Source organism: Pacificispira sp. (genome assembly GCF_965228185.1).
GTDB lineage: Bacteria > Pseudomonadota > Alphaproteobacteria > UBA8366 > Aestuariispiraceae > Pacificispira.
The window spans coordinates 226787-342129 of sequence record NZ_CBDDHE010000004.1 but is presented as its reverse complement, the minus strand read 5'-3'; the positions used below and the strand labels follow the sequence as shown (position 1 = coordinate 342129).

At 61.8% G+C, this 115343-nt stretch carries 103 protein-coding genes (2 of these 103 running past the window's edge); 39 read left to right on the top strand and 64 right to left on the bottom strand.

Features of this window, described 5'->3' with window-relative positions; genetic code table 11:
- A protein-coding gene (locus tag ACO06O_RS09910) for an adenylate/guanylate cyclase domain-containing protein (RefSeq protein ID WP_421878929.1) crosses the window boundary here: on the top strand, positions 1–287 show its final stretch. 913 nt of this gene lie to the left of the window's left edge; only the last 287 of its 1200 coding nucleotides appear in the window; the start codon falls outside the window, past its left edge; the stop codon is at positions 285–287.
- Between the two features lie 6 nt (positions 288–293).
- Here the strand turns inward: ACO06O_RS09910 and ACO06O_RS09905 are convergent, their stop codons facing one another.
- The 6 genes from ACO06O_RS09905 to ACO06O_RS09880 are packed head-to-tail and all read right to left on the bottom strand — an operon-like array spanning position 294 to position 5135.
- Positions 294–929, bottom strand: coding sequence for a TPM domain-containing protein (locus tag ACO06O_RS09905; RefSeq protein WP_421878926.1), 636 nt, complete (start codon positions 927–929; stop codon positions 294–296).
- Positions 930–932: 3 nt separating this feature from the next.
- Positions 933–1676 carry a TPM domain-containing protein gene (locus tag ACO06O_RS09900; protein ID WP_421878923.1) on the bottom strand — a complete coding sequence of 248 codons (744 nt, stop codon included), beginning with the start codon at positions 1674–1676 and terminating at the stop codon, positions 933–935.
- Complete coding sequence (locus ACO06O_RS09895; protein WP_421878920.1) at positions 1673–2305, bottom strand: LemA family protein; 633 nt, start codon at positions 2303–2305, stop codon at positions 1673–1675. Before ACO06O_RS09895 ends, ACO06O_RS09900 begins: the two co-directional genes overlap by 4 nt.
- Positions 2302–3099 (bottom strand): nucleoside triphosphate pyrophosphohydrolase, encoded by a 798-nt coding sequence (gene mazG, locus ACO06O_RS09890; RefSeq protein ID WP_421878917.1) that lies wholly within the window; start codon positions 3097–3099, stop codon positions 2302–2304. Before mazG ends, ACO06O_RS09895 begins: the two co-directional genes overlap by 4 nt.
- A 22-nt stretch (positions 3100–3121) precedes the next feature.
- On the bottom strand, positions 3122–3769 hold the full coding sequence (locus ACO06O_RS09885) for a LysE family translocator (RefSeq protein WP_421878914.1): 648 nt from the start codon (positions 3767–3769) through the stop codon (positions 3122–3124).
- Between the two features lie 10 nt (positions 3770–3779).
- Positions 3780–5135 carry a glutamine synthetase family protein gene (locus tag ACO06O_RS09880; RefSeq protein WP_421878912.1) on the bottom strand — a complete coding sequence of 452 codons (1356 nt, stop codon included), beginning with the start codon at positions 5133–5135 and terminating at the stop codon, positions 3780–3782.
- A gap of 135 nt (positions 5136–5270) precedes the next feature.
- Here ACO06O_RS09880 and ACO06O_RS09875 point away from each other — a divergent pair, with 135 nt between their 5' ends.
- Positions 5271–6101: a PhzF family phenazine biosynthesis protein gene (locus ACO06O_RS09875; RefSeq protein ID WP_421878909.1), complete on the top strand. Its 831-nt coding sequence runs from the start codon at positions 5271–5273 to the stop codon at positions 6099–6101.
- Positions 6102–6118: 17 nt separating this feature from the next.
- Here ACO06O_RS09875 and ACO06O_RS09870 read toward each other — a convergent pair whose 3' ends face one another.
- Genes ACO06O_RS09870 through ACO06O_RS09855 form a run of 4 tightly spaced genes read right to left on the bottom strand, consistent with a single transcriptional unit; the run spans position 6119 to position 10921 of the window.
- Positions 6119–7093: a LysR substrate-binding domain-containing protein gene (locus ACO06O_RS09870; RefSeq protein WP_421878905.1), complete on the bottom strand. Its 975-nt coding sequence runs from the start codon at positions 7091–7093 to the stop codon at positions 6119–6121.
- 5 nt (positions 7094–7098) lie between these two features.
- Positions 7099–8517 (bottom strand): NAD(P)/FAD-dependent oxidoreductase, encoded by a 1419-nt coding sequence (locus tag ACO06O_RS09865; RefSeq protein WP_421878902.1) that lies wholly within the window; start codon positions 8515–8517, stop codon positions 7099–7101.
- Positions 8492–10000, bottom strand: a complete 1509-nt coding sequence (locus tag ACO06O_RS09860) for an aldehyde dehydrogenase (RefSeq protein WP_421878899.1) — start codon at positions 9998–10000, stop codon at positions 8492–8494. The genes ACO06O_RS09865 and ACO06O_RS09860 overlap by 26 nt, the downstream gene beginning before the upstream one ends.
- A gap of 3 nt (positions 10001–10003) precedes the next feature.
- Positions 10004–10921: a dihydrodipicolinate synthase family protein gene (locus ACO06O_RS09855; protein WP_421878896.1), complete on the bottom strand. Its 918-nt coding sequence runs from the start codon at positions 10919–10921 to the stop codon at positions 10004–10006.
- 267 nt (positions 10922–11188) lie between these two features.
- Between ACO06O_RS09855 and ACO06O_RS09850 the strand changes: the two genes are divergently transcribed.
- Entirely contained in the window at positions 11189–12844 is a 1656-nt protein-coding gene (locus tag ACO06O_RS09850) for an adenylate/guanylate cyclase domain-containing protein (RefSeq protein ID WP_421878893.1), read from the top strand.
- Here ACO06O_RS09850 and ACO06O_RS09845 read toward each other — a convergent pair.
- From ACO06O_RS09845 to ACO06O_RS09780, 14 genes are all read right to left on the bottom strand, one after another.
- Positions 12841–13659 (bottom strand): inositol monophosphatase family protein, encoded by an 819-nt coding sequence (locus ACO06O_RS09845; RefSeq protein ID WP_421878889.1) that lies wholly within the window; start codon positions 13657–13659, stop codon positions 12841–12843. The genes ACO06O_RS09850 and ACO06O_RS09845 overlap by 4 nt on opposite strands.
- A complete protein-coding gene (locus ACO06O_RS09840) occupies positions 13656–14672 on the bottom strand; it encodes an Ldh family oxidoreductase (protein ID WP_421878886.1) in 1017 nt (338 codons plus the stop codon). The genes ACO06O_RS09845 and ACO06O_RS09840 overlap by 4 nt, the downstream gene beginning before the upstream one ends.
- Before the next feature lie 111 nt (positions 14673–14783).
- Complete coding sequence (gene groL, locus ACO06O_RS09835) at positions 14784–16430, bottom strand: chaperonin GroEL (protein WP_421878884.1); 1647 nt, start codon at positions 16428–16430, stop codon at positions 14784–14786.
- Positions 16431–16495: 65 nt separating this feature from the next.
- Positions 16496–16783 carry a co-chaperone GroES gene (groES, locus tag ACO06O_RS09830; protein ID WP_420416750.1) on the bottom strand — a complete coding sequence of 96 codons (288 nt, stop codon included), beginning with the start codon at positions 16781–16783 and terminating at the stop codon, positions 16496–16498.
- Between the two features lie 169 nt (positions 16784–16952).
- Entirely contained in the window at positions 16953–18308 is a 1356-nt protein-coding gene (hflX, locus tag ACO06O_RS09825) for a GTPase HflX (protein ID WP_421878881.1), read from the bottom strand.
- A gap of 6 nt (positions 18309–18314) precedes the next feature.
- Positions 18315–18569 (bottom strand): RNA chaperone Hfq, encoded by a 255-nt coding sequence (gene hfq, locus ACO06O_RS09820; RefSeq protein ID WP_420416748.1) that lies wholly within the window; start codon positions 18567–18569, stop codon positions 18315–18317.
- Between the two features lie 149 nt (positions 18570–18718).
- Positions 18719–19393 carry an HAD family hydrolase gene (locus ACO06O_RS09815; protein WP_421878878.1) on the bottom strand — a complete coding sequence of 225 codons (675 nt, stop codon included), beginning with the start codon at positions 19391–19393 and terminating at the stop codon, positions 18719–18721.
- Positions 19394–19397: 4 nt separating this feature from the next.
- The gene (gene trkA, locus ACO06O_RS09810; RefSeq protein WP_421878875.1) at positions 19398–20774 is read right to left on the bottom strand and encodes a Trk system potassium transporter TrkA; all 1377 of its coding nucleotides are present in this window, start codon (positions 20772–20774) and stop codon (positions 19398–19400) included.
- A 34-nt stretch (positions 20775–20808) separates the two neighbouring features.
- Positions 20809–22215, bottom strand: a complete 1407-nt coding sequence (locus ACO06O_RS09805) for a sigma-54-dependent transcriptional regulator (RefSeq protein WP_421878872.1) — start codon at positions 22213–22215, stop codon at positions 20809–20811.
- Position 22216: 1 nt separating this feature from the next.
- Complete coding sequence (locus tag ACO06O_RS09800) at positions 22217–24499, bottom strand: ATP-binding protein (protein WP_421878869.1); 2283 nt, start codon at positions 24497–24499, stop codon at positions 22217–22219.
- Between the two features lie 81 nt (positions 24500–24580).
- Positions 24581–26038: a nitrogen regulation protein NR(I) gene (gene ntrC / locus ACO06O_RS09795; protein WP_421878866.1), complete on the bottom strand. Its 1458-nt coding sequence runs from the start codon at positions 26036–26038 to the stop codon at positions 24581–24583.
- Positions 26039–26040: 2 nt separating this feature from the next.
- A complete protein-coding gene (locus tag ACO06O_RS09790) occupies positions 26041–27183 on the bottom strand; it encodes a two-component system sensor histidine kinase NtrB (RefSeq protein ID WP_421878863.1) in 1143 nt (380 codons plus the stop codon).
- Positions 27183–28208, bottom strand: coding sequence for a tRNA dihydrouridine synthase DusB (gene dusB / locus ACO06O_RS09785; protein ID WP_421878861.1), 1026 nt, complete (start codon positions 28206–28208; stop codon positions 27183–27185). The genes ACO06O_RS09790 and dusB overlap by 1 nt, the downstream gene beginning before the upstream one ends.
- Before the next feature lie 97 nt (positions 28209–28305).
- Positions 28306–29100, bottom strand: coding sequence for a cytochrome C assembly family protein (locus tag ACO06O_RS09780; protein ID WP_421878858.1), 795 nt, complete (start codon positions 29098–29100; stop codon positions 28306–28308).
- Positions 29101–29168: 68 nt separating this feature from the next.
- Between ACO06O_RS09780 and ACO06O_RS09775 the strand changes: the two genes are divergently transcribed.
- Genes ACO06O_RS09775 through ACO06O_RS09765 form a run of 3 tightly spaced genes read left to right on the top strand, consistent with a single transcriptional unit; the run spans position 29169 to position 31326 of the window.
- A complete protein-coding gene (locus tag ACO06O_RS09775; protein WP_421878855.1) occupies positions 29169–30368 on the top strand; it encodes a bifunctional 2-C-methyl-D-erythritol 4-phosphate cytidylyltransferase/2-C-methyl-D-erythritol 2,4-cyclodiphosphate synthase in 1200 nt (399 codons plus the stop codon).
- A complete protein-coding gene (locus ACO06O_RS09770) occupies positions 30365–30832 on the top strand; it encodes a phosphatidylglycerophosphatase A (protein WP_421878853.1) in 468 nt (155 codons plus the stop codon). Before ACO06O_RS09775 ends, ACO06O_RS09770 begins: the two co-directional genes overlap by 4 nt.
- Positions 30832–31326: a CinA family protein gene (locus tag ACO06O_RS09765; RefSeq protein ID WP_421878850.1), complete on the top strand. Its 495-nt coding sequence runs from the start codon at positions 30832–30834 to the stop codon at positions 31324–31326. The genes ACO06O_RS09770 and ACO06O_RS09765 overlap by 1 nt, the downstream gene beginning before the upstream one ends.
- Here ACO06O_RS09765 and ACO06O_RS09760 read toward each other — a convergent pair.
- The 9 genes from ACO06O_RS09760 to ACO06O_RS09720 form a co-directional block, all read right to left on the bottom strand.
- Positions 31298–32038: a helix-turn-helix transcriptional regulator gene (locus ACO06O_RS09760; RefSeq protein WP_421878846.1), complete on the bottom strand. Its 741-nt coding sequence runs from the start codon at positions 32036–32038 to the stop codon at positions 31298–31300. The genes ACO06O_RS09765 and ACO06O_RS09760 overlap by 29 nt on opposite strands.
- Positions 32039–32239: 201 nt before the next feature.
- Positions 32240–32689, bottom strand: coding sequence for a type II toxin-antitoxin system RatA family toxin (locus ACO06O_RS09755; RefSeq protein WP_421878842.1), 450 nt, complete (start codon positions 32687–32689; stop codon positions 32240–32242).
- A gap of 72 nt (positions 32690–32761) precedes the next feature.
- Positions 32762–33724: a lipoyl synthase gene (gene lipA, locus ACO06O_RS09750; RefSeq protein ID WP_421878839.1), complete on the bottom strand. Its 963-nt coding sequence runs from the start codon at positions 33722–33724 to the stop codon at positions 32762–32764.
- A 97-nt stretch (positions 33725–33821) separates the two neighbouring features.
- Positions 33822–34043, bottom strand: a complete 222-nt coding sequence (locus tag ACO06O_RS09745; protein ID WP_420416734.1) for a hypothetical protein — start codon at positions 34041–34043, stop codon at positions 33822–33824.
- Positions 34044–34228: 185 nt separating this feature from the next.
- The gene (gene lpdA, locus ACO06O_RS09740; protein WP_421878836.1) at positions 34229–35641 is read right to left on the bottom strand and encodes a dihydrolipoyl dehydrogenase; all 1413 of its coding nucleotides are present in this window, start codon (positions 35639–35641) and stop codon (positions 34229–34231) included.
- A 23-nt stretch (positions 35642–35664) separates the two neighbouring features.
- The gene (locus ACO06O_RS09735; protein ID WP_421878833.1) at positions 35665–36990 is read right to left on the bottom strand and encodes a pyruvate dehydrogenase complex dihydrolipoamide acetyltransferase; all 1326 of its coding nucleotides are present in this window, start codon (positions 36988–36990) and stop codon (positions 35665–35667) included.
- A 22-nt stretch (positions 36991–37012) separates the two neighbouring features.
- A complete protein-coding gene (locus ACO06O_RS09730) occupies positions 37013–38389 on the bottom strand; it encodes a pyruvate dehydrogenase complex E1 component subunit beta (protein WP_421878830.1) in 1377 nt (458 codons plus the stop codon).
- A gap of 32 nt (positions 38390–38421) precedes the next feature.
- Positions 38422–39462: a pyruvate dehydrogenase (acetyl-transferring) E1 component subunit alpha gene (gene pdhA, locus ACO06O_RS09725; RefSeq protein WP_421878828.1), complete on the bottom strand. Its 1041-nt coding sequence runs from the start codon at positions 39460–39462 to the stop codon at positions 38422–38424.
- Between the two features lie 375 nt (positions 39463–39837).
- A complete protein-coding gene (locus tag ACO06O_RS09720; protein ID WP_421878825.1) occupies positions 39838–40158 on the bottom strand; it encodes an FtsB family cell division protein in 321 nt (106 codons plus the stop codon).
- Positions 40159–40507: 349 nt separating this feature from the next.
- Here ACO06O_RS09720 and ACO06O_RS09715 point away from each other — a divergent pair, with 349 nt between their 5' ends.
- Positions 40508–42700, top strand: coding sequence for an ATP-binding protein (locus ACO06O_RS09715; RefSeq protein ID WP_421878822.1), 2193 nt, complete (start codon positions 40508–40510; stop codon positions 42698–42700).
- A 65-nt stretch (positions 42701–42765) separates the two neighbouring features.
- Here the strand turns inward: ACO06O_RS09715 and eno are convergent, their stop codons facing one another.
- Positions 42766–44040, bottom strand: a complete 1275-nt coding sequence (gene eno, locus ACO06O_RS09710) for a phosphopyruvate hydratase (RefSeq protein ID WP_421878819.1) — start codon at positions 44038–44040, stop codon at positions 42766–42768.
- A gap of 243 nt (positions 44041–44283) precedes the next feature.
- Here eno and ACO06O_RS09705 point away from each other — a divergent pair, with 243 nt between their 5' ends.
- Positions 44284–46137, top strand: a complete 1854-nt coding sequence (locus ACO06O_RS09705) for a hypothetical protein (protein ID WP_421878816.1) — start codon at positions 44284–44286, stop codon at positions 46135–46137.
- Between the two features lie 123 nt (positions 46138–46260).
- Here the strand turns inward: ACO06O_RS09705 and kdsA are convergent, their stop codons facing one another.
- The 4 genes from kdsA to tpiA form a co-directional block, all read right to left on the bottom strand.
- The gene (gene kdsA, locus ACO06O_RS09700; protein WP_421878814.1) at positions 46261–47100 is read right to left on the bottom strand and encodes a 3-deoxy-8-phosphooctulonate synthase; all 840 of its coding nucleotides are present in this window, start codon (positions 47098–47100) and stop codon (positions 46261–46263) included.
- Between the two features lie 105 nt (positions 47101–47205).
- Positions 47206–48846: a CTP synthase gene (locus ACO06O_RS09695; RefSeq protein ID WP_421878811.1), complete on the bottom strand. Its 1641-nt coding sequence runs from the start codon at positions 48844–48846 to the stop codon at positions 47206–47208.
- A 122-nt stretch (positions 48847–48968) separates the two neighbouring features.
- A complete protein-coding gene (secG, locus tag ACO06O_RS09690) occupies positions 48969–49298 on the bottom strand; it encodes a preprotein translocase subunit SecG (protein ID WP_420416722.1) in 330 nt (109 codons plus the stop codon).
- A 136-nt stretch (positions 49299–49434) separates the two neighbouring features.
- Entirely contained in the window at positions 49435–50187 is a 753-nt protein-coding gene (tpiA, locus tag ACO06O_RS09685) for a triose-phosphate isomerase (protein WP_421878807.1), read from the bottom strand.
- Between the two features lie 221 nt (positions 50188–50408).
- Here tpiA and ACO06O_RS09680 point away from each other — a divergent pair, with 221 nt between their 5' ends.
- Genes ACO06O_RS09680 through ACO06O_RS09670 form a run of 3 tightly spaced genes read left to right on the top strand, consistent with a single transcriptional unit; the run spans position 50409 to position 54425 of the window.
- Positions 50409–52274: a SurA N-terminal domain-containing protein gene (locus ACO06O_RS09680; protein ID WP_421878804.1), complete on the top strand. Its 1866-nt coding sequence runs from the start codon at positions 50409–50411 to the stop codon at positions 52272–52274.
- Between the two features lie 2 nt (positions 52275–52276).
- Positions 52277–53785 carry an anthranilate synthase component I gene (gene trpE / locus ACO06O_RS09675; protein WP_421878801.1) on the top strand — a complete coding sequence of 503 codons (1509 nt, stop codon included), beginning with the start codon at positions 52277–52279 and terminating at the stop codon, positions 53783–53785.
- Between the two features lie 19 nt (positions 53786–53804).
- Positions 53805–54425, top strand: coding sequence for a pyridoxamine 5'-phosphate oxidase family protein (locus ACO06O_RS09670; protein WP_421878798.1), 621 nt, complete (start codon positions 53805–53807; stop codon positions 54423–54425).
- Here ACO06O_RS09670 and ACO06O_RS09665 read toward each other — a convergent pair.
- Positions 54419–55591, bottom strand: coding sequence for a divergent polysaccharide deacetylase family protein (locus ACO06O_RS09665; protein ID WP_421878794.1), 1173 nt, complete (start codon positions 55589–55591; stop codon positions 54419–54421). The genes ACO06O_RS09670 and ACO06O_RS09665 overlap by 7 nt on opposite strands.
- A gap of 183 nt (positions 55592–55774) precedes the next feature.
- On the opposite strand from ACO06O_RS09665, the gene ACO06O_RS09660 reads away from it, so the two are divergent.
- The 6 genes from ACO06O_RS09660 to lexA all read left to right on the top strand — a co-directional run bounded on the left by ACO06O_RS09660 (position 55775) and on the right by lexA (position 60764).
- Positions 55775–56350, top strand: a complete 576-nt coding sequence (locus tag ACO06O_RS09660) for an anthranilate synthase component II (protein ID WP_421878791.1) — start codon at positions 55775–55777, stop codon at positions 56348–56350.
- A 26-nt stretch (positions 56351–56376) separates the two neighbouring features.
- Positions 56377–57423: an anthranilate phosphoribosyltransferase gene (trpD, locus tag ACO06O_RS09655; RefSeq protein ID WP_421878788.1), complete on the top strand. Its 1047-nt coding sequence runs from the start codon at positions 56377–56379 to the stop codon at positions 57421–57423.
- Complete coding sequence (gene trpC, locus ACO06O_RS09650) at positions 57420–58223, top strand: indole-3-glycerol phosphate synthase TrpC (RefSeq protein WP_421878785.1); 804 nt, start codon at positions 57420–57422, stop codon at positions 58221–58223. The genes trpD and trpC overlap by 4 nt, the downstream gene beginning before the upstream one ends.
- 3 nt (positions 58224–58226) lie before the next feature.
- Complete coding sequence (gene moaC, locus ACO06O_RS09645; protein WP_421878782.1) at positions 58227–58709, top strand: cyclic pyranopterin monophosphate synthase MoaC; 483 nt, start codon at positions 58227–58229, stop codon at positions 58707–58709.
- Positions 58706–59914: a gephyrin-like molybdotransferase Glp gene (glp, locus tag ACO06O_RS09640; protein ID WP_421878780.1), complete on the top strand. Its 1209-nt coding sequence runs from the start codon at positions 58706–58708 to the stop codon at positions 59912–59914. Before moaC ends, glp begins: the two co-directional genes overlap by 4 nt.
- A 154-nt stretch (positions 59915–60068) precedes the next feature.
- A complete protein-coding gene (gene lexA, locus ACO06O_RS09635; RefSeq protein WP_420416711.1) occupies positions 60069–60764 on the top strand; it encodes a transcriptional repressor LexA in 696 nt (231 codons plus the stop codon).
- Positions 60765–60771: 7 nt separating this feature from the next.
- Here the strand turns inward: lexA and ACO06O_RS09630 are convergent, their stop codons facing one another.
- Positions 60772–62928, bottom strand: coding sequence for a ComEC/Rec2 family competence protein (locus ACO06O_RS09630; protein WP_421878777.1), 2157 nt, complete (start codon positions 62926–62928; stop codon positions 60772–60774).
- 158 nt (positions 62929–63086) lie between these two features.
- Here ACO06O_RS09630 and gltX point away from each other — a divergent pair, with 158 nt between their 5' ends.
- Complete coding sequence (gltX, locus tag ACO06O_RS09625; RefSeq protein ID WP_421878775.1) at positions 63087–64499, top strand: glutamate--tRNA ligase; 1413 nt, start codon at positions 63087–63089, stop codon at positions 64497–64499.
- Positions 64500–64661: 162 nt separating this feature from the next.
- On the top strand, positions 64662–65963 hold the full coding sequence (locus ACO06O_RS09620; protein ID WP_421878772.1) for a citrate synthase: 1302 nt from the start codon (positions 64662–64664) through the stop codon (positions 65961–65963).
- Between the two features lie 38 nt (positions 65964–66001).
- On the opposite strand, the gene lpxB is transcribed toward ACO06O_RS09620, so the two are convergent.
- The 16 genes from lpxB to ACO06O_RS09540 all read right to left on the bottom strand — a co-directional run bounded on the left by lpxB (position 66002) and on the right by ACO06O_RS09540 (position 82899).
- Complete coding sequence (lpxB, locus tag ACO06O_RS09615; protein ID WP_421878769.1) at positions 66002–67189, bottom strand: lipid-A-disaccharide synthase; 1188 nt, start codon at positions 67187–67189, stop codon at positions 66002–66004.
- A complete protein-coding gene (locus ACO06O_RS09610) occupies positions 67186–68022 on the bottom strand; it encodes an LpxI family protein (protein WP_421878766.1) in 837 nt (278 codons plus the stop codon). The genes lpxB and ACO06O_RS09610 overlap by 4 nt, the downstream gene beginning before the upstream one ends.
- Positions 68023–68043: 21 nt before the next feature.
- Complete coding sequence (gene lpxA / locus ACO06O_RS09605; RefSeq protein ID WP_421878764.1) at positions 68044–68847, bottom strand: acyl-ACP--UDP-N-acetylglucosamine O-acyltransferase; 804 nt, start codon at positions 68845–68847, stop codon at positions 68044–68046.
- Positions 68848–69315, bottom strand: coding sequence for a 3-hydroxyacyl-ACP dehydratase FabZ (fabZ, locus tag ACO06O_RS09600; protein ID WP_421878761.1), 468 nt, complete (start codon positions 69313–69315; stop codon positions 68848–68850). It abuts the gene before it with no gap.
- A gap of 13 nt (positions 69316–69328) precedes the next feature.
- Entirely contained in the window at positions 69329–70360 is a 1032-nt protein-coding gene (lpxD, locus tag ACO06O_RS09595) for a UDP-3-O-(3-hydroxymyristoyl)glucosamine N-acyltransferase (protein ID WP_421878758.1), read from the bottom strand.
- 17 nt (positions 70361–70377) lie between these two features.
- Complete coding sequence (locus ACO06O_RS09590; RefSeq protein ID WP_421878755.1) at positions 70378–70956, bottom strand: OmpH family outer membrane protein; 579 nt, start codon at positions 70954–70956, stop codon at positions 70378–70380.
- 1 nt (position 70957) lies between these two features.
- Positions 70958–73264, bottom strand: coding sequence for an outer membrane protein assembly factor BamA (bamA, locus tag ACO06O_RS09585; protein WP_421878751.1), 2307 nt, complete (start codon positions 73262–73264; stop codon positions 70958–70960).
- Positions 73265–73487: 223 nt separating this feature from the next.
- Positions 73488–74576, bottom strand: coding sequence for an RIP metalloprotease RseP (gene rseP, locus ACO06O_RS09580; protein ID WP_421878748.1), 1089 nt, complete (start codon positions 74574–74576; stop codon positions 73488–73490).
- Positions 74577–74597: 21 nt separating this feature from the next.
- Positions 74598–75764: a 1-deoxy-D-xylulose-5-phosphate reductoisomerase gene (dxr, locus tag ACO06O_RS09575; protein ID WP_421878745.1), complete on the bottom strand. Its 1167-nt coding sequence runs from the start codon at positions 75762–75764 to the stop codon at positions 74598–74600.
- Positions 75761–76624 (bottom strand): phosphatidate cytidylyltransferase, encoded by an 864-nt coding sequence (locus tag ACO06O_RS09570; RefSeq protein ID WP_420416698.1) that lies wholly within the window; start codon positions 76622–76624, stop codon positions 75761–75763. The genes dxr and ACO06O_RS09570 overlap by 4 nt, the downstream gene beginning before the upstream one ends.
- Positions 76621–77352 carry an isoprenyl transferase gene (locus ACO06O_RS09565; protein ID WP_421878742.1) on the bottom strand — a complete coding sequence of 244 codons (732 nt, stop codon included), beginning with the start codon at positions 77350–77352 and terminating at the stop codon, positions 76621–76623. The genes ACO06O_RS09570 and ACO06O_RS09565 overlap by 4 nt, the downstream gene beginning before the upstream one ends.
- A gap of 30 nt (positions 77353–77382) precedes the next feature.
- A complete protein-coding gene (gene frr / locus ACO06O_RS09560; RefSeq protein WP_420416696.1) occupies positions 77383–77937 on the bottom strand; it encodes a ribosome recycling factor in 555 nt (184 codons plus the stop codon).
- A gap of 109 nt (positions 77938–78046) precedes the next feature.
- On the bottom strand, positions 78047–78775 hold the full coding sequence (pyrH, locus tag ACO06O_RS09555; RefSeq protein WP_420416695.1) for a UMP kinase: 729 nt from the start codon (positions 78773–78775) through the stop codon (positions 78047–78049).
- Between the two features lie 114 nt (positions 78776–78889).
- Positions 78890–79816: a translation elongation factor Ts gene (gene tsf / locus ACO06O_RS09550; RefSeq protein WP_421878739.1), complete on the bottom strand. Its 927-nt coding sequence runs from the start codon at positions 79814–79816 to the stop codon at positions 78890–78892.
- A 196-nt stretch (positions 79817–80012) separates the two neighbouring features.
- A complete protein-coding gene (rpsB, locus tag ACO06O_RS09545) occupies positions 80013–80864 on the bottom strand; it encodes a 30S ribosomal protein S2 (RefSeq protein WP_420416693.1) in 852 nt (283 codons plus the stop codon).
- Between the two features lie 172 nt (positions 80865–81036).
- Positions 81037–82899: an ABCB family ABC transporter ATP-binding protein/permease gene (locus ACO06O_RS09540; protein WP_421878736.1), complete on the bottom strand. Its 1863-nt coding sequence runs from the start codon at positions 82897–82899 to the stop codon at positions 81037–81039.
- 160 nt (positions 82900–83059) lie between these two features.
- Between ACO06O_RS09540 and ACO06O_RS09535 the strand changes: the two genes are divergently transcribed.
- Positions 83060–83893, top strand: a complete 834-nt coding sequence (locus ACO06O_RS09535; protein WP_421878734.1) for a universal stress protein — start codon at positions 83060–83062, stop codon at positions 83891–83893.
- Between the two features lie 38 nt (positions 83894–83931).
- Here ACO06O_RS09535 and ACO06O_RS09530 read toward each other — a convergent pair whose 3' ends face one another.
- The 3 genes from ACO06O_RS09530 to ACO06O_RS09520 form a co-directional block, all read right to left on the bottom strand.
- Entirely contained in the window at positions 83932–85380 is a 1449-nt protein-coding gene (locus ACO06O_RS09530; RefSeq protein ID WP_421878730.1) for a sodium:proton antiporter, read from the bottom strand.
- A gap of 89 nt (positions 85381–85469) precedes the next feature.
- A complete protein-coding gene (locus tag ACO06O_RS09525; protein WP_421878727.1) occupies positions 85470–86744 on the bottom strand; it encodes an MFS transporter in 1275 nt (424 codons plus the stop codon).
- A gap of 70 nt (positions 86745–86814) precedes the next feature.
- Positions 86815–87327 (bottom strand): Panacea domain-containing protein, encoded by a 513-nt coding sequence (locus ACO06O_RS09520; protein WP_421878724.1) that lies wholly within the window; start codon positions 87325–87327, stop codon positions 86815–86817.
- Positions 87328–87437: 110 nt separating this feature from the next.
- Here ACO06O_RS09520 and ACO06O_RS09515 point away from each other — a divergent pair, with 110 nt between their 5' ends.
- The 15 genes from ACO06O_RS09515 (at position 87438) to ACO06O_RS09445 (ending at position 105094) form a co-directional block, all read left to right on the top strand.
- Positions 87438–88187, top strand: a complete 750-nt coding sequence (locus ACO06O_RS09515) for an SRPBCC family protein (protein ID WP_421878720.1) — start codon at positions 87438–87440, stop codon at positions 88185–88187.
- Between the two features lie 167 nt (positions 88188–88354).
- A complete protein-coding gene (locus ACO06O_RS09510) occupies positions 88355–88843 on the top strand; it encodes a (2Fe-2S)-binding protein (protein WP_421878717.1) in 489 nt (162 codons plus the stop codon).
- A 100-nt stretch (positions 88844–88943) separates the two neighbouring features.
- Entirely contained in the window at positions 88944–91322 is a 2379-nt protein-coding gene (locus ACO06O_RS09505; protein ID WP_421878714.1) for a xanthine dehydrogenase family protein molybdopterin-binding subunit, read from the top strand.
- 26 nt (positions 91323–91348) lie between these two features.
- Positions 91349–92137 (top strand): FAD binding domain-containing protein, encoded by a 789-nt coding sequence (locus ACO06O_RS09500; protein ID WP_421878711.1) that lies wholly within the window; start codon positions 91349–91351, stop codon positions 92135–92137.
- 116 nt (positions 92138–92253) lie between these two features.
- Positions 92254–93093, top strand: a complete 840-nt coding sequence (locus ACO06O_RS09495) for a tetratricopeptide repeat protein (protein ID WP_421878708.1) — start codon at positions 92254–92256, stop codon at positions 93091–93093.
- Positions 93090–96002, top strand: coding sequence for an intermembrane phospholipid transport protein YdbH family protein (locus ACO06O_RS09490; protein WP_421878705.1), 2913 nt, complete (start codon positions 93090–93092; stop codon positions 96000–96002). The genes ACO06O_RS09495 and ACO06O_RS09490 overlap by 4 nt, the downstream gene beginning before the upstream one ends.
- A 91-nt stretch (positions 96003–96093) precedes the next feature.
- Entirely contained in the window at positions 96094–96309 is a 216-nt protein-coding gene (locus tag ACO06O_RS09485) for a YnbE family lipoprotein (protein ID WP_420416681.1), read from the top strand.
- A gap of 19 nt (positions 96310–96328) precedes the next feature.
- A complete protein-coding gene (locus tag ACO06O_RS09480; protein WP_420416680.1) occupies positions 96329–96673 on the top strand; it encodes a YdbL family protein in 345 nt (114 codons plus the stop codon).
- A 168-nt stretch (positions 96674–96841) separates the two neighbouring features.
- Positions 96842–98800 (top strand): cyclic nucleotide-binding domain-containing protein, encoded by a 1959-nt coding sequence (locus ACO06O_RS09475; protein ID WP_421878701.1) that lies wholly within the window; start codon positions 96842–96844, stop codon positions 98798–98800.
- Positions 98801–98881: 81 nt separating this feature from the next.
- Positions 98882–99808 carry an AAA family ATPase gene (locus tag ACO06O_RS09470; RefSeq protein WP_420416678.1) on the top strand — a complete coding sequence of 309 codons (927 nt, stop codon included), beginning with the start codon at positions 98882–98884 and terminating at the stop codon, positions 99806–99808.
- Complete coding sequence (locus tag ACO06O_RS09465) at positions 99805–101073, top strand: vWA domain-containing protein (RefSeq protein ID WP_421878697.1); 1269 nt, start codon at positions 99805–99807, stop codon at positions 101071–101073. Before ACO06O_RS09470 ends, ACO06O_RS09465 begins: the two co-directional genes overlap by 4 nt.
- Positions 101070–101396, top strand: coding sequence for an XdhC family protein (locus ACO06O_RS09460; RefSeq protein WP_420416676.1), 327 nt, complete (start codon positions 101070–101072; stop codon positions 101394–101396). The genes ACO06O_RS09465 and ACO06O_RS09460 overlap by 4 nt, the downstream gene beginning before the upstream one ends.
- A 1-nt stretch (position 101397) precedes the next feature.
- Positions 101398–102093 carry an XdhC family protein gene (locus tag ACO06O_RS09455; RefSeq protein ID WP_421878694.1) on the top strand — a complete coding sequence of 232 codons (696 nt, stop codon included), beginning with the start codon at positions 101398–101400 and terminating at the stop codon, positions 102091–102093.
- Positions 102093–103718, top strand: a complete 1626-nt coding sequence (locus ACO06O_RS09450) for an NTP transferase domain-containing protein (protein ID WP_421878691.1) — start codon at positions 102093–102095, stop codon at positions 103716–103718. Before ACO06O_RS09455 ends, ACO06O_RS09450 begins: the two co-directional genes overlap by 1 nt.
- 71 nt (positions 103719–103789) lie before the next feature.
- Entirely contained in the window at positions 103790–105094 is a 1305-nt protein-coding gene (locus ACO06O_RS09445; protein WP_421878687.1) for an NAD(P)/FAD-dependent oxidoreductase, read from the top strand.
- Between the two features lie 451 nt (positions 105095–105545).
- On the opposite strand, the gene ACO06O_RS09440 is transcribed toward ACO06O_RS09445, so the two are convergent.
- Positions 105546–106154: an exopolysaccharide biosynthesis protein gene (locus tag ACO06O_RS09440; protein ID WP_421878684.1), complete on the bottom strand. Its 609-nt coding sequence runs from the start codon at positions 106152–106154 to the stop codon at positions 105546–105548.
- Positions 106155–106254: 100 nt separating this feature from the next.
- Positions 106255–106572, bottom strand: a complete 318-nt coding sequence (locus tag ACO06O_RS09435) for a hypothetical protein (protein WP_421878681.1) — start codon at positions 106570–106572, stop codon at positions 106255–106257.
- A 431-nt stretch (positions 106573–107003) separates the two neighbouring features.
- Between ACO06O_RS09435 and ACO06O_RS09430 the strand changes: the two genes are divergently transcribed.
- The gene (locus ACO06O_RS09430; RefSeq protein WP_421878678.1) at positions 107004–107288 is read left to right on the top strand and encodes a coiled coil domain-containing protein; all 285 of its coding nucleotides are present in this window, start codon (positions 107004–107006) and stop codon (positions 107286–107288) included.
- 4 nt (positions 107289–107292) lie between these two features.
- On the opposite strand, the gene dnaE is transcribed toward ACO06O_RS09430, so the two are convergent.
- Positions 107293–110793: a DNA polymerase III subunit alpha gene (dnaE, locus tag ACO06O_RS09425; protein WP_421878675.1), complete on the bottom strand. Its 3501-nt coding sequence runs from the start codon at positions 110791–110793 to the stop codon at positions 107293–107295.
- A 97-nt stretch (positions 110794–110890) separates the two neighbouring features.
- Positions 110891–111784 (bottom strand): helix-turn-helix domain-containing protein, encoded by an 894-nt coding sequence (locus tag ACO06O_RS09420; RefSeq protein ID WP_421878672.1) that lies wholly within the window; start codon positions 111782–111784, stop codon positions 110891–110893.
- A gap of 135 nt (positions 111785–111919) precedes the next feature.
- Between ACO06O_RS09420 and ACO06O_RS09415 the strand changes: the two genes are divergently transcribed.
- Positions 111920–112858: a fatty acid desaturase gene (locus ACO06O_RS09415; protein ID WP_421878669.1), complete on the top strand. Its 939-nt coding sequence runs from the start codon at positions 111920–111922 to the stop codon at positions 112856–112858.
- A 21-nt stretch (positions 112859–112879) separates the two neighbouring features.
- Here ACO06O_RS09415 and ACO06O_RS09410 read toward each other — a convergent pair whose 3' ends face one another.
- Positions 112880–113881 carry an ornithine cyclodeaminase family protein gene (locus tag ACO06O_RS09410; protein WP_421878666.1) on the bottom strand — a complete coding sequence of 334 codons (1002 nt, stop codon included), beginning with the start codon at positions 113879–113881 and terminating at the stop codon, positions 112880–112882.
- 87 nt (positions 113882–113968) lie between these two features.
- Between ACO06O_RS09410 and ACO06O_RS09405 the strand changes: the two genes are divergently transcribed.
- Together ACO06O_RS09405 and ACO06O_RS09400 are read left to right on the top strand one after the other, a co-directional pair.
- The gene (locus ACO06O_RS09405; protein WP_421878663.1) at positions 113969–114574 is read left to right on the top strand and encodes an NUDIX domain-containing protein; all 606 of its coding nucleotides are present in this window, start codon (positions 113969–113971) and stop codon (positions 114572–114574) included.
- Positions 114575–114629: 55 nt separating this feature from the next.
- Positions 114630–115343, top strand: partial view of a cysteine synthase A gene (locus ACO06O_RS09400; RefSeq protein ID WP_421878659.1) — the 5' portion only. It continues 288 nt past the right edge of the window; only the first 714 of its 1002 coding nucleotides appear in the window; it begins with the start codon at positions 114630–114632; the stop codon falls past the right edge of the window.

Genomic DNA, 115343 nt, shown 5'->3' with positions numbered 1-115343 from the left:
CCGATCCGCCGCCGCATGATCGCGACCCGATCCGGTTCGGGCTTGGTCTGCATGTCGGCGATGTGCTCTATGGCAATATCGGCGTCGCGGAACGCCTGGAGTTTTCGGTCATCGGACCGACGGCGAACGAGGTCGCCCGTCTGGAGGATCTGACCAAGCCGTTGGACCGTTCGATCCTGGCGTCGGACGCCTTCATCGCGCTGGCCCATGCCGATTGGGAGGCGATGGGTAGTCACCGCCTTCGCGGTGTGACGGAACCGCAGCCGATTTATGCCTTAAACGTCTGACCCTGGTCAGCCGATCACGACCAATCGGTCGGGAAGGGCGTTTCGATCCTTGGGCTCTGCAACAGGGGCGACGCGGCACAGGATCTCTCCGATATCGGCGATGGCTGCCTCGAACCCTTCCGCGACCTTGCCTTGCCGCACCAGTCCCGTGAAATCGTCCACGGCTTTTTGCCATTCGGCATTGTCGACCCTGTCGGCCAGGCCCTGATCGGCGAGAATTTCGACGTAATGCTCCGCCACGCTGACGAACAGCAGCACGCCGCAATGGTTCGGGGCGAGATGAACCGATTGTTCCACAAACTGTTCCCGCGCCATGCGCGCCGCCCGGCGGTGCTTGATATAGCGCGGCACCAGCTTGTGGCGTAGCGGGGTCCATTGGACCAGGGCAATGCCGACTGTCGCCAGGATCAACTGACCGGTATAAGGATCCAATGGAACGGGTAGGGGCCACGGGACGCCGAATACCCAGAAAATCGACGGGAAAACCATCGCCAGAAACAGGACCGTCAAGACCGGGATGTAGCGGTAGTCGTCCGATTGCAGCGCGACGACGGGAACGAGTTCCGCTTCGGTTCGGCTTTCGACGTTGCGGACCGCGTCGGCGATGCGCTGTGCATCGGGTTCAGTCAAAAATTTCGCCATTTCCTACCATCCTCCGGAGGCACCGCCGCCCCCGAATGACCCGCCGCCGCCGGAAAACCCGCCGCTGGAGAAACCGCCGCCGCTGGACCGTCCGCCAAAACCGCCCATCGTGCCCCAGGAATGGCGGTTTTGACGATGCCGTCTGCCGAGCATCTTGTCGGTTCTGTGATTGATGAACGCAATGATCGCGAAGCTTATGAAAAGGATGAGAATGAAGAACGTGATCGGCAGGTCGGAAGGACCTTTGTCCGGTTTCTCGGGCGCGGTCCAGTCGCCGTCGCGAAGCACTGAGAGGATGCTGAGAACTCCGGATTCGATCCCGCCGCCCATATCGCCCTTCTTAAAGGCGGGGACGACCACCGTGTCGATGATCGACTTGGCCGTCGCGTCGGGCATGTCGCCTTCCAGGCCATAGCCGACTTCGATACGCAGTTTGCGTTCCGTCGGGGCGATGATGAACAGCAGGCCGTTATCCTTGTCTTTCTGGCCAATGCCCCAATGACGGCCCAGCCGGTAGCCGAAATCGGCAATGTCATATCCCTGCAGGTCCGGCACAGTGACAACGACGACCTGATTGTCGGTCGTCTTTTCGTGCTCTGCCAAGATGCGGGTCAGCTTGGTTTCAATGGCCGGCGGGATGATGTCCGCAGCGTCGACCACGCGGCCGGACAGGCTCGGGAACTGCTGTGCCGCCGCGGTCTGGGGCAGCAGGATACAGGCAACCAGAACCGCGAGAAGTCGCGTCACGAGCCGAATTCCACCTTCGGCGGGGTCTGAAGCGCTTCAGGGTTCTCGACCGTGAAGTTCTCTTTCAACTGGGCGTCGGGATAGAGCAGCCAAACCCAGATCCGGCCGGGCAGGGTGCGGATTTCCGTATTGTAGCTCTGCACTGCCAGGATGTAGTCGCGCCGGGCGACGGTGATCCGGTTCTCCGTCCCTTCCAGTTGCGCCTGAAGGGTGGCGAAATTCTGGGTCGCGGTGAGCTGCGGATAGCGCTCTACGACGACCATCAGGCGCGACAGGGCGCTTGTCAGGGCGGATTGGTTCTCCTGGAACTGTTTGAACGCCCCTGGATTGGTCAGAATGTCCGGCGGGATCTGCATCTGGGCGACCTTACTGCGGGCTTCGACCACCGCCTGGAGGGTCTCCCGCTCGAAATCGGCCGCGCCTTTGACTGTCGCCACCAGATTGGGCACCAGATCGGCCCGGCGTTGATACTGGTTCAGGACCTCCGCCCAGGCGGCCGTCACGGCCTCGTCCTTGGTGGGAACCGCGTTGACGCCGCAACCGCTCAATGTCAGGCACAGCCCGAGCATCATCGTCAGTTTCAGAAGGATGGTTCTCGGTCCGGAAAACATGCCGCCATCGCCCCTCATTTGTTTTCGACACCTTTGACACTATCCCAACGGGCATCCATCTCGTCCAGGCTGCAATCGGGCAAAGTGCGGCCATCGCGCGCGAAGGACTGTTCCATTGCCCGGAACCGCAGTTCGAACTTGCGGTTGGTGCGGCGCAGCGCCTTTTCCGGATCGACATTCAGCATGCGGGCAAGATTGGCGGCGACGAACAGGATGTCGCCCATCTCGTCTTCCAGTCGATCCGGATCGCCACCGGCCTCGATCTCCGCGCGCAGTTCCTCGACTTCTTCGTCCAGATCCTTGAACACCCAGGACACTTCCGGCCAGGTGAACCCGACACGCGCCGCGCGTTTGGACAGTTTTTCGGCCCGCTGAAGGGCAGGTAAGGCCATTGCGACGCCGGACAATGCGCTTTCATCTTGTCCCTTTTCGGCGCGTTCCGCGGCCTTGGTGGCCTCCCAGCTCTGTTTGACCGCGTCCGGCGTATCGGCGCCGTCGGTCCCGAAGACATGCGGGTGGCGCCGGATCATCTTGTCGGCGATGGCCCCGGCGACCGCGTCGAAATCAAACCGGTCCTGCTCCTCCGCCATCCGGGCGTGGAACACGACCTGCAACAGCAGATCGCCCAGTTCGTCGCGCAGGTCATCCATGTCGCCGCGGGCGATGGCGTCGGCGACTTCATAGGCTTCTTCGATCGTATAGGGGGCGATTGTCGAGAAATCCTGTTCCAGATCCCAGGGACAGCCCCCGTCCGGATTGCGCAATTGCGCCATGACATCGATCAGGCGGTCGATATTCCGGCCGTTTTCCATGGTGCTCCGCATTCGGTTCGGGTTAACGGGCGACGCCTTCGGCAATCAGTTTGCCGCCCAGTGCGCCCAGAACTGCCCCGGCCGCCCGGTCGATCCAAGTCTTGGACCGCAGATACAGCGCGCGCGGCCGACGCGACGAGAAGGCGAGGGCGACGATGGCATACCAAAGCGTCTCCATGATGAAAAACGCCGTTGGCAGCACGATCAGCATCCAGAAAGGAATCGTGGGCGGGAGAAAGGCCGCGAAGACGCTGCCATAGACCACGGCCAGCTTGGGATTGCTGACCTGTATCAGGAACGCGAAGCCGAATGCACGCCAAGGCGATGATGCGGCCCGACCGCTCTCGGTTTCGGCAGATCCAATGGGTTCCTTCGCCCCGCGCCATATGCGGTAGGCGAGGTAAAGCAGGTACAGCCCGCCGCCAATTTTCAAGGCGGTGTAAAGCCAGGGGGCCTGCGAGATCAGGATATGAAGGCCCAGTAAGGCCAGCGCGCCGAACAGGGCCGCGCCCGCACCCATTCCCAGGGCAGCGGCCAGCCCGTCCCGCCGGCCGCCGGAAATCGCGATCCGGGTGACGAGCACGAAGCTGGGGCCCGGGCTGATCGCGCCGAGAAGGAGAGTGCCCAGAATGCCGAGGATCAGGGCAAATTCGGGAATGGCGACTGTCACGGGTCGTTCCTCACAGATACCATTGCATTTCGCGCGGCAGCGGCGCGGACAGAAGATCCAGGAACTCGTTGCTCTTCACGGTGTGGTAAATGTCGACGTAATCCGCGCCGAGATACTCCTTCAGGATCTCCGCCTGGGGCAGCGCGTCCAATGCGCGCCAGATCGTCAGCGGCAGGGCGGGATCGACCTCCTCACCGGCATTGCCGTCGCGCGGCGGCGAAACCGGTTCCAGCTTTCGGGACAGGCCATGGTGCAGCCCCGCCAACACGCAGGCCAGGGTCAGGTAGGGATTGGCATCGGCACCGGCGACGCGATGTTCGATGCGCTTCGCCGGTCCGCGGCCGGACGGAATCCGGAAAGCGACCGAGCGGTTGTCATATCCCCAATCGGTCGTGACCGGTACGAACAGGTTCGGTTCGAACCGCCGGAACGCATTCAGATTCGGTGCGAAAAAGGCCATCGATTGGCCCATCGTCGCCTGCAATCCCGCCATCGCGTGGCGCATGCGGGTCTCTTGCGAATCGACTGATTCGTCGAAGATATTCCGACCGTCGGAATCCAGAAAGCTGATGTGAATATGCAGTCCCGATCCGGATTCCTCCGCATAGGGCTTGGACAGGAAAGTCGCGTCCATCCCATACTGACGTGCGACGGATTTGACGCATCGGCGCAGCAGGCAGGCGTGATCCGCCGCCTGAATCGGATCGGCGACATGGTTCAGGTTCAATTCGAACTGGCCGGGCGCGAATTCCGTCGACGCAACCGAGGCCGGGACGCCCTGCGCGGCGCAAGCGTCGGTAATGGCCCCCAGGACATCCGAAAATTCATCCAGCGTGTCCATGCTGTAGACCTTCTTGGAATCCATCCGACGCCCGGTTGCCGGGGATCGCACGGGTAGGGGGCCTCCCTCCGCGTCGCGTTCCAGATCGATCAGATAGAACTCCAATTCCAACGCGACGACGGGCGTCAGGTTCAATTCTTTGAACCGGTCCGCGACCCGTTGCAGAACCTGGCGGGGCTCGAACGGGACGATGTCGCCGGATCCCGGGCGGCGCATCGACATCAGGACCTGCGCCGTCGGCTCCGTTGCCCAGGGCACGGTGCTGAGCGTTCCCGGAATGGGAAAGGCCAACGCGTCGGGATCGCCATCGGATACACCGAAGCCATTCGGGTCGCTGGTATTGCCCGTCGCGTCCAGCAGCGTCACCGCCGCGCACATGGTCAGCCCGTCTTTATAGAGCTTCGCCGCATCCCGGATCGGGTAGCGCTTGCCGAGCGCGAAGCCGCACATGTCGAACAGCAATCCGTCGATATATTTCGTCTCCGGATGATCCTGGAGATAGCGCTTGATTTCGTCTTGGGGCACGGGCGAGAACCTCTGGACTGAATGCGGCGGGAATGCAGTTCTGAAAATGTCCGTAACAGTGCATCGGACCGTCGAAGGACGCAATTGCCAAGAGCCGCGCGCCGGTAGGTAGCATCGAAGCTGGAGGACATGATCATGACGGTTCTGCGGATTGCCGCGTTCTGGAACGGCGATGCCGGGGGGAACCCTGCCGGCGTTCTGATTGGCGACACCCTGCCGAGCTCGGCGGAAATGCAGCGGATCGCGGCCGAGGTCGGGTTTTCCGAAACCGCCTTTGCCATGCCGCTGGGGGATGGATGGCGCGTCCGCTATTTCTCACCGGAATCCGAGGTTCCGTTCTGCGGTCACGCGACCATCGCCCTGGGCGCGGCGCTTGCCCTGCGTCACGGCGACGGGATCTTCGAACTTGAACTCAATCAAGCCAACATCACCGTGGAAGGGAAGCGGCAAGGCGGTGCCCTGTTCGCGGCGCTGCAATCGCCGCCGACGGACAGCCGGTCGGCCACTTCCGAAGAACTGGCGGCGGTGCTGTCGCTGTTCGGATTGACCGAAACCCATCTCGACCCGGCATTGCCTCCGGCCGTCATCCATGGCGGGGCCGACCATTTCGCGTTGACGCTCAAGTCCCGGGAGGCATTGGCGGCAATGTCCTATGACCTGGACGAGGGGCGGCGGTTGATGAACCGGCATGGCTGGGTCACGATCCTGCTGGCCTTCGCCGAAACTCCGGCCAAGTTCCATACCCGCAACCCCTTTGCGTCGGGCGGGGTCTATGAAGATCCTGCCACCGGCGCCGCAACGGCAGCCTTCGCCGGCTATCTGCGCGATATCGGCTGGCCCCATGGCGGCGTCATAGACGTGCTGCAGGGCGAGGATATGGGCATGCCGTCGCGCCTGACGGCGGAGATATCGGATGAACCCGGAGGCTCGATCCGCGTGTCCGGCACCGCACGCGTGATGGAATAGGGGATCCGTAACCGGACCTATTTCGCGCCCTGCCATTCGGCGATTTCGGCCAACAGGAATTGGACGAACCGTTCGGCGTGATCGCCGTCGCGCCTGCGTGGGTTCACTTTCAGGAAATAGGACCGCCCCGCATTCAGGGAATGGCCGTAGAACGGAACCAGACTGCCCTTCGCAAGCTGGTCCGCGACCAGGTGGCGCCAGCCCAGGATGACGCCCCGGCCCTGAAGCGCGGAATCGATCAGCGCGCCATAGCTGTTGGTCACGAATTGCGGGGCAGGCAGCGGGACATCGGGCGCGTGCTGGCGGAACCAGTCGGCCCAGGTCAGCGGATGCCAGGCGATGGCGTCCGAACTCCAATGCATCCGATGCAGTTCCATCAAGGAGACCGAGGCCAAATGTTCCGCCGCGTCGATCGGACCGTGGCGGCTGAGGAAATCCGGCGAACAGACCGGCTCGACCACTTCTTCGAACAGATAGATCAGGTTCGGGCCGACGGCGCTGCGCTCATTGCCGCAAATCACGGCAATATCGACCTCCTCGAAATCCTTCAAACGGTCGTTCTCGTCGGAGGCCAGCAAGGTGAAGCGAATATCGGGATGCGCATCCTGGAACCGGTCGGCGATGGGTTTGACGAAATGCGCGATGCCGGAATGTGTGCCGGCAATGGTCAGGACATCGCTTTCCACCGGCCGCCCGATGCGATGGATCGCGTCGCTCAACACATCCAACCCTTGGGCGACGGCGCCCGCGAGGGCTTCGCCTTCCGGGGTCAGCTCCAGCGCGTTGTGTTTGCGTAGGAACAATTGGCAGTTCAGCGCATTTTCCAGCGCCCGGATCTGTTGACTGACCGCCGCCTGGGTCACGTTCAATTCGCCGGCGGTCAGGGTGAAGCTCAGATGTTTCGCCGCGACCTCAAAGGTCGCGAAAGACCCCAGGGACGGCAGGTGACGCCGTTTCGAATATCCCTTTTCCCTGTCTTGAGGACCGCTCATCTCGTTCATTCATTATGGGCGCGCCATTCCTTCCATCGAATGAACAGGTTCGCGCCCAGTTTCGCAAGCGGCGCGGGCGGCAGGCGCGGCGGGTCCGGCTGGTCGGCGAAGTGACGCGATACGGCACTTTCCGTGCCCAGCGCCGCTTCGGCTGCAGCAATCCCGGTCAGAGTGCCGCGAACCGTCCCCAATCCGTTCTGAACGCAGGCGGCGTAGAGACCGCGATCCAGTTGCCTGGCGACCGATACGCCATTGCGGGACAGGCACAGATGCCCGGCCCAGGCATAGTCCATTTTCGCCGACGCCAGTTGCGGGAAACGGTCGTCAAATTTCTGACGCATCATCCGGGTGGCGCGGCGCATATCGCCATCGGTCGTCACCATGTCCGGCAGAAACCGCGACATGGTCCGGGTCACGATCCGGTTGCCGCCTTGCGCGGTTGCGATGCGGCGCAGGGTCGTGCCCATCGGGTCGGAAGGGGTGACGCCCCAGTTATCCGCGCCGCCCAGCCGGTCGAGCGTCTCTTTGGACAATTCTTCGGTCATGCAGGCGAACAGGAAGATGTGCATCAGCCGGCCGCGCGCGAAGCCGAAGCTTTCCAGATGGCCATTATTCGCCAGAAGGACCGCGCCCGCGTCGACACGTCCGGCGGCCGTCTGCAACGACCAGCCCTGGTCCAACCGGATGAGTTCGAGGACGGGGCTATCCTCGAAAATCGACACATGGTCGGCCAGACCGGCGGCGAGTCCGCGGATATAGCCGGCGGGCTGTAGCATCACGGTACCCGGAGTATACAGGCCGGATCGGTAGTGCCGGGACCCGGTCAGCGCATGCATTGCCTGCGCGTCCAGCAATTCGCTGGCCTCGCCTATGGCCGACAGATGGGCGGCATAGGCGATGTTTTGGTCATGCGCGCGGCCGCTTGCCGCGCCGTTGATCTTGCCGTCCCGGCGGAAATAGTCGCGCGAAATGCCGTATTCCGCCACGGCCTCCGCCCCGAATTCGATGGCGCGGCGGTTCAAGTCGATGATCTTGCGGTCGGATGCGGCGCTGTCGCCGGCGTAATCGTCAGAGGTGAGTTCGTGCGGCAGATCGATCATGAAGCCGGAATTTCGTCCGGCAGACCCTTGGGCGATCCGGCCCGCGTCCAAAACCGCGACGGTCGCGCCGGGGTCCAATTGCTTGAGCCGCCGGGCGGCGGACAGTCCGGCAAAACCCGCGCCGACAATGGCGAAGTCCACGACCTTTCTGCCTTCCAGGCGCGGATAAGGCGGTCGCGGTCCCAGAATGGCGTCCCAGGCGGCCGGACCTGCCAAGGATGGCAACCGTCGCGCCGAACGGGATTGGGGGTGGTGGGGCATGGCGCGGCCTGCAGGGGGCAGGGGGTGTGCCAGCCCCTCAATCGACCGCATCGCCTTCGTCATCGGTCAGATCCAGCCAGATCGTCTTCAACTGCGTGTATTGGTCATGGGCGTGAATGGAATTGTCCCGCCCGCCAAAGCCGGATTGCTTGTACCCGCCGAAGGGGGTCGCGATATCGCCCTCGCCGAAGCAATTGACCGTCACCGTTCCGGCCCTAAGCATTCGGGCGCCGCGCAGGGCACGCTTGCCGTTTGCCGTGAAGATCGAGGCGGCCAGACCGTAATCCGTATCGTTTGCGATGCGGATCGCTTCTTCAAAACTTTGGACTTCGATGACCGCCAGGACGGGGCCGAAGATTTCCTCCCGCGCAAGGACATGATCGGAAGAGGATATTTCGACCAAAGTGGGCTGCACATGGGTGCCGTCCACGGTGTCGCCGCCGAAATGGACCGTGCCGTCCTTTGCCGATTTCAGATAAGCCACGACCTTGTCGAAATGCGCCTTGGACACCAGCGCACCGATCCGCACCGACGGATCCAGCGGGTCGCCCAGCGGCCATTCGCGGATATGGGCCGCGATCTTTTCCAGCAAAGCCGGTTTGACGCCGGACTGCACGATCAGTCGCGATGCGGCCGAACAATTCTCGCCCATATTCCAGAACGCGCCCTGGATGACATGCGCCGCGACGCGGTCGAGGTTTTCCGCATCGTCCAGAACGATACACGGGTTCTTACCGCCCATCTCCAGGACAACTTCCTTCAAGTTTGAGTCGGCCGCGTAATGCAGGAAACGGCGACCGGTCTCCGTCGATCCCGTGAAGGAGATCATGTCGACATCCGGATGCCGCCCCAACGGTTCGCCGACTTCGGGCCCGGTGCCGGTGATCACGTTCAGGATGCCGGCCGGCAACCCCGCCTCGGCGGCCAGTTCCGCGACCATGAGGGCGGTGAGGGAGGTCTCCTCGGCCGGTTTCAGGACGACCGAACAGCCCGCGGCCAGGGCAGGGCCGATTTTCCAGGCCAGCATCAGAAGCGGGAAGTTCCAGGGCAGGACCAGACCGACCACACCGACGGCTTCGCGCACGATCAGGGCCATGTGATCGTCGGACGCCGGGGCGGTCTGGTCGTAGATCTTGTCGATTAGTTCCGCATGCCAGCGCAGGCAATGAATCGCCTCGGGAATGTCGATCGTCTCGCAGTCATAGATCGGCTTGCCGCTGTCCAGGCTTTCCAGCACCGACAGTTCGTGGCGACGGCGCTCCATTAGTTTCGCGAGCCGCAGCAGCACAGCCTTCCTGTCTCCCGGCGCCAGGCGCGACCAGCGTCCGTCCTCGAAGGCGTCGCGCGCCTTGGCGACAGCGAAATCGACGTCTTCCGCGCCGCAGGCCGCGACGTCGCCCAAGGCGATCCCCGTGGCCGGATTGACCGTCGCGAAGGTCTTGCCGGATTTGGCCGGGCGTAAGGATCCGTCGATGAAGGCATTTCCGGGTAGGGGGATCGACTTTGCGAGAGCCTGGTATTCGTCACGTGTCAGAAGATCGGTCATGGCTCAGTTCCCCGCCTTGATGTCGGCAATGGTGGTTTTCAGCACCGCGATGACTTGTTCCAGCTCGCGTTTTTCGTCCTTGTTCAGGCTTTTGAGGGGCGGGCGCATCGGGCCGGCCGGGATGCCGGAAACGGTTGTTCCATGCTTGACGCATTGAATGAATTTCCCGCCCTGCTCCAGAACGCGCATCAGCGGCATCATCGCCGACATGATCCGGCGGCCCTTCACGAAATCGCCGTGGATCACGCAAGTTTCGTAAAGAAAAACATGCTCTTCCGGCAGGAAGTTCGACCCGGCACAGATCCAGCTTCGCGCGCCCCAGGCGAAGAATTCCAGGGCCTGATCGTCCATGCCGCAGGACATCTGGATATGCGGATAATCCCGCGCCAGCAGATGGACGCGATTGATATCGCCGGAACTTTCCTTGATCCCGATGAAATTGCGCGACCGCCCGACCCGATCCAGGAATTCTTCTCCCATTTCCACGCCCATGCGGCCGGGATAGTTATAGAGAATGATCGGCAGGTCGGCCGCGCGATCGATGGCAAGGGCGTTCAGGGCATTTTCCCGTTCGGTCGGAACGGAGTAGGGCGGCGTTCCCAGCAGCAACGCATCCGCACCCATCTGTCGGGCACCGGTGGCCAGCGCGATACTGTCCTCGGTGCGCATCGCGCCGGTACCGACGATTACCGGCAGCCGCTTCGCGACACGCTCCGTAGTGAACCGCGCGAGTTCCAGTCGTTCATCGACCGTCTGCGCATAGTTTTCTCCGGTCGACCCGCCGGAAATCAGCCCGTGAACGCCTTTACCGATCAGGGTCTCAATCAGCTCGGCGAGGCGGTCCTTGTCAAAATCGCCACCTTTGGTGATTGGCGTGACCAAGGGGGTGTAGATGCCCTCAAGTTTCATTCTGAATGTCATCGGTTCATCCGGATCGGGTTTGGCCGTGAAGGTCATGGCGGAACGATGCAGGACCATCGTTCCGAACTGACATTTCCTGCAAACGGGATTTCCCATGACAGCGGCATAAGGCCGGGGTTATGGCTCGATATGTAATCGTGATAATGTATATTATGGAAAATATTGATATGCAATGAGACGTCGCGTATGGGATGTATATTGGGCGCCCGGGCCATGATAGCCTGATGCACAACTAGCAACCGCAACGTTTTACACTGTGGGATGGATATGACGATACAGGCGCGCCTGCGCGCGATCAGCGGGTCGATCCTGTTTCTCTTCCTGACCTGTCACCTGATCAATCACGCATTCGGGCTGGTGTCGTTCCAGGCCATGGGTGACGCGCATCGCATTCTGATGACGACCTGGCGGACACCGGTCGGCACAGCCTTCCTGTCGCTGGCCTTCCTGGTCCATTACGCGGTCGCCATCCTGTCGATCTACCGGCGCCGGACGATCAACATGACCGGCTGGGAAGCCGCACAGATGGCAAGCGGCCTGATTATTCCCATCCTGATCCTAGAACACATCCTGGGCACACGGATCGCCGAGGAAGTCGCCGGGATCGATCCGACATATCGGTATGTCGTCGCGGCGCTGTGGGTCGCGGAGCCTGTGACCGGGATTCTTCAGGGTATCGCAGTGGTGATCGCCTGGACCCATGGCTGCATTGGACTGCATTTCTGGCTTCGGGTGAAGGATTGGTACGGCGACTGGCGGCGGCCGCTTCTGGGTGTCGCGGTCGTGCTGCCGGCGCTGTCCCTGGCCGGATACGTGTCCGCCGGGTTTGAGGTTCTGTTCGAGTTGGAACGCGACCATATGGTCAACGCGATCCTGACCCAGGCACGGTTCGATCCGTCGAAAATCCAGCCGCTCCTTAAGCTCCAGGCGCCGCTGACGGCCTTGTTCGTCGTCCTGGGGCTGGCGCCGTTCCTGGGCCGCTTCGTGCGCGACCGGGTCTTGTGCAAGCCGCGGGTGGCGCTGCTGCTGCCGGACGGAACGCGGGTTCCGGTCCCGCTTGGCGCGACAGCTTTGGAAGCACTGCGCGCGGCCGGCCGGCCTCATGCCGCGGTCTGCGGCGGGCGCGGCCGCTGCACCACCTGCCGGGTGCGTGTCATTCAAGGCGCCGAGGCATTGGAATCCCCGGACAGCCTGGAAAATGCCGCCCTGCAGCGGATCAAGGCCTTGGAGGGCGTGCGCCTGGCCTGCCAGATCCGGCCCAAGGAACATCTGGGCGTTTCCCCCTTGCTGCCGCCGACGGCCACGGCACGGGACGGCCGCCAGATGGGCGGATTGGAAGGTGAAGAACGCCAGGTGACCTGTCTTTTCATCGACATACGGCGATCCACTAAACTGGGTGAAGAGAAGCTGCCTTACGACGTTCTGTTCATTCTCAATCAGTTCTTCTCGGAGATGAGTCATGCGATCGCCGAAACCGGCGGTCATTACGCACAGTTCAATGGCGATGGCCTGATGGCGCTTTACGGGCTTGAGACCACACCACAGGACGGGGCCAAGGCGGCGATCAATGGTGCGAAGGCCATGCTGCAGCGCGTTGAAAAACTAAACAAATCCTTGGAGAGCGAACTACCCTTCCCGCTCGCCGTCGGGATCGGGCTGCACCATGGCGAAGCGATTGTCGGGGCCATGGGCCCTCCCCGCGCGCAGATCACATCCGCCATCGGCGATACGATCAACATCGCCGCCCGGTTGGAAAGCCTGACCAAGGAACATGGTGTTCCGGTGATCTTTTCGCATGAAGTGGCGGCGGCGGCCGGGATTGTGACCGAGAGCCTGACCCGCGCCGAAGTCCCGGTCCGCGGCCGCGAGGCGCCGGTCCGTTTCTATCCAATAGCCGATCCTCTAGAAACCAACGCGCTCTAATCCCGGCTCATCAGGAATTGGCGAAGATCGCGCCAGATCTCGGCGCTCGGCGCGCTCAGCAGGCCGTGGACGCGGTCGCCTGCACGGTAAGGCGTGCCGTCGACCCTTTCCACCATGCCGCCCGCCTCGCGCAGCAGCAGCGCGCCCGGCGCGTGATCCCAGGGCCAGAGCCGACGGTAGAAGGAGAAGTGCCGCTTTCCCTGAGCCTGGGCCAGGAAATCCTGGCCCGCGCAGGATAAGGATGAGACATGGCCGAAACGGGCCTGTGCCTCGGCCCGGACCTGCTTTCGGCGCGGCTCCTCGAAATACCAGGCGTTGACGAGGCCGATCATGTCCTTTTCGGGCGGGGCCTCCGGTATGGTCAGGCGTTGACCGTCCAGCCAGCCGCCCGCCCCGTCGACCGCGATGGCGGTCCGGTTGGGCAGCGGATCGTGAATCCAGCCCATGATGGGCCGGTTGCGCTCGACCAGGGCGACCATCATGCAGAAGGTCGCACTGGACTTGGTGAAATTCTTGGTGCCGTCGACCGGGTCTATGACCCAAACCGGCCCGTCATCCTCGAACCGGCGCAGGATTTCCGGGTCTTTCGAATGCGCCTCCTCACCGACGATGAGGCTGCCCGGCAACAGGGCGCTCAGTTCCCTGGTCAGGAACCGTTCCGCCTCCAGATCCGCGACGGTGACGAGGTCGCCCGGCGCCTTTTCGATGATCTCATGGCCGCGCAAACTGTCGAAACGGGGCAATACGATGGTCTCCGCCGCCTCGCGCAGCAGCGCCTGGACTTTCGTGGTGTCGATCCGGTCCGCCAGGCTCACCCCTGCCCTCCTTCGGCATAGCCGCGCAGGGTCGCCAGCAGGTCGTCCGGCACGTCGACCCCTTCGGCTTCCGCTTTGGCCCGGTTCTCGTGCCGTCGGTTGCCCGGCAGGCGGACGCCATCCTGTTCCAGCATCGCGCCGAACAGCGTTTCGATCCGGTCGGCCATTCCTTCGCCGCCGAAACGGGCAGGATCGACGGCCAGATAAAATTGCCCGATATCCGGCGGACCGCCCTCGTCTCCCCCCAGGCTGGAGGCTTCGAAGGACCATTTCGCGCCGGTCAGGCCCCCGGCCATGATTTCGACCAGCAGCGCCATGGCGGCGCCCTTATACCCGCCGGACGGGGCCATTGAGCCTTCGCCGAGGACGGTATTGGGATCGGTGCAGGGATTGCCGTCGGCATCCAGGCCCCAGCCTTCCGGGATTGGTTCGCCCGCCTGGGCCTTGAGGGCGATGTTGATCCGGGCCGTGGCGGTGGAACTCTGATCGATGACCAGAGGCGGTCCATCGCGGCGCGGGACACCGAAGGCGATTGGATTGGTGCCGAACAGGGGTTTCTTGCCGCCGAACGGGGCCAACGCGGCGGAGGCATTGGTGAAGGTCATGCCGATCAGCCCGGCGCGCGCCATGCGGTCGCTGAACCAGCCGATGACGCCGGACGCATAGGAATGGCGGATGCCGAACCCGGCGATCCCGTTCTCGCGCGCCAGGGCATAGAAGGCTTCCTCCCCCGCCGTAAAGGCCGGGTGGCAGAAGCCGTTCCCCGCATCGGCCATCAGCGCGGAAGGTCCGGTTCGTGTCACCACGGGAACTGCATCGCCGACCACCTTGCCGATGGACACATGCCGGCAATAGATCGGCAGATAGGCCAGCCCGACATTCCGGATTCCCTCCGCCTCGGCATCCGTGATGCTCTGTGCCACGACTTCCGCGGCCGTTTCCACCGTACCCGCCCCGATCAGGGCCGCTTTGCTGAGCGCGTGAACATCTTCAAGGGAGAGGGTTTCGGGCATTTCCGGGTTCCTTGCTTTCCGACATCACGTCAACCTATCAGCATCGTGGAAAAGAAAAAGGCCGCCGGGTTGCCCCGACGGCCTTCTTCGTAACCAGGTGCCTGGGCAGGCTTACATCATGCCGCCCATGCCGCCCATGTCGGGCATGCCGCCACCGGCCGGGCCTGCGCCCTTCGGTTCCGGCTTGTCTGCGACCATGGCTTCCGTCGTGACCAGCAGACCGGCGACCGAGGCCGCGTCCTGCAGGGCCGAGCGGACAACCTTCGCCGGATCGATGATGCCGGCCTTGACCAGATCGCCATAGACGGCGTTCTGAGCGTCGAAGCCCCAGTTGGCGTCTTTCGACTCCAGCATCTTGCCGACGATGACCGCGCCGTCTTCACCGGCGTTGTTCGCGATCTGACGGCACGGGGCGGTCAGGGCGCGACGCACAATGTCGACACCGACGGACTGGTCGTGGTTTTCGCCTTCCAGCTTCTTCAGGGCCTTGGTGGCATAGAGAAGCGCGGCGCCGCCGCCCGGGACGATGCCTTCTTCGACGGCCGCACGGGTCGCGTGCATGGCGTCGTCGACGCGGTCCTTCTTCTCTTTCACTTCCACTTCGGTCGCACCGCCGACGCGGATGACGGCAACGCCGCCCGCCAGCTTCGCCAGGCGTTCCTGCAGCTTCTCGCGGTCATAGTCGGAGGAGGTCGATTCGACCTGCTGACGGATCTGACCGCAGCGGCCTTCGATTTCCTTCTTCTTGCCGGCGCCGTCGACGATCGTGGTTTCGTCCTTGGTGATCGTGACGTTCTTGGCCTGACCCAGCATCTGCAGCGTGACGCTTTCCAGCTTGATGCCGGTGTCTTCGGAAATGACCGTGCCGCCCGTCAGGATGGCGATGTCTTCCAGCATGGCCTTACGGCGATCGCCGAAGCCCGGTGCCTTGACGGCCGCGACCTTCAGACCACCGCGCAGCTTGTTGACGACCAGGGTCGCCAGCGCTTCGCCTTCGACGTCTTCGGCGATGATTAGCAGCGGACGGCCGTTCTGAACGACGCTTTCCAGAACCGGCAGCATGGCCTGCAGGTTGGACAGCTTCTTCTCGTGCAGAAGGATCATCGGGTTTTCCAGTTCGCAGACCATCTTGTCCGGATTGGTCACGAAATACGGCGACAGGTAGCCGCGGTCGAACTGCATGCCTTCGACGACGTCCAGTTCCGTGGTCAGGCCCTTGGCTTCTTCCACGGTGATGACGCCTTCATTGCCGACCTTCTGCATGGCGGCGGCGATCATTTCGCCGACTTCGCGGTCGCCGTTGGCCGAGATCGTGCCGACCTGCGCGACTTCGTCGGAGGTCTTGATCTTCTTGGCGCGCTTCTGGATGTCACCGACGACCGCTTCCACGGCCAGATCGATGCCGCGCTTCAGGTCCATCGGGTTCATGCCGGCGGCCACGGCCTTTGCGCCTTCACGCACGATGGCCTGGGCCAGAACCGTGGCCGTCGTCGTGCCGTCACCGGCCAGATCGTTCGTCTTCGACGCGACTTCGCGCACCATCTGGGCGCCCATGTTTTCGAACTTGTCGGACAGTTCGATTTCCTTGGCGACCGTGACGCCGTCCTTCGTGATGCGCGGGGCACCGAAGGCTTTGTCGATCACGACGTTGCGGCCCTTCGGACCGAGGGTGACTTTGACCGCATCGGCCAGGATGTCGACGCCACGCAGCATCTTATCCCGGGCTTCGGTCGAAAATTTGACGTCCTTGGCTGCCATTGCCCTAGACTCCTTCTAAAAGATTGTTCGGATACGAAAAAAGCGCGGTACCGGAGCGGTCGCGCTTACTCGATGATCCCCATGATGTCGGACTCTTTCATGATCAGCAGCTCGTCGCCGTCGATCTTGACTTCCGTGCCCGACCATTTGCCGAACAGAATGGTGTCGCCCTTCTTCACGTCCAGTTTGCGGACGCTGCCGTCTTCCTTGACGGTGCCGGTGCCGACGGCCAGGACCTTGCCCTGCATCGGCTTTTCCTGCGCCGTGTCCGGAATGATGATGCCGGACGCGGTCTTGGTCTCGCTTTCGACGCGCTTCACCAGAACGCGATCGTGCAGAGGCCGGAATTTCATGGTGTTTCCCCTTAAGCCAGCGTTGTTTCGGGGGCCTGGCGGCATTGCGCCGGTCGGCCCGTGAACGAGGTGTTAGCACTCCCCGCATGTGAGTGCTATCCGCATATACGGGCCGAACCGGGTATGTCAATGGACGGAGGGCAAAAAAGGCCGGAAATGCTGGAAAATTCTATTCCAGGGCCGTCGCGGGATACCCGAAACGTTGTGCGTAGCGGTCCCAATCGCCGGGATCGAGCGATGCAATAACCGTTTGGACGCCCGACGCTTCGTCTGTTTCATGCTCCAGAATGTCGCCGAACCGGTGCAGCCAGGCCAGCGCGGCCCCGTCCTCGGCCGGGATCTCCGTCCTCCGGGTTTCGCGGAACCGGGCCAGGGCCGTATCGATCGCCGACAGCAGCGCCGCAAATCCATCGCCTTTCGCGGCGGAAATCGCAAAGGCATCGGGATCGTCCTCGCCGTCGCGCGCGGCGGCGGCACGGGCCTCGACCGGTTCCAACGCGCCCTCCGGCAACAGATCGGTCTTGTTCCAGGCTTCCAGCATCACGGTCTGCGGATCGATTTCCAGGGTCGAGAGTACCTGTTCGACATCCGCCTTCTCGACCTCAGCCTCGGTTGAGGAGATGTCGCGGACATGGATCAGAACCTGCGCCGCCCTCACCTCTTCCAGCGTGGCGCGGAAGGCCGCCACCAGATCGGTCGGCAGGTCGGAAATAAAACCCACCGTATCCGACAGGATCGCCGTCCGGCCGCTCGGAAGGTCCAGCTTGCGCATGGTCGGGTCCAACGTGGCGAACAGCATGTCCTTCGCCATGACGGCGGAATCCGTCAGCCGGTTGAACAGGGTCGACTTGCCGGCGTTGGTATAGCCGACCAGGGAGACGACCGGATAGGGCACTTTCTCCCGCGCCTTGCGGTGCAGCCCGCGGGTCCGCGCGACCTGTTCCAACTCTTTCTTCAGGCGCACGATCCGTTCGTCGATCAGACGACGGTCGATTTCGATCTGGCTTTCGCCGGGCCCGCCGATGAAGCCCAGCCCGCCCCGCTGACGCTCCAAATGGGTCCAGCTTCGCACGAGGCGCGACCGCTGGAAGGTCAACGCGGCCAGCTCGACCTGCAATCGCCCTTCATGGGTGCGGGCCCGGGCGCCGAAGATTTCCAGGATCAGGCCGGTCCGGTCGATGACCTTGGTATCGATGTCGCGTTCCAGGTTGCGCTGCTGCACCGGCGTCAGCGACGCGTCGACGATCAGCAACTCCGTCTCCAGGGCCGCGCAGAGGCCTTTCAGACGTTCCACGACCCCGCCGCCAAGCAGCGTTGCCGGAACAATCTTGGACAGGCGCACGGCTTCGGCATGAACGACGTCCAGCTCGATCGCGGCGGCCAGTCCGACCGCTTCTTCCAGACGTGCTTCCGGGCTGCGGCGTCTTTGCGAAACGCCGGGGATTTCCGGATAGATGACGGCAGCGCGCCGGGCACCGGCGGCCGTCCAGCCCCGGTGCGCAGTACGGTATCGGGTCTCGGTCAATTACGCTCAGCTTTCCTCGCTGCCACTTTCGTTGGGCTCGAACAATTGGATCGGGCTGCCCGGCATGACAGTGGATATGGCGTGCTTATAGACAAGCTGCGAGTGGGCGTCACGCCGCAGCAGCACGCAGAAGTTATCGAACCAAGTGACGATTCCCTGCAGTTTCACGCCGTTCACCAGGAACACCGTCACAGGAAGTTTGTTTTTCCGAAGGTGGTTCAGAAATGTGTCTTGGAGGTTCTGGTTCTTGTCGGACGACATGGATGCCCCCTTCCGTATGGCAACGTTGTTGTTTTTCGGTCCGCGCGTAATCCCATCCAATTTTTCGGCAAACCCTTGATTCTAAAGAAGAATAAGCCGCAAACAGGTATGGGGCGGAATCATTGATTCCGCCGTACATTCGGACATTATCAGATAAACCGTTGTTCCGCCGTTAAAAAATGGTGAAACGCCGGCAGCCCGTCAAAGTGACGCACCGGCGGACAGTTGCGGAACTCCCCGCTCAGATCGGGATCGGGATGTATCAGGATCGGTGTCAGTCCGGCCGCATGGGCAATTTCCATATCCACACCGGAATCGCCCACAAAATACACATGGCGTCCCAGCGCGCAGCCCAACCCGTCCAACGCGAGCGCCGCCGGGTCCGGCGCCGGCTTGTCCCGGGCGGCGTCTCCCGCACCGATCAGGCGATGAAAATGCCCGGTCCAGTTCAGATGAGCCGCTTCCGTTCGCAGGTAGCGTCCCTGCTTGTTGGAGACCACGGCCTGCGGCACCCCTGCCGCCGATAGAGACGACAACAGAGCGGCCGCGCCTTCCGCCGCCACGAGAGCGTCGAGATGCAGCGCCTCGAAACTGGCATAGAAGACGTCGCGCGCCTCCTCCCATCGGTCCCCGAACATCTCTGGAAAGCTGTCGCGCATGGATTTGCGGACCCGGGACTTCGTTTCGTCCAGCGACCATTCCGGCATGTCCATATGCCGGAACAATGCGTTCATCGCGGCGTGGATCACAGGCCAGGTATCGACCAGCGTATTGTCCCAGTCATATAGGACCGCTACCGGTTTCGGGAGAATCGATTCGGACATTGTGTTAGAAATATTCGAGCCTTACGGCGAACATCTTTTCCATCTTCTTAACGGCCTGGGCGGCGGCCAGAAGGACCACACGGTCCTTGGCGCGCACCACGGTGTCGGGCCGCGGGATGATGACCTCCTCGCCGCGGATGATCGCGCCGACAATGACGCCGCTGGGCAGTTTGGCGTCCTTCAGTTGTTCTCCGACCAGGCTGGAGGTCTCCATCGCCTCCGCCTCGATCAGTTCGGCGAAGCCGTCGCGCAGACTGTGGACCTGACGGATCCGGCCGCGGCGGACGTGCTGCAGGATCGTCGAGGCGGTGATCTCGCGGGGGCTGACGACGACATCGATGCCTAGCGTCGTGATCAGCGGCCCGTAGGAGTTCTTGTTGACCAGCGTGATCGCCCGGTCGACGCCATAACGCTTGCAGAGCAACGAACAGAGAATGTTGGTTTCATCGTCATCGGTCACCGCGACCACGGCCTCGGTGTTCCGGATTCCCGCTTCTTCCAGGATTTCGTGATCCAGCGCGTCGCCTTGAATGACGACGGTGGTCGGCAGTGCCTCCGCGACCTTGCGGGCCTGGGCCTTGTCCATTTCGACGATCTTGGCGGAATAGCCGTCGCTGCTGGCTTCCAGCTCCCCGGCCAGGGTCGTGCCGATATTGCCGCCGCCGATCACCAGGATCCGGCGGGCTTCCTTCTCGTCATGGCCGAAGACCGTCATCGCGCGCGGTACGTGGCCTGTCTCCGCGATGAAATAGACTTCGTCCCCTGGCAGCATCTGGTCGTTGGACGACGGGATCAGCATGGTCTCGTCCCGGAAGATCGCCATGACGGTGATGTTCAGATCGGGGAAAAGCGATGTGAGCTGACGCAGGGGCGTATGGATTACCGGGCAGGTATCGGTGCAGCGTACGCCGATCACCCGAACCTTGTCGTCGCCCATCCGGATCATATCGAAGGCGCCGGGCGCGCGAATGCGCCGCGCGATGGCGCGGGCCACTTCGATCTCCGGCGAAATGATGACGTCGATCGGCAGTTGGTCGCGCGCGAACAGATTCGACCAGATCGGATTGAGATAGCTCTGCTGTCGGATGCGGGCGATCTTGGTCGGGACGTTGAACAGGGAATGCGCGACCTGACAGGCGATCATGTTGACCTCGTCCGCGAAGGTCACGGCGATCAGCATGTTCGCGTCCGCGGCCCCTGCCCGCTCCAGCACATCCGGATGGGAGGCATGGCCGACAAAGGCCTGCACGTCCAACTGGTCGTTGATCTTTCCGATCAGTTCGGGGGATTGGTCGACGACGGTGACATCGTTGTCCTCGCCCGACAGATAGCGCGCAATGTGGAAGCCGACCTGGCCGGCACCGCAAATAACGACTTTCATAGGTTTCCTCGTTCAGCCATTCCGGCGGAAGGCGTCAGTCCGCGACGTCCTGCTTCACCCTGTTGCTGGCAGCGACGCCCAGGCCTTTCAGCTTCCGGTGCAGCGCGGCACGATCCATGCCGACGAATTCGGCCGTCCGGGAGATGTTGCCCCCGAAACGGGCCAGATGAAACACCAGATACTCGCGTTCGAAGGCTTCCCGCGCCTCGCGCAGCGGCAGTCCCATCACTTCCGGTGCGCGGTCCCATCGGGAAACCGTACTTTCGGCACTGCCGATCGCGGTGGCGACGGCATCCGCGCGGACGGGATCCTGAGGTCCGCCGGGCGCCATCAGCAGCAGGCGTTCGACGACATTCGCCAGTTCCCAGACGTTGCCGGGCCAGTCATGCCCCTGCAGCGCCGTCAGCGCGTCCGAGGACAGGGCGCGCGGCGATCGGCCCTTGGCGGCGGCCGACCGATCCATGAAATAGGTCGCGAGCAACGGAATGTCCTCACGCCGTTCCGACAAGGGGGGCACCTGCAACGGGACGACATTCAACCGATAGAACAGGTCCTCGCGGAATTTGCCGACGGCAATCAGTTCCGTCAGGTCCTGGGACGTCGTCGCCAGGACACGGGTGTTCACTTCCACCCAATTGTCGCCCCCGATGCGCTGAAACCGTCTGGAATGCAGGACGCGGACAATCTTCTGCTGGGTCGCCAGGTCCATATCGGCGACTTCGTCCAGAAGCAGGGTGCCGCCATGGGCTTCTTCCAGGACGCCAATCTGGCGGCGCCTGTCGGCATTTGCCTCGACCCCGAACAGGGCCGCTTCCAGCGTGCTTTCCGTCAGCGAGGCGCAGGTCAGGACAACGAACCGGCCGTCCTTGCGCAGGGACCGGCTGTGCAGGACACGGGCGACCGCGCCCTTGCCGCTGCCCGGCGGGCCGGCGATCAGCACACGGCTGTCGGTCTGCGCCACCTTGTCGATTCCGCGCCGGACTTCTGCAATTGCCGCGGATTTCCCGACCAGGTCGTCCAAAACCGCATAGGGCGAGAGTTTGCGCAGGGATTCGTTTTCATGCTTCAGGCGCGCCTCGGACAGGGCGCGCTCTATGGTCAGCATCAGGACATCGGTCTTGAACGGCTTTGAGATGAAGTCATACGCGCCTTTCTTTGTCGCGTTGACCGCCATATCGAACGTGCCGTGCCCGCTGATCATCACGACCGGCAGGGTCGGATGGTCGCGCCGCACGATTTCCAGGATTTGCAGACCGTCATATTCCGAATTGGCGAGCCAAACATCCAGGATCATCAGCGACGGCTGACGGTTCGCCACGGCGGCCAATGCATCGGACGAGTTCGACGCCTCGCGGGTTTGATAGCCTTCATCCTCCAGGATGCCAGCGATCTGCATCCGGATATCGGCCTCGTCGTCGACGATCAGAATGTCGTATGCCATGTCAGCCCGCCTCCCCGTGCGGCGGCTTATCGGTTGCCGTCTCAAGCGTTTCTATTGGCAGAATGAGGGAGATCAGGGCACCGCCGCCGGGCGCATCATCAAGATGCAAACTGCCGCCATGGTCTTCCATGATCTTCTTGACGATGGCCAAGCCCAGGCCCGTCCCCTTCTTCCGGGTTGTCACATAGGGCTCGGTCAGACGTTCCCGCTCCGCTGTCGGCAAGCCCTTCCCGTTGTCTTGAATCGCAATGCGAACATGCCTGTCGTCGGCCTCGATTGAAAGCCCTATACGGCCTTTCGGCTCGTCGTCGGGCGAACGCCCTTCCGCCTCGGCCTGCTCCCGGCGCCCTTCAATGGCGTCATGGGCATTCTGCAGCAGATTGGTCATTACCTGGCTGAGCTGTCGCCCGTCGCATCGGATGACCAGCGGCGTTTCCGGTCCGACGAAATCGTACACGACCTCGGCATTCGCATTGCGCTGCAGGAACAGCGATTGGCGGCAGATATCGACGATATCCTGGTCGCGCATGGTCGGCGCGGGCATTCGCGCAAAGGACGAAAACTCGTCGACCATGCGGCCGATATCGTCGACCTGTCGGACAATCGTGTCGATGCAGGTTTCGAAGACATGCGGGTCGGTGGTGATTTCCTTGCGGTACTTCCGCTTCAGACGCTCTGCAGAAAGCTGGATCGGTGTCAGCGGATTCTTGATTTCATGCGCGATCCGGCGCGCCACATCGGCCCAGGCCGCCTTGCGTTGGGCCGACACAAGGGGCGAAACGTCGTCGAAGGTCGCGACATAGCCCTGCACCTGCCCCGCCTCCTGTTCGATCACGATGCGGACGAACAGCGTCCGGGTCTCGCCCTGCACGGTCAGACGGATTTGGGCCTCCACAGGGCGTCCCGGCGTCGAGTTGCGCGCCAGTTCCATGGGTTCCTGGAGTTCCGGCAGAATGTCGGTCAGTTTCTCCCCGATCAGGGCATGCGGAGCCATCGCCAGCAATTCGCTGGCACGCCGGTTCGGCAGGTCGATGCGCCCGTTCCGGTCCAGGCCCAGCACGCCCGCGCTGACGCCGGACAGGACTGCTTCCGAGAAGCGGCGGCGGCCGTCGATCTGGCGGTTCGCCTCCATCAATTCATTATGTTGGGACCGAAGCTGCGATGTCATTCGGTTAAAGGCGCGGCTCAACAGGGCCAACTCGTCCTCGCCGGCGATTTCCGACACCCGCGCATCCAGGTCCCCTGCCCGGACCTGTTCCGTCGCGCCGATCAACGCACTAATCGGTGCGGTCAGTTGGGTGGCGAGCGTCAGCCCGATCCAGATCGCCGAGAGCAACAGCAATAGCGCGACCACGACGAAGGCGAGCGCAAAGGAAAGCTGGATATCGACGCGCTGGGTCTCCAGCCGCTCGAACTGTGCCGCCGCGCCGCGGACCTGCTCGATCCGGGACAGGACCTGCGGATCGACCAGCCGACCGATGTAAAGATACATATCCGCGAAGGCATCCAGTTTCAGCAGCGCTCGAACACGGTCGTCCGCCCCTCCCGTCAGCACGACGATCTCGCCGTTCGAGGCGGCCAGAAGGTCGCGGGAATCGATCGGTTCGAACTCAAGGACGATGGTCAGTCCAGCACGCGCCAGCACTTCCCGGGTCGTGCCCTGAAAGACGATGGCTTCACTGAGTTCCCGGACGCGCCGTTGAATTTCCAGGGTCCGATTGAACAGCGGCGGATTGATCTGCAATTGCCGGGCGTCGCGGTTGAGGTCCCGCGCCATACGCAGGGCGTCCGCGCGGATATTGTTCCGGTGTTCGACCAGATAGGCTTCGGCCACTGCGCGGCTTTCATTGACCGCGGTGCGCACGCGTTCGCTGAACCAGCTTTCGATCCCCAGATCGAAGAACAGCAGCGAAAATGTCGATACGATGATGGCCGGCGTCACGGACAAGGCCGCGAACAGAGCCACCAAACGAACATGCAGCCGCGATCCGGCGGATCCTCGCCGCCGCTCCGACCACAGGGCCACGATGCGCCGGGCGACGATGAAGCCCAACAGCAGCATGATCACCAGGTCGACATAGACCATGATGACGAGCGTATCCGCGTCGCCGCCCAGGGGTGGTACGCCGGTAAAGGCCGCATACGTCCCGAACCCGGCCAGGACGGCCAGCGACATCAGGGCAATGCCAAGGATACGGGACAGGCGCTTGGATCCGGAAATGCGCTCCATCCGCGCCGCCAGGCCGCCCTTGCGGACGGCCGGTTCGTCCGCATTGGGCGGCATCTCTCCAGAATCCTTCATCATCGTCGGGACAGGTTTAGCATGAGTTGTCCCGGACACGGCAAGCGCGATTGCGTGTCAAAGTCATTCGTCGCGGCTGCCGCGAACCACCGTTATGTCCAGATCGCGAATTTTCTTACGCAACGTATTTCGGTTCAGCCCCAGCAACTCGGCGGTTCGAACCTGATTGCCGCGCGTGGCTTTCAGGCTCACCTCGATCAACGGGCGTTCGATCTCGCGGAGAATACGGGCATGCAGGCCGGCTGCGGGCAATTGATCCCCATGGGCGTCAAAATAGGCGACGATGTGCTTACGCACGGAATCCGAAAGATTGTCGGACCCGGAATTCATCGCGTCTTCCGCGTCCGCGAAACTGGGCGTTTCGCCCAATTCCGCCTCAATGATCTCCTGGTCGATACGGTCCTGCGCATAAAGGGCGGCCAGGCGCCGGACGAGATTTTCCAACTCCCGGACGTTGCCGGGCCAGCGATGACGCGTCAGACGCTCCATCGCCGATTCCGTCAGCGACTTGTGCGGCAATCCACTATCCGCCGCCTGCCCCAGGAAATGGCGGACAAGGTCCGGGACGTCTTCGCGGCGCTCACGCAGTGGCGGCAGGCGGATCGGGACGACATTCAGGCGATAGTATAGATCCTCGCGGAACAGGCCCTGAGATACCAATTGGCGCAGATCGCGGTGGGTGGCGGCGACGATACGGATATCCGTCTTGATCGGGTTCCGACCGCCGACCATCGTATATTCGCTCTCCTGCAGAACGCGCAGCAGCCGGGTCTGGGCCTCCAGCGGCATGTCGCCAATCTCGTCGAGAAACAGCGTGCCGCCATCGGCCAGTTCGAAACGGCCGGATTTCCGCTGGGTCGCTCCGGTGAAGGCGCCCTTCTCGTGACCGAACAGTTCGCTTTCGATCAGTTCCCGCGGGATCGCCGCCATATTCACCGCGACGAAGGGCCCGTTCTTGCGCCGGGAGAAATCGTGCAGCGCACGAGCCACCAATTCTTTCCCGGTCCCGGATTCGCCGGTAATCAGGACCGAAAGATCCGTTCCGGTCAGCCGGGCTATAACGCGATAGACATCCTGCATCGCCGGCGACCGGCCGATCAGCGGCATCGGGTCTTCCGCGTCCTTATGGGGGACGATGTCGCCCGGCGCTTCGGCCTGGGACTTCAAGGCGCGCCGGATCGTATCGACCAAATGGGTCAGGTCGAACGGTTTCGGCAGGTATTCGAACGCCCCGCGTTCGGTCGCCTGGACCGCCGTCAGCAGCGTGTTGCGCGCGCTCATGGCTATGACGCGCAGGTCCGGCCGGATCTTGCGTATCTGCGGGATGAGGTCGAGGCCGTTGCCGTCGGGCATGACCACATCGGTCACGACCAAGTCGCCCTCGCCCTCCGACACCCAACGCCACAGGGTCGCGGCATTGCCGGTGGTCCGGACTTCATATCCGTGCCGGGCCAGCGCATGGCTGACGACAGTGCGGATGGCGCGGTCGTCGTCGGCAACCAGTATGGTTTCGCCCGCCATGATCAACCGCCCTTTCCGCCGCCCAATTGCGCATTATCGCGTAGGACCGGCATCATGACATTGAATTGCGTCCGGCGCGGCCGGCTTTCGAAGTCGATGACCCCGCCATGTTCGGATACAAGCTTCGCGACCAGGGCTAGGCCCAGCCCGGAACCGCCTGATTTCGTGGTGATAAACGGTTCGAACAGATGCGGACGCAGGTCGTCCGGTATGCCGGGGCCGTTGTCGCGGATCGAAATCACCAGCGGCAGATGCATCCGCGCCTCGATCCCCGGCACCGCCAGCCGGATTCCGTGACGATAGGCCGTCGAGACGGTGATCTCGCCCTCCGGCGCTTCCCCGTCCGACGCGGCCTCGGCGGCGTTCTTCACCAGGTTCAGGAAGATCTGCACCAGTTGGTCCCGGTCGCCCAGAACCGGCGGCAGCGACGGATCGTAGGATGCGACGAGGCGCATCCCGCTGGCGAAACCGTTTCGCGCGATTTCCAGAACCCGGTCCAGGACCTCGTGAATGTTGACTGGGCTTCGCTCCAGATTGGGACGGTCCGAGAAGATTTCCATCCGGTCCAGCAGTTTGACGATCCGGTCGGTTTCTTCCGTGATCAGCTTGGTGAGCTGGCGGTCTTCGGCCGGAACCATGGATTCAAGCAACTGGGCCGCACCGCGAATGCCGGACAGCGGATTCTTGACCTCATGCGCCAGCATCGCGGCCAGCGCGGTCACGGACCGGACGGCGCCGCGTTGGGTCAGCGCGTGGTCGATCTTCCCGGCGATGGAGTGTTCCTTGATCGTGATCACGACACTGTCGCGCCGGTCCGTCAGTGGGGCTGCGTCGACAGTGACGGTATGATTGCCGATGCGCGGCGTCGAAAGACGCACGCCATGGACGGTCATGGAACTGCCGACCCGCCGGGCCCGGTCGACTGCCGCCAGGATCGGGCTGTCATGCGGGATTAGGTCCTGCAGGTTCACACCGCGCAGGACCGCTTCCGACCCTTGCAGGAAGCTCTGTCCGGCCGCGTTCAGGAAGGTGACGTTCCCCGAACCGTCGACGACGATGACCGGTTCCGGCAGGGAATCCATGATGCTTTCGACGCTGGGGCGGTCGGTCCCGCCGCCGAACGTGTTCTTGATCGCTTTCAACATCAGGCCGCCTTACCCAATTCCGACGCGGCATCGAAAGCGCGCCGAACGGCCTGCGCCACCTCGGCCGGTGTTTCTGCGGCCATGGCCTCGGCGCGCAACGCTGCCGCGCCCGGCACATCCGCAATCGACCAGGCAATATGTTTGCGCGCCATCCGCAGTCCCCTCTCCGCGCCGTGATACCGCAGGATTTCGTCCAGGTGCCACAGCAGGAGGTCGCATCGCCTGGCATGCCCTGGCTCCGCGCGTCTTTCCCCTGTGCGCATGTATGCCGCCATATGCCCCAGGAACCACGGGCGTCCCTGGGCGGCGCGCCCGATCATGATCCCGTCCGCGCCGGATTCCGCCAGGCACCGGTCGGCGGCGTCGTAGTCGATGATGTCGCCATTGGCGATGACGGGGATCGATACCGCCTCTTTCACCGTCCGGATGAACGACCAATCGGCGCTGCCGGTATACTTTTGTTCGCGGGTCCGTCCATGAACCGTGATCAGGCGTACTCCCGCGCCTTCCGCGCGATAGGCGAATTCAGGGGCGTTGCGGCTGTCCAGATCCCAGCCGGTGCGCATCTTGACTGTCACCGGTCGGTCCACGGCGGCAACGACGGCGTCGACGATCCGGACGGCCTGGTCCAAATCGCGCATCAGCGCCGATCCGCATAGCTTGCGGGTGACCTTCTTTGCCGGACAGCCGAAATTCAGATCGACGATATCGGCCCCCAGATCCGCGCATAGGCGTGCCGCTTCCGCCATGACCGACGGATCGTGGCCGGCCAGTTGAACGATATGCGGGGTGCCGTCTCCGGCTGTTTCCGCCCGTTTCAACGTTCCGCGGGTCTCGCGGATGGCCTCGCCGCTGGCGATCATCTCCGAAACGACAACGGGGGCGCCGAGCGCCTGCGCGACGGTACGAAACGGCAAATCGGTGACACCGGACATCGGTGCCAGATAGACCGGAACAGGAATAGCTACAGGCCCAACGGAAATGGGCGCGCGCTTCGGATAGGTGCCGATATTTTGCGCAAGCATGGTGTTCGCTCAAACTTTAGGCAGTTTCCCCGACAGCGCTTGTACCCCCGCCGGGAACGAACCGCCAGTGGTAAATCTGACGCATGGCGCCCCAAATTCAGCCGATCAGGATGTCGGAAACGAATTTCACGCCCGGATAGGCCATTGTCACCAGCAGATAGGAGATCAATACGATCCGCGCGGCGCGTCGGCCCCGTAATCCACTGAACCGCTGAACGATCAGCAATATCCCGATCACGACAAAGGCCGCCAAGGTCAAAAGCGTCTTGTGATCGGCCTCCAGAAGTGGCTGGGCGCGTTGAACATGGATGGCGATGCCGGAGGCCAAGCCGAGACCCAGAACGGCTTCGGATAGGAACATCAACCGGTCCTGCAGGCGTTCGCTCTCCGCCACGGGAGGCAATAACGCGGCCAGACCGTTGGTCGTTTTGGATTTCAGCGACCGTTCCTTCAGGAACACCGCCAAGGCGGCAACGGCGGCCACCGTGATCAGGGCATAGGTGGCGACGGCCACGGCGATATGCGCTGCCAGCCAGGGCCCCGGCGATTCCGGCATCGGACGGCCGCCATGTCCAACCAGGATCGCAACCAGGATGGACAGCCCCAGATAAGGCAGAACGAGCGCCGCCATTTTGCGCGCCGTTCGGGAAATCGCGGCAAGGGCGCTGAACAGGATCAAGGTCGCGGCCGCCGAAACCCAGATGGTGAAGGAGAAATCCGTGCGCCATCCGGACCGCGCGGCCAGAACACACAACAGGACCGGTCCCGCGACGGCCAGGGCCAAAGTGGGCAACAGCAGCCGTTTTTCGTCGTCCCTGCGCACGGCCAGCCATAGGGCCGGCAGCAGGCACGCCAACGCGGCGGTTTGAAAGATCAGCGACTCCGCTAGCATGCCGCGCTATATATCACCGGACGACCCGCCCTGAAACGCCTTCCTATGCGTCCCGTTAGCGAGCCTTCATGCCGTCTTCAGCCGAAACGCGCCCATCCCCCTTTCATGCCGTTATCGTGGCCGCCGGAAAAGGCGTCCGGGCTGGCGGCGGACTTCCCAAGCAATATCGGCCGATCGGCGGCATCCCGCTGATCCGACGGACGGTGGAGGCCTTTTTGCGGCATCCCGCCTGCGGTCATGTCGTTCTGGTGATCGGTGATGGTCAGGCGGAGATATGCCGTGAGGCTCTCGGTCCTATCCGGGATCGCGTCGCGACCGTGACCGGTGGGGCGACCCGGCAGATTTCGGTCCGTGCCGGCCTGACTGCTCTGGCGGGCATGGCTGACCAGGAGGATACCGTTCTCATCCATGACGGCGCCCGCCCGTTCGTTTCTTCCCGCTTGATCGATGCGGTGCTTGACGGCGTGCGGCCGGATGGGGGCGCCCTGCCCGGCCTGCCGGTGATCGATACCCTGAAGGCGGTCCCGGATGGGGATACTGTCACTGGGACCGTCCCGCGCGATGGCTTGTACCGCGCCCAGACCCCGCAAGGCTTTCCTTTGGGGGCCATCCTGGCCGCTCATCAATCGGCGGAGGCCGAGGTCACGGACGATGCGGCATTGTTCGAACAAGCGGGCAAACCGGTCTGGATCGTTCCGGGCGACCCTGCGAATGTGAAACTGACCACGGAAGAGGATTTCAGCGCCGCGGAGGATCGATTGGCCGCTTTAATGGAAACCCGAACGGGAATGGGCTTCGACGTCCACCGGTTCGTCCCCGGCGACGGCGTTTGGCTGTGTGGGGTCTTTGTCCCCCATGACCGGCGCTTGGACGGGCACAGCGACGCGGATGTCGGCCTGCATGCGATCACGGATGCCCTGCTGGGGGCGATCGGCGACGGCGATATCGGCAGCCACTTTCCACCGAGCGACCCGCAATGGCGCGGTGCATCTTCCGATCGTTTCCTGCGCCATGCGGCTGATCTCGTCGCAGCGGCCGGCGGCCAAATCCGGCATGTCGATGCGACGATCATCTGCGAAAGGCCAAAGGTAGGCCCGCACCGCGATGCCATGCGGGCGCGGGTCGCGGAAATCCTGGCGATCGCTCCCGGGCGGGTCTCCATCAAGGCGACGACGACGGAAAAGCTTGGATTCACGGGGCGCGGAGAGGGGATTGCCTGCCAGGCCATTGCGACGGTCGCCCTGCCGGCCGGCGGAGACGATCATTGAACCGGTTGGCACTTATCATAGCCACCTGGTTCGGAAGCGGGTTGTTGCGGCCGATGCCCGGCACTTGGGGCACGGCGGCCGCCCTGCCCTTTGCCTGGGCGATCGCGAGTTTCAGCGCGCCGGTTTGGCTTTTTGCTGCCGCCGCTATTCTGTTTCCCATCGGCGTTTGGGCCGCGAATCGCTATGACGCGATGAAACAGGCCCATGATTCGTCCGAAATCGTGGTCGACGAAGTTGTCGGAGTCTGGCTTGTCCTTGCGCTTGTCCCGCCGGATTGGCTTCATTACCTGACCGGGTTTCTGCTGTTCCGGGTTTTCGACATCGCCAAGCCCTGGCCGGTGGGCTGGGTGGACCGGCGGTTGGCCGGCGGGTTGGGCGTCATGGCGGATGATGTCCTGGCCGCGCTCTATGCCATGGCCGGCATCTATGGAATCGGCTGGCTGATTGCTTGGAGTGCCGCGTGATGATCGATTCGGAACTCTATGAAATCGCGTCCAAAACCCTGCAGATGTTTCGCGAGATGGGGGCGACGATCGCCACGGCCGAATCCTGTACCGGTGGCATGATCACGGGCGTCCTGACGGAGGTGCCGGGTTCGTCCGACGTCGTGGACCGTGGTTTCGTCACCTATACGAATGCGGCCAAGTCGGAAATGCTGGGCGTCGACCCCGATCTCATCGAGGCGCATGGCGCGGTGTCGGCGCAGGTCGCACGCGCCATGGCGCAGGGCGCGATGCGGAACTGCAGCGCAGAAGTCTGCGTCGCGGTTACCGGTGTGGCCGGTCCGGGACAGTCCGAGAGAAAGCCCGCCGGGCTGGTCTACATCGCCGGGACCGCCGGAACGGAAATCGAGGTTGAAGAGCATCGCTTCATCGGAGACAGGGCCGCGGTGCGGCGCGCGACGGTCGTTGCCGCCCTGGATCTGGCGATCAGGCTGGTGTCCCGAGCGCCGGTGTAGTCCCGCCGCGGCCCGTCAAACGAAGCAGATCGGCCAGTGGGTGACCGGGGCGATCGCCGAAGCGGGCGCATTTCGCATCCCAATCGTCGAAAACGTCGATCAGCGCCTTCGGATGGTCTAGGCGGCGCCAATCCGCCTCCCGCAGGCGTGCGACCGCGTCGGAAAGCGGCGCCAGAGTCGTATCCTCCGTCGGCCGGTCGAGATAGGAAAGATGATCCGCATGCAGCGCGAAGGCGGCCAGCAGGATGCCTGCGGCCTCCGCCGTGCGCGGGCCGGTCGCCATGGTGAAACTGACCTGATCGAACAGGACGGTTCTGACCCGCCCCACCAGCATCAGGCACAGTTTAACGGCGTCATCCCCGTCCCGTACCGCATGGTCGCGCCGGGCAAAGAACAATATGGATTCCACCTTCAGCAGACTGTCCCGCGACAGACACTCCAGAATGCGCTGACTGGCATGGAAGGTTTCGTAAGCGCTCGGCCGGGCCAGACGATGAAGGCGGACGGATTCCGTCGCGCCGTCGGTCTCGACTTCGACGCCGGATTGGAAAAGCGCCCGTTCGATGGCTTCCATCGTGCTGGACCGGGGATCGCCCACGCCGCGTTCGATATTGTTCAACGTCGCCAGCGAAACCCCGGCGGATTTCGCCAGTTCGCTCTGTTTGACGTTCAGCAGCGATCTGCCCGCCCGGATCTGCGCGGCCGAAATCACCCGCGTCCCTCCCCTGAAATTCGGTCTCAGACCTAAAGAATTAGGGAAGAAATATATGACTCGCGTATGAGGCTCAAGATGTCGTGGTCGTCAGGCGGTTTGGTGCCATGAGGCGGAATGGTGATTCGGAATCGTTGCGAATCGGGAACGACCGGTGACTGCGATTGCAGTTTCAATGATTTTTGGCGACTGCGGATGCAGTTACGACGTTTTGCCGCCGTAAAGGTCCTGGGCACGGGATTCGAAGGCGGAGACCATCCGCTTCACCGCTTCGGTGAAAACGAGGCCGATCATCGCTTGCAGCAGTCGTGACCGAAACTCGAAATCGACATGGAAGTCCACCCGACAGCCGCCCGATTCGGAATCGCTCTGAAATTCCCAATAGTTGTCCAGGTATTTGAAGGGGCCGTCTTCATAGGCCGTCCTAATTACCTTGTTCGGACGATCCAAGGTGACGCGGCTGGTAAACTGCTCCGTCACCCCTTTGAAACCAATGACTAAATCGGCGATCAACAAGGTTTCGGTACGAGAGCGGATCCGTGCGGCGCGGCACCAAGGCAGAAATTCAGGATACCGTCCGACATCGGCGACAAGGTCGAACATGTCCTCGGCGCGATAGGGCAACAGGCGTTGTTCAGTATGGCTGGGCATTCGGTCTCGGCGTCCGGTGATGGCTTTTGGGCGTCAGATCGAGTGCGGAACTATCGTATTTCGCGCCGGGCGTCACGCATTGCGTTGGGCCAGCCTGGCCTCCCGCGCCTCCCGCAGCCGCCGGAAATCGTCGCCGGCATGATAGCTGGACCGGGTCAGCGGCGTCGCGGATACCATCAGGAACCCGCGTGCCCGCGCCATGGAGGCATAGGATTCGAACTCCTGGGGCGTCACGAACCGGTCGATGGCAGCATGCTTCGGCGTCGGCTGGAGATATTGCCCGATGGTCAGGAAGTCGACATCTGCGGCCCTGTAATCGTCCATCATCTGCTGAATTTCGATCTTGGTCTCACCCAGACCGACCATCAGGCCGGATTTTGTGAAGATCGACGGGTCGAGCTGCTTTACCTGGGCGAGTAGCTGCAGGGACGTAAAATAGCGGGCGCCGGGCCGGATTGTCGGATAAAGGCGCGGCACCGTCTCCAGATTATGGTTGAAGACGTCCGGGCGCGCTTCGACCACGATTTCCAAGGCGCCCATTTTGCCTTTGAAATCAGGGGTCAGGATCTCGATCGTCGTGTCCAGTGTCCGTTCGCGGATGGCTCGGATGACCTGGGCGAAATGATCCGCGCCGCCGTCTTCCAGATCGTCGCGGTCGACCGACGTTATGACGACATGCTCCAGCCCCAGTTTTTCGACAGCATCGGCGATCCGGTAGGGTTCGAAGGGATCGAGCGCCCCCGGCTTTCCTGTCGACACATTGCAGAAGGCACAGGCCCGCGTGCAGATCTCGCCCATGATCATGAAGGTGGCGTGTTTTTTCGCCCAGCACTCGCCGATATTCGGGCAGGCCGCTTCCTGGCAGACCGTGACCAGTTTATGGTCTTCCACGATCTTGCGGGTGGCCTTGTATTCCTTGCTGACGGGCGCCTTCACACGAATCCAGTCCGGCTTCCGCTGGATCGGATTGTCGGGCCGGTTGCGCTTTTCCGGATGGCGATGGGCGCGAGTCTTTACGTCGGTCGTTTCGGTCATTGGCCTTCCACCAGCTTGAGCGGATGAGATTAAGCTGAGGAGTCGTACCGACGCGGTCAAGGGCTTCCCGTGTGCCGCCCGCTACCAGGGTTTGGTATCAGGGGTTACGAACGACGATCCCGTGATATCCGCTCTGATTCTCGATAGCGGAATTCGCAACAGCCTGAATCACGTCGTTCAGGGCCTTTGCGTCGTGATCGGGAGCGGCGGGGTCCAAAGATAGATCGGTTACGACCACCAGCATGTGACGCCAGCGACCACCGTCATACACGATTTCCCGTCGAACCTCCGCGATATGCGGATGCTCGGTGGCTTTCATGGTGGCCGCCCCTTTTCCCTCGTCAATGTCTATGACCGTATCCATGACAGTACACGTGCCACAGAACCGATCAAGGGAGAAGACAAAACGTCTAAAATTTTATACGTATTTTATTCGAATCTCCTTCGAATGTGCCATTAATGTCAGTCGAAACCCCCAAATCCTTGATCGGAATAGATGTTCCGTCACAGGTGGATCACCTTCCCATAAGCATCCAACACGGATTCATGCATCATTTCGCTCAAGGTCGGGTGCGGGAAGACGGTGTGCATCAGCTCTTCCTCGGTGGTCTCCAGGGTCTTGGCGATGGAGTATCCCTGGATCAATTCGGTCACTTCCGCGCCGATCATATGGGCACCCAGGAGCTCTCCGGTCTTGCCGTCAAACACCGTCTTGATCAGGCCTTCCGGTTCGCCGAGCGCGATGGCCTTGCCATTCCCGATGAAACTGAACCGACCGACCTTGACGTCGTAGCCCTTCTCTTTCGCCTTTTCCTCCGTCAGGCCGACCGAGGCGACTTGCGGATGACAATAGGTGCAGCCCGGGATGCGAGACCTATCCAGGGGGTGAACGCCCTTAAGTCCTGCAATCTTCTCGACGCAGATCACGCCCTCATGTTCGGCCTTATGTGCCAGCCAGGGCGGGCCGGTCAGATCGCCGATCGCATAGATTCCGGGTTCGTCCGTTTCCGACCATTCATTGGTCAGGATATGGGTTCGGTCGACTTTGATCTTGGTTCCTTCCAGCCCGATATCCTCGACATTGCCGACGATACCAACTGCGGAAATGACCCGGTCCACGGTGATATCCTGGCTCTTGCCGCCCTGCTCTACCGTGCAGGTCACCGTCTCGCCGGATTTCTTCAGGCTTTTTACCGAGGCACCGGTGATGATCTTCATCCCCTGCTTCTCGAACGCCTTTTTGGCCAACTTGGAGATTTCCGGATCTTCCACCGGCAGAACGCGGTCCATCACCTCGACCACCGTGGTTTCGGCACCAAGCGTGTTGAAGAAGCTGGCGAATTCGATCCCGATCGCACCCGATCCGATGACCAGGAGGCGTTTCGGCATCGTGTTCGGAACCAAGGCGTCCTTGTAGGTCCAGACCAGCTTGTGATCGGCCTCCAGCCCCGGCAGTTCCCGCGCGCGGGCGCCGGTGGCCAGGACCACGTGCTTGCCGGTCAGTTCGGCCACGGCCTTTCCGTCCTTTTCGACGGAAACCTTGCGCGCGCCCTTGGACCCGCCGGCCAGTTTGCCCCAGCCGTCGAAGACGGTGACCTTGTTCTTCTTGAGCAGATGCCCGACGCCGGAATTGAGCTGCTTGGAAACCGCCCGGCTGCGTTTCACGACTGCGTCCAGATCGAAGGACGCGCCCTCGCAGGACAGGCCGTAATCCTTTGCGTGCTTCATATAGTGATAGATTTCGGCCGACCGCAGTAGCGCCTTGGTGGGGATACACCCCCAGTTCAGGCAGATGCCGCCGAGATGATTGGCCTCGACGACCGCCGTTTTCAGGCCGAGCTGCGCGGCGCGGATGGCCGTCACGTAACCGCCGGGACCGGCGCCGACAATGACGACGTCGAAAGAAGTGTCCGCCATGGCTTTTCTCCCTGTCCGTCCGGTTAGAGCATCAAGGCGATCGGATCTTCGATCAGCGCCTTGAGTTCCTTGACCAGGGCGGCCCCGGTCGCGCCGTCAATGCAGCGGTGATCGACCGCCAGGCTCAACGTCACCACAGTGGCCAGGCTCAACGCGCCGTCCTTCACGACCGGGCGCTGTTCCCCTGCCCCGACGGACAGGATACCGCCCTGCGGCGGGTTGATGATCGAGGTGAAGCTCTTCACACCGAACATGCCCAGATTGGAGATGGTAAAGGTGCCCCCCTGATACTCTTCCGGGGCCAGCTTGCCGTCGCGCGCCTTGGCGGCCAGTTCCTTGGCTTCCTTCGAAATCGTCGCCAGGCCTTTCGCCGCGCAGTTCTTGATAATCGGCGTGATCAAACCGCCGTCGATCGCGACCGCGATTGCCATGTCGACCTGCCTGAACTTCAGGATCGCACTGTCCGTATAGGCGACGTTGCAATCTGGCACGCGGGTCAGCGCCAGGGCCGTTGCCTTAACGATGAAGTCGTTGACGGAAATCTTGTAGTCCGCCCCGTCCCGCTCGTTCAGTTGCTTGCGCATCGCCAGCAGTTTGTCGATTTCGACATCGACCTGCAGCGTGAAGTGGGGGATGTCGCGGGCAGATTCCGTCAGGCGCTTGGCAATTGTCTTGCGCATGCCGGTGTGCGGGACGCTTTCCGAAGGCGGAAGCATCTTGAAGATCGGGTCGTCGGACGAAAGTACCGGCGGTGCCGACGCGGCGGCCGGTTTCGCGGCGGGGGCGGCGGCAGCCTGGTCCTGAGGTGCCGGCGCTGCAGCAGCCTTGCCGGTCCCCTCCGTCAGTGCCTTTTCGATATCCCGTTTGACGATTCGGCCATGGGGGCCCGACCCGTTCAACTGCGCGAGGTCGAGACCTTCATTCGCCGCCATCCGGCGGGCCAGCGGACTGGCGAAAATCCGGTCCCCCTTGGCGGTGGCAGCCGGGGCCGCCGATTGCGCCGGCGCGGGGTTGGCCGGTTCTTTCGCAGCCGGGGCCGGTTCCGCCTTGGCTTCCGGTTTTGGCGCCCCGTCACCGGCGGAGGCGATGGCGTCTTCGGCGCTCTCCCCTTCTTCCGCCAGGATCGCGATCGGCGTATTGACCGCGACGCCCTCCGTCTCGTCCGGGACCAGGATCTTCGCGATCACACCTTCGTCGACGGCCTCAAACTCCATCGTCGCCTTATCGGTTTCGATTTCGGCCATCACGTCGCCGGAGGAGACTTCATCCCCTTCCTTCATCAGCCACTTCGCCAGCGTGCCCTCGGTCATCGTGGGCGACAGGGCCGGCATCAGGATTTTCACAGCCATTGGTCGGATCTCCCTTCCCGGCTCAGCGATAGCAGACGGCGCGGGCCGCCTCGACGATATGGTCGGCCTGCGGCAATGCGAGCGCTTCCAGATTGGCCGCATAAGGCATCGGAACGTCTGCCCCGGCCACGCGGGCGACCGGCGCGTCGAGATAATCGAAGGCCTGTTCCATCAACATCATGCCCAGCTCGGAGCCGATACCGGCGAAGGGCCAGCCTTCCTCGACCGATACCAGCCGGTTCGTCTTCTTGACGGATTCGACGATGGTCGCGGTATCCAGCGGGCGGATGGTGCGCAGATCAATGACCTCCGCGTCGATGCCCGCCTCCGCCAAAGCGTCGGCGGCTTCCAAGGCTTTGCCGACCATGATCGAGAAGGCGCAGATCGTCACATCCGATCCGGGCCGAACGATCTTGGCCTTTCCGATGGGCACGGTCCAATCGTCGGTGTCCGGCACGTCGAACGTCTTGCCGTACATGATCTCGTTTTCCAGGAAGATCACCGGGTTCGGGTCACGGATCGCCGATTTCAGCAGCCCTTTCGCGTCTGCGGCGCTATAGGGCGACACGACCTTCAGGCCCGGGCAATGCGCGTACCAGCTGGCATAGCATTGCGAATGCTGGGCGGCGACGCGGGCGGCCGCGCCGTTCGGACCACGAAACACGATGGGCGCGCCCATCTGACCGCCGGACATGTAAAGCGTCTTCGCCGCCGAGTTGATGATCTGGTCGATCGCCTGCATGGCGAAGTTGAAGGTCATAAACTCGACGATCGGCTTCAGGCCCATGAAGGCCGCACCGACGCCCAAGCCGGCGAAGCCGTGTTCGGTGATCGGCGTGTCGATGACGCGCTTGTCGCCGAATTCGTCCAGCAGCCCCTGGGACACCTTATAGGCCCCCTGGTACTGCGCGACCTCTTCTCCCATCAGGAAGACTTTTTCGTCCGACCGCATTTCCTCGGCCATCGCGTCGCGCAGTGCTTCGCGTACCGTCTGAGACTTAGTCGCGCCAGTCCATTCGGGTTCCGGGGCGGGCGCGTCCGCGGATTTCGGCGCAGCGGGAACGGAAGCCGGGGCCTCCGACTTCGGCGATTCGGATTTGGTTTCGGTTGCCGGGGCGGCGGCCGGCGCAGCCTGATCGGCCGCGCTTGCGTCCTCGCCCTCTTCCAGAAGGACGGCAATCGGCGTGTTGACGGCAACGCCTTCGGATCCTTCGTCGACCAGGATTTTCCCGATCACGCCTTCGTCGACGGCTTCGAACTCCATCGTTGCCTTGTCGGTTTCGATCTCCGCAATGACGTCGCCGGAGGTCACGGTGTCGCCCTCTTTGACGTTCCACTTCGCCAGGGTGCCCTCGGTCATCGTGGGCGACAGCGCCGGCATCAGGATTTGAATGGCCATATCTTGTTATCCTTTCTTCCGAGGCGCTGCGATCAAGCGTCGATGAGGACGTCGGTCCAGAGTTCGGACGGATCCGGCTCCGGACTGGATTGCGAGAAATCAGCCGCTTCGGAAACGACCGCCTTCACGGACTTGTCGATTTCCTTCAGATCGTCTTCAGAGGCATGACCGCCGTCGATAAGAAGCGCCTTAACCCGGTCGATCGGATCGGAGGTGGAACGCACCTTGTTGACCTCTTCCTTCGACCGATACTTGGCCGGATCGGACATGGAATGGCCGCGATAGCGATAGGTCTTCATTTCCAGGATATAGGGGCCCTTTCCGGCGCGGCAGTGTTCCATCGCCCGCTCGCCGGCTTCGCGAACGGCCAGGACGTCCATGCCGTCGACCTCGTCGCCGGGGATGCCATAGGCCTTGCCGCGATCGTGCAGATTGGCGCCGGAAGCGGAAATACGTTCGACCGACGTCCCCATCCCGTACTTGTTGTTTTCGATGACGTAGATGACCGGCAGCTTCCAGAGCGCCGCCATGTTGAACGCCTCGTACACCTGACCCTGATTGACCGCACCGTCGCCGGTATAGGCCATGCAGACATTGTCCGTGTCATTGTACTTCATGGCGAAGGCGATCCCGGTCCCCAGCGGCACTTGCGCGCCGACGATGCCGTGCCCGCCGTAGAAATGCTTTTCCTTGGAGAACATGTGCATGGAACCGCCCTTCCCCTTGGAATAGCCGCCTTCCCGGCCGGTCAGCTCCGCCATGACGCCTTTCGGGTCCATGCCCGTTGCCAGCATATGGCCATGGTCGCGGTAGGAGGTGATGACCGCATCGCCTTCCTTGCTGGCGGCCTGCATGCCGGTCACGACGGCTTCCTGCCCGATATACAGGTGGCAGAAGCCCCCGATCAGGCCCATCCCATACAATTGACCCGCCTTCTCTTCGAAACGGCGGATCAGGAGCATGTTCTTGTAATAGTTCAGAAGCTCGTCCTTGCCTGCGGCCGCTTTGCGAGCCGGAGCGGACTTGGACGCGGATTTCTTGGCCGCGCGCTTGGCGGTAGCCTTTTTCGCCATCGGTCGTTCCCCTGTTGCCGCCCGTTACGAGATCCGCCATGGCATGCCATAGCCTGATCCGCGGGTCGGTCGGTTAACCCCACGCTGCCGATCGAACGGACCATCCGTCAGCGGATCGACATTGAATTTATGACAGGTATTTGGTCCGGAAGGTTCCCCGGTCCAGCCCCTGCGCCGTTGTCGCAAGCGGTAACCGGTTTTCTTTCGTTAATCAATAGGTACGGCAAATTATTGATTTGTCTCAATAAAATGACAGTTAACTGGATTTTAGTTGAATTCATTGATAGCGATTTGTTTTGCGCAATGCAGCATCGCAAGCGCAGCAAAGGACCACGGCACAACTCCGGCCGGGATTCTATGCAACCCCATCGAAATTCAGGATTGGTTCGGCAGGAAAATGACGATTTCGTTTTCGCGCAGCTTCTGCAAATCCAACCGGAGACGCTCTTCCAGCATGTCGAGATCAAGGCTGCGCTTGTCCAGCAACGAGACCCGGTGTTCCAACGACAACCGTTCGCCGCGCAGCCGGTCGAGCGCCAATTGCGCCTTCTCCGCCTCGTTGGACAGACGCATCAGTGCCAGCAGCCCGCGATCGCCCTGAACCGTATGGTAGGCAAAATACGCAAGGACGCAGGCTCCGAGAGCCGGGAGCCCAATGGCGCGAGACCGCCTTCTGAGTTCAGCGAGCACAGACATAGCCCCTTCTTGAATCACGAAGGCGAGTCCGCGTCAATGGGCAATATTTTCAATGACTTAGCGGCAAAAAATTCCCACCTGACGGGGCAGATATTGCCTACGCCGGGCCGCCCGCACCCAACCACTTGTGGTACCCTCGACTTGTAGTGGGTTGTCCGGACAACCGAAGCGATTTTTCCGAACCCTTTTTGGTTGTCGGTATCTTCGTAAGTTAATCAGTTGTTTACCGGAGACCTGATTAACTGGACGATGAAGAGCCAGTACTGGCAGATGGGGCAGGCTATTATGAATTTCGACATCCACCGGGCGGGTCCGGTCCATATGCGTGGCGGCGCGAACTGACCGGCCGATGCGAAGCAAGCGGCTGATCTTGTATGTGGCGGTGGTATGGCTGATTCTGATTGCCAGTTTCGGTACGGTGGCCTATTGGGCGGATCAGACCACCAGACGGTATCACGAGGATCTGTTCAACGAACAGCAATTGTCCCAGGTTTCCCTGGGCAAGCGTGGTTTGGAAAATCATCTGGGGCAGATCGTCGGATTCCTGTTGGACGCGACATCCGACATGCGTTGGGTCGCCGCGGATATCAGCGGTCCCAGGATCGATCCGACCATGGACCGTATTCTGAAACGGCCGGAGGTGCTGGCGGTCAACTTGTATGTCGGTCAGTCTGACAAGCCGTCGGCCCGCTGGTCCGATGTGGCGTCCAGCCCGGGCTTGGCCGAAGCGATGCGTCAGTTCTGTCAGGCGGCGCCGTTCGATGCCGACTTTCCCGTTCAGTATCCGGATTTCTATCTGACACAGGATCATCAGATTGCCGGACTGGTGGTAAGTCTGAACCGATCACCGGAATATCAAGGAATGCAGGCTTGGTTGGTGGTCGCGATCGACCTTCGCATGCTTTTGGATCTTTATGTCGCGCCGCTGAGATTTGGCCTGTATGGCGCGGGATACGCTTTGGATGGCCAAGGACGGATCGTATACGACCATGAAACCGAGATCATCGGCCGAAGCGTATTCGACGGCATGCATGACAAATATCCAAACCTGCTGGACCTCGACCGCCGGCTTGTTTCCGAGGAATCAGGGAAGAGCGAGTATCGTTTCACCGTCCAGCGAGGGGGCGCCGAATCCCGCAAACTGATCGCCTGGGACACCGTCCTGCTGGGTGAACGACGGATAGTCCTGGCTCTGTCGGCCCCCGATGGAGAGGTCAACGCCTCCCTGGGATCGCGCCGCGAAATTCTGTTGGGCGCGGTCATGGCACTCCTGATCGGGCTCGTCGGCACGACAATCGTCGTCTTCCGCATGCGGCACCGCATCCTGGTCCAAGCGAATGCCGATCTGGCGCGCACGGTGGAACAGAGGACCGAAGCACTGAACCGCGAATTGAAGGCACGTACCGAGTCGGAGGAGCGTGTTCGGGATTATGCCGAAGTGTCTTCAGATTGGTTCTGGGAAACCGATGCGGATCATCGTTTCACTTACTTCTCGAAGCGCAGCAGTGGCATATTGAACTTCAATCTAAGTGAGGTAACCGGACATCGCAGACAGGATATCACCACGGAAGACATTCATGGCGAGAAGTGGCGCGACCATCTTAAAGCGTTGGAAAATCGGGAATCTTTCCGTGACTTTCGCTATCTCATCCCCTGGGGCGACGGCACCAATCATATGATGAGCACAAGCGGAAAGCCGGTATATGACGCCGATGGGCGCTTTGTCGGTTACCGCGGGTCCGGTACCGACATCACCGACGAAATCCGCGCGCAGGATGTCCGGGATCGCGCCCTGGTGGAAGCCGAACGCGCTAACCGGACGAAGTCCCATTTCCTAGCCACGATGAGCCACGAGTTGCGAACGCCCCTCAACGCGATCATCGGGTTCTCGGACGTACTGGCCAATCAGTATTTCGGCCCGCCGGCAACCGGCAAATACGAGGAGTATGCCAAGGATATCCATTCCAGCGCGCGTTACCTGCTGGAACTGGTAAACGATCTTCTCGATATGGCACGGATAGAATCCGGAAAGGCGACGGTTGAGAAATCTCACTTTGATTCTACGCCGTTCGTTCGCGATTGCCTGCAGGCGATCCTGCCCAAGGCCAGCGAGAAGTCATTGCGCGTCGAGGTAGATGTCGCTGACGACCTTCCAAAGCTGAATGCCGACCCGCGGGCCCTGAAACAAATTCTTCTGAACCTTCTGTCGAATTCCGTGAAGTTCACGCCCAAGGATGGCCGCATTGACCTGATACTGACACGCACCCCCGATGGGGCGAGAATCAGGGTGACGGATACAGGGGCAGGCATTGCGCCGGACCGGCTGGCGGTCATCAAGGAACCGTTCGAACGCGGCCGGGAAAATGCCTATGAAAGTCAGGAGGGCTGGGGACTGGGGCTGTCGATCGCCAACGCCCTTGTCCTTGCCCATGGCGGCCGCCTGGAAATCGAAAGCGAACTGGGTGTCGGGACAACGGTTACGGTCGTTTTGCCAGGCGGTGCCCCCGATCCCGCCGGCAATTCCGCCCCTGCCCCGGCCTAACAATCCCCAAAAGAAAAAGGGCAGCCTTCCAAGGCCGCCCCTTTCCTGTCACATTGTGCCGCGCATCAGACGCGTACGAAGGCCGATCCGTCGTAGACCGCCGCCGTATCCAGTTCTTCCTCGATCCGCAGAAGCTGATTGTACTTCGCCAACCGGTCCGACCGGCTGAGCGAACCCGTCTTGATCTGACCGCAATTCGTGGCGACCGCCAGATCGGCAATCGTCGCGTCTTCGGTTTCACCCGATCGGTGCGACATGACCGCCGTATAGCTGGCCTTATGGGCGGTTTCGACCGCTTCCAAGGTTTCGGTCAGCGTCCCGATCTGGTTGACCTTGACCAGAATGGAGTTCGCGACGCCGCGGTCGATGCCATCGCGCAGGCGCGTGGGATTGGTAACGAACAGGTCGTCACCGACCAATTGGCAACTGTCGCCAACCGCCTCGGTCAGCGCGGCCCATCCGTCCCAGTCATCCTCGGCCATGCCGTCTTCGATCGACGCGATCGGATAGGCGCCGACCAAGGCCTTCAGATAATCCACATGCTGGTCCGGGGTCAGTTTCTTGCCCTCGCCAGCCAGATCGTAGACGCCGTTCTTGAAATATTCGGTGGAGGCGCAGTCGAGCGCCAGGACGACGTCGCTGCCCGCCTTGTACCCGGCCGCCTCGATCGCCTTCATGATGAAATCCAGGGCCTCGGTCGCAGACGACAGGTTCGGGGCGAAACCGCCCTCGTCCCCGACATTCGTATTGTGGCCTGCCTGCTTCAGTTGGCCTTTCAGGCTTTGAAAGATTTCGGCCCCACACCGCAGCGCGTCGGCGAAGCGATCCTGGCCTACCGGCATGATCATGAATTCCTGAATGTCGATCGGATTGTCGGCATGGGCGCCGCCATTCACGATGTTCATCAGCGGAACCGGCAGCCGGCTGGCGAAGGCACCGCCGACATAGCGGTAAAGCGGCAGCGCTGCGGCGGCAGCGGCGGCCTTCGCGACGGCCAAGGAGGCACCCAGTAGCGCGTTGGCGCCCAGACGGCTCTTGGTATCCGTCCCGTCCAGCGCGATCATCGCGCGGTCGATCAGGACCTGTTCCTCGGCCTCGTTGCCGACCAGCAGATCGAACAGTTCGGTATTCACCGCCTCAACGGCTTGCAGCACGCCCTTGCCGCCGTAACGGGACCCGCCGTCGCGCAGTTCGTGGGCTTCATAGGCGCCGGTCGACGCGCCCGACGGCACCGCGGCGCGGCCGAACGATCCGTCCTCGAGCGTAACTTCGACCTCAACCGTGGGATTGCCCCGGCTGTCCAGAATTTCGCGGCCATGGATATCGATGATGGCGGTCATGGGCTCGTGCGCTCCTTCTTTGGCGGCTGACGAATCAATGTCGCGCGGTCTATACCGCGCAATGGGTGGCGAGACAATGGCCGCTCCCCGCTCATGCACTGCCGTTCCGGGACGATTATGAATTGCATATCCTGTATGTTTTCGATACCTCCGAACGAAGGCAAAGGCTGTCCAGTCCCTGATCGTGTGGCAGGGCCTGTTTGACGAACTTTTGGCGTGAATTCGGTTGGGGTGGGCAATTTCATGAGCAAGCTTCGGGCGCTCTGCGCGACGGCGGTAGTGGCGGCGGTTTCTCTATCCGGCTGTCAAACCAACAACGGTGGCAGCAGCCCCACAACGGACGAGGAACGCCCGCGCTTTTTCTTCAATGCGGAGAAACCGGCCGGGGCCCAGATCGTCGACCTGAACGCCTGCTACGACCAGCGCGATGACGCGAAGAGCTCGAATGCGGGTTACGCAGCCGCGGGCTTTCTGCTGGGCGGTATTGTCGGCGCCATTGCCGTGTCCAACGCCCGCGAAGATTCTATCGAAACTGCCTTGGGCTCCTGTCTCGCCAATCGTGGCTACGAGGCCGTCCTTGTGCCGGAGAATCTGGATTGGATCGCCTTCGGTCTGGAGACGGAGGACGGTCGCGCGGAATCGGTTCAAGCGTTTAACCAAGCGCTTTCGGACACCGAACGCGACGCTTGGAAGACGGCCGTATCGCAGAGCACGATTGTCGGTTACCGCGCCTTCGTCGAGGCCCACCCCAACGGCCTGCTGACGCAGGAAGCCATCTTCCGCCACAACCGGCTCGTCAAGTTCGCGCAGGCGCAATACGAAGACGCCGTCTGGGCCGGAACCGCGACGGAACCCGGGCCGGCGGTCGCGCCGCTGACCCAGAACGGGACGCCGAGCACTGCGCAGGTCGCGGCAGCCCCGGCCGATGCGCCGAATACCTGGCGGGGAACGGCAGTCGGTCAACCGAATAGCAAGTTCGAGAACGAATTCTGTGATGAAGCCAAAAGTAACAGGCTGGTTCTGCGCCTAGGCGACGGTGTCTTCACCGGTGAATTGATCCGCGCGATGGACGGCCAAACTTCCAAGATCGAGGGTAAGATCTCCGGTGAAACGCTTACGGGCAAGCTGTTTGACGCCGTTGAGCCACACCATCCCTTCACCCTTACCGGTCGGATCGACGGTCAGAACATCACCGGTCAGATCTATAAGAAATTCGCGAACGATTGCAGCGCGACATTCGAGGTCCGGTCCTCCGCGCCGAACCAAGCGGCCACTGCGGCTCTGCAGCAGCCTGAAGTCGCGCCGCCGACGCACGAATCGATGCCACTGGCGGAAACCGCAATGGCCCCTACGCAGCAGACCGGGCCAGCACCCGTCAGTGGCCCGACGGTTTGGCAAGGCAAGGCCGTACCGAATAGTACTATCAAGAACTATGGCGAGTTCTGCGATGTGCGGGAGGCAAGCGCCCTTACATTAACGATTGACGGTCCAGATGTGTCGGGCCAACTCGTTCGTGCGGCCGATGGGAAGATCGCGAAACTGCACGGCACGCTAAAGGGAGACGTCCTTACCGGGCAACTTGCCGATACCAATGGCTTTATGTCTAAGTTCGTATTCACCGCGAGGCGGCGCGGGGACGCGATATCGGGCACTTTCTCGGGGGCGGCCTGGAATGGTTGCGGCGCCGACTTCACCGTAACCACGGACGACCCGCGCTACGCGATGGGCGGCCCGACATTGGTTTCCCAGACGCAGTCCGCAGATGGCGCCAGCCGAAAATGGCGTGGCACGGTCGTGGGGGATGGCAGTCGCGTAGAGTACGGGTGGTTGTTCTGCAAGGACACCGCCCCTCAAGTGATCACCATGCGAACCGACGCGGTCAGCTTTCGAGGCGAGGTACGGCGAAACCGGGACGGAAGGTCCATACCGTTCGAAGGAACAATTTCCGCAAACAAGATAGAAGGAAAGTATAAAGGACCAGATTCCGAAATAAATCTGAATGTCACAGGAATTATTGACGACAAAACGTTAAAAGGTCGTTTGTTCAGCTCCGCATTACCCGCCTGCTCTGCGACCTTTGAACTTCATGGTATTTAGTAATTTGTGCGTAAATTTTATGAGTGATGTTCAATTTAGCGGGCATTTCGATGACGGTCGCATAGACGCGCCATCGATCACCAACTGCACGGCGAATTTCTCAATGAAGCCTAAGGGATAGTTTCAGGCAACGGCCCCTTTGGTGACCGCATCGTAGGCCTGCAGCTTTGCCAGCAGCGCTTCCATCTGATCGATCGGCACCATGTTGGGCCCGTCGGATGGGGCGTTATCCGGGTCCTGGTGCGTTTCCATGAACAGGGCAGCGACGCCGACGGCGACGGCGGCTCGGGACAGGACCGGGACGAATTCGCGCTGGCCGCCAGAGGACGCGCCCTGCCCGCCCGGTTGCTGCACCGAATGGGTGGCGTCGAAAACAACCGGCATGCCGGTTTGTTCGGCCATGGTCGGGAGACCGCGGAAATCGGTTACGAGCGTGTTGTAACCAAAGCTGGCGCCGCGCTCGGTGACCATGACGTTCGGATTGCCGCTGTCGACGATCTTGGCGACGACATTCTTCATGTCCCAGGGGGCCAGAAACTGCCCCTTCTTCACATTGACGATCTTCCCGGTTTTGGCGGCGGCGACCAGCAGGTCGGTCTGTCGGCACAGAAAGGCCGGAATCTGCAGCACGTCGACGACGCTGGCCACCTCGGCGCAATGGCCCGGCTCATGAACATCGGTGAGCACCGGAAGGCCATGGATCTTCTGGACATCTTCGAACACCGCCATGGCCTTTTCCATGCCCAGGCCGCGCTGGCCTTTCAAGGAGGTCCGGTTGGCTTTGTCGTAGCTGGTCTTGTAGATCAGATTGATGTTCAGGCGGCCGCAGATTTCCTTCAATGCGCCGCTCATATCCAGCGCATGGTCGCGGCTTTCCATCTGGCACGGACCGGCGATCAGGGTAAACGGCTGGTCGTTCGCGATCTTGTAGGAACCGAGCGTGACTGTGTGCTGCGCCGTCATGATGCCATCCCTGTGTCAGGTGTCTCGAATGCGTCCGTAAATGCCATACGGGCGGCGGTGGCGCAAAGCCTCCGTCGCCCGTTCAGGCAATCAAAACTCTTCAGATCAGACCAAGCGGCTGATTTTGACCGCGGCTTCGATAAAGCCGGCGAAGAGCGGATGCGGAGCGAAGGGTTTGGACTTCAGTTCCGGATGGAACTGGACTCCGACGAACCACGGATGATCCTCGCGCTCGACAATTTCCGGCAGCACGCCGTCGGGCGACATGCCGGTAAATTTCAGCCCCGTGGATTCCAGCTTCTCGCGATAGCCGACATTGACCTCGTACCGGTGGCGGTGGCGTTCTTGAATATGCCGCTCGCCATAGATCCGGTGGACATGAGACCCGTCCTCGATCACGCAAGGATAGGCGCCGAGGCGCATGGTGCCCCCCATGTCGTCGTCGGCATTGCGGGTCTCGACCCGGTTGCCGCGTTTCCATTCGGTCAGCAGACCGACGACCGGTTCCTTCGTCGGGCCGAATTCGGTCGAAGACGCGTTTTCGATACCGGCCAGATTGCGCGCCGCCTCGATCACCGCCATCTGCATGCCGAAGCAGATACCGAAATACGGGATGTTCCGTTCCCGGGCGAAACGGCAGGCCGCGATCTTGCCTTCCGCACCCCGTTCGCCGAAGCCGCCCGGCACCAGAATGCCATGGACGTTTTCCAGATACGGGACCGGATCGTCGCGTTCGAAGATTTCCGATTCCACCCAGTTCAGCTTGACCCGGACATTGTTGGCGATGCCGCCATGGACCAGGGCTTCCGCCAGGGATTTATAGGCGTCCAGCAGGACCGTGTACTTACCGACCACGGCAATTGTCACCTCGCCTTCCGGCGCACGCACGGACCGCGTGATGTCGGTCCAGCGGGACAGGTCGATATCCTCTTCCTTGCCGTCTTCCATCAGGTCGAAATAGCGCAGGACTTCTACGTCCAGGCCTTCCCGGTGATAGGTCAGCGGCACGGCATAGATCGTGTCGACGTCCAGGGCTGGAATGACGCGGCTTTCCTTGACGTTGCAGAACAGCGCGATCTTGCGCTTTTCGCTCTGCGGAATTTCGCGTTCGGCACGGCACAGAAGGATGTCCGGCTGAATCCCGACCGACAGCAGTTCCTTCACCGAGTGCTGGGTCGGCTTGGTCTTCAATTCACCGGCCGCGCCGATATAGGGCAGCAAGGTACAATGGACGTAACAGGCCCGGCCGCGTCCCAATTCGTTGCCGAGCTGACGAATGGCCTCCAGGAAGGGCAGGCCCTCGATATCGCCGACCGTGCCGCCGATTTCGCACAGAACGAAATCCTCGTCCGTCACGTCGGACAGGACGAATTCGCGAATCGCGTCGGTTACATGGGGAATGACCTGGACCGTCCCGCCCAGATAATCGCCACGGCGTTCCTTGGCGATGACGTCGGAATAGATCCGGCCGGTGGTCACGTTGTCGGATTGCCGGGCCGGGACACCGGTGAAACGTTCGTAGTGACCGAGATCCAGATCGGTTTCCGCCCCATCGTCGGTGACGAAACACTCGCCGTGCTGATAGGGGCTCATCGTCCCGGGATCGACATTCAGATACGGGTCGAGTTTCCGCAGACGGACCTTATAGCCGCGTGCCTGCAGAAGCGCGCCCAACGCCGCCGACGCCAATCCTTTCCCGAGAGAGGAAACCACGCCGCCCGTAATGAAGATGTATCGTGCCGACATGGGAGGTCACTGTATCCTTTGGCTGTTTTCTGACAAGTCTGATCGCGCCCTCATGCAGGGCCGGGTCAAAGAAGAAGGCGGCACCTGCGCCGCCTTCCTTGATTTCTCTATGAATTACGCCGTCACTCCGTCGTCGGCACCGCCGGCGAACCATCGTTTACGGGGGCCGAGTCGGTGGCGGCAGGCTGCGACGAATCGAAAATCGATTCGGCTTGGCGCCCTCCGCCGGCCAGAATGGCCAGGGCGAGGCTGGTCCCGAGGAACAACACGGCGAGGATTGCCGTCGTTCGGGTCAGCGCGTTCGCGGCACCGCGCGCGGAAAACATCCCCATACCGCCACCGGCCGAGCCGCCGCCCATGCCGAGCGCGCCGCCTTCGGAACGCTGCAGCAGCACGACCGCCACCAAGGCGATGGCAATGATCAGGTGAACGACCAGAAGAATGTTTTCCATGGCGTTGTCGCCTTCTGTTCAAGAATTCGCGGCGCCGGTCCGGTCGGACCGTCGCGGCACGGCGGGTATGTAACCCGTCATTGCCGCGATTTAAAGCCCCAATCGTATTGCCTTGCGGTGCGCTGTCCGGGAGGTGTCAGCCCTTGGCAGCGGCGGCGATGGCCAGGAAATCTTCCGCTTTCAGGGCAGCCCCGCCGATCAGCCCGCCATCGATATCCGGTTGGGCCAGCAGTTCCGCGGCATTGCCCGGCTTCATCGACCCGCCATAAAGAATGCGCAGCTTGGCGCATTCGTCCGCGCCAAGCCGGTCCGACAAATGGCTGCGGATCAAGGCGTGAACCTCGTTCGCTTCCGCCGGGGTCGGTGTGCGGCCGGTGCCGATCGCCCAGACGGGCTCATAGGCGATTACGGTGTTTGCGGCGGTCGACCCTTCCGGGACAGAACCGTCCAACTGACCGATAATGAAGCTGTTGGTCTTGCCGGCGTCCCGGATCGCCTCGGTCTCGCCCAGGCAGATCGCGGCGATCAGGCCGGCCCGATGGGCCGCTTCCGCCTTGGCGCGGACCGTGCCGTCCGTCTCGCCGTGGTTCTCCCGGCGTTCGGAATGGCCGACGATGACGTGGCTGCAGCCGATATCGCTCAGCATCGGCGCGGCGATGTCCCCGGTATGGGCGCCCTTCTCCTCCGCGTGGCAATCCTGGGCGCCCAGTTGCACGGGGGTGCCGGCCAAGGCGCGGCCGATCGGATAGAGAAGCTGCGCCGGCGGGCAGACCAGCAGATCGCAGGCCGCATCGGCCGCTCCGTCCGCTACCGCTTGGGCCAGGGCGCCGCCGGATTCCAGCGTCCCATTCATTTTCCAGTTTCCGGCGATAAGGGGCTTACGGCTCATGACATCGGCCTCCATGCATGTCTTTGACAGTCGATGGGGCGTTTACCATGCGGCGGCCCGTTCGCCAATCGGGTCAAACCGCCGGGATTTCCAGCAGAAACGCGCCGGATTATCGATTGCGGGGCCGGGGCGGCACTTCTATGATCCGCGCGCTTTCCGGCCTGCGGGCCGGCCCAAGTCATTCGTGTCACGAAATCGTCGGGTCGATCATGCTACAGCGTATGCGTACTTCCACGGGCTCCTGGATTGCCAAGGGCATTCTCGGGCTTCTGGTCCTCAGCTTTCTGGGCTGGGGCGTCGCCGATTACACTACGTCGGGCAGCACCGGCACCGTCGTGGCCAAGGTCGGCGACCGCGAGATCGGCTATCAGGAGTTTCAATTGGCCTATCAACGGTTTCTGCGCGGTCAGCGGCTGAACGCCGTGGATCCGGAAGTCGCCCGCCAGTTGCGGTTGGCCGAATCCGTCGTCCAGAACCTGGCCTCGACCGCCCTCTATGAGGCCGAGGCGGGCGAGAAGAACCTGACCGCCAGCGACGCCATGGTACGGCGCGCGATCGAAGAGCGCCCGGAGTTTCGCGCCGGTGGCAATTTCAGCCGCGCGGCCTTCGAAAACGCCATGGCGCGGCTTGGTCTGAATGAGGCGGCCTATGTCGAAACGGCGCGCCGGGAATTGGGGCGCAGCCAGTTGATCGGCGCGGTGACATCGGGCAGTGATGCGCCGCCGTCCCTGGTCGATATGCTGTTCGATCATTTCGGCGAACGGCGATCGGTCGATTATATGGTCATGCCGATTACCGCCGTCGTCCCGCAGGGCAATCCCGGGGAAGACGAGTTGAAGGCGCTTTATGAAGAGCGCAAGGAAGATTTCCGCCGGCCGGAACTGCGCAGCATGACCTATGTTCTGATTTCGCCCGAAGCTTTAGCGCGGGATATCGAAATCACGGATCAGGAAGTCACGGATGCGTTCGAACAACGCCGCGACAGCTATGGGCAGCCGGAACGCCGCACCTTGTCGCAGATATTGTTCGCGTCCGCGGACGAGGCGCGCGCGGCGGCCGAGACCCTGAAAGGCCTGCCTCCGGAGGATGTCGCCGTGAAGGTAGAGGAGATGAACCTCGACCTGATCGAGCTGGGAACGTTCACCAAAGAGGCCGTGCCCAACGAAGGATTGTCCGAAGCTGCCTTCGCGCTGGACTCGCCGGGAGCGACCGATGCGTTCGAAGGGGCGTTCGGCTGGTCCATTGCCGTTGTGACGGCGATAGAAGAAGGCGTCGAACCCAATCTGGAAGAAGTCCGCGAAAGCCTTGCCGCCGACCTGGCACTCGACCGCGCCTATGACGAAGTGTTTGAACGCGGCAAGCAACTGGAGGACGCCTATGGACAGGGCATGTCGCTTGAAGAGGCTGCCCAATCCGTCGGCCTGGAGGTTCATACCGTCGAAGCCGTCGATGCCAGCGGTCACGGTCCCACCGGGGATGCCCTGGAAGGTCTTCCGGCCGGTCTGAAATTCCTGCGCACGGCCTTCGATCTGGAAACCGGCGATGTCAGTTTCCTGGAGACCAGCGAATCGAACGCGATGTTCATGGTACGTGTCGACGCCATCACGCCGTCGGCGATCCCCTCCTATGACGAAGTTGCCGCACAGGTCAGCGACGTCTGGCGCGAGGAAGCGCTGTTTGACGCCGCCGAAAAACGGGCTGAAATCCTCGCCGAACGCCTGAGCGAAGGCAGCGAACTTTCAGTCCTGGCCCAGATCATGGGGGCGGAATTCGCGACAATTGAAGAATTGGCACGTGACGGTCTCAGTGCCAGTGGAAACCGCCTGCCGCAGGCTCTGGCGCGGGATATCTTCGCATTGAATGTCGGAGAAGCTACCTATGCCGCGGATGGCGACAACTTCATCATCGCCCGTCTGACCGGCGTAAAACCGGCCGGCGACGCGGCGGACGAGGCCTTCCGTCAGACCCTTGCCAATGCCGTCACCACCGGCATGGCCCAGGATCTGGTGGAACAGTTGGGCGTCGCGCTGCGTGACCGCTACACGATCGAAACCAACCCTGACGTCTACGAACAGGTCTATCGCTGATCATGGATTGCCTGCCTGACTTTGAGACCTTTCAAAGGCGATACGAGGCGGGCAAGCCCCAGGTCGTCTATACCCGTCTTGTGGCGGATCTGGAGACGCCGGTTTCGGCCTTCATGAAGCTGGCGGATGGGCGCCCCGACGCGTTCCTGTTCGAATCCGTGGAAGGCGGTGCCATCCGGGGCCGTTATTCCTTCATCGGGCTGAAGCCGGATGTGATCTGGCGCTGTTTCGGCGACCGCGCGGAAGTGAACCGACGGGCCCTGATCGACCCGATGGCGTTCGAATCCCATTCATTGCCCACCCTGCCCTCGCTGCGCGCACTTCATAAAGCGAGCGAGATCGACATGCCGGAAGACCTGCCCCCGATGGCGGCGGGTCTTGTCGGCTATATGGGCTATGATTGCGTACGGCTGGTGGAAGACGTTCCGGACGAGAACACCGACATTCTGCAGGTTCCCGACGGAATTTTCATTCGCCCGACCTTGGTCGCGGTCTTCGATACGATCGAGGATGTCGTGACGGTCGTGACGCCTGTCCGGCCGGATGGTGAGACAAGCGCCGCCGCGGCCTATGAGAAGGCCCTGGAGCGCCTCGCCGATCTTCGCGACGGGTTGGCGCGCCCCCTGCCCTATAGCGCGGATTTCCGCTCGGCGCAGGGCAGCGATGTTGAACCCGTCTCCAACATGACGCCCGAAGCGTATAAGGAGATGGTGGCGAAGGCCAAGGACTACATTCTCGCCGGCGATATCTTTCAGGTCGTTCTGTCACAACGATTCGAAATGCCCTACGACCTGCCACCCTTCTCTCTGTACCGGGCGCTGCGACGTACAAACCCCTCTCCTTTCCTGTTCTACCTGGCCTTCCGGCGCTTCTCCATCGTAGGTTCCAGTCCGGAAATCCTGGTACGGTTGCGCGACGGCAAGGTCACGATCCGTCCGATCGCCGGGACCCGCCCGCGCGGCGCGACCCGCGACGAAGACAAGGCGTTGGAAATCGACCTTCTGGCCGATCCGAAGGAATGCGCCGAACATCTCATGCTTCTGGATCTGGGCCGAAACGATGTCGGGCGCGTCGCAAAGATCGGCACGGTCGATGTGACCGACCAGTTCACCGTGGAACGCTACAGCCACGTGATGCATATCGTCTCCAACGTTGAAGGCCGCATCAAGGATGGTGAAGACGCCCTGACCGCCCTGATGGCCGGTTTCCCGGCGGGGACGGTTTCCGGTGCGCCGAAAGTGCGCGCAATGGAGATCATCGAGGAATTGGAGCCGGACCGGCGCGGCATCTATGCCGGCTGCATCGGATATTTCGGCGCCGATGGGTCGATGGATACCTGCATCGCTCTGCGAACGGCTGTGGTGAAGGACGGCAAGATGATCGTCCAGGCCGGGGCCGGAATCGTTGCCGACAGCAATCCGCAATCCGAACATCTTGAATGCGTCAACAAGGCGAAGGCCCTTGTCCGTGCGGCCCAGGAGGCCGTGCGGTTCGCATCCGGACGAAACTGACCCGAAGGGAGACCCCGCCATGCGCGACGAGCGAGTCCTGACCACTCTGGAAGACCTCGAAGCGCATTACGGAACCCCGAAGGAAACGTCCCTGGTCAAGGAGATCGACCATATCTCCGACCATTACCGGGCATTCATCGCAGCCGCACCGTTTGTCGTTCTTGCCTCCGTCGGTCCGGAAGGCCTGGACAGTTCGCCGCGCGGCGATCCCGCCGGCTTCGTTGTGGTGGAGGACGCCAAAACCGTTCTGATCCCCGACCGGCGGGGCAACAACCGCATCGACACGTTGCGCAATATTGTGCGTGACCCAAGGATCTCGCTTTTGTTCCTGATCCCCGGCGTCGGCGAGACGATGCGGATCAACGGGCGGGCCGAAATCAGCATCGACCCGGATCTGCTGTCCCGTTTCGTGATGCAGGGCAAGGAACCGCGCAGCGTCATCCGCGTTACGGTGGACCGCATCTATTTCCAGTGTCAGAAGGCCCTTGTCCGGTCGCGGCTATGGGACCCGGACACCCGGATCGACCGAAAATCGCTGCCGAGCACTGGGATGATGATCCAGGCGCTCAGCAAGAGTGATTTCGACGGGGCGTCCTACGATTCCGAATACCCGGAGCGGATGAAGCGGGAAATCTACTGAGTAGCGGCCAGTCGGCGTCGGATGATCGCCGAAACCGGTACCAGATCGAAGCCCCGCGCCTCGGCAGTCTTCAGCCAATCCGCAACGACCTCCAGTGTTTCGTCATGGGGATGGCCGATCGCAATGGCATGGCCCTGTTGCCGCGCCGTGTCTTCGACCCGTTGCAATTGACGCCGGATAAAGTCCGGCTCGATCTCATGGTCCAGAAAGACGTCGCGCACGGCATAGGGCACGCCAAGTTCCGCTGCCAGATGATAACCGGCCGTTTCCCGTGTGGTCACGGAATCCATGAATACCAAACCCCGCCGTTTCAACTCGTTGATGACCAGCCGCATGCTCTCGCGGTCGGCCGTGAAACGACTGCCCATATGGTTGTTGATGCCGATGTAACCGTCGAACTGGCTGAGATCCCAATCGAGGCGCCGGAGAATCTCCGCCGGCCCAAGTTCCTTCTGCAGTGCGTTCGGGCCAGGATCGACGCTCAGATCCTCGGGCGCCATCGGGACATGCACCATGATTTCATGTCCCTTAGCGCGGGCCGCCCGTGCCATGTCCCTCAGGTTATAGCCATAGGGTAACAGGGCGAGCGTCAGCGGGGCCGGCAGGTCGATCGTGCGCCGGCTGCGCACCTGATCGATCCCCAGATCGTCGAAAACCAGGGCGATCATGGGTCTATTCGATGCTTCGGGAGCGGGCACGGCAAAGGCCAGCCACCGTTCCGGCGGCGCTACGCGTTGCGGGCTGACGGCTGGCTGCGGTGGGCTAGCTGGGGCTTCCATAGGCGATGTTTCAGGGATCGGCGCCCGGACAACAGGGGCCGGCGGCGCCATGTTTGGGTCGGGCCGCTGCGCTTCAGGTTGAGAGCGGAGGCTCTCCTCGTAGATTCGCTTTGCGGATTCGGAGACATGAGCGGTCACCGGAAGCGGGCTGCCTTCGGGCATCGCGGCGCTGTCCTGGGGACCGACGGGCAAGGGTACGGATGCCTGGGGCGTCGGCTCACCGGGTGCCAACAAAAGTCCAATCGTCGTGCCCAGCCCGATGCCGATCAGCAGTATCGACACCGCGATTATCGGGAAAGCGATGCGCGCGCGCCGGTACCAGGGCGTCCGTGCCGCCTGGTGACTGATGCGCGCATCGCCGCTGCGCCGCTGGGGCCGTCTGGCCATTACCGGTCCGATCCTCGGTTTGGCGCCCGCCTGTCCCGGGCCCGTCCGTGCATAGGGGATTCCGCCGTCGCTTCCAATCGCCTTGGCGCGGCGTTGCGCTTTTCGCGGCCTTCACCCCTTGCTATAACGCGGCACGCGCGATTTTCCCGGGCCCCGGAGGCCCCTTTTCGACGGTGCCCGCCGATGTATCTGCTGATCGATAACTATGACAGCTTCACTTACAATCTCGTCCATTATCTGGGCGAACTTGGGGCGGAGTGCGAGGTTCACCGGAATGACCAGATTTCGGTCGAAGACTGTCTGTCCAAGAAGCCGCGCGGCATTGTCCTGTCGCCAGGTCCCTGCGACCCGCCGAAGGCCGGGATCTGCGTCGACCTGATCAAGGCGGCGGCCGAGGCCTCCATCCCGCTGCTGGGCGTCTGCCTGGGCCATCAGTCAATCGGCTTCGCTTATGGCGCGACCGTCGAGCGCGGCCCCGCACCGATGCATGGCAAGGTGTCCGAGATCGATCATGATGGGACTGGACTGTTCGACGGCCTGCCGACGCCGCTAAAGACCACACGCTATCACAGTCTGGTAGTGGCCGCGCAGAACCTGCCGGACTGTTTCACGGTCACGGCGCGCACGGCGGACGGCATCATCATGGGCATGGAACATAAGGATCGCCCGCTCCATGGCGTTCAATTCCATCCCGAAAGCATTGCGTCGGAACACGGGCACGATCTGTTGGAGAATTTCCTCCGTCGCACACGAAATTGACGGGTCAAGTAGCGGGGATACGCGGCATGGCAGCCGACATGCAGGATATGAAGCAATTGATCTCGAAAGTCGTCGGGGGCGGCGTTTTGACGACGCAAGAGGCCGAGACAGCCTTCGACATCATCATGTCGGGCGATGCGACGCCGTCCCAGATGGGCGGCTTCCTGACGGCGCTTCGGATGCGCGGGGAATCGGTTTCGGAGATTACCGGTGCAGCCAAGACGATGCGCGCCAAGGCGAAACGCATCAAGGCGCCGGCAAACGCAATGGATATTGTCGGCACCGGCGGAGACAAGCTGGGGACATATAACGTATCGACCGCCGCCGCCCTGGTCGTCGCGGCGGCCGGCGTGCCTATTGCGAAGCATGGTAACCGCGCCGCATCGTCCAAATCCGGCACGGCCGACGCGCTGTCGCAATTGGGCGTCGATCTGGATTGCCCATTCGCCAATATCGAGCGATCGATCGTCGAGGCGGGCATCGGGTTCATGACCGCGCCCCGACACCACGGCGCCATCCGCAACGTCATGCCGACCCGGATGGAACTGGGCATCCCGACGATCTTCAACATTCTGGGCCCGCTCTCCAATCCGGCCCTGGTTACGCGCTATCTGATCGGCTGCTTCCGTGCCGAATTCATTGAAAAGATGGCCGAAACACTCGGTGATCTGGGGGCGGAACGTGCCTGGGTCGTGCACGGCCACAGCGGCATGGACGAGATCAGCACGACCGGCCCGACCAGTGTCGCGGCCCTGGAAGGCGGCAAGGTCACCTGTTTCGAAATCACCCCGGAAGACGCCGGTCTGCCCCGCGCGTCGCTTTCGGAATTGCTGGGGGGAACGCCGGAACAGAATGCTACGGCGATCACGGCATTGCTGGACGGCGCTACCTCCGCCTATCGCGACATTGTTCTGTTCAATGCCGGCGCCGCCCTGATGATCGCCGATAAGGTTGCGTCACTGCGCGATGGCGTCGCTTTGGCAGCGGAGACCATCGATTCTGGCAAGGCCAAAACCGTTCTGGCCGGGCTTGTCCGCGTCACCAACGATTACCCCAAGGAGACCGTGGAATGAGCGACGTTCTGGCCAAGATCTGCGCGGACAAGCGGGACCACATTGCAGCACGCAAAACCGCCATTCCGGAGACCGAAATCCGGCAGCACGCCGAATCCGCGCCGCGGCCCCGGGGGTTTGCCGAGGCGTTGAGCCGGAAAGCAGAGGCTGGCGACTACGCGTTGATCGCGGAGATCAAGAAGGCGTCGCCATCGAAAGGCCTGATCCGGCCCGATTTCGCGCCGGTCGCTTTGGCCCGCGCTTATCGTAAGGGCGGCGCGGCATGCTTGTCGGTGCTGACGGACGAACCCTATTTCCAGGGTAAGGATCAATATCTGACCGCCGCGCGCACGGCGGTCGATCTGCCGGTTCTGCGCAAGGACTTCATGCTGGACCCGTATCAGGTCTATGAGGCCCGGGCGCTTGGCGCCGACTGCATTCTGCTGATCATGGCCGCGCTCGAAGACAGCATGGCCGCGACGCTGGAAAGCCTGGCCATGGAACTGGGGATGGATGTCCTGGTGGAAGTGCACGATGCCGAGGAGATGGATCGCGCCCTCACCCTGCGCTCGACCTTGCTTGGCGTAAACAACCGCAATCTCAAGACGTTGGAGATTGACCTGAAGACGACGGAAGAGCTGTCGGCAATGGTTCCCGAGGGCAAGGTACTGGTGGCGGAAAGCGGTCTCTACGCCCCAGCCGACCTGGCCCGGATGGCCCGTGCCGGCGCGATGCGCTTCCTGGTCGGGGAATCGCTGATGCGGCAGGACGATGTCGAGGCCGCGACGCGCGCCCTGTTGTCCCGCGCAGAAGCGGCCTGATCCATGACAGGGTCCCTCACCCATTTCGACGCGCAGGGCAATGCCGTGATGGTCGACGTCTCGGCAAAGGACGAGACGGAACGGTCTGCCACGGCGCGCGGTCTTGTTCGGATGTCGCCGGAAACCGTCGCGACCATTCGGGACGGCAAGGTCAAAAAGGGCGATCCGCTGACGGTGGCGCAGCTGGCGGGGATCATGGGGGCGAAAAAGACCCCGGATCTGATCCCGCTGTGCCACCCGTTGCCTCTGAGCTCCGTGAAGGTCTTCCTGACCCTCAATGAGGCCGACAACGCGGTGGAGATTGAGGCGACGGTCAAGCTCAAGGGCCGTACCGGCGTCGAGATGGAAGCCCTGACGGCCGTGTCGGTCGCGGCCCTGACGGTCTATGACATGGTCAAGGCCGTGGACAAGGCCATGCACATCACCGATATCCATCTGGTTCACAAGGCCGGCGGCAAATCCGGCGAATACCGGGCGGCGCCATGATCTCCGTCGCGGAGGCGCGATCGAGAATTCTGGCATCCCTCAAGCCGGTGGGCACGGAAACGGTGGCCCTGGCTGACGCCTTGGACCGGGTCCTGGCGGTCCCGCTCGATGCCTTTAGGCTGCAGCCGCCGAAAGACATGTCCGCGATGGACGGATATGCGGTCCGCGCATCGGATCTGCACATGATTCCGGTGGACTTGAAGGTTGTCGCGGAAGTCGCCGCGGGGGCTTCCTATGACGGCACCGTGCCGCCCGGCAGCTGTGTTCGGATATTCACCGGCGCGCCCCTTCCCGACGGGACAGATACGATCGTCATTCAAGAGGATACCCAGGCCGACGAGGACGCGGGTACGGTCCGAATCCTGGAAAGCGCCAGCCTCGGCACCTATGTCCGCCCCGCCGGATTGGATTTCAAACCGGGTGATACGCTGCTGCAGGCCGGCCATCGCATGACACCGCGCTCGATCGGCCTTGCGGCGGCGATGAACCGGCCCTGGCTGACGGTGCACAGACGCCCGCGCGTGGCGATCCTGTCCACGGGCGATGAAATCGTGTTACCGGGCGATCCGTTGGGTGAAAACCAGATCGTCAGTTCCAACGGTCCCGCCCTCGCCGCCGCCGTGACACGGGCGGGCGGCTTGCCAACCTTGCTGCCCGTGGCGAAGGACGACCCGGAGGCTCTGCGCGCTATCGCCGCCGGCGCGGCCGGTCATGATCTGGTCCTGACAACCGGCGGCGCATCGGTCGGCAAACACGACCTGATCGGCTCCGCCCTCGGCGAGGCCGGCCTGGAACTCGACTTCTGGAAGATTGCGATGCGCCCCGGCAAGCCCTTGATGTTCGGGATGCTGGCAGGCGTGCCCATGCTGGGGCTGCCGGGCAATCCGGTTTCCGCCCTGGTCTGTTTCCTGTTGTTCGGAATGCCGGCCATCGCGAAGCTTGTGGGCATGGGAGATACCGAACCTCAATTCGCCAGGGCTGTCCTGACCGGTCCGCTGCCCGAGAATGACCGCCGGGAGGATTATCTGCGGGCCGATCTGGCACGCGAATCGGATGGAACCCTGCATGTTACACCCTATTCCCGGCAGGACAGTTCCATGATGCGTCGTCTCGCGACGGCCGGATGTCTGATCCGGCGGGCACCGCATGCCGGATCGGCACAGGCCGGTGACCCCGTTGAAATTATTGACCTTTCGTCTTTCTAAGGCATCTCTTCGACTGAATATGTTCCTGTTTGTCCGCGTCATGTTCTAATTTTGCCCCTTGACACGCAATGTGAACAAAATTAGTCCAATAAATGTTCAACGACCGTGGCGGGGCTGGATTCCCGCCCTCGATTGACTACAAGGAGCGGATGGAATGCTGACGCGCAAACAATACGAACTTCTGATGTTCATTCACGACCGGCTGCAGAATTCCGGCGTATCCCCCTCCTTTGAAGAAATGAAGGAAGCGTTGGACCTGAAATCCAAATCGGGCATTCACCGCCTCATTACCGGACTTGAGGAACGCGGATTTCTGCGCCGGCTTCCCAACCGGGCCCGCGCGTTGGAAGTCGTGCGCCTGCCCGAAAACACCGCGCCGGAGCAGTTGCCGATCCGCAATCGCCGGGTCGAAATGCTGCGCCAGAAGGAAGTCGGCAGCCGCCGCTCGATGATGCGCGGTGGCGGTAACACCGTGCAATTGTCACTTTATGGCCGGATCGCTGCCGGTACGCCGATCGAGGCGCTGCGCGATCATTCGATGCTGGTGGATGTCCCAGCGACCCTATTGGGGCGCGGCGACCATTATGCGCTGGAGGTCGAGGGCGATTCCATGATCGACGCGGGCATTCTGGACGGCGACACGGTGGTGATCGAACGTTCCGAACATGCCAGCAACGGCGATATCGTGGTCGCCTTGGTCGAAGGGCATGAGGTGACGTTGAAACGTCTGCGCCGCAAGGGCGACAGCGTGGCCCTGGAACCCGCCAACTCGAACTACGAAACTCGGATTTACCGGCCCGATCAGGTCAATATTCAGGGCCGTCTTGTCGGATTGCTGCGGAAGTACTGATCCGGATTCAGCGCGCCCGTGTCCAGGGGCGTTCTCCGCGCCGCTCCTCCACCGTCACCAGTCTCAACCCGTCCCGGCCGGCATAGACGGCATATGTACCGTTGCGCTTCAGATCGGCCGGGTTAACGACCTGGACCTCGACGCAAAGAGATGGATGGGCGACAACCGGCGCACGGACGAGTGTCGATAAGGCACAATCCTCCCGAAGCGCCCTCGGATCGCTCACGAAGGACAAGGTCACGGTCTTGCCATTCGTAAGGCGTAGGGCCAGGGCGCAGCCTAGCGGATCGCAGCGGATCGGCGCGTCGGGTGTTTTGGCGAGGTCTTGCCAGTCGCCAAGAACCGGATAGGCGGTTTTCTCGCTCCACACATTCTGTGCAAAACGTTCCTTGCGGGAGGATTCGAGCCACAGCCCGTCCCGCCAGACGATGGCTGCCTGTTCGCCATCCTCATGCAGGATCGCAATTGGCGCCGCCATCCAGTAAGGCGATAGGATCCCGGCGATCAGGACGGGCAGGCCACAGAACCGCCAGGCCCGTTGCCAGATCGCACACCAAAGCCCCCCAACCGCCACCAGGGCCAGGCCCCATTCCGGCATGGCAGGGATCTGGGCAACCGAACCCGGCAGGTCGGCGACCTGTTCCGCGATCCAAAGAACCGCATCGATCCCCCATCCCGCTCCCATGGCCGGGATAGCCTCCAGGCCTATCGGCATCAGCGCAAGGCTCAGAAGGCCGAGTGGCATGACCACGAAAGTCACGATGGGAACCGCCACGAGATTGGCCAGAACGGAATAATGCGCCACCTGTCCGAAATGGTAGATCGCGAATGGGGCTGTAGCGACACCCGCGATCACCGTGGTCAGGCAAACGGCGGCGAGATACCGGACGGTCTTCCCGTGGGGCCCGTCCGTATCGATCCTTCCCGCCCAAAGCCGGTACTGCTCATAGACCGCGACCAATGCGATGACGGCGGCGAAAGATAACTGAAAACTGGGGCCGACGATGCTCTCCGGCGCCAGGATCAAGACCGCCCCGGCGGCGACCGCAACCAGCCGCATCGAAATCGCCAGCCGGTCGGTCAGGACCGCGATCAGAACAATCCCGGTCATCAGAAAGGCCCGCTGGGTCGGGATCGTGGCGCCGGACAAGATCAGATAGGCAAAACTGGCGATCAAGGCTGCAGCCGCCGCCCATTTCTTGATGGGCCGGTCGCGTGCCCAGGATTCACTCAAAGCCAGGCAGGTCCGCATGGTCACGAATACGATTGCCGCGACCATCCCGATATGCAGGCCTGAAATCGCCAGCAAGTGGGCCAGGCCCGACCGACGCAGATCCTCCAGCACGGGTTCCGGAACGCCGGACCGGTCCCCCGTCAGCAGCGCGGCCAGGACATGCCCCGACACATCAGGCCGCGCGGTGCGCAGCCGTGTAGACAGATCGGCACGAAACCGCTCGATGGCTGCGAGAATCTGGTCCGCCGGACTTATGGATGCGTCCGACCGAACCAAACGCCAGTGCGAAAAAGCGAACCCGACGCCACCCAACCGGTCGAACCAGGCACTGCGCGCGAAATCATATGCACCCGGGAAACTCGGGCGCGGTGGCGGAGAGACCCGGGCGGTCACCTGGATGCGCTGACCGATGATGGGCGCAGGATCGTCACGCCTCAGCTTTATGCGGATGGCTTCGGGCAGCGCGCCATTCCTCCACCATCCCGGTACCGCCAGATTTTCCAATCGGACCCGCGCGCCGTCGGCAAAGGGTTCGACCGCCACGACCCGCCCCGATACGCCGGACAGGACCCGCTCTCCCGCAAGGACGGGGGCTTCCGCGCGTGCTGTGGACCATCCGGCGATGATAAGACCGATTGCGGCGGCAGCGGGCAGAGCGAACAGGGCCGACCAAGCATCGGCCCGGCGCCACCAAGCCCAAACCAAGGCGACCGCGCAAATCGACAGAAGCGTAAATCCTGCTTCAATCGGCGGCTCGGATGGCAAGGCGAAGTAAACCGCGATGCCGGCGCCTAGAAAGACGGGCAACCACAAGGCCCAGCGTTCCCGCTCCGCCTTCAGCAGAACAAACGGAATGGCGGCAGCGTCACGCAGTGTCAGAGGCCGACCGCGCGGGACGGCCTCCGCCCCAAACATCCGATACCAACGCATGCCCATCCATCTTCCTCCGAAGCATGCGACCATAGATCGTAATTCATGACGATGCGACAGCCGTTTTCGGGCTTTGCCGCTGCCGTCCCGCCTGTGGTAAACGACCGACGTCCCATCAATCGTCCGGGACCGCCGCCCCTTGCCTGTCAGGAGTGACCATGACCGTCGTAACCCGTTTCGCCCCCTCCCCGACCGGATATCTGCATATCGGCGGGGCTCGCACGGCCTTGTTCAACTATCTCTATGCCCGGCATTTCGGTGGAGTTTACAAGCTGCGGATCGAGGATACCGACCGTAAGCGTTCGACCGATGCGGCGATTGAGGCGATTTTCGACGGTCTGTCGTGGCTTGGTCTTCAGGGCGACGGAGAGCCGGTCTATCAATCCGCCCGCGCCGCGCGGCATGTTGAGGTCGCGCACGACCTCCTGGCCAAAGGACATGCCTACCGCTGTTATTGCTCACAGGAAGAACTCGCAGCCATGCGGGAGCGCATGAAGGACGAAGGCCGCAAGACGCCCTATGACGGCACCTGGCGCGACCGCGATCCATCGGAAACCCCTGCCGGCGTCGATCCGGTCATCCGGATCAAGATGCCGCGCGATGGCGGCAGCACGACGATCCGGGACCTCGTACAGGGCGATGTGACGATCGAGAACGACCAATTGGACGATTTCATCCTGCTGCGCGCCGACGAGACGCCGACCTATATGCTGTCCGTGGTCGTGGACGATCACGATATGGGGGTGACGCACGTCATTCGGGGGGACGACCATCTGGTCAACGCTTTCCGCCAGTATCACCTGTTCCGAAATGCCGGATGGGATGTACCGGAATTCGCACATATCCCGCTGATCCACGGGCCGGACGGCGCAAAATTGTCGAAGCGGCATGGCGCATTGGGCGTCGAGCAGTACCGGGACATGGGCTATCTGCCGGAAACGCTGAAGAACTACCTACTGCGACTGGGCTGGTCCCATGGCGATGACGAGATCATTTCGGAACAGCAGGCAATCGAATGGTTCGACCTAGACGCCGTCGGACGGTCCCCGTCCCGCATGGATTTTCAGCGGATGGAGAATCTCAACGGCCACTATCTGCGGCAGGCGGATCCCGCCGGTCTGGCATCTACCGTCGCGGCGGCGCTGAATGTGGCGGAGAACCCGATCTTGGTCGAACGGCTCACGGCAGGCATGGCCGGGCTGACCCAGCGATGCGACACGATCCCGCAACTGATCGACGCCGCCCGGTTCTATGTCGAACCGCCGACATTCCCCCTGTCCGATCCGAAATCCGCGAAACTGGTCGCTGGCGCGGGACCTGTCCTGGCCAAGGAATTGGCGGACACGGCCTTGCAGTCCCTCGATCCCTGGACCGAGGAAGCCCTGCATGACGCCATGAAAAGTTTCGTGGAGGCGAAAGGCATCGGATTTGGTAAAGTGGCGCAGCCGGTGCGTGGCGCCCTGACGGGGACATTCGCTTCGCCCGATCTGACGCAGGTCATGCGTGTTCTGGGCAAGGAAGAATGTTTGGCGCGGATCGCCGCCCTTCCCGAGAATCCGGAGGCCGCCTGACGTTCGATTCAGGCGCGGCATTCCGACTTATTGTGCGCTGCGTCATATCCGGTTAATGTTCCGCACCGATTGCGGGGACACTACCGATCCAATGCCAAGAGGGCGCGATTTATGCCCGAATTTCATTGGCTTCGGTCTAAATAATTGACAGGAGGCGCCGGTATGAGCGACGCGAAAACGCATACAATGACCCTTACTGACAATGCGACTGGGAACAGTTGGGAATTGCCGGTCATGGCAGGGTCGGTCGGCCCGAAAGTAATCGACATCCGGAAGCTTTACGGCCAGACGGGCTACTTCACTTACGATCCGGGTTTCACGTCTACCGCGTCCTGCGACAGCGCCATCACCTATATCGACGGCGACCAGGGCGTGCTGCTTCACCGCGGCTATTCCATCGAGGATCTGGCAGAAAACTGCGATTTCATGGAAGTCTGCTATCTGCTGCTGCGCGGTGAATTGCCGAACGAGACCGAGCGCAAGGATTTCGAGAAGACCATCACCTATCACACGATGGTGCATGAGCAGCTTTTGAACTTCTATCGCGGGTTCCGCCGCGACGCGCATCCGATGGCGATCATGGTTGGTGTCGTCGGCGCGCTCAGCGCCTTCTATCACGACTCCACGGACATCAACGATCCGGAACAGCGCATGATCGCGTCCCACCGCCTGGTCGCGAAAATGCCGACCCTGGCGGCGATGGCCTATAAGTATTCGGTCGGGCAGCCGTTCATGTATCCGCGTAACAATCTCAGCTACGCGGCCAACTTCATGCAGATGACTTTCGGGGTTCCGGCGGAGGACTATCAAATCTCCCCGGCCGTCGAACGCGCCATGGACCGAATCTTCATCCTGCACGCCGATCATGAGCAGAATGCGTCGACCTCCACGGTCCGGATCGCCGGGTCCTCGGGCGCCAATCCGTTCGCCTGCATTTCGGCCGGGATTTCGTCGCTGTGGGGCCCTGCGCATGGCGGCGCAAACGAAGCCGTTCTCAGCATGCTGCATCAGATCGGTCACAAGAAGAACATCCCGGAATTCCTGGAACGCGCCAAGGACAAGAACGATCCGTTCCGGCTGATGGGTTTCGGTCACCGCGTCTACAAGAACTACGATCCGCGCGCCGGGGTTCTGAAGAAGAGCTGCGACGAGGTTCTGAAGGAACTGGGCGTCGAAGATCCGCTTCTGGAACTGGCCCAGGAACTGGAGCAAATCGCGCTCAAGGACGATTACTTCGTCGAGCGTAAGCTGTTCCCGAATGTCGACTTCTATTCCGGCATCATCCTGAAGGCGATCGGCTTCCCGACCTCGATGTTCACGGTGCTGTTCGCCCTGGCCCGGACGGTCGGCTGGGTTGCCCAGTGGAACGAGATGATCGCCGATCCCTACCAGAAGATCGGGCGTCCGCGTCAGCTTTTCCTGGGGTACGACAAGCGCGAGTTCCCGCCGAAATCCAAGCGCTGATCGCTCTTGCGAATTGATGGAAACACGCGGTCCGGAAGTCAGGCTTCCGGGCCGCGTTTCCGTTTCTGGACGATTTCCAGAACCGCTTCTGCTGCCGCCATGCTGGGCACGGCAGCGCCGTCGGGGCGCAGCGTCCCTAGGATCGGCGTCAGGGTCTCGATCTGTTGGGCGCCGGCAGCCCCGATCAAGGAGGTCAGGTGCGTCGCGATGCGCTCCGGGGTGCAATCGTCCTGCAGAGCTTCCGGGACGATCTCGCGGTCTGCAGTGATATTCAGCAGATGCGCATAGCGTGTGCGTACCAGACGCCGCAAAATCCAATATGTTAGCGTGTTCAGTCGATAGGCAATGACCGTCGGCACTTTGGCAATTGCCAATTCCAGGGCAACCGTACCAGACGCCGCCAGGGCAAGGTCGGACGCGGCCATGGCGTCATATTTGTCGACCGGATCGACAATATGCACGGGCATCGGCCACTCAGCGGTTACTTTCTCCAAATGGCCTCTCAAATGCGGGACGGCAGGCAAGACGATTCGCACGTCCCGCCCCACATGACCTTCGCAAAACAGTGCCGCGGCCTTCTGGAAGACCGACAAGAGGCGCTTGATCTCGCCGGATCGGGATCCCGGGAGAACACAAAGGACGAGCGTCCCTTCCGCCAGCCCCAAGCGGCCCCGGAACCCTACTCCGTCGCCCTTGTCGGCGCCGCTTTCCAGTATTGAATGTCCGACGAAGCGCGCATCCAACCCGACCGCTTTGAAATAGGGCGGCTCAAAGGGCAGCAAGCACAGCAGCGAATCGAACAAGTCTTTGAATTTATGGACCCGTCCCGGCCGCCAAGCCCAGACAGTGGGCGCGACATAGTGGATTTTGGGGCAGGTCATCCCGGTGCAGGCTGCGGCCATGCGCTTATTGAAGCCCGGGGCATCGATCGTAATCAGGACATCAGGCTGCGCCGCTTGCGCTGCGGCGGCCGTTTCGGCGATCCGCCGCTTCAGTCTGGGAATGTGCGGTAGGATTTCTACCAACCCCATTAGGGCCAATTCAGACATCGGGAATAGGCTGCGCAGACCTTGCGCCGTCATCTCCGGGCCACCGACACCCTGCAGTTCGATCCCTGCCGGGCATTTCTCCGCCAATGCCGCGGCAAGACGCCCGCCAAGCACGTCGCCGGAACTTTCTCCGGCCGACATGAATACCTTTAGCGGCCGATCCGTACCGGGAATCATTCGACGCCGCCCCTCTTAATGGCAATCAGGAACAACCCCGCCTCGTCGGCCCGCCTTATGGTCTCGTCGCGCGAAATGATCAGGCTGCGATCGGCCTCAACCGCGATTCCGGCCAGTCCGGCGGCCTTGGCCTGTTCGATCGTATCCGGGCCGATTGCAGGCAAATCCGCCCGGTCGGTCTGCATCGGTTTACTCAGTTTCACCAAAGTTGCGGCCGGTCCGTCCCGGCGCAGCGTGGCGCAGCGCGCCAACAGGGCCTCCGTTCCTTCAATCGCCTCGACGCCCAGAACAAGGCCGTCCTGGACAACGACGGCTTGGCCAACATCCTGCGGCGCCAATGCGTCCAGAATTGCAATTCCGCGTTGGATATCAGCCTGTGCATGAGCCGGCGGGTCCGTGGCGCCTAACCGGCCTTCTCTGGGTTTCTGTTCTGCGAGAAACGAGCCGATCGGATGAACCCTGAAGTTTTCCCGTTCTTCAAGGTGCCGGATCACGGTCCTTAAAAGGCCGTCATCCCCTTGACGGAACAGGCCGCGGCCCAGAATCTTCGTCGCGGTGGCGTCCGGCATGAGTTCCTTGAGCGACGGTCGGCGGACGCCGCCGGCAAAGACGATGTCCTGTATGCCTTGCGCACGGACCAGGGCCATGGCTTCCGCCGCGCCCCCGATCCGGATTGTTACGGTGGGAAATTTGCCTTCATAGGCGGCAGGATCGCCTTGGTCCCGCAGAACGAATATGTGGACGTCGATACCCTGTCGCGTGGCGGCTTCCGCCAGTTCGAGCGGCAGATCACCGCTGCCGGCGATAACACCCAATCTGTCGATCTGCGGCATGGCGCGCCCTCGCGGCGACGGCTATTCGCCCGCCCCCAGTGACCGGGGCTGGGTCAAGCCGCGGCTGGATTGGACGCGCACGAATTCCAGGATCTGTCGCACGGCTTCTTCGGTGCCGAAGACTTCGTCGACATCGGCAACACGTTCCTTGATCGTGCCTTCGTCCGCGAACAGCATGCGATAGGCTGAGCGCATGCGATGGATCGTTTCCTTATCGAAACCGCGACGCTTCAGACCGACGATGTTCAAGCCGCAGAGACTGGCCCGGTCCCCCATGACGGAACCATAGGGTATGACATCGTGTTCGACGCCGGACATGCCGCCAATCATGGCGTGGGGCCCGATACGGACGAATTGATGAACCGCCGACAAGCCGCCGACAATCGCGAAATCCCCAAGCACGACATGGCCCGCAAGGGTGGCATTGTTTGCCAATATGACATGATGGCCGACCATACAGTCATGCGCGACATGGGAGCCGACCATGAACAGGCAGTCATCGCCGACCTTGGTCAAAGAGCCACCGCCCTCCGTCCCCGGATTCATGGTGACATATTCGCGGATCTTGTTGCGCGCACCGATTTCCAGCCGGGTCTTCTCACCGCGATACTTCAGATCCTGCGGCGCAAGCCCGATGCTGGCGAAAGGATAAATTTCGGTACCTGCCCCGATCCGCGTATCGCCGTCCAGCACGACATGGGATCTGAGCACGACATCTTCGCCCAGTTCGACCTCCGGTCCGACGACGCAGAACGGGCCGATCTTGACGGAATCCGCAAGCTTGGCACGCGGATCGACAACAGATGTGGGATGAATATCGGCCATTCAGGGACGGTCGCGGATCATTGCGGCGAAGGTCGCCTCCGCGCACAGTTTTCCGTCCACATAGGCTTCGCCCTTGAACTTCCAAACCTGGCCGCGGTTCTGCTTCTTCGTCACGTGAACTTCCATATAGTCGCCGGGTTCGACCGGGCGTCTGAACTTCGCCTCTTCCACAGACATGAAATAGACCAGTTTACCTTCGGATTCCGGCCCCAGGCTGGTGACGACCATAACCCCGGCCGTTTGCGCCATGCTTTCGATGATCAGCACGCCCGGCATGACAGGCTTACCCGGGAAATGGCCCTGAAAATGAGGCTCGCCCATCGAAACGCATTTGATGCCGACGGCGCGTTCGTAGGGGATGACTTCACGAACCTTGTCGATCATCAGGAACGGATATCGGTGCGGAATCCGGTCCATGACACGCATGACGTCGATGTTCTTTGTATAGTCTTCTTGCGTTTCGCTCATCGTTCGCTCGTTCTTACTCTTTTTCTATTTTGCCCGTCGACGCCGCCTTGCTCAGAATCGCATGCTGGCGCAGCCATTGCCGCATCGGAACCGCCGGCAGGCCTCCGACCTTGTGCCCCGGTTCGATATCGCGAATGACCCCTGCCTTCGCAGCGATCTGTGCGCCGGTGGATATGGTCAAATGTCCCGCGATACCGGACTGGGCACCACATGCCACAAAGTCGTGCAATACGGTGCTTCCCGCAATTCCGACTTGCGCAGCGACGACACAGCCACGCCCCATGCGAACGTTGTGCCCGATCTGTACAAGATTATCAATCTTGCACCCGTCGCCGATTACCGTGTCGGGTCCCATGCCGCGATCGACCGTGGAATTGGCGCCAATTTCAACGAAACTGCCGATTTTGACGGTGCCCAATTGCGGAATGTCCAAATGGCCCTTCGGGTTCATGGCAAACCCGAACCCCCGTGTTCCGATCCTTACGCCGGGATGGATTCGGTTATGATCCCCCAGATCGGCACAGCCGACATAGGCGCCCGCGCCTATCCAGGTTCCCTTCCCGATAACGACGCCCCGATCGATAACCGCGTTAGGGCCCAGCCAGACACCGTCCCCCAGAACCGCGTCTTCGCCGACAACGGCACCGGCCTCAATCCGGACTCCTCGGCCCACTTTCGCACTATCGGCAATTGTGGCCCGCTCGTGGATCAGTGGTTCGGGAACAGGTTCGGGATAGAACATCTGCGCGGTTTGAGCGAACCCGTAATACGGATCGCGCATCAAAAGACCAATGCAGCCGTCGGGCAGCCTGTTCGCATATTGCGGCTGCATCAGCACGGCGCCGGCGGCCGAGGCGGATAGACTGGGTAGATATCTCTTGTTGGCCAGGAATGCGATCGTCGAGTCGCCGGCCGCGCCTAAAGGTCCGACATCCTTGAATTCCCGATCCAATGCGTCCGGGTCGGTGACTTCACATCCGATCGCCGTTGAGATTTGTCTCAGCGTGAATGGGCCGCCATGCGTGAAGAACCGTGGATCTGCCACCGGTCGCCTCTATCAGTCTATTGCGCGGGAACGCTGAACTCCACCGTTGGCAGCTTCTCATTCAGGCGCTTGATGACGGTTTCTGTAATATTGATATCGGGCGAGGCGACGACAATCGTCGGATCGGCGTTGGACTGATCGAGGATCAGATTGTAGCCCTTCTCCTCCGTAATCCCGACGAGGATATCCCGAATGGCACTGATGATAAGGTTCCTGGAATCTACAAGGGCGCGTTCGACGGCCTGGCGGCGCTCATTCGACTGCTGCACCATTTCGCGGCGCTTCTGTTCGAACTCCGCAACTTTGCCCTCAAACGCTTCCGGGGCCAGGATAGCCTGTTGCTGTTGCAACGCCTTGGCTTCCTCTTCCAGAGCCGTTTGCTGCGGCGCCAGTTCCTGCAGCACTTTTTCCTGTGCCGCTTTGAGCTTTTGGCTCAGATCTTTCCAGGCCGACGCTTCGTTTTGAATGCGTTGCATTTCCACGATGGCGATTTTGGCCGGCGGAATGTCTTGCGCAAATACAGGAGCCGACCATGCGACCACGATGGCGACGATCACCGTACGTACGGTGCGTGCGCTCATCCATTGCCAGGGCATGCTAGAACCTCGTGCCGAAGTTGAACCGGAAGAACTCCGTTTCGTCGAAGTCTTCTTTCAGAATGGCGTGTGCGAAATCCACCCGGATCGGACCGAACGGGGAACTCCAAGTCACGCCTGTCCCAATTGATGCGCGAAGGGACGGCTCATCCTGAATGCCCGGGCCCGTTTCATCAACCTCTGTCAGATAGCCGACATCGGTGAACAGGGCACCGGACAAACCGAACTCTTCCGGCAGCCCCAAGGGGAACACGAACTCGACCGAGCCGTTGGCCATACGCTCGCCGCCCAATGAGTCCGTACTGGCGGAATCCCGCGGGCCCGCCCCGGCGAACTCAAAGCCGCGGAGATTGTCACCGCCCAGGAAGAACCGGTCGTTCAGTCGAACATCGTCGCCCAGACCAACCAAGGACCCGACCTCGGCTCCGGTGATCAGGCGCATGTCTTCGGTGAAGGGAATGTACCAGGAGCCGCGCAGAGTGGTCCGAAGATAGCGCACCGACCCGCCGACGCCCGCGAAATCGGTCCCGAAGGCCACCAGGTAGCCGTCCGTCGGGTCGATTCTGCTGTTGCGACGGTCATATGTCAGGGTCTGCCCGATCAACGAGACAAACTCAGAGCCTTCCTCTTCCTGGATGAACCGGTTCGCCGAGCTGTCGATATTCTCGATGGTTTCATCGGCAAATCGATAGCGGAGCTGCTGGCGCCAACGATCGTTCAAATCGTACCCGAGCCGCAGACCGAAACCGGTTTCCCGGCTGTCATAGGAGGCGACATCCTGATTGTCCCGCACAATGTGGAACAGATCGACACCGGCAGCCAAATCCCGGTCCAGGAAATAAGGTTCGGTGAAGGCGAAGTCGACCATCTGCCGACGCTGCGACAGCGTTGTGCCCAGACGCAGATCCTGCCCGCGCCCCAACAGGTTGCGCTCTCGGATCGTCAACTCACCCAAGGCGCCGTCAGTGCTGGAGAAGCCGGCCCCAATCGACAGCTCGCCAGTCGACTGCTCTTCGACATCGACTTGAACGACGGTCTTGTCCGGATCGGATCCGGGCACGTTGGTGACTTCGACATTGGCGAAGAAGCCGAGATCACTGACCCGCTGACGGGAACGGCGCAGCTTGGTTGCGTTGAAGGCGTCCCCCTCGACCAGCAGGAATTCGCGCCGCACCACCTCATCCAGAGTCCGGACGTTACCGCGAATGTCGATACGTTCGACATAGACGCGCGGCGCTTCCTGAACCTCGAAGGTGATATTGATCGTGCGGGTTTCGCGATCACGATCAACGATGGGGCGCACATCGACAAATGCGTAGCCCAGATCCCCGACCGCGTTGGTGATCGCGACGATGGTGTCGTCGACTGCGTCCGCGTTGTACCAATCGCCGGTTTCCAGCTCGATCGATTGCTTCAGCGGCTCTGGATCGATATCCGGAATCTTCGACGTCAGATCGAAGGCGCCGAACTGATAACGCTCGCCTTCCTCAATCGTGAAGGTAATGAAGAATGCTTCCTGATTCTCCGTCAGCTCGGCAACGGCGGAAATGACCCGGAAATCCGCGAAACCGTTGGCAAGGTAATAGCGCCGCAGCAGTTCCCGGTCGAAGGTCAGCTTGTCCGGATCATAGGTGTCCGCGCTGGACAGGAACCGGTACCAGCGGGACTCTTTCGTCGCCAGCTCTTCGCGAAGGGCGCTGTCGGAGAAATAGCTGTTACCGATGAAGCTGATCTTCTCGATCCCGGTGACCGGCCCTTCGGCGATCTCGAACACCAGGTCGACGCGGTTCTGTTCAAGCTGGATAACCTTCGGCTCGACACGCGCGGCGAAACGGCCGCTGCGGCGGTAAAGGTCCAGAATGCGCTGCACGTCGTTTTGGACCCTGGTCCGGGTGTAAACGACGCGCGGACGCAACTGGGTTTCGGTCTCCAGGGTATCGTCGTCGATACGCTTGTTACCTTCGAACGCGATCCGGTTGATGATCGGGTTCTCGACAACGCGGATCGCCAGCGTCCCGCCGGTCATCTGCATCGTCACATCCGCGAACAAGCCGGTCGCAAACAACGTCTTCAGAATGTCGTTGACGCCCTGCGCATCGATCTTGTCGCCTTCGCGAACCCCGATATAGGACAGGATCGTTGCGCGTTCGATTCGTTGCGCGCCTTCGATGGCAATCTGACTGATCGTCGGAGCATTCGGGTCGACCGTCGGCTGCGCCCCACCGGGCTGACCCGGCGCGGTGCCCTGAGGCTGCGGCGCGACAATGGGCGGCACGGTCTGCGCCAGTGCTGCACCAGAAGTCAGCAACAGCGCGCCGGCGAGCGCAATTGCGCACGAAACTTTTCCTGGGAAGATTGCCACCAAAACCGCCCTTCTCGTCCCACAAACCGCGAATCATCAATCGAGCCGGACCCGAACAACGTTCGAAACCGGCTCAGTGATACCCTATCGTTAGAGTGGATTAAACCTGAAAATTCCGTCCGAATCAATTCTCTAAGATCGGATTCAGTATGTTCTCATTGGCCGGTCGTCAAAACAGGCCGAGCAAGTCGTTTCCTGTCACCACCACCATGACGAACAGCAACAGCGCCAACCCTCCGCGCAGCAGATATTCCTGGGTCTGTTCATTCAACGGACGTCCCCGCACGGCTTCGACAGCGTAAAACAGCAAGTGTCCACCATCCAACATCGGTACCGGCAGGAGGTTCAACAAACCGAGATTGATCGACAGCACACCCATGAAGACGATCAGGTCCAATGCGCCCCTTTGCGCCACCTGATTCGACATGTCGACGATCTTCACCGGACCGCCCATGTCGTCCAGACTGCGAGACCCGGTGATGATCTCGCCGATCGCCGTCAGCGTCAGAATACTGTAATCCCAAGTCCGCTCCGTCGCCTTGGCGATCGATTCGATCGGCCCGAAGGTAACCACCTGGAACGGGGCATGAATGCCGATCAGGTAAGTGCCCGTTTCCTCATTGAGTTTCGGCGTGATCCGCTTTGTCGAGACAAGACCGTCCCGCTCCACTTTCAGGATCAGCTCCCTGCCCTCGCTCGACTGGACTTCGCGCACCAGGCTTTCCCAATTCGGTACGCTGCGGCCATCGATCGACAGGATGCGGTCGCCCTCGGCCAATTCCGCTTCCGCCGCGGCGCTGCCCGGAACAATGGCGCCGACGCCGTAGGTGACGAAATCGCGGGTCTCGCGAACACCGGCCGCCCCGAAAAGAATGGCCAGGATCGCGATGGCGAACAGGAAGTTCATGGCCGGCCCGGCAAAGACGATGGCCGCCCGCTGGGCGAGCGACTTATGGTCGAAAGAGACGGCCCTGTCCGCGTCGGTAATGGCTCGCCCCGTATCGCCCTGAACCTGTTCCATACTGTGTTCGCCGAACATGCGGACATAACCGCCGAGCGGAATCATGCTGAATTTCCAACGGGTTCCGGACCGGTCCGTCCAGCCGAACAGCTCACGTCCGAATCCGATCGAGAAGACCTCGACCCGCACGCCGCACCATTTCGCGACCAGATAATGGCCCATCTCATGGATGTAGACCAAAATGCAGAAGATGATGATCGCGTTGAAATGGCCTACGCCGCCGATCAGAGAATCCATACGCTACCCTTCCTAATCCAACTATTCCGCCGCAACGGCGACATATTCCCGGGCCTTCGCGCGTGCCTCGCCTTCCAAGGCGAAGACATCCTCCAGGGTGTCGAGTGCCCGGGGCGCAATCACCTCCAGGGTCGCCTCTACCGTTCGGGGGATGTCGGCAAATCCGCACTTCCCACTGAGAAAGGCCGCCACGGCCTCCTCGTTGGCGGCATTCATGATAGTTGGGGCGTGAGGTCCGGCTTGCAAGGCTTCGCGCGCCAGGCGCAGAGACGGGAAGCGGACCGGGTCCGGCGGTTCGAAGTCGAGCCGCGACACTTTCAGAAAATCCAGCCGCTCGGACGGGCTGATCATGCGTCCGGGCCAGGCCAGCGTGTTGGCGATCGGCGTGCGCATATCCGGCGGGCCAAGCTGCGCCAGGACGGATCCATCGGCGTATTCGACCATGCTGTGAATGATCGATTGCGGATGGACGACGATCTCGATCTGCCCCTCCGGCATATCGAAAAGGTAATGCGCTTCAATCAGTTCCAGCCCTTTGTTCATCATGCTGGCGGAATCGACTGAGATCTTTGCGCCCATGGTCCAATTGGGATGGGCCACGGCCTGCGCCGGCGTCGCGGCTGCCATCCTATCCCGGCTCCACGTCCGGAACGGCCCGCCGGAGGCCGTCAGGATCAGACGGGTGATGGCATCCCTGTTCGGAGACTCGAAGACCTGGAAGATCGCATTGTGTTCGGAATCGACCGGCAGCAGCGTTGCACGATGACGGGATACTTCCTGCATCATCAGCCGCCCGGCGGAGACGAGACATTCCTTGTTGGCGAAGGCGACACAGGTCCCGGTGCGGACCGCCGCCAGGGTTGGGCGCAGACCGACCGAACCGACTATGCCGGCCATGACATAGTCGGCAGGGCGTGCCGCCAGATCCGCGATCGCCGTCTCTCCTGCCGCCGCTTCCACATTCGAGCCGGCAAGCGCGGCCTTCAAATCCTCATAGAGCGATGCGTCGGCAATGGCGGCACAATCGGCGTTGAATTCGATCGCGAGCCGGGCCAGATCGGCAACGTTGCGATGCGCCGTAAGTCCGATGACGTCGAATGCGTCCGGGGTCTGCCGCACAAGATCCAGCGTGCTTTGTCCGATCGAACCGGTCGCCCCAAGGATCGTTACGCGTTTCGGTGTCGTCATCCGCCGATTGCCCCGGTTTCATGCAACAGCAGCCAGGGACCAAGCCCTAATACCGCGGCCCCCATGAAGCCATCGAAGCGATCCAGAAGACCGCCATGTCCGGGGATCAGTCTACCAGAATCCTTCTGTCCTGCACGGCGCTTCAACCAGGATTCGATCAGATCGCCGATTTGTGAGCAGATCGACAGGATCGTCAGCATGACCAGGGTATCCAGCAAGGGCGCCTGAAGCCCGTTCTGGCGGAAGGTCCAGACCGTCGCCATTCCGGCGGCGACCGCCACCAGTACCCCACCGATGGCGCCGGACCAGGTCTTGTTGGGACTGACACGCGGCGCGAGTTTCGGGCCGCCAAGGGCACGCCCGACGAAGTAGGCACCGATATCGGTGCCGATCACGGCGGGAACCAACAGGATCAGCGGTGGGATGGTATAGAATTCTGACCGCAACTCAGCCAGAACAATGACCAGACACCCGATGCAGACCGAGGCGGCCGCGACCATGCCGAACGGGAAGGCCCGTTTCCGGGTCGCCGCACTCCAGGCGAAAATCAAGGTTCCCGACATCAGGCAGAGCGCCACCCAAACCGGAAATCCGCCATTCGGCAGGGCCGGCATCAGGGACAGAAAAGCCAGGCCGGTCAGGCCGGTCGCGATCATCCGCCGGTGTTTTCCCCTCACCCCGGTCAGGTTGAGGGCTTCCCAGATCATGCCGCAGGCCAGCAGGCCGATGAAAACGACGAAATAGGTGCCGCCGAGATACAACTCGGCCACGGCGATCGCGATCAGCACGGCACCGGAGGCCGCCCGCACCTTCAGATCGGCCGGCAAGCCCCCTTTTCCCGCATCCGCGCCGGTCGTCATGCGTAGCTTGCCGTCGCCCCGAAGCGGCGGTCCCGGCGGCGGAAATCGTCGATTGCGGCCGTAAACTCGGCCTCGTCAAAATCGGGCCAATAGACGTCGGTATAGTAAAATTCGGTATAGGCGCATTGCCACAGAAGGAAGTTGCTGATGCGCTTTTCCCCGCTGGTGCGGATCAGCAGATCCGGATCCGGCAATCCAACCGACCACAGATAGCTTTCGAACAGCGTCTCATCGATGGCGGCCGGGTCCAACAGCCCCAGGCGCACGGATTCCGCGATCCGGCGCGCGGCGTCCGCGATTTCCGCTCGACCGCCATAGGACAGGGCCAAGGACAAGGTCAGTTGGGTATTGCCCGCGGTCATCTGTTCCGCGTCCTGCACAAGGGCCTGAATGTCCTTGTCCAATCGCCCGCGTTCCCCGATCACCTTGAAGCGCACGTTCTTCTTATGAAGTTCGGCGATCTCGGATTTCAAATAGCGCCGCAGCAGCCCCATCAGGTCGCGGACTTCCTCTTCCGGACGCCGCCAGTTTTCGGACGAGAAACTGAACAGCGTCAGGTAATCCACGCCAAGCCGGCCAGCCGTCTCGACGACCTGACGGACGGCCTCCGCACCCTGCCGGTGCCCCGCGACGCGCGGCAGCCCACGGCCTTTCGCCCAGCGGCCGTTGCCGTCCATGATGATGGCAACGTGTTTCGGCGGCGGAATATCGGCGGAGGAATTGGTCATATCGGGCAAAGCGTCGTACCGGCGCACCGGTCAGACCTGCATGATGTCCTTTTCTTTGTCGGCCAGCGACGTATCGACCTTGGCGACATACTCGTCGGTCAGTTTCTGAATGTCGTCCTGACCGCGATGCAGCTCGTCCTGACCGATTTCGCCGTCCTTCTCCTGACGTTTCAGCGTATCCATGCCGTCGCGGCGGATATTGCGGATCGCGATCCTGGCCTGCTCGGCATATTTGCCGGCGACGCGGGTCAGTTCGGTCCGGCGCTCTTCGTTCAGTTCCGGCAGCGGAATGCGCATGACATTGCCTTCGGTCATCGGGTTCAGGCCCAGATCGGATTCCCGAATCGCCTTTTCGACCGCTTTGACCATGCTGTTGTCCCAAACCGTCACAGACAGCATGCGCGGCTCCGGCGCGGCGATGCTGGCGACCTGGTTCAGCGGCATGCTGGCGCCGTAAGCATCGACATGGATCGGCGTCAGCAAATCCGTGGAGGCCCGGCCGGTGCGGAGACCCTGGAATTCCACAGCCAGATTTTCCAGAGCGCCTTCCATACGGCGTTTCAGATCTTTCATATTCGCAGACATCTTACTTTTCACCCCATGCTTGCGGCATCGCCATCGATCCGCGCGATGTTTTATCCGGTTTGATCCCGTCGGTCCAACGATGCGAACGGTTCGCGGGTCACTTTACCGGTTATTCGGTCACCTTGGTGCAGCGGCCCTGCCCGCGCACGACTTGCGCGAACATGCCCGGTTCGTACAGCGAGAAGACCAGAATGGGAATCCCGCGATCCCGCGACAGCGTGATGGCGGACGCGTCCATGACCTTCAGATTGTCGGTCAGAACCTGCTGATAACTCAGCGTTTCATAGCGCTTGGCGGTCGGATCCTTCATTGGATCGGCGGTATAGACCCCGTCCACCTTCGTCGCCTTCAGCATGGCGTTGCAGTCCATTTCCGAGGCGCGCAGCGCGGCGGCGGTATCCGTCGTGAAGAACGGGTTGCCGGTCCCGGCGGCGAAAATCACGATCCGCCCCTTCTCCATATGGCGCGTCGCGCGTCGGCGAATATAGGGTTCGCAGACCGTCGCCATCGGAATGGCCGATTGGACACGGGTCGGGACGCCCTTGGCCTCCAGGGCCGATTGCATGGCCAGCGCATTCATCACGGTGGCCAGCATGCCCATGTAATCGGCCGTCGTGCGTTCCATCCCCTTGGCCGCGACAGAAACGCCGCGGAAGATATTGCCGCCCCCGATCACCAGGCAGATCTCGCAGCCCAGTTCGCGGACGCCCTTGATCTCATCGGCGATGCGGCTGACCACCTCCGGGTCCAAGCCGAACTCGCGATCCCCCATCAGGGCTTCGCCGGACAGTTTCAGGAGAACGCGTTTGTAGACCAAATCGGATCCGTCAGTCGCCATGGGGCCTCGCTATCCTTCTTCGGGGCAGATGCGCATTGTGAGTATTCGATGCGGCGCAGGCAAAAGAAAAGGGCCGCTCCCACCGGGAACGGCCCTTGTTCTGCATTCCGAGCCTCAGCTCTTCATCGCGGCGGCAACTTCGGCCGCGAAGTCTTCTTCCTTCTTCGCGATGCCTTCGCCGAGTTCATAGCGAACGAAGCCGGCCAGAGTCACCGGGGCGCCGACATCCTTCGCGGCATCCTCGACAATCTTCTTAACGCGGGTCTCGCCGTCGATGACATAGACCTGCTCCAGCAGCACGACTTCCTCGTAGTACTTGCGGATGCGGCCTTCGACCATCTTCTCGATGATGTTGTCCGGCTTGCCGGACGCCTTGGCCTGCTCCACCAGAACGGCTCGCTCGCGTTCCAGATTGCTGCTGTCGACATCTTCGACTTTCAGCGCTTCCGGACGGGCGGCCGCGACATGCATGGCGATCTGCTTGCCCAGGGCTTCCAGCTTCGCGGTGTCGCCGGTCGATTCCAGCGCGACCAGAACGCCGATCTTGCCCAGACCCGGCGCGGTGGCGCTGTGGACATAGCCGGCGACAATGCCGTTTTCCACGGTCAGGGCAACGGAGCGGCGGAAGCTCATGTTCTCGCCGATCGTCGCGATATTGTGCGTCAGCTGCTCTTCGACCGTGCGGCCCGTACCCGGATAGGCGGCGGCCTGCGTCTGGGCGGCGTCCCCGCCATGGGCGAGCGCGATCTTCGCGACTTCCGATACGAAGCCTTGGAAGCTTTCGTTACGGGCGACGAAATCGGTTTCCGCGTTGATTTCAACGGCGGCGCCGGACGTGCCTTCGGTCACGACAGCGACCAGGCCGTCGGAGGCGACACGGCCCGACTTCTTGGCGGCGGCGGCGAGGCCCTTCTTGCGCAGCCAATCGACCGCGGCTTCCATATCCCCGTCGGTTTCCGCCAGGGCTTTCTTGCAATCCATCATGCCCGCGCCGGTTTTTTCGCGCAGGTCCTTCACCATGCTTGCCGAAATCTGGCCCATGGAACGGCTCCTTTTGTCTTAGCGTTTTTGCGGTCGCGCCTCCGGCCCGGGGCCGGCCGGACCGCAGTCCGGTTCAACTACATCAAAGGCTGGTACATCAAAGGCTGGATGGCGGCCCCGACTGTCCGGCCCGCTGTGCCACAGAATTGTGACAGGGCGTTGACGGTCGGGGCACGCAATCGCGATCGCAGTGCGATCAGGCCTCGGTCTTGGCTTCTTCGGAGCCGTCGGCGCCCGCTTCCGGGGCGGCTTCCGCCGGGGCTTCCGCAGCCGCTTCGGCGGCCGGCTCTTCGGTCAGAACAGGCTCGACGGCCGGTTCGGCCGCGGCGCCGATATCGACACCCGATTTACCGAGCGATTCCTGCAGTCCGCCCAAGACGGCACCGGCGACCAGGTCGCAATACAGGTTGATGGCGCGCATGGCGTCGTCATTGCCCGGAACCGGGAAGGACACGCCGTCCGGATCGGAGTTCGAGTCGAGGATACCGACGACCGGAATGTTCAGATTGCCCGCTTCCTTGATCGCGATCGATTCCTTGTTGGTATCGATGACGAAGATCAGGTCCGGCAGGTTGGACATGTCCTTGATGCCGCCCAGGGCGCGGTCCAGCTTCTCGCGCTCGCGCTCCAGACCCAGGCGCTCACGCTTGGTCAGGCCCTGCAGGTTGGCTTCGTCTTCGAACTGGGCTTCCAGCGTCTTCAGGCGCTTGATCGAATTCGCAATGGTCTTCCAGTTGGTCAGCATGCCGCCCAGCCAGCGGTGGTTGACATAGTACTGACCGCATTTCAGCGCATGTTCGGCGACAATCGACTGCGCCTGGCGCTTCGTGCCGACAAACAGGATCCGGCCGCCGGCCGCCGCGACGCGCGACACTTCTTCCAGCGCGCGGGTCAGCATCGGCACGGACTGTTCCAGGTCGATGATGTGAATGCCGTTACGATCGCCGAAGATGAACGGTTTCATCTTCGGGTTCCAGCGACGGGTGGTATGTCCGAAATGCACGCCCGCTTCGAGCAGCTGACGCATGGTAAAAGTCGGCACGGCCATAAAATGGCTCCTTTGCTTCTCCGGTTAATCCTCCATGGAGCCCTTGGTATAAGCCGGAAGCCCGGCACCGGACGGAACGGAACCATATGACGGTCGCGTCCCGGAAAGCCCCATGTGTGTTGTGGCGCGGCATATATACCGCGAACCCGGGCTTGGCAAGCCCCTGCCCCGGTCAGCCAGGAGACGGCGCGCTCAAGGCGACGCCATCGCCCTCTTCACCTTCCTGCTGACGGCGCCACATATCGGCATAGACGCCGCCGTCGGCCAGCAGCGTGGCATGGGTGCCACGCTCCGCGATCCGGCCTGATTCCAGGACGATGATCTCATCGGCGTCCACAACGGTGGACAGTCGGTGGGCGATGACCAGGGTCGTGCGCCCCTTGCTGACCTCGCGCAGGGATTTCTGGATCTCGCGCTCGGTCGCGGTGTCCAGGGCCGACGTCGCCTCGTCGAACAGCAGGATCTGCGGCGATTTCAGGATGGCGCGGGCGATGGCGACGCGTTGCTTCTCGCCGCCGGACAGTTTTAAGCCCCGTTCCCCGACCGTGGTCCGGTAGCCGTCCGGCAGGGATTCCACGAAATCGTGGATACGGGCCAGCCGCGCCGCCTCGCGGATTTCCTCCGGCGTCGCGCCGGGACGGCCATAGCCGATATTGTATTCGACCGTATCGTTGAACAGCACCGTGTCCTGCGGAACGATGCCGACCGCCGCACGCACGCTGTCCTGGGTCGCGTCGCGCAGATCGATGCCGTCGATCCGGACCGATCCGCCGCTGGGGTCGTAGAACCGGAACAGCAGCCGGCTGATTGTCGATTTCCCGGCGCCGGACGGCCCGACGATGGCCAGTGTCTTTCCAGGATCCACCGTGAAATCGACATCCTTCAGGATCGGGCGGCGCGGGTCATAGCCGAAATCGACATGGCTGAAGCTCAGTTTTCCTTCCGGTGCGCGCAAAGGCTGGGCGTCCGGCTTGTCCATCACTTCCTGCGGCACGTTCAGAAGTTGGAACATGTCCTCCATATCCGTCAGGCTCTGGCGAATCTGACGATAGACGAAACCCAGGAAGTTCAGCGGCAGGTACAGTTGGATCAGATAGGTGTTCACCAGCACGAAATCACCGAGCGTCATCGTCCCCGCGGCAACGCCGTTCGCGGCCATCAGCATCAGGACGACAAGACCCAGGGCGATGATGCCGCCCTGCCCGACATTCACGACCGACAGGCTGACGGTCGACCGCACGGCTGCGTTCTCATAGCGCTTTAGCGCGGAATCATAACGCTGAGCTTCGTGCCCTTCATTGCCGAAATATTTGACGGTCTCATAGTTGATCAGACTGTCGATCGCCTTGGTGTTGGCGTTCGTGTCGCTGTCGTTCATTTCGCGACGGAACTTCAGGCGCCATTCGGTCACGATCAGCGTGTATGCGATATAGCCGGCGATGGTCGCGAATGTGACCGCGGCAAAGGATATATCGAAGAGCCCCCAAAGGATGACGCAGACCAAGCCGATTTCCAGCAAGGTGGGGATGATATTGAACAGCATGAAGTTCAGGACGAATTCGATCCCTTTCACGCCGCGCTCGATGACTCGCGACAGGCCGCCGGTCTGTCGTTCCAGGTGGAACCGCAGGCTCAATGCGTGTAGGTGCTCGAAGGTTCGAAGCGCGACCGTGCGAATCGCTGTCTGAGCAACACGGGCAAAGAGCGCTTCCCGAATTTCCTGGAAGACCACGGCCAAAAGGCGGGTCAGACCGTAGCCGGCCAATAACGCGATCGGAATCGCCACGATCCCGGCAGTCATCGCCGCCCCTTCCGACCCCTGGATATCCAAGGCGTCCACGGCGCGCTTGTAGAAGATCGGCACCGTGACATTCGCGCCCTTGGCAAGCGCCAGGGCGATCATCGCGCCGACAACGCGGGTGCGGACATCGGTCCGTCCCGCCGGCCAGAGATAGGGCAGCATGGTGCGCAACGTTCGGAACTGAACGCCGCGACGGGCCTTTGCGTCGGGTTGGGAAGATGTATCTGCGGCCATTTGGAAATCTTAAAAGGAAACGACTTAGTTTACTTTAACATGGCGCATTGTTCTGCGAAAACAACGACGAATTTGCAAAGGGGCCAGAGCCGATTGCAAAGCGCCAAACCGGGCGATAGCCTTCCGCCCAGTGAAATCGTCGTTTTCGGGAGCCCCCGCCATGGCCATCAAAACCTTGCTCGTCCACCTAGCGCCGGACCCCGATTGCGAAAACCGGCTTAACGTGGCGGCGGGGCTGGCCAAGAAGCTTAACGCGCATCTCCTGGCGCTCTATGTGGCGACACCGGTGCATCTGCCGCCGGGGGCCGAAGGACGCGGTGCCTCCGCCCTTTATCTCCACGAAGCCCGCGAGAGCGCGCGCGAGAAATCCGTCGCGATCAAACAGTTGGTCGATGAAATTTGCCCCCGCGTGGGCGTTTCGTACGAATGGATCTATGGCGAGGAAGATCACCTCGATCAGTTGTTGAACGAAGTGCACCATGTCGATCTGACCGTTCTCAATCAGGTCAGCTTCGACAGCTTCGAAGACCGGCTGATGTATCAAATGCCGGAGAAGCTGGTTATCGGCGCCGGCGGTCCGGTCCTGGTCATTCCGAAAGGTACGAAGGCGTTCGATCTGGACGCCGTCGGGACGATCCTGGTCGCCTGGACCTATTCAAAAGAGGCCATCCGCGCCCTGCGCGATTCGCTGCCCATGCTGGCCAAGGCGAAGTCGGTTCACCTACTGACCTGCGGTACGGATCGGAATGTAACGTCAGAAACCGCGAAACCGGTCGTCGACTATCTGAATCGCCATGGGATTGAGGTGTCGCAAATCACCCAGGCCCAATCCGGTCATGCGGGTGAGGAAATCCTGCTGACGGCAGAGGCGGTGAAGGCCGAGATGGTGGTGATGGGCGCCTATGGGCACACATCCTTCCTGGATAAGCTGTTCGGGTCGGCCAGCCGATACGTGATCGGCCACAGCCATATCCCGCTGCTGATGTCCCACTGAGTGGTCGGCCGGATCCGAGATCCAGGCCGACCTTCAGGTCACAGGAAGAACAGGAACGTCACCACGACGAAGAGGGGCAGCAGGATCAGGCCCGACCAGGCCATGTATCCGAAGAAGCTGGGCATCGCGATGCCGCGTTCCTCAGCGATGGACCGGACCATGAAGTTGGGGGCATTGCCGATATAGGTGTTGGCCCCCATGAAGACGGCCCCGGCCGATATTGCCAGCAAGGTCGCGGCCATATCGGTCATCAGCAGTTCGGCATTGCCGCCGGCCGTATTGAAGAAGACCAGATAGGTCGGCGCATTATCCAGGAAACTGGACAGAATGCCGGTCGCCCAGAAATACATCGCATTGACCGGCTGCCCTTCATGGCTGACCAGCGACACAATGGGTTCCAGCGCGCCGTCGGTCCCGGCCTTCAGGATCGCGATCGCCGGAATGATCGTCATGAAGATGCCGGCAAACAGCTTGCCGACCTCCACGATCGGGAACCAACTGAAGCCATTGGCACGTCGGCTTTCGATCGATGTGATCTTCCAGGACAGGACCGCCAGCCCCAGCAGCAGCAGGTCTCGCACCACGTTCTGGAGCTGAATGTCGACATGGTACAGGTGGAACGCGATCCCCGGCTTCCAGACGCCGGACATCAAGACGGCGGCGATCACGCCGCCCAGCAGCAGGATATTCACCCCGCCTTCGATCCCCAACGGATGTGGCTTCTCATCCGAATTCGGCAGGCCGACCTGCGATCCGGCCTTACGTTCCTTCGCGAAGAGGATGCTGTCGGCAACGTAATACCCAACCAGCAACACGACGGAAACGCAGACCATCGGCAGGAACATATGCGTCGTCGGCCAGAAGAAAGAGACCCCCTTCAAAAAGCCCAGGAACAGGGGCGGGTCGCCCAAGGGCGTTAAGGATCCACCGATATTCGCCACAAGGAAGATGAAAAACACCATGGTGTGCACTTTGTGCTTCCGTTCCTCGTTGGCGCGGATCAGCGGCCGGATCAGCAACATGGCCGCCCCGGTCGTACCCATCCAACTGGCGATCACGGTACCGATCAGCAGGATGCCGGTGTTCACGGCCGGTGTACCGGCCAGATAGCCCTTTACCCGGACACCGCCTGCCACGGTGAACAACGACAGCAGCAGGATAATGAAGGGCAAATATTCCAGGAAGAGAACGTGAATGACCTCGAACAGCGCGAGCTCGAACCCGTAAACCAGGGTGAAGGGAACCAGGAACAACAGCGCCCAAACCGCTGAAATCTTACCGAAATTGTGGTGCCAGAAATGCGGTGCGACCAGCGGGAAAACTGCGATCGACAGCAACATGCCGACAAAAGGGACGACCCAGATCAGTCCCATCGACCCGCCGTCGAGATGCGGGGCACCAGGCCCCGCCGCCCAGGCGGATTGGGTTACTCCGATAAGGGCGAACAGCAGGGCCGAGACAACAACGGTGAAAGCGGTTCGGTTCATCGGTACGGTTTTTCCCAACAGAATCGACAGGACGGTTGTGAACCGCGCGGGCGCGGGCCCAACGTCCTTAATACCCCGATGCGGCAAGATCAAGGCGTGGTGGCCCCGCCCTCTCCGGCTTGATGTTCGGCATCCGGCGGCGGCGATGCCTCCGCCCGGGGATCGAGGTCGACCGCAACCGGCGTCGACTTCGGGACCGCCTGAAAACCTTCGGGCATCGGTTCCGCCCGGCCGGGCCGCTTGAGCATCCGCCATAGGATGAACACCGCGATTCCCGAATGGACCGAGGCCGTCCACCAGAACAACGCCTGATGGCCAAACGCGTCCATCAGCGCCGCCCCTGGCATCGCGCCAATCAGGGCACCGACACCGTACAGCAACAACAGGCCGCCACTGACCGACACAAATTCCTCCGGCTCGGCCTTGTCACCGGCATGGGCGACCAACATGGCATAGATCGACTGCGCAAAGGCGCCATAGACCGCAGCGATGCCGAGGATCAGATAGACCCCTTCGGAGAAAGACATGGCAAGTCCGAGGGCGCTGGCACCGAAGAAGCAGGCGACGATCGGAAAACGCCGGTCCACCCGGTCGGACAGCCAGCCGATCGGCCATTGCAAGACGGCATTACCGATGATGACAGAGGTGATCAGCATGCCGACCGTCTGGGTCGAAAGGCCGATTCCCTGCGCGAATAGGGGCGCCAGGCTCCAAAACGCCCCATTCGCGAGACCGACCCCCAGGCTGCCCAAGGTCGAAACCGGGGAGGTCGCATAGAGGCGCCGGAGATTGAGGCTGGCGGTGCGTAAGGGCGTCGGCGACGGCGAGGTCGTGATTGCGATCGGCACCAGGGACAGGCATATGATAATCGCAGCGACAAGGAACAAGGTTACTTCCTTTGCCGCGATGAACAGGAAGATCTGCTGGCTGAGCGCCTGCGCACCGATATAGACCAGCGTATAAATCGCCAGGACGCGGCCGCGATTGCCCTGCCCGGCTTTCTCGTTCAGCCAGCCTTCGACGATCATCAAGAGGCCCGATCCGGCCACGCCATATATGAATCGCAGCACGATCCACGGCGCGGGCTCCATGAACAGGGCGAACCCCAACGTCGTGCTGGCGGTGATCGCGGCAAGCGCGCCGAAAGCCCGGATATGGCCGACCCGCTGCACCAGCCAGGGCGTAAGACGGCAGCCGATGATGAAGCCGATAAAATAGCCGGTGCCCATCCCGCCGACGAAGATGGCGTCGAACCCTTCCTGCCCGGCGCGGACCGGCAGAAGCGTGGCCATCATTGTATTTCCGCCGTAGAGCAGAGCGATGCTGAGAAGGATGGCGGCGATGGACCCGTAAATACCGGGCATGGGGCAACTCCGACTGACGCGAAACGCGGGTTAGCCTAACCAATCCCGTCATGAACAACTAGAGTTTGGATCAGCGCCGGGCAACGGGTTTCGCGGTCGGAACCCATTTTTTCAGAATGCGTCCGTCCGACGTTTTTACCTGGCTTCCCATATCCGGCTTGGTCGTGAAATGCTTCGCGATGGTCTCGAAGGGAATCACCGTCCCCGGTTCCTTCCGGTAGGCCCGGCGGTAAACCTCGTTATGGCTCATCATCCGGTTCAGATAATCCGGTGAATGATGCCCGTATTTGCGCCATATCCGCGATAGGAAGTTCTCCGCCTCCGGCCGCATGCGGTTCTGGGCAATCTGCGGCCTGCTATCTTCAAAGATATGAAAGACCGTCGGTTCGGTCGGGCCGGTTTCGCTGGCGACGAAAGTTGCGGGCATCAGCATGCGACCGTGGTTTTCCGCCGCGTACAGCGCCTGCGCGATCCACAGAAGCCGCTGCAGCTTCTGGGCCGGCAGATGCTGGTCGTCCCGACGGCTTTGGTCGAACAGCCAAAGTGCGACGTCCAAAGTGGAACCGACAACCGGAACCGTCATAACCGTTATAACCCTCTCTCGATTTCCAAACGCGTTTCCTCTTGATATAGCAAGGCGGGTGCCACAGATCGAATGCGCCGCGCCGAAACCAAATTGGAAGGACCGCCGTCATGGATATGCAAGGCGAATACCGGATTCCTGCGTCCCGCGAAACCGTCTGGGATGCGTTGAACGATCCGGAGGTTCTGAAAGCCTGCATTGCCGGCTGCGAATCCCTGGAGCGGACGGAAGACGGTGGCTTCGAAGCCACGGTCAAAGCCAAGGTCGGCCCGGTCAAGGCGACCTTCAAGGGCGCCGTCCGGCTGGAAAACGTCAATCCGCCCGAAAGTTATACCATTGTCGGCGAAGGCAAAGGCGGCGCGGCCGGCTTTGCCAAGGGCGGCGCGGATGTGAAGCTGACCGAGGATGAAGGCGAGACCATCCTGAACTATACGGTCAATGCGCAGGTCGGCGGCAAGCTGGCCCAGATCGGCGCGCGCCTGGTCGATTCGACCGCCAAGAAATATGCGACCGATTTCTTCGAAAAATTCGTCGAGATCGTCAATGAACGCGAGGCGGCCGGCAAGGAAGCGGTTGTTACGGAAGACGATGCGCCCGCCCCGTCCCCTCAACTTGAGGCCGAGCAGGCGCCGCCGCCGCCCGAAGCCCCTGCAAGAGAATCGGCCGCCGATACTCCCCAGCCGACAATGACCGAGACGCGTGACGATATCGCCCGTGCGGCGATCGACGCCGTGGATGCAACCAAGGAGAAACGCAAGGGCATGTCGCCCTTTCAATGGATTCTTCTGTTGGTCGCCATCCTGGCCGGGCTGACGCTTCTGTTCGGCGGTGGCGGTCCGATGACGGGAACCGGCGGGTAACGGGCTACCGCCGCCCTTCACCGCCCCTGCTATCCGAAAAAGTCATAGGGAATTCACAAAACCCCTTCTCCGAGTACCCTTGACCCGGTTCCAAGGCCGCTCCAAACTCCCGGTCTGAGAAGGCAGCCTTGTCGAGGCTGTCCCGCCTGCACAGGGAGGATAAGCGCATGCCAACCGTTTCCATGACGGTCAACGGCAAGCAGATGTCCGGCGACGTAGAGTCCCGCACGCTGCTCGCTCAATTCATTCGCGAGACTTTGGATCTGACCGGAACCCATATCGGCTGCGATACCAGCCAATGCGGTGCCTGCGTCGTACACGTCAACGGCGATTCCGTGAAGTCCTGCACCATGCTGGCCCTTGAGGCCGACGGCGCGGATGTGACGACCATCGAAGGGCTGGCCCAGGATGGGGACGACCTGCATCCGATGCAGGAAGCATTCCGCGACAATCACGGCCTGCAATGCGGGTTCTGCACGCCGGGCATGGTGATGAGCGCCATCGATCTGGTGAAGACCAATCCGAACCCCAGCGAACACGAAATCCGGGAATGGCTGGAAGGCAACATCTGCCGCTGCACCGGATACCACAACATCGTGAAGTCGATCGCCGCGGGCGCTGCCGCCATGCGCGGCGAAAAGGCGGCTGCCGAGTAAGGCGCCGTCATTTTCGTATCCACGCGCGCAGAGGCCGGACGCATCGGACGTCGAACAGAAGCCTCGCGCGGCAACAGGGACTTCATTCGGGAGAAACGTCATGAGTGCTACCGGAATCGGTGCCGCGGTAAAGCGTAAGGAGGATTTCCGTTTCCTCACAGGCCGCGGCAATTACACGGACGATATCAATCAGCCGGGCCAGACCTACGCCTATATCCTGCGCAGCCCGCATGCCCACGCGAAGATCAACGGGATCAACACGGATGCGGCCAAGGCGGCCAAGGGCGTGCTGGCTGTTTTCACCGGCGAAGACATGGCCGGTGTCGGCGGTATTCCCTGCGGCTGGGGCGTCAATAACAAGGACGGCAGTCCGATGAATGAGCCGCCGCATCCGGCGCTTGCTATCGGAAAGGTCCGGCATGTCGGCGATCAAGTGGCGGTCGTGGTCGCGGAAAGCTACGCCAAGGCGAAAGACGCGGCAGAGCTGATCGAAGTCGATTATACCGAATTGCCCGCCGTCGCGCATATGGAGGCCGCACTGGCCGCCGGTGCGCCGCTGGTTCATGACGACGCCGCGCCCGGCAACCTCTGCTATGACTGGGAACTGGGCGACGAAGCCGAAGTCGATGCGGAGTTCAAGAACGCCGCCCATGTCGTTTCCATCGACCTGACCAACAACCGTCTGGTCCCGAACGCGATGGAACCGCGCGCAGCGATCGGCGATTATAACAAGGGTACGGGCGAATACACGCTCTACACCACCAGCCAGAATCCGCATGTGATTCGGCTGCTGATGGGCGCATTCGTCCTGCAAATCCCGGAACACAAGCTGCGTGTGGTTGCCCCGGATGTGGGCGGTGGTTTCGGCTCCAAGATCTATCACTATGCCGAGGAAGCCATTGTCACCTGGGCGGCGGGCAAGGTACGCCGGCCGATCAAATGGGTCGCCGAACGCTCCGAAAGCTTCCTGTCGGACGCCCATGGCCGGGACCACATTTCTCATGCCGACCTGGCAATCGACGCCGATGGCAAGTTCCTGGCGCTGAAGGTATACACCAAGGCGAATATGGGCGCCTATCTGTCCACCTTCTCGACCTGCGTGCCGACCTATCTCTATGCGACGCTGCTGGCCGGTGTTTATACGACCCCGAAGATCTATGCCAATGTGAAGGCGATCTTCACCAATACCGTCCCCGTTGACGCCTATCGCGGCGCCGGCCGGCCGGAAGCGACCTATCTGCTGGAACGTCTGGTTTCCAAGGCCGCGCGTCAGCTTGGCATGGATCAGGTCGATATCCGCCGCAAGAACTTCATTCCGGCGGACGCCTTCCCCTATCAGACGCCGGTCGCCCTGCAATATGACAGCGGCGATTACGAGGCGACCCTGAAAAAAGCGATGGAACTGGCCGACTGGAACGGGTTCCCGGCCCGCAAGGCGGAAGCTGCCGGTCGCGGCAAGCTGCGCGGCATCGGTATTTCGACCTATCTGGAAGCGTGCGGCATCGCCCCGTCGGCGGTCGTCGGGTCCCTGGGGGCCCGTGCCGGCCTGTTTGAAAGCGCCAATGTCCGCGTCCATCCGACGGGATCGGTGACGATCTATACCGGGTCGCACAGCCACGGCCAGGGGCACGAGACGACGTTTGCCCAGTTGGTGTCCGAAACGCTGGGCATTCCGATCGATAATGTGACCATCGATCATGGCGACACCAACCGTATCGCCTTTGGAATGGGCACCTATGGGTCCCGGTCCCTGGCGGTCGGCGGCGAAGCCATCATGAAGGCGCTCGGCAAGGTCGTCGACAAGGCCAGCAAGATCGCCGCGCATCTGATGGAAGCCTCGCCGGAAGACGTGGAGTTCAAGGACGGCAAGTTCACCGTCGCCGGTACCGACAAAGAGGTCGATTTCGGCACGGTGGCGCTCACGGCCTATGTCCCGCACAACTATCCGCATGAGACGCTGGAGCCGGGCCTTGAGGAGAACGCCTTCTACGATCCGATGAACTTCACCTATCCCGGCGGATGTCATATCTGCGAGGTGGAGATCGACCCGGATACCGGCGTGACCCAGGTGGTGAACATGACCGCTGTGGACGATGTCGGACGGGTTATCAATCCGATGATCGTTGAAGGCCAGATCCATGGCGGTCTCGCCCAGGGGATTGGTCAGGCCTTGCTGGAATCCTGTGAATACGACGAAAGCGGGCAGCTGATCTCCGGCTCCTACATGGATTACTGCATGCCGCGGGCCGACAATTTCCCCGGCTTCCAGGCCACGACCGAAAGCACGCTGTGTGCCCATAACTCCCTTGGGGTGAAGGGCTGCGGCGAAGTCGGTGCCATCGGGTCTCCGCCGGCGGTGATCAACGCGGTTCTCGACGCCTTGGCGGACCGGGGGGTGGAAGACATCTCCATGCCCGCAACGCCGCAGAAGATTTGGCAAGCGATCCAATCCGCCAGTGTCCCGGCCGCGGCCGAGTGATGGGCGGGGGATGAAAGGATAAGACAATGTACGACTTCTCGTATCATACGCCATCGACCGTCGCCGACGCGGCAGCGGCCATGTCGGGCGCCGACGACGGCAAGATCCTGGCCGGCGGCCAGACCCTTCTGCCGACCATGAAGCAAAGGCTCGCCTCACCCAGCGATGTCGTATCGCTGCGCGGTTGCCGCGATCTGGTCGGAATCGCCTCGGACGGCTCGACCGTCACCATCGGGGCGATGACGACGCATGGGGCCGTCGCGGCCTCTGCCGACGTCAAGGCGGCAATCCCTGCCCTCGCGGCGCTTGCCGGCGGGATCGGCGATCCGCAGGTGCGCAACCGGGGAACGATCGGCGGGTCGCTGGCCAACAACGATCCGGCGGCGGATTACCCGGCGGCGGTTCTCGGTCTCGGGGCCACCGTCGTGACGACCAAACGCGAGCTGGCGGCGGAAGACTTCTTCCAGGGTCTGTTTGAAACCGCCCTGGAAGAAGACGAAATTATCACCGCCATCCGCTTCCCGGTACCGAAGTCGGCCGCCTATGTGAAGTTCGACAACCCGGCATCGCGCTATGCCCTGGTGGGTGTTTTCGTGGCGCATACCAGTGGCGGCGTCCGCGTTGCCGTCACCGGCGCCGGTCAAGATGGCGTCTTCCGGGCGGACGGGATCGAGGCCCAGATTTCCGCCGGACAGACCCCGGACAGCAGCTCAATTGACGAGGGCGGACTGAACACCGACATCCACGCGTCCGCTGCCTACCGGAAACACCTGATCGGCGTCATGGCCAAACGCGCTGCGGCCGCCGCTTCCTGACGCCGGTTCTCCCGGTTAACGTTTCGGAGGGACCCGCCCATTGTGGCGGGTCCCTTTTCTTTTCGCGCGCGTCTGGGCAAACTAATGCCGCTACGGAGGAATTGGGATTTGCGGCCATGGCCCTGCGGTTTCTGACGATCCTCGCGGTCCTCGCGATACTGACGCCGCCGGCGAGCGCTCAGGATTTCCAGGAGATGGAAACCGTTTGCACCGACGGCACCCGCGACGCCGAGACGCGATCGCGGGCCTGCACGACCCTGATCGACGGCGCCGCGTTCACAGATCTGTCGGACTATGCCCGCACCCATCTCAATCGCGCGGATGCGCGGCAGGCCGTGGGTGATCTGCAAGGTGCCCTGACCGATTTGGACACCACACTGGATTACGACCCCTACAGCTTTCAGGCCTATATGGTCCGGGGTGATGTGCTGCTGCGGCTGGAGGAGCCCTATCGCGCAATCGCGGATTTCAGCGTCGCGGCGGGCCTGAACCCGCTTTCCGCGATTCCCTACGCCCGGCGCGGATTGGCGCTCTATGCCCATCGGGAATACGCGTCCGCGATTCAGGACCTGGAGACCGCCCTTAGTTACGATGCGGACCATGCCGAGGCGCGGCGGACGCTGGCCTGGATTCTGGCAACGGCCCCGGATGAGGGCCTTCGCGACGGTGCCCGCGCGGCAGAACTGCTGGACGATGTCGACCGGAACGACCCCCAGACCATCCTGGTCGAGGCAGCGGTCCTGGCCGAGTCCGGCGACATTACGGGTGCCTTGGCCCGTTACAAGGAAATTGCAGGTGGCAACGAAGCGGCGACCAAGCGCTTTCAGACCTATCTTCAATCATCCGGATATTTCAACGGATCGATCGATGGCCAGTTCGACCCGGCACTGGAAGCGGCGCTAACCAAGTGCCTGGAAGAAGGTTGCCGGATCGGCGCACCACGCGCTTCGCCATGACGGAGCCCGAGCCGAGTACCCTGAACGCCGAAGAACGCCCGCCACAGGAATCGGCCCGCACCGAACGACTGTACACCGCCCTGATAGCCAAATGGTTGCTATTCGCGATTCTGGGAATTCTGATCGTTCTCGGATCGGCATGGCCGTTCCGGGTCGATCTCCTGAACCGTTTTGGGCCTGAGACGGTCCGCTACCTCCTCGACATTCCGGTCACTTTCACGGTCACACGGGCGGATTTCGACCGAATTGAAGTGAACGATATCGCCATTGCCGGCGGACCGGCGGCCCGAACGGTTTCGGTGGCCTTGGCGATGAACGCGTCGTCGACGCCAATCCTGCAGCGCGTTCAAGTCGATGGATTGCGTTTGAATGCCTCCGCCGGGGAACAAGGATTGGCCATAGACGGTTTTGCTTTACAGGCAGCGGATGACACGGGCGGCGACATCTCGGTACCCGTTCATGAACTGGTCCTGACGGATTTGCAGGTAGAAATCGAAAGCCCGCTTGGGACAAGTCGGATCGTCGGGGATGTCGACCTTACCTTCCCCGCAGCGCCGGGCCTCTTTCCGGTCACGGGACGCGTACGATTGGAGGACCGGGTTTCCCAAAGCGCGCTCCTGGCCGAGTTTCGTTCCAACGCGGATAGCGTCACCGCCAGCGGGACTGCGGACCTGTCGTTAGGTCATTGGCTTCCTTTGGCGCCGCAAATCATCGCTGCGCAAGGCCGGGCGACGGCACGTTTCGATCTGGCGATGCTAGGGCAAACGGCCAGTCTCACGCCTGGCCTGCTCAGCGGCGGCCTGGAACTGGCCTGGACAGGCGCGCGCCTGTCGCCAAAGGACTATCCGAACCTTGTTCTGGCCGACGGTCTAGTCGAAATGCGGACCGATGGCGAAGCCCTTGCGATCCGAATGCCGCAATCGATCGAAATCGGCGCCGCGCGGGTTCCGGACGACCTTCTTGCCCTGATCCCCGACCATCTGCTCCCCTATCTGACCGGTGCGCCGCAAATGGTCCTGGATGGAAATTCGGATGCTGCCGCCGTCATCTTGCGCCCGGAGCCCGGCGGCGGCGCCCGGCTGGACTTCGACATGACGACGGCAGTGACTGTGGGTCCGATCGCCGCGGAGATCGAACCGGTATCCATGACACTGGGCCGGAACTGGTCACCGACATTGGTGTTTCTGCGACGAGCCGGGTTGTCCGTGCTGCGCGGCGTCGACCTGCCCCGGGATCTGGCGGTGCATCTGGAACTGGGCGCTGCGGAACTGGATGTCGCCAGCCTTCTGACCGGCGAAATCCCCCGGATGGAGATACCTTACCGCCTGGAGGGAACCTTAACCGGTACAATATGGGATCCGATCTGGGTGCGTCAGGCGACCGTCCGGGGAGAAGGCCTTGCCAGCATCTCTCAAGGCATGGCCCGCATAGCAGTGACCGTTGAACCGGGTGGCCAGATCAGGGCGGACGGCCTTACCGGAACGGGCGATTTGCGACTGTCTCCCAATCTACGGCTTGATGTCGCCGGACGCGACCCGTTGCGGATTTCCGCCAATTTCGACGATCCAGAGGGGTCGCTCGCCGTCGCGGGCACTTTTCGGATCGGCGAAATGAGCGTCGCCTTACCGTCGGACGACGGCTCGACGCCGTCCCTCGTTTTCGGCCGCCAACCTGCCTCGGTGACTTACACATCCGGCGCCTTGGGGCTCGCCCTGGGACCGGTGGATATCCAGTCACCGGATCTCGACTTGGCCGCTAACCGGACAGTGTTACGGGCCCAATGGCGTGGCGAGACGGGATCGCTTTCGGTGCAAAGCGCGGAACTGATCAGTCAGGGCCGCCCCTTCGCAACGGGCGCCGCCTCCGCGTCCTTCAGCGTCTCAATCGGCAAGGATGGGACGATTGCGGCGGATGGTCCGATATCAATCGCGGGCGGCGCCATTGCCGCGCAGGCCGACTTTGTTCATTCGGGCCGATCAGGCGGACCCACTACCCTAAAGGTGTCGACGGAACCGGTTCGGTTCGGTCCCGACGGCAGGAATTTGAGCGATTTTCTGCCGGCATTCATGGCGATCCGATTGCCGGTCATACCCGACTTGGACGGCACGGTTTCCGCGTCTCTCGATGCGGTAATTCAGGAAGGAGCCATGTCCGGTGAACTGGCTGTTGACCTGACCGATCTGGCCGTTGAAACGCCGGACGGTGATATCCGTGGACTGAATGGACCGATCCTTTTCGATCTCGGGCGATTTCCGGCGACCAAGGGAATGACGCAGTTTTCCGCGACCGCGCGCATGCCGGGCCTGGGTTCCGTGCCGGTCGCCGCCAGTTTCACGATAACGCCCGATGCCGCGATCGCCATTCACAATGCCGAGCTATCGGTTTTTGGCGGATCGATCGCATTGATCGATGCCGTCGCGGATCCGTCCGCCACGAGCCTGAATGGGACAATCCGGATGCGCCGTATTTCCCTGCGCGACGCAATCGATCTGATCGACATAGAAGGCGTCGAAGCCACGGGCCAGGTGTCCGGTCTGTTGCCGATCCGCGTAACGTCCGGCGACGCCATTATTCAGGGCGGCAGTGTCGGCGCGGAGGGCGGCGGGGTGTTGAAGATCGACAACCCATCCGTCAATCAGGCCCTGGCCAGCGACGAAGAGACCGTCCAGATGATGACCGATGTCTTGAAGGATTTTCATTATGACAGTCTCAACGCGGAGGTCGACCTGCCCCCCGGCCAGGACGGCAAGATTCTGCTAAGTCTCGGCGGTCGGAATCCAGCGGTCCTGAACGGTCACCCTTTCCGTCTGAACATCGCACTGGAAAGCGACTTTCGGAAACTTTTCAGTATCTTGCGTGATGTGTTGGACCTGTCGTCTACAATTCTCGGGCGACGGGGGAATGGGTAACGAATCTTCAATATTGCTTTCGGAACCTGAATTTCCCGCCTAGTCTTTCAATAGTCGGGCGGACACACTCCGCCTCACCCGCGACAGAAAGGTGCCGACCTCCGTGTGTGGACTTGATCGAAAATCGTTTTGGCGCATCGCCGTTCTGTTCGGTGCGGTTGCGATTTCCGCCTGCACGCCCAAAGTCCAAGTGGAAGCACCGCGCGAGCCGATCACCATCAACTTGAATGTTAAATTGGACGCGGATGTCCGTCTGCGGCTAATCGAAGAGGCAAATGATGACGTCGATTCGAACCCGATTTTCTAAACAGCGTTCAGCTGTGGATATGCCCGACCGTCGGCGGCTGCTCCTGGCGGCGGCCGGTTTGACGGCGGGTGCCTTGCTGCTGCCGACGCGGGTCTGGGCCGCCGACCCCCTGGATGCGCCGCGTTCTATCGGGACGGTCGGGGAACGACATGACGGTTATGCCGTCGCCCGCGATGGCGCGACATCGGAGACGCAACAGTTGGTGAACAACATCAACCAGAAGCGTCAGGCCTTCTACAAATCCAAGGCCGATGAGCAGGGCGTATCGATATCGGCTGTTCAGGAAATCTATGCCAAGGCGATCTTCGACAAGGCGCCATCCGGCTGGTGGTTCCTGACCCCCGGTGGTTGGAAACAGAAGTAACCTGCCCAATCCCAGTTAAGCCCCGGCGCAAGATAGATAAAATCCCGACTAGCTTCGCTACACTTTCACCCAGCGATGGCATACCCTTTGCCCTTGATCGGCTTGGTTAGGGGTACCTATCGGTTCATCTGAAACGGTTGGACCGTTACGGTTAGGGGAGCTTTCGCCTTGGAGGGTGAGCTTAGAAATCTCGGTGACGGGGAAATTGTCTTTCGTCAGGACGAACCGAGTGATTTTGCGTGTCTGATCGATTCCGGCGAGGTCGAGGTCTTCATGGAGTCGGCCGAAGGCGAAATCGCCATCGCGCTGCTGGGGCCGGGTGAAATGCTGGGCGAAATGGGTGTCATCGACGGTCGTCCCCGATCCGCCTCTGCCCGCGCCAAAGGCCAGGTCAGCCTAAGAGAGTTTCAGGCCCAGACTTTTCTGGACCAGATCAGCGTCGACCCCAAATTCGCATCCGACATCATGACCGTCTTGGTCACACGGCTGCGCAAGACCACAGCCATTGTCGAGGGTGTGCCGAAGACCAAACCGGTCACTCCGGCGGAATCCAGCGGGAGCACGACGCCGGGAGCCTGCACCGTGAATCAGCCCTCCGCCGGCTCTGCGCGTCCGGATGCCGAATCGGCGGCCAGTCGGACGGCCCCTGTGCCCGGTTCCGGTGGTCCGGCGGGGAAACCGGCAGAGAAATCCGCAAAGCCCGTGTCCGGTGCCCCGTCGCCGAAACCCCTTAAGAAACTGGAAGTTTCGACAGACGCTTCCATGGGCGGGCCGCAGCGGGCCGACAAGCCGATCGGCATGGAGGATTCGGAAACCCCAGGCGTGTCCGGCAATCTGCCGCGCGTGCTGATCGGGCCGTTGCTGGGCGATCCGCAAGGTATCTGTTTTGAGGCGTTGAAAACGTGGCTGGACCGGGCGGACAGTTTCGTTTCGATCACTTGGGCGGACGAAAGGATGGCGGAGCCGGGACTATCCTGGGATTCACGCATCTCTCAGGCGCGCCGGTCGATTGCGGAGGCTGGGGCGGCTCTGGCCCTGATTGGCGCGGTGCAAAGCCCGGAGAACCCGCGCCTGATCGAATTGGCGGTCGTTACACCCTGGCCGGACGAGGAAGCCCGCGTCGGCGGCTTCTCCGTCCATGACCGGTTCTTCGTGCCGATAGACGCCAGCAACGAGACCCTGACGTACTGCCACGCGTTAATCCGTGCCGCCATTCCAGGCCGCGCACAGGGACTGTTTGAGGCGTTGGAACGCGACCTGCCGCTCGACCTGCCTCGCGCCAGAACCGCCGGTGTGCTGAATGAGCATCGGCTGTCCAATCAGGCAATTGGCCGACAGTTGGTTTCCTTCGGCAACGCGATCGCAAGAGCCGCGCTGCTGGAACAGGGAACAAACGCGTTGGACGATGCGGCGGAAGCCTATCGGGAAGCGATCAAATTCATGCCCCGCGAGGATGCACTGGGCCGCGGCATGGCCTTTCTGCATCTGGCGCTTGTCCTCAACGCAAAAGCTGAACGGGCCGAAAGTCTGCCGGACCGAATGCTGGCACGGGATGCTGTCGCGCAGGCGGCAAAGCATTTCGACGGGAAGAAGCACACATATCAGTACCTCACGGCCCACGCGCGCCACGGCGCGATCCTGTATCGCTGCGCCTTGGAAACCGCCGATCTGGACGCCTGCAAACAAGGTGTCGAGGCGTTTAACCGAGCGCTTGCGGTTTGCGACAAGCGGGTCATGCAGGACCCCTGGGCGGACACGATGAACGGATTGGGACAGATCTTGATCCTGCTGGGCCGCCTGGCAAAGAACACCGAGTTTCTGACTTGGGCGTCACAGGTCTGCCGCAACGCGATGGAAATCCGCAACCGGGAACACAATCCGCTGGGATGGGCCAGGACACAGAACAACCGGGCGACGGCGCTCTATTTGCTGGGCCGTGCGGAAGGACAGCCGGCGCTTTTGAAAGATTCGATAGAGGCCTTCTCTGCGGCGGCGGCGGTATTTCAGACCTATCGGGCAAAGACTTTGGCCGACACCGCCAAGCGCAACCGCAAACATGCCGAAGGCGCCTTGGACCGGGTCCAATCCGGCAAGATGACCAAGGACGCGGAATGGTGGGCCGGATAACTTGCCGCCCGCAAATCGGTTGAGGCCACCGGGGCTCGCGCTATATCGTGCGGTAAACCCACACCGTAAGAAAGAGGCCGCATGACCTCCCTTCCCGACTCCGTCGACGACACACTTTCCTTGCTGGCAACCGGCAGCTATGTGGCCGACCGCTCGCTGGCCACCGCCCTGTTCCTGTCCTTGAAGTTGAACCGGCCGCTGTTTCTCGAAGGCGAGGCCGGGACTGGCAAGACCGAGATTGCGAAGGTTCTGTCCCGAACGCTCGACCGACCGCTAATCCGGTTGCAATGCTATGAGGGTCTGGATGTTTCGTCGGCGGTCTATGAATGGAATTACGGCCGTCAGATGATGGAAATCCGGTTGTCGGAAGCCTCCGGAAACAGTGACCGTCAGTCCATGGAAGACACGCTGTTTTCCGAAAAGTTCCTGATCAAACGTCCGATCCTGCAGGCTTTGGAAAGCGCACAATCCGGCAAGCCGCCGGTCCTGCTGATCGACGAGTTGGACCGGACCGACGAACCCTTCGAGGCCTTCCTGCTGGAGGTGCTGTCGGATTTCCAGGTCACGGTCCCCGAACTGGGCACGATCAAGGCGGAGGAACCGCCACTGGTCGTGCTGACATCGAACCGGACGCGCGAAATCCACGACGCGATCAAGCGTCGCTGTTTCTATTACTGGGTCGACTATCCCGATGCGGCGCGGGAATTGGAAATTCTCGCGATCAAGGCGCCGCAGGCGCCGACGGAACTGTCCCGTCAGATCGTCGCCTTCGTTCAGAAAATCCGAACCCTGGACCTTTTCAAACTGCCGGGCGTGGCGGAAACCATCGACTGGGCTCAGGCCCTGACACAGTTGGACCGCCTGGCCCTGGACCCGGATACGATCAACGATACGTTGGGCGCGCTGCTGAAGTATCAGGACGACATCGCCAAGCTGCGCGGATCGGAAGCGGCCCGTATCCTCGAAGAAGCCAAGGCTGAGCTGGCCCGGGAAGGCGCTGCGGCGTGACCGGAACCCGCGATCCCGGCCAGTCCCAACCGGCGGCCAACCTTGTGGTTGGCCAGGCCGACGGTGGGCGATTGGCGGAAAACATCATGCATTTCGCGCGTGTCCTGCGGGCGGCGGGCCTGCCGGTCGGGCCGGGCAAGGTCATGGCGGCGTTGGAAGCCGTCGCGGCGGTCGGCGTCGACAATCGCAAGGATTTCTACTGGACCCTGCATTCGGTCTTCGTGAACCGTCGCGATCATCGCGACCTGTTCGACCAGGCTTTCCATTTTTTCTGGCGCAATCCGAACCTGCTGGAAAAGGCTATGGCGATGATGCTGCCCGCCATGAAGGGGGAGCAGGAAGCGCCGAAACAGGAAATGGCAACGCGCCTGGCCGAGGCCTTGGCGAAGGAATCCCCTCCCGGTGGCACGGATGAGGACGATGGCGAGGATGATGAATTCGACATCGACGCCTCGCTGACCTTTTCCAAACGCGAAGTTCTGGCCGAAAAGGACTTCGAGAAAATGACCGGGGCCGAATTGGACGCCGCCCGCAAGGCCATCCGGCGCATGCGCCTGGCCTTCACGCCGGTCCCGACCCGGCGGTTCCGGCCCGATCCCAATGGGCGCCGGACGGATTTGCGCGCCACTTTGCGCCGCGCCGCGAGAACCGGAGGCGATCTCGGGAAACTCGCGATGCGCAAGCGCCGCCGCCGCGTCCCGCCCTTGGTCATTCTGTGCGACATTTCCGGATCCATGGACCGCTATGCCCGGATGATGCTGCATTTCATCCACACGGTGACGAATGACAGGGATCGCGTGCAGAGCTTCCTGTTTGGCACCCGCCTGACCAATGTCACCAGAACGATGCGCCGCAAGGACCCCGACATTGCCGTCGATCAATGTGCGTCCCTGGTCGAAGACTGGGCGGGCGGCACCCGGATCGGTGTGACCTTGGAGGAATTCAACCGGGTCTGGTCGCGCCGGGTCATGACACAGGGTCCCATCGTTCTGTTGATCTCTGACGGGTTGGATCGGGACGGCGCGGCGGGGTTGGCGCAGGAAATGGAAAGGCTTCAAAAATCCTGCAGGCAGCTTATCTGGTTGAATCCCCTATTGCGCTGGGACGGTTATCAACCCAAGGCCAGCGGCGCGCGGGTCATGATCGATCACGTCGACAGTTTCCGTCCGATCCACAATCTGGACAGCCTGTCGCAACTGGCGGATGCTCTGTGCCGCGACCCAGGGCCCCGCGCCCCTTCGGGATGGAAGGACCAAGCCGCATGACGACCAGCATCAACGACCCGCTTCAAGCGGCCAAATCCTGGCAGGACGACGGTCTCGCCGTTGCGATTGCAACCGTCGTCGAAACATGGGGCTCCTCCCCGCGCCCGGCCGGCAGCCAGTTGGCGGTAAATGAGAAGGCCGAATTCGAAGGTTCCGTCTCCGGCGGTTGCATCGAAGGGGCGGTGGTGACCGAAGCCCTCGACGTGATGGAAAGCGGTGTGCCGAAGCTCATGGAATTTGGCGTTTCCGACGCAATGGCCTGGGAAGTCGGCCTGGCCTGCGGCGGCACCGTCCGGGTCTTTGTCGAAAAGCTGGAGCACTGACGTGAAACGCGACCTTCTGGATCGCCTGGACACTTTGCGGGCGGAAGGCCAGGCCGTCGTGCTCGCGACACGAATTGCGGACGGTACGCAAGGTTTGATCCATGACGGCCGGGTTGTCGCTGGCAACCTTCCGGTAAGCGAAACGCTGCTCGCGGCGGCGGAATCCGCGCTGCGCCGGGACAAGTCTGGCCCCGCAGAAGACGGTCTGTTCATCCAGGTCTTCAACCCGCCGCTTCGGATGATCCTGATCGGCGCGGTCCATATCTCGCAAAACCTCGCGCCCATGGCAGCGATGGCGGGCTATGCCGTCACGATCATCGATCCGCGCGGCGCCTGGGCCAGCCAGTCGCGGTTTCCGGATATCGACGTCGTTCAGGATTGGCCGGAAGAAGTCATGACACGGCTGGCGCCCGACCGCAGGACGGCCGTCGTCGCGCTGACCCACGATCCGAAGCTGGACGACCCGGCATTGGCGGTTGCCCTGCAATCGGATACCTTCTATGTCGGCGCATTGGGCAGTAAGAAGACAGCGGCCGCGCGGGCCGTTCGGCTTCGGGAGAGCGGGGTCGAACCGGATGCAATCGACCGGATTGACGGCCCCATCGGACTGGATATCGGCGCGGTATCCCCGGCGGAAATCGCCATCGCCATCCTGGGCAAGGTGACCCTGACCTTGCGGGGGCCAAAGGGGCGCTGATGGATTTCGGACCGGTTCCATCCGGCACCGCCGCAGGTGCGATCCTGGCCCATTCGATGGATGCGGGCGGGAAGCGACTGAAAAAAGGCCGCATTCTGTCGTCCGAGGATTGCGACACTTTGGTGGCCGCCGGGATTGCCCAGGTCACCGTTTGTCGCCTTGCCAATGGCGACATTCATGAAGACGAAGCGGCCGACCGCCTGGCCGTAGCCGCCACCGGCCCTGGCATGACGTGCAGCGCGGCCTTCACGGGCCGGGTCAACATGATAGCCGACGCGCCCGGCATTCTTTCCTATGATCCCGCGGCCCTAACCGCACTGAACCGGATCGACGAGGGAATCACCCTTGCGGCGCTGCCGCCCTTCAGCCGTGTTGCGGCCCGTCAGATGGTCGCGACGGCCAAGATCATTCCGTTTGGCGTTCCGGTCGAGGCGCTGAAGGCCGCCCTGCCCGCCCAGCCCATATTAACGTTGCACCCGTTCCGTCCGGTGTCGCTGGCTTTGATCCAGACCGTGTTGCCGGGGCTGAAACCCACCATTCTCGATAAGACGGAGCGGGTTATGGCAGACCGGTCCCGGTCCCTCGGCGCCAGCCTGTCGGCATCGACCCGGTGCAATCACGATGCCCGCAGCCTCGCCGCCGCCCTATCCACCGCCGCCGCCGAAGGTCCCGCCGCCATCACGATTGTCGGTGCCTCAGCCATCGTCGACCGCCGCGACGTCATTCCCGCGGCAATTGAGGCGGCGGGCGGGACAGTCCTGCATTTCGGCATGCCGGTCGACCCCGGAAACCTCCTGCTTTTTGGCGATGTCGCTGGAGTTCCGGTGATTGGCGCACCGGGTTGTGTCCGATCCCCCAAGCCGAATGGTTATGACTGGGTCCTGGAGCGACTGGTCGCCGGACTGGCCATCGACGGTTTCGCCATCATGGATATGGGGGCGGGCGGGTTTCTGAAGGAGATCCCGACCCGTCCCCTGCCCCGCGCGGAAGCCGATCCAACCCCGTCCGTTACCACCGCGCCTAAGATCGCGGGCGTTCTCCTGGCGGCCGGACAATCGCGGCGCATGGGTCCCGCCAACAAGCTTTTGGAGGAACTGGACGGCAAATGCCTGGTTCGGCATGTCGCCGAGACCCTTCTGTCGTCGGGAACATCTCAAGCTACGGCGGTAACCGGTCATGAAGCCGACCGCATTCGGGAGGTTCTGGGCGACCTGGACCTGTCATTTGTCGATAACCCGGATTTCGCCAAGGGTCTGGCGGAGACCGTGAAACGGGGTATCGCCGCCTTGCCGCAGGACGCCGACGGCGCGTTGATCTGTCTGGGTGACATGCCGCGGGTAAAGCTATCCACCATGCGCAAGCTTCTGGCCGCATTCGACCCCGTCGAAGGGCGGTCGATCTGCGTTCCGGTCTACAATGGAAAGCGCGGCAACCCAGTGCTCTTGGCCCGCCGTTTCTTTGCCGAGATCATGGAACTGTCGGGCGATACCGGCGCCAAGGCGTTAATCGCGGCCTATGAGGATCAAGTCGCCGAAGTGCCTGTCGACGATCCCGGCATCTTTCTCGATCTCGATACGCCCGAAGCTTTGGCGCACGCGCGTGCCGGTGTCGAATTCAAGGGTTGAGCCGAAACAAAAACCAGTGTCATAGTCGCGGCGACGTTTATGTCTGAACAAAATACCCAGAAGGCTTCACAATGACGGAACAGTTTGACGCGATCATCATCGGCGCGGGCGTGATCGGCTCCGCCGTCGGTCTGGAACTGGCGCGCAAGGGCTATAAGACGCTGAATGTCGACAAACTGCCGGCCGCCGGCTACGGCTCGACCTCGGGCTCCTGTGCGATCATTCGCACCTACTACTCCACCGTCGACGGATCCGCCCTGGCCTATGAAGGGTATTTCTATTGGAAGAACTGGAAAGAGTTCCTCGGCGCGCCGGATGACGAAGCCCTAGCCTATTTCCATGAAACCGGGACGATGGTCACCAAGTGCGAAGCCAATGGCTTCATGGCCCGCGCCAAGGAAATCGCCGACGAGATCGGCGTGCCCTATGAGGAATGGAGCAACGACGACATCCGTCAGAAGATGCCGCATTATGATCTGCGCTGCTTCTATCCCGCCAAACGTCCGGAAGACGAAGGCTTCGGCGAACCGACCGGTGGCGAGGTCGGCGGTGCGGTCTTCTTCCCCAAGGGCGGCTATATCAACGATCCGCAATTGTCCGCCCAGAATCTGCGCAAGGCGGCGGAACGCGCCGGAGGCAAGTTCCGTTTCAATGCCGAAATCACTGAAATCCGCAAGGACGCCAATGGCGCAATCGCCGGGATCACACTGAAGGACGGTACCCGGATTGACGCGCCGATCGTCGTCAACGTCGCCGGCCCGCATTCCGCCAAGGTCAATGCCATGGCCGGCGCGCTGGACGACATGAATGTGAAGACCCGCGCGTTGAAGCAGGAAGTCGTCCACGTCCCGATGCCCGTCGAAGGCTGGTATGAGAACGGTTGGGTCACGTCCGACAGCGATATCTCCTGCTATACCCGGCCGGAGAAGGGCAATTTCCTGCTGATCGGGTCCGAAGATCCGCCTTGCGACGAACAGATTGAGGTCGATCCGGACGATTGGGACCGGAATTTCTCCGAACAATGGCGCGTTCAGGCCTTGCGCGTCGCGCAGCGCATGCCGTCGCTGGGCATTCCAAGCCAGATGAAGGGCGTGACGGAACTGTACGATACCGCCGACGACTGGATCCCGATCTATGACAAGTCGCAGGTGCCGGGCTTCTATATGGCCATCGGATCCTCGGGCAATCAGTACAAGAACGCGCCCGTGGCCGGCAAAATGATGGCGGAACTGATCCACGCCGATCGGAACGGCCAGGATCACGACAAGGATCCGGTTCAGTTCAAGATGGATTACACCGGTCGCACGCTGAATCTCGGATTCTTCTCGCGACGCCGGACCATCAACAAGGACAGTTCCTTCTCCGTCTTGGGCTGATTGAGTGAACCGGGGCATCGTCCCCGGTTTTCTTCATTTTCAGTATCTTGGCTTGTGGGGCTTGCCGGAATGGCGGGCGCCGACTTCCTGCTATGCAAAAAACGGGGGGGGCCCTTGCAAAAAGCAGGAAAGCCAGATGTCGATTTATCATTGAACCTGAATACGGATCGAGTAGATAGGCGATATGAACATTGGGCTTCGGCCCGCCCTGCAATTGAGGCGCCCCGCGCCGGAACGAAGAGAAGGAGACGATCGATGGATAAAGATGATCTGATCCGCATGTACCGCAACAACGCCGCCTCCTGGCCGGCCGTCGTCGGTCTCTATTCGATCCTGGTAGGTGGGCTGATCGCCTCGGCGTCGGCGGTGCTGTAAGCCAACCGCGCCCCGCCGCGCAATATAGATATTGGAAAGGGCCGCACCGGAAACGGGCGGCCCTTTCGCTTTGGTCCTAGAAAAACTCCGGGATTTCGGCCGCCCCGAAGAACAGGAACGCACCGAATGCCGCGGATAATGCCGCGACGAACCCCGCCCCGAGCGCCAGGATTCCGTCACGACTGATGATCCCCAGTCCGAACAGTGCCACCGCCAGGCCTGCGACAGACGCGGCAAAGGGGATGAAGGCATAGGGGACCATCAGCAGGGACAGCGCCGCGCAAAGCGCGATACCGAAATTCAAGAATGGCGGGACGAACAGGAAAGTCAGTCTTTGGCTGAGAAACCGGTCCACAAACCGAGCGACCGGCCGGGACCAGCGGATCGCGAAATCCATCTTGGCGGCCCCAATTTCCATCCGCGCCAGCCGGCGCGGCATCCAGGGCGTTCTAGGCGACAGGACGATCTGCACCGATATCAGAAAGATCAGCAGAGCCCCGCCGATGGAAACGCCAGGAATCGCGCTGGTTGGCGCGGCCACCAGAAATCCAGGAAAGAACAACAGTGCGCCATGACTACGCCGTCCGAATCCGTCCAGGATTTCACGTACAGTCACCGACCCTTTCTGAGACTTCTCCGACAGGGAATCCAAAAGGTCCGTCAAGTTCTGGGGATCATGCGTCATTTCGATCTTCCCCGCCCCAAGGAAAGGGCGTCCCGCCACTGGCGGGACGCCCGGAACATGCCGACGGCACGTTAGGCCGCCGCATCGTCATTCGGCCGCGTTACGAATTGTCAGCCGTCATTTCGTCCCATTCCTGCTCGAACTCTTCCCAGTTTTCCTGGAACGTCGTCTTCGCGGCTTCCCAGTTTTCATCGGCCGCCTGGGTCAGGTCGTCCCAGCTTTCCTCGACGGCATCCCAGGCGTTCTGGGTTTCCTCGTTCAGATCCGTGTCCTTCATGGAGGCCTGGTGTTCCTCCATCATCTGGTTCATGCGCGCCTCATAGGCATCGCGGGTGTTCGTCGTGTCTCCGGCGAGGGCCATCGGCGCGGAAAAACCCATGGCAACGGCCAGCGTGGCAGCGGTGAGAAGCGGTTTCATAATAGGCTCCTTTCCTTTTTGCGCCCGCGCCCGGAAATTGTCTTGCGATCCAATCCGGGTCAGGGCGTTGTTGGCGGCATTTCCCGATCTGGGCGCCGCCCTCTCATGACCGAAATATCCGGCCTTTCCCGATCAACGCCTCACCGGCCACATGGTTGCAGCCTCTGCCGCCGCAACGCCAAATATTTGAGATATCACGGAGTTTTCACAATCCTGCCCAGATGGGGTCCCACATTGGCGGCGCATTCGCCCCATCTATGGAAAATTCAAGGCATTCCCAAACGTCTTGTTGTCGGCGGCAAAGCCGAACCGACATTGGACAGAACCTGTTCCTGATCCTCAAGAAAGGCACGATCACAGAAACCGATGCCGCATTCGGCAAGCCTCGCCGGTCAGGCTTCCTGGTTCGCCAGACGAAAAGGAGAAAAATCATGGCCTTACGCGACGCCTATCTGGATAAGCTGGACGCGCAACTGCGCGAGTCCCAAGCGGAAATTCAACGCCTTACAGCCAAGGCGAATTCAGCCCGGGCCGATGCGCGGATTGTCGTCGAAGAGAAGATCGCCGAACTGCACGCGCGGCAGGAGGCGCTGACCCGGCGGGTCGAATCCTTGCGAAATGCGGGGGACGACGCCTGGCAAGACCTTGTTTCCGGTGCGGAAACGGCGTGGAGCGAGTTGCGGTCGTCGGTCCGGTCCGCGTCTCAGCGGTTCTGATAAACTAGAGGTCCTGAACGTCGACGACGCCGGGGATCGACTTGACCGCCTGGCGGAACTGGGCGGTCACCTGAAATCCCCGATCCAGGGCCAGATCGACATCGCCTTGGAGGGTATTCAGCGCGCGCAGTTCGATCCGCCCGCGTCCCGGCTTCGCATGGCCGTCGAAGATCGCCTTCAGCTTCTCGATATCGCTGTTCTCGTTCAGGACAATCCGCATGCCCTTGGCCGCCTGGGCCGCCTCTTCGTCCAGGCTTTTCACCGCATTGGCGGTCAGACGCAGTTCCGCGTCCGGCCCCTCGCCCTTCTTGTCGACATTGACCGTGACCAACAACGGCTGACCGCTGTCCAGAAGATCGCGCGCCGATGATAGGGTTTCAGAGAACAGGGTGACTTCGAAATTTCCGCTGGCATCCGACATGGCGACAAAGGCCATCTTGGAGCCCCGCGACGTCGTCATTATCCGCCGGCCGCCGACGATCCCCGCCAGTTTAACCCCTTTGGACAGGGGTACGCGGCCGGAAAGCACGTCCGACCATTGCGATACGCCCAGTTTCCGGCAGGACGCGGCATAGGCCTCCAGCGGATGCGCCGACATGTAAAAGCCGATCGCGTCAAATTCGTTGGAGAGCTTATCGTTCGGCGCCCATTCCGGCAGATTCGGCAGTTTGGGCCGGTTCGCGGTCGATAGATCGCCGCCGAATAGCCCCGCCTGCGCGCTGACCTTGTCGGCTTGGGTGGCAGCGCCATGACCCAGGATGGCCTCGAGCGCTTCGAACAGGCGCCGGCGGTTGGGCTCCAAGGAATCGAAGGCCCCCGCCTTTACCAGGTTCTCGACCAGACGCTTGTTCAAAGCCTTGGAGTCGACCCTTTCGGCAAAGTCGAAAATGTCCTTGAAGGGACCGCCGTCGCGCCGCGCCGCGACCACGGATTCCATGGCGCCGGACCCGACATTCTTAAGCGCCGCGAGGGCATAGCGCACACACCGTTCGCCGTTCTCGTCCTTCTCAACACTGAACGCCACTTCGGACTTGTTAACGTCAGGTGGCAGGAGACCAATTCCAAGGCGCTGAATTTCCTCGCGGAACACGTTCAGCTTATCGGTGTTGTGCATGTCGAGCGTCATCGACGCGGCCATGAACTCCACCGGATAATTGGCCTTCAACCAGGCCGTCTGATAGGCAACAAGCGCATAGGCGGCGGCGTGCGACTTGTTGAAGCCATACCCCGCGAAGGCGTTGATCATGTCGAAGATCTCGTTCGCCTTCTTGGCGTCGACATCCGAATGCTGCTTGGCGCCTTCGACAAAAATCTGGCGCTGCTGATCCATCTCGGCCTGGATCTTCTTACCCATTGCCCGGCGCAGAAGGTCCGCGCCGCCCAGCGTATAGCCGGCCAGGACCTGGGCCATCTGCATCACCTGCTCCTGGTAGATCGGAATCCCGAAGGTTTCCTCCAGAACCGGCTGCAATTTGGGATGGGGGTAAGTCGGCTTCTCCTCACCGTGCTTACGCTTAATGTAGGTCGGGATGTTCTCCATCGGCCCCGGACGGTACAGGGCCACGACGGCGATCAAATCCTCCAGCCGGTCAGGCTTCATCGTCTTCAAGACGTCGCGCATGCCCGAGCTTTCCAACTGGAACACCCCGGTCGAGATCCCCCGGCAGAGCATTTCAAAGCTTTTCGCGTCGTCGAGGGGGATCTTGGCGATATCGAGTGGTTCGTCGCGATCGTCGCGCAGGTCGATCAACCGGCGCGCCTTGTCGATGACCGTCAGCGTCTTCAGACCCAGGAAGTCGAACTTCACCAGCCCGGCCTGTTCAACGAACTTCATGTTGAACTGCGTCACCGGCATGTCCGAGCGCGGGTCGCGATAGAGCGCCACCAGATCGTCCAGCGGGCGGTCGCCGATCACAACCCCCGCCGCATGGGTCGAGGCATGGCGGTACAGGCCTTCCAAGGCCTTTGCCATCTTGACCAGGCGGGCAACGGATTCGTCCTCGTAGATCTGGGCCTGCAGCAGCGGTTCGCCGTCGATCGCCTGTTGCAGGGTCACGGGATTGGCCGGGTTGTTCGGCACCAGCTTGCAGATTCGGTCGACCTGGCCATAGGGCATCTGCAACACGCGGCCGACATCGCGCAGCACGGCACGGGCCTGAAGCTTCCCGAAGGTGATGATCTGAGCGACCTTGTCGGTGCCGTATTCGTTCTGGACGTAGCGCAGCACCTCGTCACGCCGGTCCTGGCAGAAGTCGATGTCGAAGTCGGGCATCGACACGCGTTCCGGGTTCAGGAAGCGTTCGAACAGTAACTGATACTTCAAGGGATCCAGATCGGTGATCGTCAGGGCCCAGGCGACCAGAGAGCCCGCCCCCGACCCGCGCCCCGGCCCGACCGGAATGTCATGACCCTTGGTCCATTGGATGAAGTCCGCAACGATCAGGAAGTAACCGGGAAACCCCATCTGATTGATGATGCCCAGTTCGAAATCCAGTCGGGCCCAGTAAGGTTTCGCCGTCTCCTCACGGGCGGCCTCATCCATATCCTCGGTGAAGACCTCCTCCGCCAGGCGGACCTTCAGCCCTTCGACCGATAGATCGCGCAGCGCTTCCTCCGACGTACGGTCGCCCCGTTTCGTATAATCCGGCAGCAGTGGTTTGATTTTCTCCGGCATGTAGGCGCAGCGCCGGGCGACCACGAGCGTGTTGTCGGCTGCCTCCGGCAGATCCGCGAACAGGGCACGCATTTCTTGCGCAGACTTGAACCGGTGGTGCGGCGTCAGCTTGCGTCGGTTGCCGTCGGTCAGGACAGTTCCCTGGGCGATACACAACAGCGCGTCATGCGCCTCATACATATCCTCCGTCGGGAAATAGCAGTCATTCGTGGCGACCAATGGAATGTCATGGTCATAGGCCAGTTGGACGAGTGCATCTTCGATCCGGTCTTCATCGACCAGATGATGGCGCATGATCTCGACATAGAGGCGATCGCCGAAGATCTCCTTCAGACGCAGCAGCGCCGCCTCCGCAGCCTTGGCCTGTCCATCGATCAACAATCGCCCGACCGGACCGTCCGTCCCGCCGGTCAGCAGGATCAGCCCGTCATGCCGTGCCGCCAGGTCTTCGATCCCGACCTGGGGCAGTTCACCCGCTTCGGACTTCAGGAAGGCCCAGCTCACCAGGGTCATCAGGTTTTGATAGCCGGCCTCGTTCTGGGCCAGAAGTACGACCTTGTCCGGTGGGGGCTTGATACCGTGCTGCGCCGGGCCGTCCCGTTCCTCGCGGCGCAGACTCAATTGTACGCCGGTTACGGGCTGGACCCCTGCCCCGGCAGCGGCCTGCGCAAATTCCAGGGCGCCGAACATATTATTCGTGTCGGTGATCGCGACCGCTGGCATGCGCTGTTCGGCGCAAGTCTTGACCAGATCTTTGACGCGGATCGCCCCTTCCGCCAGGGAATAGGCGGAATGAACACGCAAATGGACGAAATCGGCAGGGGCGCTCATGGTTGCCAGTCTAGGCGAGTCTCCCGCCCTGTCACCGGGAACGGACGCGAACGAATGTCATCTTCTGGGGACAAGTCTGGGGAGAACTTGGGCGCCGTCAGGTATCCTTGCAGGCCGACTTCAAACTCAAGACATAGCCCGGCATTTCATGGGCCTGCACCTTCGCCGCCCGGACAAGTTCGTCGAAGTGATCCGTTAGCGTTCGAATGTGCTCTCGCGTGTTGAAGACGAAATACATCTGGCCCAGGAACACCGCCGCCCGTTTCGGCCCGAAGACCGTATAGGGAATCGAGTAGACGCGGCGTCCGTCGAACAGGAACAGGCGAACGCGCGGATAGAGTTCCCGCAGCAGCGCCGCCATATATTCCAGCTGTTCCAGGCGGTCGTCGCGCGGAAAATCCGCCCAGACGCCCTCGCCGATGGCAAATGACCGCAACGCTTGCCAGGAACAGCAGATCTCCATCTCCATTTCCGGATTCCGCGACAGGGCCAGGCGGTTCTCGGTGGTGACCTTCATATCGTCGGCGGATTTCGCCTGGTAATCGGCATATTCAAACGCCAACAGCCGATCCGACTTCAGGAGATCCGGCAGGGAGGATGGCACATAGCGGACTTTGTAGCCGACGGCTTCGGTGTGCCATTGCTCCAATAGTCGGTCAGATCCGCCTATGGCATCCGGCCGGGCGATCTCAACGGATTCCCGCAGGATGGCCGCTCCCTGTCCCGGTTCCTCCGCCAAGCCCAGCAACCAATCGGTACTGACCTGAAGCGCGATAGCCATGGACGCCACAGTATCCGCCCGCGGCAACCGGTCGACGGACCGCGACAGCAATTGCGACAAGGTGGAACGATCGACGCCGATGGCGCGAGCCAAGCCGGATTGATTGACCCCGACCTTATCCATGGCCTTTTCAAGCCGGGTGCGGAAGGCCGCGACGGTTTCGTTCCGGTCTGCGCTTCGACCGATGGGCACGCCGGGTTGTTTTGCCATTACGCCACCTTGTTTCTGAAACAGGACGTTGGTGAATAAAATCACCAACTGCGGTGTTTTGGTGACAAGTATATCGTTCTCAAAACATCTGTTTCAATGCAAATAGCCGGTATCACAAGGATGTGAGGAGGGCATATGGCGACACTGGCTGGCATTCGATCCAATACCTTACCGGACCCCACGGTTCCGCGCGGCCGCACGGCCCTGGCGGAATGGCCGACCTGGTTTCTCTGGGCGGCGCATTACGGCGGGTTCGCGGCAGCGACCTATTACTGGTCCAGCCTGCCGGTATGGATTGTCATTCCTTTGGTCGCCTATCTGATCTGTTTCCACGCACATCTGACGCACGAGCTGATTCACGGTCACCCGACCCGCAGCCGGATGTTCAACCGACTGATGGTGCTGCCCAATCTGACGGGCTGGGTGCCTTATGAAATCTACCGCGACAGCCATATCGAACATCACCAGACCGGTCATCTGACCCATCCGTTGGAAGATCCGGAAAGCTACTATATCCGCGCGACAGTTTGGGACCGGATGCCCGCGCCGGCGCGGTGGCTCCTGATAGCGAACAACACACTGATCGGCCGGATGATCATCGGCCCGGTACTGATGATCTCTCAGTTCTTCGTGTTCGAGACCCGCCGTTTGTTGGGGGGCGACTTCCGGTATTTCGGTGCCTGGGCGGGTTTGATCGCCAGCAATCTGGTGGTCGGCTACTGGCTCTTCGCGATCTGCGGTGTGCCGGTCGTGGAATTCTGCCTGGCCTTATATGCCGGCACGTCCTTGATGACAGTACGCTCCTTCATCGAACACCGCCTCGCCGATGGCCAGGACGAACGCTGCGCCATTGTTGAAGCCGGACCGCTGATGCAGTTGCTGTTCCTGAACAACTGCTTCCATCTGGTCCATCACGACCGCCCGTCTTTGGCTTGGTACGAGATTCCGAAAGTGTACGCGGCCGACCGCGACACCTGGCGTGCACGTACGGGCGGACATTGGTTCCGGGGTTACTGGGACGTTTTCCGGCGCACCGCCCTGGTCCCGAAGGATTGCCCCCGCTTCCCCGGATAACCAAGCCAATGATGGTTCGGGTCAGGCGTATTCCAGCGTCTGACCCAGGCCCATCTTCTCCGCCTTCGCCAGCATGGCCGCCCCCAGGGCGATATCGCTGAGCGACAGGCCGCGATGCCAGAACAGGATGGTCTCATCCTCGCGCTCCCGTCCCGGAACGCTCCCGACCGCGACCTCCCCCAACTCACCATGAATGCTGGTCTCACTGACTTTTCCGGCATCGATATGGGGCCGCAGCGCCCCCAGATGACCGGCCCGCATCTGGCCCCGGTCGTCGACGACGATCTTGTCCATGATGTCGGTGAAGTCCAGCGGCAGCGTGCTCATCGTGCCATAGGGGACGACAAAGGCCCCCTTCTTGACCCAGTCCCTTCTGAACAGCGGCTTCGGTTCCGGCAAGCGGGAGGCCTCGACCAGAATATCCGCCTGATCGAGGCAGGATTCCCAATCCTCCGTCGCCGTCACCGGCTTCCCCAGATCGGCGCTGAGTTTCTCAGCAAAGGGATCGCGGCTTTCCTTGCGGCGGGAATGGACACGGATGTCCTCGAAGTCATAGATCGAATCCAGCAGGCGGACATTCCAATAGGCTGTCCCCCGCGCGCCGATATGCCCCAGACGCTTCGCCGTTTTGGGGCCGAGATATTTCGCGCCAAGCGCGGTCAGCGCCCCGGTCCGCATTTCCGTGATCGCCGTCGCGTCCAGAATGGCCTTCGGCATACCCGTTTCAGGGTCGAACAGATTCAGCAGGGCCATCTCGGACGGAAGGCCTCGTTTGTAGTTGTCGACATAGTCGCCGACGATCTTCACCCCGGCGTAATTCAAGGGCGCAACATAGCCGCGCAACACATTGAAATGTCCGTTGAAAGCAGGATCCGGCGTCAGATGCATGCGCGGTTCGATCACGCATTCGCCCTTACCTTGTGCAATCAGCCCGGCCTCGACCGCCGCCAGGATTTCCGCGTCGGTCATCGCCAGTTTTTCGATGTCCGGTCCGTTTAGATATGTGAAGTTGATCCCTGCCACACCGTCGCCCTTTGTTGATGGTCACCTCTATGCGAGTGGATATACTCCGCCCGCCCCCGTCCAGTCACAAGCTTGGGAAAAACACTTATGCCAGATGATCGGAAGGTCGAATTGATCCGGAAGGAAACACCGTTTCAGGGCTATTTCCGGGTTGATCGATACCATGTGCGCCATAGTCAATTTCGCGGCGGTATGGGTCCGGAAATTTCTCGCGAAGTGTTCGAGCGCGGGCATGCCGGTGCCGTTGTTCCCTACGATCCTCGAACCAATGAGATCGTTCTGATCGAGCAATTCCGCGCCGGCGCGCTAGCCGCGAACGATCCCGACCCATGGCTTGTAGAAATTGTTGCCGGCATCATCGAACCCGGAGAAACGCCGGAAAACGTGGTTGAACGGGAAACGATGGAAGAGGCCGGGGTCTCCGTCTTCGATCTGATTCCACTCGGGAAACACTATATGACGCCGGGCGGCAGCAGCGAGAGCATCGCCTTCTTTGCCGGCCGGTGCGATGCGACCTCCGTCGGCGGCGTGCACGGGCTGATCTCGGAGGGCGAGGACATCCGCGCCTTCACCCTGCCCCTGCCCGACGCCGTTGATATGGTCCTCGATAACCGCATCCGTAACGCCACCGCTGCCTTGGGGGTCATGCTGCTGCAGGCGAGGCTGGAAGACTTGCGGCGGCGATGGCGCTGACCTATTTACGGTGGACCGCGCGCAAACCGAATAATTCACACCGGGGTTTCGTCAAATGACCGTTCGTTCCGATTTTACCGATGCCGTCGGCAACACGCCGCTGATCAAGTTGAAACGCGCTTCCGAAGAAACCGGCTGCACGATCCTTGGAAAGGCGGAATTCCTGAATCCCGGCGGTTCGGTCAAGGACCGCGCGGCCAAATACATCATCCTGGACGCGGAAGAACGCGGCGAGTTGGAGCCCGGCGGTCTGATCGTCGAAGGCACGGCAGGGAATACCGGTATCGGCCTTGCCAGCGTCGGCAATTCGCGCGGCTACCGCACCCTCATCGTCATTCCCGAGACCCAAAGCCAGGAAAAGAAAGACGCGCTGCGGCTTCTGGGCGCCGAACTGGTCGAGAATGTCGCCGTGCCGTTCAAGGATCCGCGCAACTATGTCCATACGGCGCAGCGTATCGCCGAGGAACGTAAGGCCACGGAACCCCATGGCGCACTCTACGCCAACCAATGGGACAATCTGTCGAACCGCGAAGCCCATATCCGGTCGACCGGGCCGGAAATCTGGGAACAGACCCAAGGCAAGATCGATGGGTTCAGTTGTGCCATGGGCACCGGCGGCACCCTAGCCGGCATGAGCCTGTTCCTGAAAGGCAAGAGCAAGGACATTCATGTCGCGGCCGCCGATCCCTGGGGCGCGGCCATGTATAACTGGATCAAGTCCGGCGAGTTGAAGGCCGAAGACGGCGGATCGATCGCGGAAGGCATCGGC

Bases quoted from the DNA above. Each gene is read 5' to 3' on its own strand.
- dxr (WP_421878745.1), bottom strand. From the start codon at position 75,764: ATGACGACACCGAAACGCGTAACGATCCTTGGGGCGACCGGTTCGATC.
- ACO06O_RS09705 (WP_421878816.1), top strand. From the start codon at position 44,284: ATGAGCAAGCTTCGGGCGCTCTGCGCGACGGCGGTAGTGGCGGCGGTT.
- ACO06O_RS09720 (WP_421878825.1), bottom strand. From the start codon at position 40,158: ATGTCTGTGCTCGCTGAACTCAGAAGGCGGTCTCGCGCCATTGGGCTC.
- groL (WP_421878884.1), bottom strand. From the start codon at position 16,430: ATGGCAGCCAAGGACGTCAAATTTTCGACCGAAGCCCGGGATAAGATG.
- ACO06O_RS09440 (WP_421878684.1), bottom strand. From the start codon at position 106,154: ATGACGCATGATCCCCAGAACTTGACGGACCTTTTGGATTCCCTGTCG.
- glp (WP_421878780.1), top strand. From the start codon at position 58,706: ATGATCTCCGTCGCGGAGGCGCGATCGAGAATTCTGGCATCCCTCAAG.
- ACO06O_RS09480 (WP_420416680.1), top strand. From the start codon at position 96,329: ATGCCCGACCGTCGGCGGCTGCTCCTGGCGGCGGCCGGTTTGACGGCG.
- ACO06O_RS09895 (WP_421878920.1), bottom strand. From the start codon at position 2,305: ATGAGGGGCGATGGCGGCATGTTTTCCGGACCGAGAACCATCCTTCTG.
- groES (WP_420416750.1), bottom strand. From the start codon at position 16,783: ATGAAATTCCGGCCTCTGCACGATCGCGTTCTGGTGAAGCGCGTCGAA.
- trpC (WP_421878785.1), top strand. From the start codon at position 57,420: ATGAGCGACGTTCTGGCCAAGATCTGCGCGGACAAGCGGGACCACATT.
- ACO06O_RS09460 (WP_420416676.1), top strand. From the start codon at position 101,070: ATGACGACCAGCATCAACGACCCGCTTCAAGCGGCCAAATCCTGGCAG.
- ACO06O_RS09805 (WP_421878872.1), bottom strand. From the start codon at position 22,215: ATGGCATACGACATTCTGATCGTCGACGACGAGGCCGATATCCGGATG.
- ACO06O_RS09415 (WP_421878669.1), top strand. From the start codon at position 111,920: ATGGCGACACTGGCTGGCATTCGATCCAATACCTTACCGGACCCCACG.
- ACO06O_RS09840 (WP_421878886.1), bottom strand. From the start codon at position 14,672: ATGCCCGAAACCCTCTCCCTTGAAGATGTTCACGCGCTCAGCAAAGCG.
- ACO06O_RS09420 (WP_421878672.1), bottom strand. From the start codon at position 111,784: ATGGCAAAACAACCCGGCGTGCCCATCGGTCGAAGCGCAGACCGGAAC.
- ACO06O_RS09670 (WP_421878798.1), top strand. From the start codon at position 53,805: ATGCGCGACGAGCGAGTCCTGACCACTCTGGAAGACCTCGAAGCGCAT.
- ACO06O_RS09430 (WP_421878678.1), top strand. From the start codon at position 107,004: ATGGCCTTACGCGACGCCTATCTGGATAAGCTGGACGCGCAACTGCGC.
- ACO06O_RS09695 (WP_421878811.1), bottom strand. From the start codon at position 48,846: ATGTCGGCACGATACATCTTCATTACGGGCGGCGTGGTTTCCTCTCTC.
- ACO06O_RS09680 (WP_421878804.1), top strand. From the start codon at position 50,409: ATGCGTACTTCCACGGGCTCCTGGATTGCCAAGGGCATTCTCGGGCTT.
- pdhA (WP_421878828.1), bottom strand. From the start codon at position 39,462: ATGGCGAAAAAGGCTACCGCCAAGCGCGCGGCCAAGAAATCCGCGTCC.
- ACO06O_RS09660 (WP_421878791.1), top strand. From the start codon at position 55,775: ATGTATCTGCTGATCGATAACTATGACAGCTTCACTTACAATCTCGTC.
- ACO06O_RS09800 (WP_421878869.1), bottom strand. From the start codon at position 24,499: ATGCCGCCCAATGCGGACGAACCGGCCGTCCGCAAGGGCGGCCTGGCG.
- ACO06O_RS09495 (WP_421878708.1), top strand. From the start codon at position 92,254: ATGGCCCTGCGGTTTCTGACGATCCTCGCGGTCCTCGCGATACTGACG.
- ACO06O_RS09490 (WP_421878705.1), top strand. From the start codon at position 93,090: ATGACGGAGCCCGAGCCGAGTACCCTGAACGCCGAAGAACGCCCGCCA.
- ACO06O_RS09510 (WP_421878717.1), top strand. From the start codon at position 88,355: ATGCCAACCGTTTCCATGACGGTCAACGGCAAGCAGATGTCCGGCGAC.
- dusB (WP_421878861.1), bottom strand. From the start codon at position 28,208: ATGCTTGCGCAAAATATCGGCACCTATCCGAAGCGCGCGCCCATTTCC.
- trkA (WP_421878875.1), bottom strand. From the start codon at position 20,774: ATGAAAGTCGTTATTTGCGGTGCCGGCCAGGTCGGCTTCCACATTGCG.
- ACO06O_RS09565 (WP_421878742.1), bottom strand. From the start codon at position 77,352: ATGACCAATTCCTCCGCCGATATTCCGCCGCCGAAACACGTTGCCATC.
- ACO06O_RS09515 (WP_421878720.1), top strand. From the start codon at position 87,438: ATGGATATGCAAGGCGAATACCGGATTCCTGCGTCCCGCGAAACCGTC.
- secG (WP_420416722.1), bottom strand. From the start codon at position 49,298: ATGGAAAACATTCTTCTGGTCGTTCACCTGATCATTGCCATCGCCTTG.
- ACO06O_RS09570 (WP_420416698.1), bottom strand. From the start codon at position 76,624: ATGACGACCGGCGCGGATGCGGGAAAAGGGGGCTTGCCGGCCGATCTG.
- ACO06O_RS09450 (WP_421878691.1), top strand. From the start codon at position 102,093: ATGGATTTCGGACCGGTTCCATCCGGCACCGCCGCAGGTGCGATCCTG.
- ACO06O_RS09525 (WP_421878727.1), bottom strand. From the start codon at position 86,744: ATGCCCGGTATTTACGGGTCCATCGCCGCCATCCTTCTCAGCATCGCT.
- ACO06O_RS09540 (WP_421878736.1), bottom strand. From the start codon at position 82,899: ATGGCCGCAGATACATCTTCCCAACCCGACGCAAAGGCCCGTCGCGGC.
- ACO06O_RS09590 (WP_421878755.1), bottom strand. From the start codon at position 70,956: ATGCCCTGGCAATGGATGAGCGCACGCACCGTACGTACGGTGATCGTC.
- eno (WP_421878819.1), bottom strand. From the start codon at position 44,040: ATGACCGCCATCATCGATATCCATGGCCGCGAAATTCTGGACAGCCGG.
- tsf (WP_421878739.1), bottom strand. From the start codon at position 79,816: ATGGGCCAGATTTCGGCAAGCATGGTGAAGGACCTGCGCGAAAAAACC.
- lpdA (WP_421878836.1), bottom strand. From the start codon at position 35,641: ATGGCGGACACTTCTTTCGACGTCGTCATTGTCGGCGCCGGTCCCGGC.
- ACO06O_RS09530 (WP_421878730.1), bottom strand. From the start codon at position 85,380: ATGAACCGAACCGCTTTCACCGTTGTTGTCTCGGCCCTGCTGTTCGCC.
- ACO06O_RS09755 (WP_421878842.1), bottom strand. From the start codon at position 32,689: ATGCCCAGCCATACTGAACAACGCCTGTTGCCCTATCGCGCCGAGGAC.
- ACO06O_RS09405 (WP_421878663.1), top strand. From the start codon at position 113,969: ATGCCAGATGATCGGAAGGTCGAATTGATCCGGAAGGAAACACCGTTT.
- ACO06O_RS09445 (WP_421878687.1), top strand. From the start codon at position 103,790: ATGACGGAACAGTTTGACGCGATCATCATCGGCGCGGGCGTGATCGGC.
- ACO06O_RS09905 (WP_421878926.1), bottom strand. From the start codon at position 929: ATGGCGAAATTTTTGACTGAACCCGATGCACAGCGCATCGCCGACGCG.
- ACO06O_RS09470 (WP_420416678.1), top strand. From the start codon at position 98,882: ATGACCTCCCTTCCCGACTCCGTCGACGACACACTTTCCTTGCTGGCA.
- ACO06O_RS09520 (WP_421878724.1), bottom strand. From the start codon at position 87,327: ATGACGGTTCCGGTTGTCGGTTCCACTTTGGACGTCGCACTTTGGCTG.
- gltX (WP_421878775.1), top strand. From the start codon at position 63,087: ATGACCGTCGTAACCCGTTTCGCCCCCTCCCCGACCGGATATCTGCAT.
- ACO06O_RS09870 (WP_421878905.1), bottom strand. From the start codon at position 7,093: ATGAGCGGTCCTCAAGACAGGGAAAAGGGATATTCGAAACGGCGTCAC.
- rseP (WP_421878748.1), bottom strand. From the start codon at position 74,576: ATGGATTCTCTGATCGGCGGCGTAGGCCATTTCAACGCGATCATCATC.
- moaC (WP_421878782.1), top strand. From the start codon at position 58,227: ATGACAGGGTCCCTCACCCATTTCGACGCGCAGGGCAATGCCGTGATG.
- ACO06O_RS09775 (WP_421878855.1), top strand. From the start codon at position 29,169: ATGCCGTCTTCAGCCGAAACGCGCCCATCCCCCTTTCATGCCGTTATC.
- ACO06O_RS09860 (WP_421878899.1), bottom strand. From the start codon at position 10,000: ATGACCGATCTTCTGACACGTGACGAATACCAGGCTCTCGCAAAGTCG.
- kdsA (WP_421878814.1), bottom strand. From the start codon at position 47,100: ATGACGGCGCAGCACACAGTCACGCTCGGTTCCTACAAGATCGCGAAC.
- mazG (WP_421878917.1), bottom strand. From the start codon at position 3,099: ATGGAAAACGGCCGGAATATCGACCGCCTGATCGATGTCATGGCGCAA.
- tpiA (WP_421878807.1), bottom strand. From the start codon at position 50,187: ATGAGCCGTAAGCCCCTTATCGCCGGAAACTGGAAAATGAATGGGACG.
- ACO06O_RS09765 (WP_421878850.1), top strand. From the start codon at position 30,832: ATGATCGATTCGGAACTCTATGAAATCGCGTCCAAAACCCTGCAGATG.
- lpxB (WP_421878769.1), bottom strand. From the start codon at position 67,189: ATGATTCCCGGTACGGATCGGCCGCTAAAGGTATTCATGTCGGCCGGA.
- ACO06O_RS09435 (WP_421878681.1), bottom strand. From the start codon at position 106,572: ATGAAACCGCTTCTCACCGCTGCCACGCTGGCCGTTGCCATGGGTTTT.
- ACO06O_RS09665 (WP_421878794.1), bottom strand. From the start codon at position 55,591: ATGGCCAGACGGCCCCAGCGGCGCAGCGGCGATGCGCGCATCAGTCAC.
- ACO06O_RS09730 (WP_421878830.1), bottom strand. From the start codon at position 38,389: ATGGCCATTCAAATCCTGATGCCGGCGCTGTCGCCCACGATGACCGAG.
- ntrC (WP_421878866.1), bottom strand. From the start codon at position 26,038: ATGGCGGGCGAAACCATACTGGTTGCCGACGACGACCGCGCCATCCGC.
- ACO06O_RS09815 (WP_421878878.1), bottom strand. From the start codon at position 19,393: ATGTCCGAATCGATTCTCCCGAAACCGGTAGCGGTCCTATATGACTGG.
- lipA (WP_421878839.1), bottom strand. From the start codon at position 33,724: ATGACCGAAACGACCGACGTAAAGACTCGCGCCCATCGCCATCCGGAA.
- ACO06O_RS09855 (WP_421878896.1), bottom strand. From the start codon at position 10,921: ATGACATTCAGAATGAAACTTGAGGGCATCTACACCCCCTTGGTCACG.
- ACO06O_RS09850 (WP_421878893.1), top strand. From the start codon at position 11,189: ATGACGATACAGGCGCGCCTGCGCGCGATCAGCGGGTCGATCCTGTTT.
- ACO06O_RS09780 (WP_421878858.1), bottom strand. From the start codon at position 29,100: ATGCTAGCGGAGTCGCTGATCTTTCAAACCGCCGCGTTGGCGTGCCTG.
- ACO06O_RS09505 (WP_421878714.1), top strand. From the start codon at position 88,944: ATGAGTGCTACCGGAATCGGTGCCGCGGTAAAGCGTAAGGAGGATTTC.
- ACO06O_RS09715 (WP_421878822.1), top strand. From the start codon at position 40,508: ATGCGAAGCAAGCGGCTGATCTTGTATGTGGCGGTGGTATGGCTGATT.
- pyrH (WP_420416695.1), bottom strand. From the start codon at position 78,775: ATGGCGACTGACGGATCCGATTTGGTCTACAAACGCGTTCTCCTGAAA.
- ACO06O_RS09735 (WP_421878833.1), bottom strand. From the start codon at position 36,990: ATGGCTGTGAAAATCCTGATGCCGGCCCTGTCGCCCACGATGACCGAG.
- rpsB (WP_420416693.1), bottom strand. From the start codon at position 80,864: ATGGCCGTGCCGACTTTTACCATGCGTCAGCTGCTCGAAGCGGGCGTG.
- ACO06O_RS09745 (WP_420416734.1), bottom strand. From the start codon at position 34,043: ATGAAAGCCACCGAGCATCCGCATATCGCGGAGGTTCGACGGGAAATC.
- ACO06O_RS09500 (WP_421878711.1), top strand. From the start codon at position 91,349: ATGTACGACTTCTCGTATCATACGCCATCGACCGTCGCCGACGCGGCA.
- lexA (WP_420416711.1), top strand. From the start codon at position 60,069: ATGCTGACGCGCAAACAATACGAACTTCTGATGTTCATTCACGACCGG.
- ACO06O_RS09535 (WP_421878734.1), top strand. From the start codon at position 83,060: ATGGCCATCAAAACCTTGCTCGTCCACCTAGCGCCGGACCCCGATTGC.
- ACO06O_RS09875 (WP_421878909.1), top strand. From the start codon at position 5,271: ATGACGGTTCTGCGGATTGCCGCGTTCTGGAACGGCGATGCCGGGGGG.
- fabZ (WP_421878761.1), bottom strand. From the start codon at position 69,315: ATGAGCGAAACGCAAGAAGACTATACAAAGAACATCGACGTCATGCGT.
- ACO06O_RS09620 (WP_421878772.1), top strand. From the start codon at position 64,662: ATGAGCGACGCGAAAACGCATACAATGACCCTTACTGACAATGCGACT.
- ACO06O_RS09610 (WP_421878766.1), bottom strand. From the start codon at position 68,022: ATGCCGCAGATCGACAGATTGGGTGTTATCGCCGGCAGCGGTGATCTG.
- lpxA (WP_421878764.1), bottom strand. From the start codon at position 68,847: ATGGCCGATATTCATCCCACATCTGTTGTCGATCCGCGTGCCAAGCTT.
- frr (WP_420416696.1), bottom strand. From the start codon at position 77,937: ATGTCTGCGAATATGAAAGATCTGAAACGCCGTATGGAAGGCGCTCTG.
- ACO06O_RS09630 (WP_421878777.1), bottom strand. From the start codon at position 62,928: ATGCGTTGGTATCGGATGTTTGGGGCGGAGGCCGTCCCGCGCGGTCGG.
- ACO06O_RS09790 (WP_421878863.1), bottom strand. From the start codon at position 27,183: ATGTTGAAAGCGATCAAGAACACGTTCGGCGGCGGGACCGACCGCCCC.
- trpE (WP_421878801.1), top strand. From the start codon at position 52,277: ATGGATTGCCTGCCTGACTTTGAGACCTTTCAAAGGCGATACGAGGCG.
- trpD (WP_421878788.1), top strand. From the start codon at position 56,377: ATGGCAGCCGACATGCAGGATATGAAGCAATTGATCTCGAAAGTCGTC.
- dnaE (WP_421878675.1), bottom strand. From the start codon at position 110,793: ATGAGCGCCCCTGCCGATTTCGTCCATTTGCGTGTTCATTCCGCCTAT.
- hfq (WP_420416748.1), bottom strand. From the start codon at position 18,569: ATGTCGTCCGACAAGAACCAGAACCTCCAAGACACATTTCTGAACCAC.
- ACO06O_RS09865 (WP_421878902.1), bottom strand. From the start codon at position 8,517: ATGACGAAGGCGATGCGGTCGATTGAGGGGCTGGCACACCCCCTGCCC.